Raw genomic sequence first — 105,631 nt, forward strand, 5'->3', positions numbered from 1 at the left:
CGCGGAGGCGGATCATGAACTTCGTGTACAGGGAGAGCATTTCTTACTCCTGAGCGAGTTGGGGGCTGGTCCTTCACCAGCTCTGATACAAAGCTAGCAACGTGATTTCGGCCCGTGTCAATACCTTGACACATCCTGCGGAAAGCCTTTCGACGCTGTATATTTACCGCGTTTTTCCTGCGTCAACGTCGGGTTGGACGCCTGACACGACAAATGGACCCCCTCGGTTCTGGGTTCCGAGGGGGTCCGGTCTGTAGGGCGCCTGGCGGCGCTGGGGCAACGAAGGTCAGAAGAGAAGTCTTGAAATGCTGAGCGCTGCGGGCCCTAAGAGGACGATGAAGAGCACCGGGAAGATGAAGAGCATCAGAGGGAACAACACCTTTACCGGGAGCTTCATGGCCTTTTCTTCAGCCCTCTGCCTGCGCCGGACCCTTGACTGCTGGGCTTGCGTACGGAGGACTCTGGCCAGCCCGATGCCGTACTTGTCGGCCTGTACCACTGCCCTGACGAAGCTCCGCAGCTCCGCCACGGAGGAGCGGTCCGCCATCGCCTGGTAGGCCTCCTGCCGGGGGCGTCCCACCTGCATGTCCTGGAGCGTTCGGGTCAGCTCCTGGGCGAGGGGACCCTCTCCATGCTGGCCGGCACGGGCCATCGCCGCTTCGAACCCGAGGCCCGCTTCGACGGAGATCAGCATCTGGTCCAGCGTGTTCGGCAGTTCCAGCTGTATGGCCTGCTGGCGTTTGATGCCCCTGTTGTAGACCAGCAGGTCCGGGACGAAGTAGGCAAGGGCTGCGATAAACAGGCCGGTTGCGACGTTCTGGAGTGAAGGAGCGTTCCGGAACATAACAATGGCCAGGACTGCCGCTACCAGGGCAAGCAATGGTTTGATCACAAGAAGCTTTTCCAATGGCATCGATACCGGACGACCCGCCAACGCGAGCCAACGGTCCAGTTTCGCCTCGTAGCTCCCGGGCGTCAGCCGTTTGGCCACGCCCAGCATCATGGGCGCCCGCGCCGCCGCTGTGGATCCGTTCTGCGTGAAGCCCTGGCCGAGGTTTGTCCGGATGGCGAGGGCCCCGGTGTGGTCCAACGTAGCCAGCACATAGGTGAAGTAAGCAAGCGGAAGTACCACCGCAGCAATGATCAGCCAACCAACGGGAGTCATGGCGTCCTCCTAGAACTTAATCTTGACGATGCGGCTCATCCAAAAACCGCCGATGACGAACATGACCGCACTTACCGCGATCATCAGGTTTCCTGCCGGTTCGTCCACGAAAACCTTCATGTAGGTCGGGTTTACGAACGAAAGCATTACAGCAACGGCCACCGGCATGCCCATCAGGATGATGGCGGAGATCCTGCCCTCTGCGCTAAGCGACCGCACCTGGCCTTTGATCTCGGTCCGCTCCCGGATAGTGGCGGCAACCTGCTCCAGCACTTCTGCCAGATCCCCGCCGACTTCCCGGTTGATCTGGATCGCCTGGCCCACCCAGCGGAAATCCTCGCTGTCCATTCGGTCGGCCGTCTCCTCGAGGGCCAGGCCAAGGTCCTTACCGATGCGGGTTTCGTTGACGATACGGCGCAGTTCCTCCGAGGTGGGGGCTTCGGATTCCAGCCCGGCTGCCTCAATGGAACGGATTACGCTATGACCGGCCCGGAGACCTCCGACGAGCATCTGGAGAGTATCAATCAGCTGGCCCTCGAACTTGCCCTGTCTCTTGTCCGTTCGAAGCGTCAGGACCAACCGGATAATAAAGGGCGAAGCCGCTCCGAGAAGAACACCCAGGACCGGGTTGGTGAGAAGCGAGCCCACGAAGCCCAACAGCAGGGCGACCACCGCCACCAGGAGAGTGAAATCGGCCGGCCCCAGCTTGACGCCGGCGTTATAGAGCAGGTCCCGGTTGAATGGTCCGCCCGATTTGCCAAGAGCTTTGTCCACGCCCCCAACAAGCGTATGGGAGACCCTGCTCAGCGGTGTGGCTGTCTGGACCCCTTCCGGTCGGCGCCGCGCCATCGGAATGGCCCCGTTGGTCGGTCTGAGAACTACAAGGAAAAGAACCAGCAAAGCGCCAAGACACAGGACGACGGCAGTTGCCAGTAGCAATGGTGACTCCATTGCTACCGCCTCCCATAGGGTGCCATGTCTGCACCAAATACTGCCGGCGAAACCGAGATGCCCACTTCTGCGAAGCGGTCGAGGAATCGGGGACGGATTCCTGTGGATGCAGGCTTGCCCAGGAACCGGCCCTGCGGGTCCATTCCGGCTGAATAATCAAAGAGGAAAACGTCCTGCAAGGTGACAATTTCCCCTTCCATGCCCTGGACCTCCGTCACGTGCGTGACGCGCCGGCTGCCATCGCGAAGCCTGGTGACCTGGACGATCAGATCCACAGCGGATGCCACCTGCTCCCTGATGGCACGCAATGGAAGATCCATCCCTGCCATCAGCACCAGCGTCTCCAGGCGGGCGATCGCATCTCTGGGCGAATTGGCGTGCACTGTTGACAGAGAGCCGTCGTGGCCAGTGTTCATGGCCTGGAGCATATCCAGCGACTCGCCGCCACGGACTTCGCCAACGATGATTCGGTCGGGCCGCATGCGCAGGGAGTTCCTCACCAACTCGCGGATATTGACGGCGCCCTTGCCTTCAATGTTGGGAGGCCTGCTTTCCAACCGGACCACGTGCTCCTGCTGCAACTGCAGTTCGACGGCATCCTCGATGGTGACAATGCGGTCGTCTTCGGGGATAAACGAGGAGAGAACGTTCAGCAGCGTCGTTTTGCCGGTACCCGTGCCGCCGGAAACGATGACGTTGAGCCGCGCCTTAACGCAGGCGCTGAGCAGTTCTGCCATCTCCACCGTCAGCGAGCCCCATTCGATGAGGTTACGGACCGTGAGGGGTACATGGCTGAACTTCCGGATGGTTAGCGACGGGCCGTTCACGGCCAAGGGCGGAATGATCGCATTGACACGTGAGCCGTCCTCCAGTCGGGCGTCCACCAGTGGGGAAGATTCGTCGATACGTCGGCCTACCTTGGAGACGATGCGTTCGATTACCTTACGGAGGTGGTCGTCAGAGCTGAACTGCGCTCCTGTGAGGTGCAGGTGCCCGCCGCGCTCGATATAGATCTGGTCGAACCTGTTGACCATGATTTCCGTCACGGACGGATCCTCCAGCAGTCGCTGGAGGGGACCAAAACCCATGACCTCGTCGGCGATTTCCCGAATGAGGCGACGGCGTTCTTCCGGAGACAGGGGAACCTGTTCTTCATCTATGACGGCCGAGAGCTCTTCAACCGCTGATGCCCGCAGGTCCTCCTCTGACGACGCTGAATCGCCGAACCGTGTTCCCATCCGTTCAAAGAGGGCCAGGGCTGCGCGCTGCTTGAGCCCTGCGAGCGCGTCCACGGACTGTGCCGGCGGTGCCGCAGTGGCGCTCAGTGTTGCGGCCAGCGGACTGCGGGCAGGCTGTGACGGTACTTCTGCATAGGCTGCCGGCGGTGTGGCGGCCGCTGCTGCCGGGGCATCCTGCGTGGCCGCAACCGGATTTTCTGTAGCTGACTTGGCCAGCCGATCTGAAAGCCTCACGATACAACCACCCTCCGGTGCAGTTTGTTGTGGGAAGAGGAGACCCATGCCGGGTCGAAGCGGTCCACCAGCTTCTTCAAACCCTTGGAAGCTGAATCCCTGGTGGTGCTCTGCAGCACCGGGACGCCGCGATTTGTGGAAAAAGGCAGGGTCCGCGAACGCGGGACCACTGCATCGATGGGTACGCCGATGGTGGCCTCCACATCCTGGACTGAGAGGCCGCTCTTACGGTCGGCGAAATTGAGGACCGTATGGCGGCCCTGCGGTATGAGTTGAAGTTCCTTGAGGACACTGAAGCACTTGCGCAGCCCCCTGACACTCGGCACGTCCATGCCGCACACCCACACGGCATCCGTTGCCTGCTCCAGGGTCGCCAGGACGTGCTCGCCAAGGCCCGGAGCGGTGTCCACCACCACGTACTTGAACTCGCTTGCCAGTTGGTTGATGAGCCGGCTCACGTGGTCCGCGGTGATGTAGTCCGACTCCGCCGGGGTGCGGGGCGCGCAGAGGGCATAAATTCCGGCCGGGTGGACCGTAAGGTAAGCCTTCAGCACCATGGAGTCCTGGGACGCAGACCCGTGGACGGCCTCGGTGATGCAGTGCTCGGGCTCCAACAGAAGACCGGATGCCACGTCACCGAACTGCAGGTCAAGGTCCACGATGACCACGCCCATGGGCGCCACCTTGCCCAGTCCGATGGCCAGGTTGGTGGCTACGGTGGTCTTCCCCACGCCGCCTTTGGGGGACATAACGGCGACTACCCTTCCGCGTTCCTGCCCTGATTCCGCCGCCGGGGCCATGCCCCTCCGGCGGCTGGCAGAAGCAAGACATGCCCGTTCCAGCAGTACCCGGAGGTCGTTGATGACGATGTCCGGAGTGAGCACATCCCGGATCCCTGAGTGCATCGCCTTAAGTACGAGGTCCGGCGTGGGCTCGGCCACCAGCAGCAGGCTGACCTCGGGATATTGCAGGTCGAAGACTGTAGCAAGTTTCAGGGCCTCATCCGGAGTGACACCGGGACCCAGGATCAGCACCTCGGGTGGGGCTCCGGAGAGCTGGCGGAATACATCGTCGGGACCGCCTGCCAGCACTTCGGGCGTCAGGGTCTGCAGTTCGCCGTGGAGGGCTCCTGTTATGGCCTGACGAATTCTTGCCTCGAAGTCGCGGACGGCGGTGATGGCTACAAACCGGCTCATTAGTACAGCCCTCCAAGGGTGGTGACCGGGGGGTCGCTCTTGGTGCTGGAATCGGTCTGTTTCGCCAGCCAGATCGTGCCGAACTCTGCGCCGAATACGAGCTTGGCGGCGTCTGCATCGGTGCGGGCTACCGTGACAAATGCCGACCCGTTGGGCATTTGTACGCCATTCTGGGAATCCTGGGACTCGGACCCGGTCTTCTTGGTGTCAGGCGCGGCTTTCTGGACGGCTGTGACCAGGACGTCGTGGAACAGAATCCCGGTGGACTGCTTCCAGCCCTTGAGTTCGGCTGGCACACGGGCACCGGCGGGAATGTCCTCTTCGGTCTTGAACGAGGTGAAGACCGTGACCTTATCTCCGGCTTCGATCCGCCCGCCTAGGAGGCGTTCAGGAGTCAGGAGCACAGTGACTTCCTCGAGGCCCTTGGGGACTGGAACGGTGCCAGGCACCAGCTCCCTTGGGTCCACCAGGCGCGAGGCCAGGAGCTGTTCCCCCGGCTGCAGGGCTACGGAGGTCACTTTGCCGTTCTGGTCGCCGAGGCTCTCCAGTGCCCCCTCGGGAACTGCAGCCTGCGGGATTGATTCTTCCTGGACGAACTTGTTGAGCTCCTCCGCCTTAGTTCCTGCGGGTACGGACTCTTTTACGACCAGCACGTTGACGGGTTCCAGCCCTTGCGCCGCTCTGTTGTCGGCTCCTTGTACATAAACCACAAGCAGTACAGTTCCGATGACGGCTAATACCAGAGCCGCAATGCCTCCCAGTAGGCGTGATTTCACGAGATTTCTCCTTCTTCCTTAATTGGTTCGCGAGTGGAGAGGCCGGCGGCTACTCCGAGAGCCAAACTGCGGTTGCGCCGTAGTTTGGTGTTCCACCACTCGCTGCAAGCCCCTCTTCGAGGGTCACGTAGCGGGTGAAGAAGCCCTGAATGCCCCGGCAGTTGCCATTGCACGAGGGGGCGGCAGGGTCCAGATTCGTCAGTGATGGGCCTCCGCCAAACTTGTATCCGGTGACCTGGAAGGCGATAAAGCCGGTCAATCCGTACGTTGCGTGTTGTCCCGTTCCGGTCGCAGTGCTGAAGATGGGAACCAGGATGGGATCGTCCAACAGGGTGGAAATGATGGACGTGCATTCTGAGGGAAAATCGTTGCCCGGATCATTTCCGATTTCGGAGGCCGCGATATCAATGTCTGCGGTGCACCCCGAATCCCGGTCAAGCCATCCGAATCCACCCTCGGCATAGCCGTTTTGGGGAGCGCAACCGGGGTAATCCGGAGTGTTCTCGTCATAGCGCAGGAGAATGTGCGTCGGAATGGGGTCACCCGTGAAGCTGCCCGTCGAGTTAAGCTCGGCAAGCTGGCTGGGTGAAAGGTATTGCTCGAAGACGCATTGGCTAATGGTCCAGGGCAGTGTCGTCGCTCGGGAGGGCGCGCCCCAGGATGCTTCTGCTACTGCATGGATGGAAGTCGCCTCGTGTCCCAGGGCCCGGGCAAAATACAAGGTAAAGCTGTCGTCCGCGGAGCCGGCGGGCTGGGCGTTGGTTTCAACCCGTACCGAGGTTGCGCTGGGCTGTGTAACGGAGAAGACCCCGCTGAACCCGTCGTTGGCGTTATCGTCCGCGAGCCGGTTGCCCGGATCCGTCATGGCAGTCGGGCAGCTGATCCCTTTTGCACAGTCCCCGGCGATCGCCAGGGCGGTAGCGTCAGCTCCAGTCTGAAGTTGTGTCTTCTCGGCGTACATGGCCCCGACGTCGACGGCAAGGGCGGCAAATCCCAGGAGCACCACCATGGAAAAGGCCACGACGACGGCGGCTGCGCCCCGTTCGTTGTCCTTCCGCGTGGCGAATGTTCCTGGGCCGGGACACGTCATTAACCGCCGCATCGCATTACTCCTGTTCCGTTCAGCGTCATGGGGAAGAGGCCCGGTGACCCGAACCAGCCGGAGTCGAGGAATCCGGACATGGAGGAGAGGGTCACACTGGTTGTGACTTCGACGTTGCTTCCGTCCGAACAACTGGCAGCGTTGTCTGTCACGGTGACGCCCAGCCCGTCCAGCGAGGGAGCGGCGCCCAGGGCGGTCCCTTCGACATCAAGCGAGCCGTCGTCATAGTGGATCGCAGCATGCCGCGCACCTTCCCGGGCAGCCTGCGTCAATGAGTTCTGAATGTTGAATACCCGGCCGAACTCCATGGTGCCGATGAGGATCAAAAGCAGCAGAGGAAGGATGAATGCCATCTCGACGGCTACTGCGCCGCGCTCTTTCTGTTTCGGTTTCAAACCGTCCCCCAGGGTCTATAAGGCCAGCTGATTGCCGGTCTAATGGATGGATGGCGGAACTGGTTCCGGCGGGCCCGGGTGGGCCCGCCGGAACCAGTTGCGCGTGGATCGATCAGAGCTGGCCTTCAACCTCGCCGAAGAGGAGGTTGATTCCCGTGCCGAGGGCTGTGGCGCCGACGGCAACCACGATGGCGATCAGGGCGACCATCAGGCCGTACTCCACCATCGTTGCTCCCTTTTCGGAAGCCAGGCGGTCCTTGATGCCGGCGATGAAAGCGGTCATTGAGACCATGAGAGAAGTCATTGTTATTTCCTTAAATTCGGTGAAATGGATTAATTGAATTTCAACGAATTACCAGCTACCCCATTCAATCCCAGCGGCTGGCCTTCGCTAAGACGAGATTGTCATTCGGGGAATTAGGCAACAATGCGTAGTGGTACTCGACTTTTCGGGCGCGGAAAAATGGTCGCTACTTGGAAATTGCGGGGGAGTACTCAGAAACGGACGTCCCGGCAGCGGCCGGAGGGTCGGCGGGCTAGTCCAGGAGAAGTGCGACGCCGGCCGCGGCGGCCAGCATAGACGGGCCGTGGGCCACCTCTGTACCCTTGCCACGCCGCCGTACACTGACGAGCCCAAGAGTGATGACGCCATTAAGGATGAAGCCGAGGAGCGCGCCATAGAGTAGGTGGCTCCAGCCCAAGTAGCCCAGGTACAGGCCGAGGGGGCCGGCCAGCTTGACGTCACCCATCCCCAGGCCCGACGGCGAGATAAGCGCCAGCATTAAATAGGCAGCGAAAAGGATTGCGGCGCCCAGCACGCCGCGGACAAGTCCGGTTGCATATCCGCTGACTGCCCACGCAAGTACCAGCAATAAAGCGCCCCCGGCGAGCAGGGCCAGAACCAATGGATTCGGCAACAGATGCTGGGTGAGATCGGTCCGTGCCAACTGGGCGCCCAATATGCCCAACAAAAGAAACGCCGGCAGTTCCGGAGCACTCCCAAACCGAAGCGCGAACGCGGCGCAGGCTGCTCCGGTGACTGCCGCCGTCGTAATCCTGACAGGAAGTGCGGGGAGGTCGCCCAGGCGGGGCATGGTCCTGGCGATCAGGAGTTCCGCGAGCGGGGAGAGGACAAAGCCCAGCACGGCTGCGCCCAACGAGAGCCACGGCGAAACGTCCCCGCTCGGCGTCAATATCACTGCATCCCCCCCGCGTTCCTCAGGCCGGCCAGGACCCGGTCGGCATCCGGTAGCCCCATTTTGACCCGGAACCCCCTGACGCGCTAATCTTGGTAGTCGTTGTGCGTGTCCTATTCCGATGGTGCGTGCCCGCTTGAGAATCCAGTTGCAGGATGACTACTCGACGTGCACATTCGGAACCACAGGATGACTGGTTACATGGAGCCCTCACCTCTGTTCCGGTAGCGCGCAGACAGTAGGTGCACGAGCTAGTGACACCTAAACAAGAACGCCAGAACAAGAACGAGGCAAACACCGTGCGTACGTACACCCCGAAGCCCGGCGATATCAACCGCCAGTGGCACGTCATTGACGCCACAGACGTTGTCCTTGGCCGTCTTGCAAGCCAGACCGCAATCCTGCTGCGCGGCAAGCACAAGGCCACCTATGCATCCCACATGGACATGGGCGACTTCGTCATCATCATCAACGCTGAAAAGGTTGCCCTCACCGGCGCCAAGCTGGAGCAGAAGCGCGCATACCGCCACTCCGGCTACCCGGGCGGCCTGACCTCCGTCAACTACGCGGAACTCCTGGAAACCAACCCGGTCCGCGCCGTGGAGAAGGCCATCAAGGGCATGCTCCCCAAGAACTCCCTGGCTGCACAGCAGCTGGGCAAGCTGAAGGTGTACCGCGGTGCTGAGCACCCCCACGCCGCCCAGCAGCCCAAGACTTTCGAAATCACCCAGGTCGCCCAGTAGTCCTGGCCACCAAGCAACTTATCTATACAAGGAGAATCGTGGCTCAGAACGAAGAGACCACCGAGGCCGTCGAGGCCGAGGAAACCCTGACCAGCTACACCTCTGAAAGCTCAGCTGCCGAAGCTGCGCCGAAGAAGGAGCGCCCGGCCCTGACCGTTGCCGGCGCAGCAGTTGGCCGCCGCAAGGAAGCCGTTGCACGCGTCCGCGTCGTGCCCGGCTCCGGCAAGTGGACCATCAACGGCCGCGCGCTGGACAACTACTTCCCGAACAAGCTGCACCAGCAGGACGTCAACGAGCCCTTCAAGATCCTCGATCTCGAAGGCGCCTACGACGTTATCGCCCGCATCCACGGCGGCGGCATCTCCGGCCAGGCCGGCGCCCTGCGTCTCGGCATCGCCCGTTCGCTGAACGAGATCGACGTCGAGAACAACCGCGCCACGCTGAAGAAGGCCGGTTACCTGTCCCGCGACGCCCGTGTCATCGAGCGTAAGAAGGCCGGTCTCAAGAAGGCCCGTAAGGCCCAGCAGTACTCCAAGCGCTAAAAAGGCGCCTTCCCGGAATGTGGCCGCTGGCGCGACCACATTCCGGGGCCCAAGAAGCCCGTCCCGCCTTTGGCGGGGCGGGCTTTTTTGCGTGTGACCGGCCGATTCAAAGCGTCAAGGGCCCATCAACTAGACTTAGCCGGTGTCTAGATTATTTGGAACAGATGGTGTCCGGGGCCTGGCGAACGGACTGTTGACAGCAGAGCTGGCGATGAAGCTGGCCCAAGCGGCCGCCGTCGTGCTTGGCCACGACCGGGCCGCCAACGGATCCCGGCCCCGCGCCGTCGTCGCGCGGGACCCGCGTGCGAGTGGTGAATTCATCGCAGCAGCCGTGGAAGCCGGTCTTTCCAGTTCGGGTGTGGACGTCTACGACGCCGGCGTTCTGCCCACCCCCGCTGCTGCATACCTCGTTGCAGACCTGGACGCGGACTTCGGCGTCATGATCTCTGCGTCGCACAACCCCGCGGCGGACAACGGCATCAAGTTCTTCGCCAAGGGAGGGCAGAAGCTTCCCGATGACGTCGAAGACGCCATCGAGGCTCAAATGGCCGGTGAGGCTCCGCGCCCCGTCGGCGCCGACGTTGGCCGCATCCAGCGCTTCTCCGACGCCGAAGACCGCTATATTGTCCACCTCCTCGGCACCCTGCCGCACCGCCTGGACGGCCTGAAGGTAGTCCTGGACTGCGCCCATGGTGCTGCGAGCGGTTGTTCCCCGCAGCTGTTCAAGGACGCCGGTGCCGACGTCTTCGTCATCGGAGCGGAGCCGGACGGCCTGAACATCAACGACGGCGTGGGCTCTACCCATCTCGGTCCGCTCAAAGCCGCCGTCGTGGAGCGCGGCGCCGACCTTGGCATCGCCCACGACGGTGACGCCGACCGCTGCCTCGCCGTCGACCATGAGGGCAATGAGGTGGACGGCGACCAGATTATGGCGATCCTTGCCGTGGCCCTGAAGGCCTCCGGCAAGCTCAAGGACGACGTCCTGGTGGCCACCGTCATGAGCAACCTGGGCCTCAAAATAGCGCTCAAGGAGGCGGGCATCAGCATCCGCGAGACGGCCGTCGGGGACCGCTATGTGCTTGAAGGGATGCGCGAGGGCGGTTTCAATCTCGGCGGCGAGCAGTCCGGCCACGTAATCTTCGCTGATCACGCCACCACCGGCGACGGACTGCTGACCGGTCTTCAGTTGGCGGCGCAGGTGGCCCTGAGCGGCCGGCCCCTGAAAGAACTGGCAAGAGTGATGACGAAACTTCCTCAGGTACTGATCAACGTCAAGGGTGTGGACCGCAGCCGTGTGGGCAGCAGCGACAGCCTGGCCGCGGCAGTCCGTGCCGCCGAAGCGCAGCTCGGCGACACCGGCCGAGTCCTCCTCCGGCCGTCCGGCACGGAACCGGTAGTCCGCGTCATGGTCGAAGCTGGGGACGAGGCCACCGCGCAGTCGATTGCCGAAAGCCTGGCGCAGGTAGTCCGCACCGAGCTTGCCCTGGAACTGGTCAGCGACTGATCCGAGAGTTTAACTAATTGCGGCCCGCCTCCGTCCCGGAAGCGGGCCGCCGTGGTTCCTGGCAGGCTAGAGGTTCCGGCTCCGCAAGGAGTCGCGGATTTCTGTGAGCAGTGCAATCTGCGGGTCCTCAGCAGACTCCTCTTTCACGTCGTGCTTGATCCCCAGCCGCCGGTTTCGGAACTCGATCATGTGGTTCATGGGGACCACCACCACGAAGTAGATTGCGGCGGCGATCAGCAGGAAGTTGACGATGGCCGTCAGCAGAACGCCGAACTCCACGGCATTGCCGTTGAAGTCGACCCTGCCGAAACTGTCGAAGTTCGGCGAGCCTACGAGGCCCGCGATCAGCGGCATGAGGACCTTGTTCACTAGGGCCGTAACGACGGCGCCGAAGGCGGTGCCGATGACGACCGCGACGGCAAGGTCAACGACATTGCCCTTCATGATGAAGTTCTTAAATCCTGTCAGCATGTCATCAAACCTATCGTGGACGACGTGCTGGCAGTTCAGATCGCAGTGCCCGGAGGCTTGCTACCCAGATGGCGGCCAGGGGGAGTGCGGACCACGGCGCATCCAGCGCCGAGAGCCAGGGGGACATGCCGGCGGCCAGGTGGAGGGGCGCGACCAGCCACATGAGGACAAACGCCAGGACGACGGCGACACGCAGTCCCGGATGAGGCCATCGGTCCAGGAGGTAGACGGCCACGGGAACGAACAGCACGGCGTCGTAGGTGGCAAGGTGAGGCGAAAACGTCAGGCTCGTCGCAAGCGTTGCGATCAGCACGGTGGCGGTGTCTGCAGTCGCGCCGTGCCGTAACAGCACCGTGAGCAGCACGGCCGCGCCGATCGGCAGTGAGATGAGCGTCAGAACGGGCGCGACTGCCTGGCCCCACTCCGGCGGCAACAAGGACTGCAGCAGTGACGGCAGCCCTGTCATCTTCCAGGCCTGGCCCTCCTGCACTTCTGTCATGTAGAGCGGACTGGCAAGCGCCGCCGTCCATTGCCGGATGCCGTCGACACCGACCAGGGCCAGGGAAGCGGCCGCGACGGCGCCGACGCTGACAATGAAAGCCGCCAGTGCCTTGTAGCTCCGGGCCGCCAGTAAGACCAGCGGTATCACCAGGACGAGCTGCGGTTTGGTGAACCCCTGTCCCAGCACCGCGCCCGCCCAGCCCGGGTAACCGTGGGTAAAGAGCCGGATGCCGATAAGCCAGACGGCCAGCACGAACGCCGAGTCCTGCCCGCTGCCCAGTGCCTCGAAGGTCGGCGGAGCCGCCAAGGCGCACAGTAGGACTGTCGTCCGCCGGTTCTGGAAAAGACGCGGTGCCAGGAACCTCAGACCCAGGAAGCACCACCACAGCAGCGCCGCGTTGAGGACAAACCATAGGATGCCGCTGAGGTTATAGGGAATCAGCGCGAGGGGGGCGTAAAGCGCGGCCACCACCGGGAGTGACACAAACCAGGCCAGCGGTACCTCGGCCCGCAGCTCGCGGCCCTGGAGCTCTGATTGAACCGCCGGATCATAGAGGTTGTCGGCGCCGTCCAGCAGCAACCGCCCGCCGGTCCAGTGAGCCAGGTAGTCCGGAAGGAAAGCGCCCTGTGTGCCGGGGTCGATGGTCCGGGCCAGGCTGCCGGCTATTAGCCCCACAGCCCCGGCGATGATGAGCAGAACCGGGTAAATGCGTAATCGCTGCGGCGTGATCACCGCATCGATGCGCGGCACGACGCGCCGAAGCAGGCCTGTTCGACGTCCGGGTTCAGCGTCCCTTGGTTTCCCCACCATGGAAGGGACACTACAGGACCGGGAAAACCGCGGGACGGAAGCTCCTAGGCATACCCCGGCGCCGCACCCGCCCCGAAGTATTCCTCCAGTGTGTGCACGCCCTTTTGCAGCATGTCCGAGGCTGCCTCGACCCCGACGTAACGCAGGTGCCACGGCTCGTAGTAGTAGCCCGTTATCGGATGGAACATCCACGGGTAGCGGACCACGAACCCGAAGCGGTGCCCGTTCGCCTTCACCCACACGGCGGTTGGCTGGTCCGCGAAGCATGGCTGAAAACCGCACGCTCCGCCGCCGTCGGCGATGTCGAAGGCCCAGCCGGTCTGATGCTCGGAATATCCCGGCCGAGCACTCGCCGTGTCCGCATCCGCCTGCCCGCGCGCTGCCACGTGGCTGTTATAGGTCGCCGTCTGCGCTGCGAAGGAGCGGTACCCGCTCGCCAGGACCAGGGCGACGCCGTCCGCCGCGGCAGCCGCGAACATCGCCTCGGCCGCCGCCGCCGTCGTGCTGTTCAGCAGGGCAGCCTCCCCGGACGCCGTGGTGGCGACCGCGGGCCGCACTAAGTCTGCCGGCGCAAAATCTGCAGGGGCCAGCGGCCGGTGCTTATTGACAATCAACCAGGGACTCGTCGGGTCGGTGAGTGAAAAGCGCGACGGCTTCCCCGCTGCCGCTTTGGTTGGCGAGGGAGCGGGCCTGGCAGCCACAGTGGCGCGTGCCGCCGTCGGGCTTGCGGAGGGTGAAGTCGACGCCGGTGGAACGGCCGACGACGGCGTCCCCGCCTTGGGAGCCTCGGGCGTGCAGGCGGTCAGTACAGTCAGCCCCGTCCCGGCTGCGAGGAAGCGTGCGAAGGAGCGGCGCGACGGCGGACCGCAGTCCTGGCACATGTGTGTTAAACCTTCCTCAGGAGCATGCGGCGGATTGAGTGATCCGCGTCCTTGGTGAGCACCAGTTGCGCCCGGCCCCTGGTGGGGAGCACGTTCTCCTCCAGGTTGGGCTCGTTGATGCGCTTCCAGATATCGCGCGCGGTACGCTCGGCCTCTTCGTCGGAAAGCGTGGCGTAACGGTGGAAGTAGGACTCCGGCTGGGAGAAGGCGGTGCTCTGGAGCTTGCGGAAACGCTCCACGTACCACTCCTCGATGTAGGAGGTCTTTGCGTCCACATAGATCGAAAAATCGAAGAAGTCGCTCAGGGCGAGGCCCTGCCGGCCGTCATGGCGGGGCCGGGCCGGTGCAAGGACATTCAGGCCTTCGACGATCAGGACGTCGGGGCGGCGGACGACAACTTCCTTGCCGGGCACGATGTCGTACGTAACGTGTGAGTACCAGGGTGCGCGGACTTCTTCGGCGCCGCCTTTGATCTCGCTGACGAACCGCAGCAGGGCACGCCGGTCGTAGGACTCCGGGAAGCCCTTGCGCTCCAGCAGCTGCCGACGCTTCAGCTCGGCCAGCGGGTACAGGAAGCCATCCGTGGTAATCAGCTCAACGTTTGGGGTGCCGGGCCAGCGCCGCAGCATCTCGCGGAGCACGCGCGCAATGGTGGATTTGCCGACGGCGACAGACCCCGCCACGCCGATCACAAAAGGGGTCCGCTGAGTCTGCTCGCCCAGGAACGTGGTGGTTGCTGCGTGAAGCTGACCTGCGGCCTCCACGTAGAGGTGGAGAAGCCGTGACAGGGGGAGGTAGACCTCGCGGATCTCCTTCATATCCAGGGGATCGCCGAGGCCCCGCAGCCGGACAATGTCCTCCTCATTGAGGGGCTGTTCCATCTGGGCGGCGAGCCGGGACCAGGTCTGCCGGTCCAGCTCGACGAACGGGGACACACCCTCGCCGTTGGCCTCGTTGCGTTGCAAAGTCACCCTAGAGATTCTGCCCCGCGCCCGGCGCAGAGCGAAATGCGGGGCTGCTGGTCAGCCCCTTCGCCGATGTGCGGTTGCCCCGGCGGACCTGTGCTGCAGGACACCTCGGTTTAGATCTCCCCGCGCCAGCCGATACTCTTGAGCCTATGTGTGGAATCGTGGGATACGTGGGCCGTTCCGTTGACGGCGTGGTTAATGGTCACAGTGCGCTGGATGTGGTCCTTGAGGGCCTTCGGCGCCTGGAGTACCGGGGTTATGACTCTGCCGGCGTGGCTGTTGTATCCGGAGGCTCCATCGAGTCCCGGAAGAAGTCCGGCAAGCTGGCCAACCTGGTGGCAGAGCTGGAGGCACGCCCGCTGCCGGAGGCGCTGACCGGAATCGGGCATACGCGCTGGGCAACCCACGGCGGCCCCACGGACCGCAACGCGCACCCGCACCTGTCCGATGGCGGCAAGCTCGCCGTCATCCACAACGGCATCATCGAAAACTTCGCCGAGCTGAAGCAGGAACTGCTTTCCAAGGGCGTGACCTTCCTGTCCGAGACGGACACCGAGGTCGCCGCTGCGCTGCTGGGCGACATCTTCCGCAACAAGCTCGGCGGCGACACCGCCAACGGCGGCCTGACCCGCGCCATGGAGCTGGCCTGCCAGCGCCTCGAAGGCGCCTTCACTCTCCTGGCGGTCCACGCGGACCAGCCGGACGTCGTGGTGGCTGCACGGCGCAACTCCCCGCTGGTCGTCGGCCTGGGCGAGGGCGAGAATTTCCTGGGCTCGGACGTCTCCGGGTTCATCGACTACACCCGCCGGGCGGTAGAGCTCGGCCAGGACCAGATCGTGACCATCACGGCTGACACGGTGGACATCACGGACTTCCATGGCAACCCGGCCCAGGGCAAGGAATACCATGTGGACTGGGACCCTGCTTCGGCTGAAAAGGGCGGCTTCTCCTCCTTCATGGAGAAGGAAATCCATGACCAGCCCGACGCCGTGGCGCAGACCCTCCTGGGCCGCTCGGACATCAACGGCAAGCTGACCCTGGACGAGCTTCGCATCGACCCGGAGCTGCTCAAGCAGGTCAACAAGATCATCGTCCTGGCCTGCGGCACCGCTGCCTACGCCGGCACGGTGGCCAAGTACGCCATCGAGAACTGGTGCCGGATCCCCACCGAGGTTGAGCTCGCGCACGAGTTCCGCTACCGCGACCCGATCCTGGACTCCAACACCCTGGTGGTTTCCATCAGCCAGTCCGGCGAAACCATGGACACCCTCATGGCGGTCCGCTACGCCCGCGAGCAGGGCGCCAAGACCATTTCCATCTGCAACACCAACGGATCCACCATCCCTCGTGAATCCGACGCCGTCCTGTACACCCACGCCGGACCGGAAATTGCGGTGGCGTCCACCAAGGCGTTCCTGGCGCAGATCACTGCCGCGTACCTGCTGGGCCTGTATTTGGCACAGCTGCGCGGGAACATCTTCTCGGGCCAGATCAAGGACGTCCTGGCGGACCTGGGCAAGATCCCGGCGAAGATCCAGACCATCCTCGACGGCGCCGGGCCCCTCCGCGAACTGGCCCGCAGCATGGCGGACGAAAACTCCGTCCTGTTCCTGGGCCGCCACGTCGGCTACCCCGTGGCCCTCGAGGGCGCGCTCAAGCTCAAGGAAATCGCCTACATCCACGCTGAAGGCTTCGCCGCCGGCGAGCTCAAGCACGGCCCCATCGCCCTGATCGACGAAGGCCAGCCTGTGTTCGTGGTGGTCCCGTCCCCCCGCGGCCGTGACTCGCTGCACTCCAAGGTTGTCTCCAACATCCAGGAAGTCCGCGCCCGCGGCGCCCGGACGCTGGTCATTGCCGAAGAAGGCGACGAAGCGGTCAAGGCCTACGCCGAGCACGTCTTCTACGTTCCGGAGACGCCCACGCTGCTGATGCCGCTGCTCACCACGGTTCCGCTGCAGATCTTTGCCGCGGAACTGGCAGCAGCCAAGGGCTACGACGTGGACCAGCCGCGCAACCTCGCCAAGAGCGTCACCGTCGAGTAGTTGACCGCTTGAGCAAGACTTGAGCCAAAAATGAACTGATCCAGTACAACCCAGGGCCCTGAGGTCGATATCGTAGGGCTCATGGGGGAGGCCCGGATCGACACTCGTGGGAGCGGCAGCCGCCGGACGGCCGGCGGCGACTTGAAGGCGCGCCTCAGGCCCTGGATTCTTGCGTGGCTGGCATTTTTGCCGTACGCGATTATCCGCTCGGAGAACCTCGCCGAATCGGACACGTTCTGGCAAGTTCGGACCGGTTTATGGACGATGACGGAAGGTCGTCTTCCCCTCGTGGATCCCTTCTCATGGACGGCCGCGGGGAAACCCTGGACGCTCAACTCCTGGGCGTTTAATGTTCTGGTCGGCCTTGGGTATGAAGCGGCTGGCCTGGCTGGGGTGGCTTTCATCGCGGCATGCCTGGTCGCGGCAATCGGCGGATTGCTTCTGTATCTGGCCCGCGAGTTGGGTGCGGCTCCGCTGCCGTCCGCCGTCGTTCTGTTGGCCGGGGCGCCGCTGTTGATGCTTTACCTGTCGGCGCGACCCCAGCTTGTAGATTATGTGTCAGTGCTTGCGCTTGCTGTCTTGCTGCGGAGGTTGCTCGACGGGCGCAGGCCTGGGTGGTTGCTCCTTGCCGTCGGTGTTCTGACGGTCCTTTGGGTGAACCTGCATGCGGCTGCCCTGCTCGGCGTGGCGATCGCTGGTACCAGTGGCCTGTTGGCACTTCTGGGGACGCGGACGCGTCGGCGGGCCGGGTGGCTTTTCGCTGCTGCGGTGGTGATTTTCATCGGCGCCATGGTCAACCCTTATGGAACCGGTCTGCTGGCCCAGACGGTGCAGGTCAAGGCTGAGTCAGCAGACATCACCGAGTGGCAGGCACTTAATCCGGCGGACCCCCTCCAACTCGTGCTGTTTGCGATAGGCCTGTTGGATCTGGCCATTGCAGCCAAGCGGCGTGACCCGGTCCTTTGTGGAGCCTTGGCGGTGAGCGCAGCCGGATCTGTGGCCGCCATGCGTATTCTCCCGATCCTGGTCTTGCTGGCATTGCCCGTGTTAGCTGCAGCCATGTCCCGTGGTGCTGTCCTCCGCTATCTCTGCAGCCGGAGCAGAATGATTTCCACGGGCGCGGTTGTTCTGCTGTCGTTCGTCTATGGAGCCGCGCTAATTAACTTTCCCTACTTCGGCCGGCCGGATCCCACGCATTTTCCGGACGCGGCGGTCAAAGCCATCCCCTCCGGTTGCACGTTGTTCAATGACTACCGACTGGGCGGCCTGGTCGTCCTGCAACGGCCTGATGTCCGGGTTTCCATCGATTCGCGGAATGACCTCTACGGGGCGGACGCAGTCAGACAATCAGCCCGGGTGGCCACCGGCCGCGTCGACCCAGACCAAGGACTTGCTGGTGCAGGCTGTGTGCTGGTTCATCCCGATGGGGGGCTGGCGCAACGGTTGCGGAACAGCCCCGAGTGGAAGTTGACCTCGGCCGAGCCCGCGGCGGTCTTGTTTGTTCGCCGCTGAGATGTGGCCGTGGCGGCTTCCGTCAGAAACGTCACCGTAGAATAAGCCGCATGATCGTAGGCATTGGCGTAGACGTTGTAGACATCGAGCGGTTCGGCCGGCAGTTGGAGCGGACGCCGGGACTCCGGGACCGGCTGTTCGTGCCGGCAGAGCGGGACCTGCACACGCGGTCCCTCGCCGCCCGGTTCGCCGCCAAGGAAGCCGTGGCCAAGGTCCTGGGCGCCCCTGCCGGGATGAACTGGCAGGACTGCTGGATCGGCCTGGACGAAAACGGGCCCACCCTCCAGGTCAAAGGCACCGTCCTGGCCGTCGCCGAGGCCAAGGGAGTCAAGCGCTGGCACCTGTCCATGAGCCACGACGGCGGGATCGCCACCGCGATGGTCGTGGCCGAGCGCTAAGCCGCCCGCGCGGGGAACCGGCACGATGATCAGCGCGTACACCGGAACGCAGGTCCGGACGGCCGAGGAACCACTCCTCGCCGCCGGTCTGGGCGGTGTCCTCATGCAGCGCGCCGCCCATGGCCTCGCCGCCGGCATCATCAACGAACTTCGGACCCGCGGCCGCCGTCTTTACGGTGCCCGCGTCGTGGTGCTCACCGGTAAAGGCAACAACGGCGGCGATGGCCTCTTCGCCGCCGCTTTACTCGCGGGCAGGGGCATGCGGACGACGGCGGTACTCACCTCCGACGGCGCCCACACCGACGCCCTCGCTGCCTTCGAACGGGCCGGGGGCCGGGTGCACCGCCTGGCGCCGGAGACGCTGCCGAAGCTCGCCGCGGAAGCCGCGGGCGCCGACGTCGTCATCGATGCCGTGATGGGGACCGGCGCCCGGGGCGGCCTTCGGGGGAGTGCCGCCGACCTGGCCACCGCCCTGCTCGCGGCTCACCGCCCGGGGCTCGTTGTGGCCTGCGACCTGCCCAGCGGAGTGGACGCGGACACCGGCGAAGCAGCCGGGCCTGTCCTGCCCGCGGACCTGACCGTCACCTTCGGCGCGGCCAAAGCCGGCTTGCTCGCCGACCCCGGTGCGGACTACGCGGGCCGGGTGCAAGTGGTGCCCATCGGCATCGAAAAGTACTTGCCCATGCCCTCTCTCCGCAGACTGGACCCGGAAGACCTTGGCGCCCTCCTGCCCAGTCCGCCCCGGCGCGCCCACAAATACTCCCGCGGCGTGCTCGGCATAGTGGCCGGTTCCGCCGACTATCCCGGCGCCGCGGTCCTGGCCTGCCGCGGCGCACTGGCCGCCGGGGCGGGCATGGTCCGCTACCTTGGGCCTCCCGCTGTCGCGGACCTGGTGCGCCAGTCCTGTCCCGAGGTCGTCTGCAGCACAGGGTCAGTCGCAGACAACCGGGTCCAGGCCTGGCTGGTGGGCTCCGGGATGGGCCCGGGGGACCACGAACAGCTCAAGCGCGCCCGCGACGCCGTCGCGTCCGGCCTGCCAATAGTGGCCGACGCCGGGGCGCTGCCGGCGCTGCCCGACATCCTCGCGCCGCAGGTGGTGCTGACCCCGCACGCAGGTGAACTGGCCGCTCTCCTGACGCGGCTCGGCGCGGACACCGGCCGCGAGGCAGTGGAGGCGGGAACGCTTGCCGCCGTCCGCCGCGCCGCCGGCCTCACCGAGGCGACCGTCCTGCTCAAAGGCGCCACCACCCTTGTCGCTTCGCCCTTCCAGGATTTCTACAGCCAGTCGGACGGCACGCCGTGGCTCGCCACGGCCGGCAGCGGGGACGTCCTGGCCGGCGTCATCGGTGCGCTGCTCGCCCAGGTGGGGTCCGACGTCGGACGCTTCCGTGACGCGGGCATCGACCCGGACGAACATTGGGCGGCGATTGCCGCGCTGGGAGCGGCGCTGCACGGGCTGGCGGGGAGGTCGGCGTCGGAAGCGCGGTGGGGCGGGCCGATCACTGCTGGCGTAATTGCCGACGCAATACCCGATGCCTGGGGTAAAGTCAGCATGCTTAGTAGCGTTGGCTTCCCGGAGCGTCATAGTCGGGGGCAGCGGCTACGGTAGGCAGAGGTTCGCATCGGCAGCTGGAGGTCCCGGACCTTCGGCTGCCGAACAATAAAGAGGAGCATGATGGAAGTCTGGCCTGGATCGGCTTATCCCCTGGGTGCCACGTACAACGGAACGGGCACGAACTTCGCCCTGTTCAGCGAACGCGCCGAGAAAGTGGAACTCTGCCTCTTCGACGACGACCTCGTGGAAACCCGCATCACCCTGGATGAAGTGGACGGGTACGTCTGGCACTGCTACATCCCGCAGGTCCAGCCGGGCCAGAAATACGGCTACCGGGTCCACGGCCCGTACGATCCCACCTCCGGGAACCGCTTCAACCCCAACAAACTCCTTCTGGATCCGTACGCGAAGGCCGTGCACGGCCAGATCGACTGGGACCCGGCGCTGTTCACCTACAACCTGGGCGAGCCCGACTCCATCAATGACGCGGATTCCGCCAAGCACATGATGATGGGCGTCGTCATCAACCCGTTCTTCGACTGGGACGGCGACCAGAACCTCCGGATCCCCTACCACCAGTCCGTCATCTACGAAGCCCACGTCAAGGGACTCACCCAGCTGCACCCCGAAATTCCCGAGGAACAGCGCGGGACCTATGCGGGCGTGGCACACCCCGCTGTCATCGCACACCTCCAAAAGCTGGGCGTCACTGCCATTGAGCTGATGCCCGTCCACCAGTTCGTCAATGACGGCACACTGGAGGACAAGGGCCTGAAAAACTACTGGGGCTACAACACCATCGGCTTCTTCGCGCCGCAGAACACCTACAGCTCCACAGGCGACACCGGCCAGCAGGTCCAGGATTTCAAGGCGATGGTCCGATCCCTGCACAAGGCCGGGATCGAAGTCATCCTGGATGTGGTCTATAACCACACCGCCGAGGGCAACCACCTGGGTCCCACGCTGTCCTTCAAGGGCATCGACAACGCCGCCTACTACCGGCTCATGGACGGCGACGAAAAGCACTACATGGACTACACGGGCACGGGCAACTCCCTCAACGTTCGGCACCCGCACTCCCTGCAGCTCATCATGGACTCGCTGCGCTACTGGGTCACCGAGATGCACGTGGACGGTTTCCGCTTCGACCTGGCCTCCACCTTGGCCCGAGAGTTCTACGACGTGGACAAGCTCTCCACCTTCTTTGAACTCATCCAGCAGGACCCGGTGGTCTCGCAGGTCAAGCTCATCGCCGAGCCCTGGGACGTGGGGCCGGGCGGCTACCAGGTGGGTAACTTCCCGCCGCAGTGGACGGAATGGAACGGCAAGTACCGCGACACCGTCCGGGACTTCTGGCGCGGCGAGCCCGCCACCCTCGGCGAGTTCGCTTCCCGCATCACCGGCTCCGCGGACCTCTATGAGCACTCCGGCCGGCGTCCCGTGGCGTCGATCAACTTCGTCACCGCACACGACGGCTTCACCCTGGCGGACCTGGTGTCCTACAACGAGAAGCACAACGAAGCCAACGGCGAGGACAACAACGACGGCGAATCCCACAACCGCTCCTGGAACTGCGGCGCGGAGGGGCCCACCGACGATCCGTCGGTCCTGGCGCTCCGGGCCCGCCAGCAGCGCAACTTCATCGCCTCGCTGCTCCTGTCCCAGGGCGTGCCCATGCTGCTGCACGGCGACGAGATGGGCCGCACCCAGCAGGGCAACAACAATGGCTACTGCCAGGACTCAGAGCTGACCTGGATGAACTGGGACAACATCGACCAGCCGCTGGTGGAGTTCACCGCGGCCGTCAACGCGCTGCGCGCCAAGCACCCCACGTTCCGTCGGAGCAGGTTCTTCGACGGCCGTCCGGTGCTCCGCGGCGAAGGCGAGCGGCTGCCGGACATCGTCTGGCTGGACCCGTCCGGCGAAACCATGAAGCCGGAAGCCTGGGACAGCGGCTTTGGCCGGTCCGTCGGCGTGTTCCTTAATGGTGACGGCATCCAGGGCAAGGACAGCCGCGGCCGCAGGATCACCGACGTGAACTTCCTGCTGTACTTCAACGCCCACGATGACACGGTGAAGTTCACCCTGCCGCCCGACGAGTACGCTCCCGCATGGGACGTCATGATCGATACCGCCGGGCAGAACGCCGACACCCAGCCGGTGGCCGCGGGGGAGCCGCTTCCGGTGGAAGCCAAGTCCCTGGTGGTGCTGCGGGCACACACCGTGGAAGAGGTGGAGCCGGACCACTCGGTGGCCGCGTCCCTGGCCGCCCTGACGCAGTCCACCACCAGCGAGGCCGAATCCATCAGCACCCCGGTGGTGGCTGAACCGGGCAAGACCACCAAGGTGGGCGCGCGGAAGGCAGACGCCAAGTGAGGGTGCCTGCATCCACCTACCGGCTCCAGATCCGCCGCGGCTTCACCCTGTTCGACGCCGCGGCCACGGTCCCCTACCTGAAGTCGCTCGGGGCGGACTGGGTGTACCTGTCGCCGATCCTTACGGCGGAGCAGGGCTCGGACCACGGCTACGACGTGACCGACCCGTCCGCCGTGGACCCGGAACGCGGCGGGCCCGAGGGCCTGGTGGCGCTGTCCCGTGCCGCACGCGAACACGGGATGGGCGTCCTGGTGGACATCGTCCCCAACCACGTGGGCGTTGCCTCGCCGCCGCAGAACCCCTGGTGGTGGTCCCTGCTGAGGGAGGGGCGGGAGTCGCCGTACGCCGACGCGTTCGACGTCGACTGGGACCTGGGAGGGGGACGGATCCGGCTGCCGATGCTCGGCTCGGATGACGACCTGGACAAGCTGGAAGTCGTGGATGGTGAGCTGCGCTACTACGACCACCGGTTCCCGATCGCCCCCGGCACGTATACCGAGGGCGATTCACCCCGGGACGTGCACAACCGCCAGCATTATGAGCTGATGGACTGGCGCCGGGCCGACTCCGAGCTGAACTACCGCCGCTTCTTCGCCGTGACCACCCTGGCCGGGATCCGGGTGGAGGAACCGCACGTCTTCGAGGAAGCGCACGCCGAGGTGGGACGCTGGTTCCGCGAGGGGCTCGTGGACGGCCTCCGCGTGGACCACCCGGACGGGCTGGCAGACCCCGCCGGCTACCTGCGCTGGCTCAAGGACCTGACCGGCGGAGCGTACGTGCTGGTGGAGAAGATCCTGGAACCGGGGGAGTCCCTGCCGGGCGAGTTCGCCACAGAGGGCACCACCGGCTACGACGCGCTCGCGGACGTGGACCGGGTGTTCGTCGATCCGGCGGGGGAGGCCGCCCTGGATGCGCTGGACGCTTCGCTGCGCGGAACTGCGTCGGCCGACTATGCAGAGATGATCCGGGGCACCAAGCGCATGATCGCCGACGGCATCCTCCGCTCCGAGGTCCTGCGCCTGGCCCGTCTGGTGCCGGAATCACATGGCCTCGCCATTGAAGACGCCGCGGATGCCATCGCCGAGATCATCGCCTCTTTCCCGGTATACCGGACCTACCTGCCCACGGGTGCGGAGGTCCTCAAGGAGGCGTGCGAATCCGCAGCCGCGCACCGGCCGGACCTGGAGGTGGCCGTGGGAACCCTCCTGCCGCTGCTGCTGGACCCTGCCAACCCCATTGCGGTGCGGTTCCAGCAGACCTCAGGCATGGTCATGGCCAAGGGCGTGGAGGACACCGCGTTCTACCGCTACACCCGCCTGGGAACCCTGACCGAGGTGGGTGCCGAACCCACCGAGTTCGCCGTAGCCCCGGACGAATTCCACCAGCGGATGGCCCGGCGCCAGGCCGAACTGCCGCTGTCCATGACCACGCTGTCCACGCACGACACCAAGCGCAGCGAGGACGCCCGGGCCCGGATTTCCGTCCTTGCGGAACTGCCGGACGAATGGGCCGGCACGCTCGCTTCCCTGCGGCAGCTCGCGCCGATTCCCGACGGACCGTACGAGAACCTGCTCTGGCAGGCCGTCATCGGAGCCTGGCCCGCGAGCCGGGAGCGGCTGCAGGGCTACGCCCAAAAGGCAGCCCGCGAGGCCGGCAACTCCACCACCTGGACTAATCCGGACGAGGACTTCGAGTCCCGCGTCCGGGGCGCGGTGGATGCAGCGTTCGACGACGGCCGCGTCGCCACGGTGATCGAGGACTTCGTGGCGCGTATCGATGCCTACGCGGCGTCCAACTCGCTGGCCGCCAAGCTGGTCCAGCTCACCATGCCCGGCGTCCCGGACGTCTACCAGGGCAGTGAATTCTGGGAGCGTTCGCTGACCGACCCGGATAACCGGCGCCCGGTGGATTTTGCGGTCCGGCAGGCGGAGCTGGAGAAGCTCGACGGCGGGACGTTGCCGGCGTCCGGCACGGAACCTGCCAAGCTCCTGGTCACCTCGCGGGCACTCCGGGTGCGCAGGGACCGGCCGGAGCTGTTCCAGGGGTACGCCCCCGTGCGTGCCACCGGAGCCGCCGCCGGGCACCTGCTCGGATTCTCGCGGGGCGACGGAGCTCCCGGGGCGCTGACCCTGGCTACCCGGCTCCCGGCGGGACTGGAGGCGGCGGGCGGATGGCGGGATACCGCCGTCGTGCTTTCCGCTGTAATGCGTGACGAACTGACCGGTGCCGTGCACGGGCCCGGCGCCGTTAGCGTGGCGGACGTGCTGGGTACCTACCCGGTGGCGCTGCTGGTGCCGGTGGAAGGGGAACAAGGATGACCGTGGAAAACAGCGGGCCCGGACGTTTCGACGTGTGGGCGCCGGAGGCTTCGTCTGTCGTGTTGCTGGCCGGCGGCCGGGAATATCCGATGACGCGCAGGGAGCCTGCGCCCGGCGCGGAAGGGTGGTGGACCGCCGCCGACGCCCCTGCGCAGGGCGAACTGGACTACGGCTACCTGCTGGACGGCGACAGCCAGCCGCTGCCTGACCCCCGGTCCCGGCGGGTGCCGTCCGGAATCCATGGCCTGTCCAGGACCTTCGACCAGGCCGCCCACGCCTGGCAGGACTCCGGCTGGCGCGGCAAGGACCTGCAGGGCTCGGTGATATACGAGCTGCACATCGGCACGTTCACGCCCGAGGGGACGCTGGATGCCGCTGCGGAAAAGCTCGGGTACTTGGCGGATCTGGGCGTCGACTTCGTGGAACTCCTGCCGGTGAACGGGTTCAACGGAACCCACAACTGGGGCTACGACGGCGTCCAGTGGTACGCGGTGCATGAAGGCTACGGCGGCCCGGCGGCATACCAGCGTTTCGTGGACGCCGCGCACGGTGCCGGGTTGGGTGTTATCCAGGATGTGGTCTACAACCACCTGGGTCCCAGCGGCAACTACCTTCCCCGGTTCGGGCCGTACCTGAAGCAGGGGGACGCGAACACGTGGGGCGACTCGGTGAACCTGGACGGGCCCGGCTCGGACGTGGTGCGGGAGTACATCCTGGGCAACGCCGCGCTGTGGCTGCGCGACTACCACGTGGACGGGCTGCGGCTCGATGCGGTGCACGCGCTGCGCGACGAGCGGGCCGTGCACATCCTCGAGGACCTGGGCGCGCTGGGCGACGCGGTGGCCGCGGAGACGGGGCTGCCGAAGACGCTCATCGCCGAATCGGACCTGAACAACCCGCGCCTGCTTTACCCGCGCGATGTCAACGGCTACGGGCTGGCGGGGCAGTGGAGCGATGACTTCCACCATGCGGTCCACGTGAACGTCAGCGGCGAAACCACCGGGTACTACGCCGACTTCTCCTCCCTGGGGGTGCTTGCGAAGGTCCTGCGGGACGGGTTTCTGCACGACGGCAGCTACTCCAGCTTCCGCGGCCGGCACCACGGGCGGCCCATCAACACCTCCCTGGTGCACCCGTCGGCGCTGGTGGTCTGCAGCCAGAACCACGACCAGATCGGCAACCGCGCCACGGGGGACCGGCTATCACAGTCGCTTTCCTATGGCCAGCTTGCGGTGGCCGCCGTGCTCACGCTGACCTCGCCGTTCACGCCGATGCTGTTCATGGGCGAGGAGTACGGGGCCACCACCCCCTGGCAGTTCTTCACCTCCCATCCGGAAGCTGAGCTCGGACGGGCTACCGCGGAAGGGCGTATCCGGGAGTTTGAGCGCATGGGGTGGGATCCCGCCGTCGTACCCGATCCCCAGGATCCGGAAACGTTCCGGCGCTCCACGCTGGACTGGGCGGAGGCGGAGACCGGCGACCACGCCCGGCTGCTGGAGCTCTACCGCTCATTGACCGCCCTGCGGCGGCAGCATCCGGACCTTGCCCGCGGCGGGTTCGCGGAGACGGACGTCACGTACGACGACGACGCGCACTGGCTGCGGTTCAGGCGCGGGAGCGTTGAGGTGCTGATCAACTTCTCCGACGCCAAGATCCGGCTGGACGGCGCTGGCCGGGTGCTCCTGGCAACCGACGTTGGTTCCGGCCTGAACGCCGACACCGCCGAGCTGGCGCCTTGGAGTGCCGTGATCCTCACCACGAGCCTGACAGGATAGAACGTATGACTTATTCAGCAGCGGAGAACCGCTATGACACCATGCCCTACCGCCGCGTGGGCCGCAGCGGGTTGCGCCTCCCAGCCATCTCGCTGGGCCTGTGGCACAACTTCGGCGACGACATGCCCTTCGAGGTGCAGCGCGAGATCCTGCGCCGTGCCTTCGACCTCGGCGTAAACCACTTCGACCTGGCCAACAACTACGGTCCGCCACCGGGATCCGCGGAGACGAACTTCGGCCGCCACCTGCGGGACGACTTCAAGCGGTACCGGGACGAACTGGTCATCTCCACGAAGGCCGGCTACCTCATGTGGCCGGGACCCTACGGCGAGTGGGGCTCCAGGAAGTACTTGCTGTCCAGCCTGGATCAGTCCCTGCAGCGCATGGGGCTGGACTATGTGGACATCTTCTACAGCCACCGGCCGGATCCTGAGACACCCATGGAGGAGACGATGGGCGCCCTGGATCAGGCCGTCCGGTCCGGCAAGGCCCTCTACGCCGGTATCTCGTCCTACACGCCGGAGCAGACCCTGGAGGCCGCCCGGATCCTGAAAGAGCTCGGCACGCCGCTGCTGATCCACCAGCCCAGCTACTCCATGCTGAACCGCTGGACTGAGGACGGCATGCCCAACCTGTACGAAGCACTGGACCAAGTGGGAGCAGGCTCCATCGCGTTCTCCCCGCTGGCCCAGGGCATGCTCACGGACCGCTACCTCAACGGCATCCCCGCCGACTCACGGGCCGCGAAGGGCCGGTCCCTGGCCCAGGACTCCATTACCGACGAGAAACTGGACCGGGTCCGCGGGCTGAGCCGTATCGCCGAAAGCCGCGGCCAGACGCTGGCGCAGATGGCGATCGCCTGGATCCTGCGGGACCAGCCAAAGGGTTCGCCCGTCACTTCGGCCCTGGTGGGTGCCTCCAGCGTCCGCCAGCTTGAGGATTCGTTGTCCGCCATCAACAACCTGTCCTTCACGGCAGAGGAACTGACGGCCATCGACGAGTTCGCGGTGGAGTCGGACATCAACCTCTGGAAGCAGCCGGGCTGAGCGCTCATTGATGTTACGGAGCGGGGCCGGGGGAACAATCCCCGGCCCCGCTCAGTTGGGTAGTATGAAAAGGCGCCGCGCGGCGCCGTGCCGGCCGGCCGCCGTCGTACTTTATTCCTCGGCAGGATCCGGCGGGCTGACGTTTGTCCTCAAAGGAGTTCCGTGTCTTCACATCCGATCCGTGTTGCTATCGTCGGCGTAGGAAACTGTGCCGCTTCGCTGGTCCAGGGCGTCCACTACTACCGGGACGCTGACCCCAAGGCCACGATTCCGGGCCTGATGCACGTTGAGTTTGGCCAGTACCACGTGGGTGACGTGGAGTTCGTCGCCGCATTTGACGTCGACGGCAAGAAGGTGGGCAACGACCTCGCCGACGCCATCCTCGCCAGCGAAAACAACACCATCAAGATCGCGGATGTGCCGCCCACCGGCGTCACCGTCCAGCGCGGCCACACCCTTGACGGCCTGGGCAAGTACTACCTGGAGACCATTGAGGAATCCACCGAAGAGCCCGTAGACGTGGTCCAGGCACTCAAGGACGCCAAGGTCGACGTCATGGTGTGCTACCTGCCCGTCGGTTCCCAGGACGCCGCCGAGTTCTACGCCCAGGCTGCCCTCGACGCCGGCGTTGCATTCGTCAACGCCCTGCCCGTCTTCATCGCCGGCACCAAGGAGTGGGCTGACAAGTTCACCGCTGCCGGGGTGCCCATCGTCGGTGACGACATCAAGAGCCAGATCGGTGCCACCATCACGCACCGCGTCATGGCCAAGCTCTTCGAAGACCGCGGCGTCACCCTGGACCGCACTTACCAGCTGAACGTCGGCGGCAACATGGACTTCAAGAACATGCTGGAGCGCGACCGTCTCGAGTCCAAGAAAATCTCCAAGACGCAGGCCGTGACCTCCAACGTCGAAGCCGAGCTGGCCGCCAAGGACGTGCACATCGGCCCCTCCGACTACGTCCAGTGGCTCGATGACCGCAAGTGGGCCTTCGTCCGGCTGGAAGGCCGCAACTTCGGTGACGCTCCCGTGTCGCTGGAGTACAAGCTGGAGGTCTGGGATTCACCGAACTCTGCCGGCGTGATCATCGATGCAATCCGTGCCGCTAAGATCGGCCTGGACCGCGGCATCGGCGGCCCGCTGCTCTCGGCGTCGAGCTACTTCATGAAGTCCCCGCCGGAGCAGTTCAACGACGACCTCGCCCGTGAAAAGGTCGAGGCCTTCATCCGCGGAGACCTGGAGCGCTAAACCCCGCCCCTGGACGCTCTCTCATTCTTTGATGGGGGAGCGTCAAGGGTTTAATGACCGGAATGCGGCTGCGGAGGGTTCAGCCGCTACGCTCTCTCACTTAACGCCGCATCCCTCCCAACGCTCTCTCACTTGATGCCGGTTGTTGCGGGACGCTCCCTCAGCTGCTGTCCGGCGAAGCCCGTTGCCAGGGGGTGGTCGAGCCAGCACGTCCGCAGTGCCCGCTTGATTTTTGACACTGCGCCGTCGAAATTGTCCGCGAGATCGTCCTTGCCGAAAACCAGCACGGTCCACCCCGCCGCTTCAAAGCTCTTATCCCGTCGCCGATCGCTGAGTATCTGTTCGGCAACGAGGTGATGTCCGCCGTCGTACTGGATCGCAAGCCGGCGATGGCGGTAACCAATATCGGCCGACGGCGACCGGTCATCTCCCGCGCGCAACAGCACCTGGAGTTCGGGTTCCGGCAGCCCGGCGTCGACCATCGCAAGGCGGAGCAGGGACTCGGGCGCTGAGTCGGCCCCTATGCGCATGAGCTCGAGCGCTTCACGGGCCCGCACAACGCCCTGGAGGTTCGGATGCCGGGCCACCATTTCACGCAGCCCGGCGATCGTGTCGTAAGGCTTCGATCTTGCTTCGAAGGCGAGGCGGGGCATGCGAATGAGCTCATCGCCCATGGCCACAAGATTATGCAGCGGCAAAATCCGGGCCATATCGAGCCACGTGCGGGAGCGGGTGCTCAGGCGGATGCCATCCACCTGTTCGACTTCGTTCGAGTGAGCCACGACAGTGTGGCCGAAAACGCCCTTCCGTCTGGCCGCCGGCAGTGAACGGGGCTTGCTCAAGTGAAGCTCCGTGGTATCGGAGAGCCAGGGTGGCAATAGCTGGCACCGAATCCTGGCGGCTGTGACATGCGATATCCAAGCACCGGGGGAGGTCTCGGACAGTGCCCGGGCAGCATCTTCGAGGTCGAAATCCCAGCCAGCGGGACGGTAGAGTCCCCGGCTGACGTTGATCACATCCTTCCGGCGCAACCGGCCCGGTGTGACACCGGCAATCCTCGCGGAGTCGAATGTGAACGGCGCGGAGGCCAGCGCTCCTGGCAAGATGGTTGGCTGTCGCATGCTGGCATTGTGCCCGAAATGCCACAACCCTGCAGGAGTTATCCACAGGCAGATGTGGCGCAAACTGTTAGGTGAGAGAGGGTTGGTGGGGAGAAGGGGTTAGGTGAGAGAGGGTTGGTGGGGAGGCGGCGTTAGGTGAGAGAGGGTTGGATGGCGGGAGGCGGCGTCAGGCGAGGCCTACCGGGTTGCCTTCCGCGTCCACGTCCATGCGCATCGCGGCGGGGGTGGTTGGAAGCCCGGGCATGGTCATCACCGCACCGGTCAGCGCCACGATGAACCCGGCCCCGGTCTTGGGCAGCAGATCGCGGACGTGGATGGTGAAGCCCTTGGGGGCGCCGAGCCGGGTGGCGTCGTCCGTGAACGAATACTGGGTCTTGGCCATGCAGACGGGGAGCCCGCCCCAGCCGTTCCGTTCGATTTCCGCGAGCCGCTTCAGCGCCGGCACGGAGAAGTCCACGCCGTCGGCGCCGTATACCTCCTGAACGATGGTGCGGATCTTTTCCTCCACAGGAAGCTCCAGCGGGTACAGGTGGTGGAAGTTGTTCGGCCGCGAAACGGCGTCAGCCACAAGGGCAGCGAGTTCGTCGCCGCCGTCCCCGCCTCCGCCGCGGCCCCAGACATCCGCCACCGCGGCCGGGACGCCCTCAGCGGCGCACCATGCCAGGAGCCAGTCGAGTTCTTCGGGGGAGTCCGAACCGAAGCGATTGATGGCCACCACCGGTACCACTCCGAACTTTTCGACGTTGCGCACGTGCCGCTGCAGGTTGCAGACACCGGCCTCGAGCGCTGACAGGTCCGGCGTGGTGAGCTGGTCCTTGGCTGCCCCGCCCTGCATCTTCAGGGCCCGCACGGTGGCCACCACCACCACGGCGGAGGGAGCCAGGCCGCCGAAGCGCGCCTTGATGTCCATGAACTTTTCTGCGCCCAGGTCCGCGCCGAAGCCCGCCTCGGTGACCACGATGTCCGCCAGCCGACGTGCCGTCTGGGTGGCAATCAGCGAGTTGCAGCCGTGGGCGATGTTCGCGAAGGGCCCGCCATGGACCAGCGCCGGGGTACCCGCGATGGTCTGGACCAGGTTCGGCTTGATGGCCTCCTTCAACAGCAATGTCAGAGCGCCCTCCACGCCGAGGTCCGCCACCGTCACAGGAGCGCGGTCGTACGTGTAGCCGAAGGTGATGCGGCCCAGACGGCTGCGAAGGTCCGCCAGGTCCGTGGCCAGGCAGAATACCGCCATGATCTCGGATGCCACGGTGATGTCGAACCCGTCCTGCCGCGGCACACCCTGCGTGGGCCCGCCCAGCCCGATGACCACCTCGCGGAGGGCCCGGTCGTTCATGTCCAGCACGCGTTTGAATGTCATCCGCCGCGGGTCGATGTTCAGCGCATTGCCCTGGTAGATGTGGTTGTCCACCAGAGCCATGAGCGCGTTGTTGGCGGAGGTGATGGCGTGGAAGTCACCGGTGAAGTGCAGGTTGATCTCATCCATCGGCAGCACTTGGGAGTATCCCCCGCCGGTGGCGCCGCCCTTCATTCCCAGGACGGGTCCCAGCGACGGCTCGCGCAACGCGATCATCACCTTGTGCCCGGCGCGGGCCAGCGAATCGGCGAGCCCCACCGTGGTGGTGGACTTGCCTTCGCCCGCCGGGGTGGGAGAGACCGCCGACACCAGCACCACTTTTCCATGCGGGCCAGGCGCAACCAGCCGTGCGGGGTCGATTTTCGCCTTGTACCGCCCGTAGTATTCCACCGCCTCCGGGTTGACCCCCGCGGCGGCCGCAATGTCCTCGATGGGAAGGATCCGCGCAGTCCGCGCTATTTCCAGGTCGGTGGGAAGGCTGGGCATTGCTCTCCTGTCAGGACGCGGGGACCGCCGGTACAAGGCGGGGCCCCACATGGTTGTCGACGGCGGCGTGGTAGCTTTCGAGCGTGATGGCGGCTGTGCGGGACCAGCCGGAGTTCTGCGCGCGGATCGCAGCAGCCCGCCCCATGTCCCGGCGGGTCTCGGGATCGTCGTACAGCGCCTCAAGGGCGTCCGCCCAGTCGGCAGCGTGATGCCCGTCCACCAACAGGCCGGTCCGGCCGTGGAAGATGGCGCGCGAAAGGCCGCCCACCCGGGTGGCAACCACCGGGGTCCCGCAGGCCTGTGCTTCCAGCGCCACCAGCCCAAAGGATTCGCTGAAAGAGGGCATCACCACAACATCGGCCGCCCGGAACCATGCCGCCAGCTCAGGCGCCTTGACCGGCGGAAGCTGCGTGACGGCGTCGTCCATTCCTGCCTCGGCGATCAGGCAGCGCAGGTTGAATTCCTTGTTTCCGCTCAGCGAGCCGAGGATGGTGACGCGCAGGTCGATGTCCGGCCGGCGCCGGCGCAGGATTGCCGCGGCCTTGACCAGCACCTGGGGCCCCTTCAGCCGCTGGATCCGGCCAGCGAAAACCAGGTGGAACTGGTCCTCACCGACCCCGTGCTCTTTCCTGGCCCGGGCGCGGAAGGCAGGGGTGAAGGTGTCCAGGTCAACGCCGGGAGGTGCGATATCAATGCGGTCGTATCCGGCGCCGTAGTGTGACACAAGCTCCGCGGCCTCGGCGCTCGTGTTGGCAATGAGCCGTGCGGCACCGTCAACGATCCGGTGTTCGCCCAGTTCCCGGCGCCGCGGTTCGGGCTGTTCGCCGGATTCGAGGAGCTGGTTCTTGACCTTGGCCATGGTGTGCATCGTGTGAACCAGCGGCACGCCCCACAGGGCGGCCAGCTCCAGCCCGGCGATCCCGGACACCCAGTAGTGGGAGTGGATGACGTCATAGCGGCCGTGCGGCTGGCGGCGGCGGATTTGCTCGATTTCGGCGACCATGCTGTGCAGCAGTCCCGGCAGCTCCTCCTTGGGAACCTTGCGCGGCGGGCCCGCCAGGACGTTGTGGACACAGACGCCCGGGTCGGGATGTTCGACGGCGGGCTGGCCGGCCGAGGTGGCGCGGGTGAAGATCTCCACTTCCACGCCCGCCTCCGCCAGCGACGATGCAAGCTCGCGGATATAGACGTTCATGCCGCCCGCGTCGCCGGATCCGGGCTGTTCCATGGGGGAGGTGTGCAGTGAAAGCAGTGCGACCCTGCGGATCAATGCCATGGGACCTCCTTCCGGGCGCCGGACGGCGCGGGCTCCGGGTCAGTGCGCGTTCGATAAAACACTACTCCCCACCTGCTTCCGGCCGCCGCCCCCAGCCGTCCCCTGACCCGCCCCACAGCCGCGCCAGCTCCGGGAACGCGGCCTCGTACCCGGCCAGCAGACGCGCTGCCAGGTCCGTCGACCCCACGAGGGGATGCCGGGCGAAGGCCTCGAACGCGGTTTCCCTGTTGCCCTCCGTCACGGCACGGACCGTGAGCCGCTCCACGTCTTTGACGGCGCGCAGCAGCTTGAGCTGTTCCTCCGGCGGGGCGGCCTGGGGGATGGGCGCGGCGCCGTCGGGGGTCACCGTGCAGGGAAGTTCGACGACGGCGTCCGTCGGCAGACCCGGAATGGCAGGCAGGGCGGTGGCCTGGTTCGCCGTGGCCGGGTCCGCCGGTTCGAGGACGTTCCGCGTGTTGAGGATCAGCTGTGCCCCGCCGGCGCCTGCCCCGCCGGGGCCGCCCTCGCCGCGCCCCGACAACGCGGCCATCGCAGCGAGGGCCACCCGCTCGTAGCCTCCTCCTGCCAGGTCCTCTTCATTCCGGCGCTCCCCGTCCCGGCGTGCCTCCGCGAGATAGCCTTCCTCCCGGGAGCGGCGCGCCTCCTCCCATAACCGGTAGGCGTCCGGGCCTGCCGCCGCCAGGCGCGGGTAGAGGTCCGTCTGCTGCCCGTGGATGCTTTCTCCGCGGGTCTGCGGCATGGCGTCCATGGACTCCAGCGCGGCGTCGAGCCGGTAGTAATAATAGAGGTACTCGTTGGGCAGTGCGCCCAGGTCCGCCAGGAACGGCTGGGGGAAGAGACGGCCCTCTTCGAAGGACTGGAGGGCAGCGGGGTCGGCGAGAAGGCGGGGCAGCACGTCCAGGCCCCCCGACTCCAGGCGGTAAAGCCAGCCGAGGTGGTTCAGCCCGTAGTAGCCCACGCCGTCGAGCGTTCCCGGTGGAAGCTTCACCCCGGCCGCCCGCGCCGCCCGGTGCACCAGCCCGCCCGCCGAATCGCAGATGCCGATGACCCGGCGGCCAAGCACCGGCACCAGTGCCTCCGTGACCATCCCGGCCGGGTTGGTGAAGTTGATCAGCCACGCCGCTGGACAGATCTCCTTCATCTGCCGGGCGAGGTCCAGCATGTGAGGAATGGTGCGGAGGGCGTACGAGATGCCGCCGGCGCCGGTGGTTTCCTGGCCCAGCAGGCCAAGGCCCCGGGCAACGGACTCATCCGCCACCCGCCCGGCCGTTCCGCCGGGCCGGATGGCGGCAAACACCATGTCAGCCCCGGTCAGCCCTTCCCGGAGGCTGGTGGTGGTGCGGACGCGCAGGCGGGGATCCGGCACCGGCATGCTGTCCAGGACGGCGCGGATGGCCGCCAGCCGGGCGGGATCGACGTCGAACAGCACCAGTTCCGAGGCCAGCCCCGCGAAGCGTCCGGACGTCAGCGCCCGGTAGATCAGGGGCACCCGGAAACCCCCGCCGCCTGCAATCAGAAGCCGCATAGGAAGCAGTCTAGGCCCGGGGCAAGGCAGGCCCTACCGGATGTCCGCGGCAGGGCGTAGTGTGCCGGACATGGACGCGATTCCAGCCCGCCCGTTCGATCCCTTGGCCGGCGTCCGCCCGGCGGGCCAGGATGGATTCGACCTGCTGCTGGCCGGCACCGTGTTCCAGGACATCATCTTCACCGGGCTGCCGCATGGTCCGGAGCCCGGCACCGAAATCTGGAGCGACGGCATGGGCAGCTGCCCCGGCGGCGTGGCCAACCAGGCCATCGCAGCCGCACGGCTGGGCCTGCGCACGGGGCTGGCTGCGGCGTTCGGCGATGACGGCTACGGGGATTTCAACTGGAAGATCCTTTCCGCCCAGGAACGCGTGGACCTGAGCTTGTCGCGGCGCGTCCCGGGATGGCATTCGCCGGTGACAGTCTCGCTTTGCGTGGATCGGGACCGCTCCATGGTCACGCACGGCCACGCCGCCCCGGTGACGTCCTCCGAGCTGATCGGTGAGCCGCCGCCCACGCTCGCCGGCATCGCGGAGGTGGGGGTGGAAATCGAACCGTGGGCCAAAGCCGCCCACAAGGCCGGAGTGAAGCTGTTCGGGGACGTCGGCTGGGATCCCAGCGGCGAGTGGGCGCCGGTCCGGCTGGACAACCTCCAGTACTTCCACGCGTTCCTGCCCAACCAGCGCGAGGCGATGGCGTTCACGGGAAAGGACGATCCCTGGAGCGCCCTGTACGCGCTCGCGGACCGGGTTCCCGTTGCAGTGGTGACCCTCGGCGCGCAGGGTGCCATGGCGGTGGACTCCGAAACTGGGGAGGAGGAGTGGGTGCCCTCGCTTCCCGTCAAGGCCTACGACCCCACCGGCGCCGGGGACTGCTTCGATGCCGCGTTCATTGTCGGCAGCCTTGCGGGGTGGCCACTGGGGAACAGGCTGCGCTTCGCCAACCTCTGCGCCTCCCTGGCCGTCCAGGAGGTGGGCGGTTCGTTGGCGGCCCCGGGCTGGGGCGACATCGCGGACTGGTGGAAGCGGGCCAATGCCCGGCCGGAGCGGCAAATGAGCCAGTGGCTGCGCCGCTTCGCGTTCCTTGCGGACATCATCCAGGACGTTCCGCTGGCGGCCCAGCGCAGGGCGGCCGCGACGATCGCCCACCTTTCGGACGCCTGACGACCGGGCCGGCCGGGTGCCGGATTATTCGGCCGGAAGGGCCCGCACTAGAATCAGTAGCGTGACTACCCCCGCAACCACCGGTGAATTCAGTGCTGCCCCCGGCCGGGAGCCGCGCCACGAGCGCTCCGCTGTCATCGATCTCGACGCCATCCGCCACAACGTCCGCAGGCTCGCCGCCGCCGCATCGCCGGCCAAGGTCATGGCCGTGGTCAAGGCCGACGCCTACGGGCACGGCGCCGTCCCCGTCGCCAGGGCCGCCCTCGAAGCAGGGGCCGCCTGGCTGGGTGTCGCGCACATCTCCGAGGCCCTGTCCCTCCGTGCCGCCGGTATCGATGCACCCCTGCTGGCCTGGCTGCACACCACCGAGAGCAACTTCGGCGCTGCCGTGGCAGCCGGAATCGACATTGGCTGCTCGGGCTGGGAGCTGGACCACATCGTGGCATCGGCCCGTGAACAGGAACGCCCCGCCCGCATCCATCTGAAGGTGGACACCGGCCTGGGCCGCAACGGCGCTGCCCCGGAAGCCTGGGACCGGCTGCTCGGACAGGCCGTGGAGTACCAGGACCAGGGCCTGCTGCGGGTGGTGGGAATCTTCTCGCACCTCGCCGTGGCGGACGAACCGGAACGGCCGGAAACGGATCAGCAACTCGCCGTTTTCCGGGAGGTTCTCGCGCTCGCCGAGGATGCCGGAATCGACCTGGAAGTCCGGCACCTGGCCAACACCCCGGCCACGCTTTCGCGGCCGGACACGCATTTCGACCTGGTACGTGTTGGCCTCGGGATCTACGGACTGTCGCCGTTTGACGGCACCACATCCGCGGAGCTCGGCCTGCGGCCGGCTATGTCGCTGCGCACGCTGGTGTCGCAGTGCAAGGCCGTCCCCGACGGGCAGGGCGTCTCCTATGGCCTTCGCTACCACACGGACGGACCCAGCACGCTCGCGCTGATCCCCGTGGGGTACGCCGACGGAGTGCCGCGCGTCGCTACGGGCGGGCCGGTCCGGCTCGCCGGCCGGACGTACCCCGTGGTGGGCCGGATCGCCATGGACCAGATGGTCATCGACCTCGGCGGGGCACCGGATGCGGGTGCAGGGCTGCTCGGTGCCGAAGCTGAGCTGTTCGGGGACGGATCCGACGGCGGCCCTACCGCCGACGACTGGGCGCGTGCCGCCGGGACCATTAACTATGAGGTGGTCACCCGGATCAGCCCGCGGGTGCCGCGGCGGTTCATCAACGAGGCCGGTCCTTCGGCCGCCGGGCCGGAGGCTACGTCATGAGCGGTCCCGCATCGCCGATTTGGGAAAAGACGTTGAGCGCGACGACGGCGGACCAGACCCACGCCCTCGGCGCACGGCTCGCCGGCGTGCTGAAGCCCGGGGACCTTGTGGTGCTCTCCGGCGAGCTGGGTGCCGGCAAGACGACGTTCACCCAGGGCCTGGGGGAGGGCCTGGGCGTGCGCGCCGGGGTCATTTCCCCCACCTTCGTCCTGGTCCGTATCCACCCCAACCTGCCGGACGGCCCCCGGCCCGGCGGCCCGGACCTGGTCCACGTGGACGCCTACCGGCTGGGCTCCGCGGCAGAGATCGACGACATTGACCTGGAAAACACCATGGACACCGCCGTCACCGTGGTGGAGTGGGGCCGCGACCGGGTGGAACACCTGAGCGAGAGCCGGCTGGAGATCGACCTGCACCGTGCCATCGGCGGAGCGGCGGCGGAATCGAAACTGGACGAAGGCGACGTCCTGGACTTCGACGACGCCGACGTGGACGAGCCCCGGACCATCGTGATGCGCGGCTACGGTCCGCGCTGGCCGGCCGCCCCGGACCTGGAAGGACCCCGCTGATGCTCATCCTGGCCATCGATACCTCTGCCGTAGCCAGCGCCGCCCTGGTCCACTCCACGGACGGTGTCATAGCGGGCTTCGCCACCGAGGACACCCGCAGCCATGCTGAGGTACTGGCGCCCGGGATTGAAACCATGCTGGGCGGCGCGGGCGCGACTGGGGCGGACATCGACGCGCTGGTCACTGGCGTAGGGCCGGGACCTTTCACCGGGCTGCGCTCCGGTATCGCCACTGCCCGCACCCTCGCTTTCGTCTGGGGCAAGCCCCTGCACGGCCTGATGAGCCTGGACGCCATCGCCCTGGAAGTTGCCGATTCCTCCACCACGGCCCGGGACTTCCTGGTGGTGACGGATGCCCGCCGCAAAGAGGTGTACTGGGCGCGGTATTCCCTCGTGGACGGCGGGCTCCCGCAGCTGGTGGACGGCCCGCACGTCGGGTTCGCCGCGGACCTTCCGGACCTGCCGGCGTTCGGTGCAGGGGCGGGACTTTACGCTGATCTGTTGAAGGCCGATCCGGAGTTTGCCCGGCAACAGCCTGATGCGGCACACCTGGGCCGGTTCGCGCTGGCGAGGCTGACCGCCGGCGGCACGCTCCTGGACTCGACGCCGCTGTACCTGCGCGAGTCCGACGCGCAGGTGCCCGGTCCCCGAAAGCGGGCCCTGTGACTACTCCGGCAGAAGGGAGCCCGGGCATCACCCTGCGGGCCATGACACTGGAGGACGTCGCCGCAGTCCACGCCCTGGAACAGCGGCTCTTCCCGGTGGATGCCTGGCCGCTGCAGATGTTCGTGGACGAACTGTCCCAGCCGGAGACCCGCAGCTATGTCGTCGCGGAGGGCGCCAGCGGCATTGTGGGCTATGCCGGGCTGATGTGCATCGAGCCCATCGCGGACGTCCAGACGATCGCCGTCGTGCCCGAATCGGAAGGGCGCGGCATCGGCAGCACCCTCCTGGCTACCCTGATCGGCGAGGCCCGGCAGCGCCGGGCCGCCGACGTGCTGCTGGAGGTCCGCGCCGACAACCCCCGTGCCCAGCAGTTGTACCTGCGGTTCGGCTTCGAACAGATCCACGTGCGCCCGCGCTATTACCGCGACGGCGTGGACGCACTCATCATGCGGCTCCAGCTCAGCGGCGCACCCGCCGAGCAGACAAGTGCGGGCCAGCCCAACAAGGAAGCAGGCCAGCCATGAACCGCTCGCAGCCACTGGTGCTGGGGATCGAATCGTCCTGTGACGAGACCGGCGTGGGGATCGTCCGCGGCACCACCCTGCTGACCAACACCGTCTCCTCGTCCATGGACGAGCACGTGCGGTTCGGCGGGGTCATTCCGGAAATCGCGTCCCGGGCGCACCTGGACGCCTTCGTTCCTACACTGCAGGAGGCCCTGGACGATGCCGGCGTCGCGCTTGACGACGTCGACGCCCTCGCCGTCACCTCCGGGCCCGGCCTGGCGGGTGCGCTCATGGTGGGCGTCTGCGCGGCCAAAGCACTGGCCGTGGCCACCGGAAAGCCGCTGTACGCGATCAACCACTTAGTGGCGCACGTGGGGGTCGGGCTGCTCGACGGCGGACCCGGCACCGCCGCGGCGACAGGTGCCGGGGCCGCCCCCAGGCTTCCCGAAAACCTCGGCGCCCTGCTGGTCTCCGGCGGGCACACGGAAATCCTGCGCATCAACAGCATCACGGACGACGTCGTGCTCCTCGGCTCCACCATCGATGACGCCGCGGGCGAAGCATTCGACAAGGTGGCCCGCATCCTGGGACTCGGCTACCCGGGCGGTCCGGCCATCGACAAGGCGGCCCGGGAAGGCAATCCCAAGGCCATCCGGTTCCCGCGCGGCCTCACCCAGCCGAAGTACATGGGCACAGCGGAGGAACCCGGACGACACCGTTACGACTGGTCCTTCAGCGGTCTGAAGACGGCCGTGGCGCGCTGCGTGGAGCAGTTCGAGGCACGCGGTGAAGAGGTGCCCGTGGCCGACATTGCAGCGGCGTTCCAGGAGGCAGTGGTGGACGTGGTGTCAGCCAAGGCTGTCCTGGCCTGCCGGGAGCAGGGCATTCACGACGTCCTGCTGGGCGGCGGCGTGGCGGCGAACTCCAGGCTCCGCGAACTGACCGGGCAGCGGTGCGCATCCGCCGGGATCAGGCTCCATGTGCCGCCGCTGGGCCTCTGCACGGACAACGGCGCCATGGTCGCTGCCCTCGGTGCGCAGCTGGTGATGGCAGGAGTGGCGCCGAGCGGTATCAAGTTCGCCCCGGACTCGTCACTGCCGGTCACCTCGGTCTCCCTCGGCGCCTAGAACCCGACTTGCTCTATCAGTTGTGGTCCCTAAAACGCCGTTTTAGGGACCACAACTGATAGAGCAACGAGGCGGGGGTAGGGCGGGGCCAGGGGGACAGAGGGCGGAGCCAGGGCAGGGTCAGGCGGTCGGGCCGCTGCGCATCTGGCGGACCAGGTCCAGGACCACAGCCTGCAGGTTGCCGCCGTTCTCTTCGGCCACCCGGCGCTGGCGCTGGTACCCGGCCCCGCGGCGGATGATCTTCTCGACATCGGCAAGTTCGTCCGAGCAGCGCAGCTTGGCGGCCACGGGCTCCAGCCGGTTCAGCGTCTCCAGCAGGTGGTCCGTGACCAGCTGTTCGCGGCCGGACGCGTCCAGGATGATGATGGCGTCCATTCCGTACCGGGCTGCGCGCCACTTGTTTTCCTGGACATGCCAGGGCTGCATGGTGGGGATGGTGCCCCCGTTGTCCAGGGTGGTGGAGAATTCGTCCACCAGGCACTGGGTCAGCGCGGCCACCGCCCCCACTTCTTCCAGCGTCGCCAGGCCATCGCAGATGCGCATCTCGATGGTGCCCAGGGCGGGCACCGGGCGGATATCCCAGCGGATCTCGGAGATGGTGTCGATGACCCCGGTGGTGAACATGTCCTGGACGTAGGATTCGTATTCCTCCCAGGTACCGAACTGGAAGGGCAGGCCGGCGGTGGGAAGCTGCTGGAACATCAGCGCACGCTGAGATGCGTAGCCGGTGTCCTCGCCGCCCCAGAACGGGCTGGATGCGGACAGCGCCTGGAAGTGCGGAAAGTAGTTGACCAGCCCGTCCAGCACCGGCAGCGCCTTTTCGCGGCGGTCCAGGCCAACGTGCACGTGCACCCCGTAAATGACCATCTGCCGGCCCCACCACTGGGTGCGGTCGATCAGCTTCGCGTACCGCGCCTTGTCCGTGACCGGCTGCAGCTGCGGCGGGCTGAACGGGTGGCTTCCGGCGCAGAACAGCTCCACGCCCATGGGATCGGTGATTTCACGGACGGCCGCCACGGAGCGGGCGAGGTCTTCCTTCGCCTCGGCGGCAGTTTCGCAGATGCCGGTGACCAGTTCCACCGTGTTGAGCAGCAGTTCCTGCTTGATGTGGGGGTGCTCATCGTCTTCGTTCAGCTCCGGGTGCCGGGCTGCGACGCCGCGGAGGACCTCGTTGGCCACGGAAGCCAGCTCGCCGGTCCTGCCGTCCACCAGCGCAAGCTCCCATTCAACCCCGAGGGTTGATTGCCGCGAAGCAGCGAAGTCGATCTCCACGCATTTCCTCACTGTCCTGTTTGCCGCTGGCTGGTGCCGCTGACAGGCTGCTGCCGGCAGGCGAACGGATGGTCCCAGTCTAGTGCAGGGGTAGCATCGGAGTGATGGCCCCGTTCCAGCAGCACCGTGAGAGTCTTCACACCAGCGTCCGCGTCATTGCGGCGGCAGCCGCATCAGCACTCCTCGTTTCGTGCGCGCCGGCCCCGGCACCCGGCCCGCCGTCGTCGGCCGCTTCCAGCCCCGCCGCGCCCTCCGAAACAGAACGCACGACGCCGGGCCCTGCCCCGTCCTCCCCGTCACCGGATCCTCGCTCCCGGCCCCTCGGCTGGGGACCCGAACAGCAGGACTCGGAGGCGGCCGCCGCCGCAGTCGCCGCGATGACACCAGAGGAAAAAGCCGGGCAGGTGATCCTGCCGTTCTTCACGGGCCGGGACGTGGAGGCCCACGCCAAGGTGATTGAGCGCCTGCACCTGGCCGGGTCCATCATCATGGGGGACAACGTCCCCGTGGACGCCGCCGGAGCGGTCAAGCCCGACGCCATGAGGGCTGTCAACCAGCGGCTCGCGAAGGCCTCTTCCGGGCGGCCCTGGCCCGGCATCATCGCCGTGGACCAAGAGGGCGGACAGGTCTCGCGCCTGGGCCGGCCGCTGACTGAATGGCCGTCTCCCATGAGCTACGGCGCAGCCGGAAACGGCGCGCTGGCCAGGCTGTCGGGGAAGGCACTGGCCTCGGAGCTGGCCCATCTCGGCTTCAACATGGACTTTGCCCCCGACGCGGACGTGACCATGGGGCCGAAAGATCCCACGATCGGTGCCCGGTCCTTCTCGGCGGACCCGGCGGTGGCAGCGTCCCTGTCCGTGGAGTTCTCCCGCGGCCTGCTCCAGGCGGGCATCCTGCCTTCCGCCAAGCATTTTCCGGGGCATGGGTCGGTCACCGCGGATTCGCACCTCAGCCTTCCCGTGCAGGGTGCCGGCCGTGCGCGGCTCGAAGCCCGCGACTGGAAGCCGTTCCGCGCAGCCGTGGAGGCCGGCGTTCCCATGGTGATGACCGGGCACATTGCTGTGCCCGCGCTCGAGCCCGGCGTCCCGGCGTCGTTATCCAAGGCCACGTACGGCGCGCTCCGGGACTTCGGGTTCGACGGCGTGGCCGTGACCGACGCCCTGAACATGTCCGCCGTCAAGGGCAGATACCCGGACGGGCAGGCCGCCGTCCTGGCGCTGGCCGCGGGCGCCGACCTGCTGCTCATGCCCGCGGACGCGGCACAGGCCCACGCCGCGGTCGTCCAAGCCGTCACGAACGGCGTCCTTTCCGTGGAGCGCCTGGACGAGGCTGCCGTCCGCGTGGCCACCATGATGCACTGGCGCGGACGCATGGGTGCGCCTGCCGGAACACCGCCGGGCAGCGGGGCGGCCCTGTCTTCACGCGTCTCGGCCGCCGCCGTCACCGTCCTGGCTGGCAAGTGCCAGGGGCCGCTGGTCCCGGGTGCCGTGCGTGTGACGGGCGGGGCTCCCCGCGACCGGGCGCTGTTCGCCGCTGCGGCGGGGCGGGCAGGACTCAGGATGGGCTCAGGCCCGGTGGTGGACCTGGTGGGTTTCGGCGGCAGGCCGGGGAGGGGCGATATTGCGGTGGCGCTGGACGCACCATGGTCCCTCGCAGGGTCCCCGGCCCCGGTGAAACTGGCGATCTACGGCCGGACGCCGGGCGCCTTCGACGCGCTGGCAGCCGTGCTGGCCGGGAAGGCGACGGCCCCTGGAAAGCTGCCGGCCGCCGTCGGACGTTACCCGGCGGGAACCGGGTGCCCAACTAAGTAGCACCAAGTGTCGTTTTGGGGTATCAAAATGACACTTGGCGCTACCTAGTTGGGCGGGTGCGGGTTAAATGGTTCCGTGCCCATCCTGAATAAAGACATGACCCTCTGTATCTCACTGTCGGCGCGTCCCAGCAATAACGGGACCCGCTTCCACAACCACCTGTATGAGCAGCTTGGCCTGAACTGGATCTATAAGGCGTTCGCGCCGGCCAACCTGGAGCAGGCGATCGCCGGGGTCCGCGGCCTTGGCATCCGGGGCTGCGCCGTGTCCATGCCGTACAAGGAGGACGTGATCGCGCTGGTGGACCGGATGGATCCGTCCGCCTTGGCGATCGACTCGGTGAACACCATCGTCAACACCGACGGGCACCTCACGGCCTACAACACGGATTACACCGCCATCGAACAGCTGCTTGCCACCAACGCCGTGCCCACCGGCTATTCCGTGCTGGTGCAGGGCGCCGGCGGCATGGCCAAGGCTACGGTTGCCGCGCTGCGCGACGCCGGCTTCCGGAACGTCACTGTCATTGCGCGGAACGAGGGGACCGGGCGGGCGCTCGCAGAGCAGTATGGTTTCCACTGGCAGCCGGCGCTGGAGGGCGCCACCGCGGACCTCATCATCAACGTGACGCCCATCGGCATGGCCGGAGGCGCCGAGGCGGACGCGCTGTCCTTCCCGCAGGAAACGGTCGACGCCGCCCGGCTGGTTTTCGACGTCGTGGCACTTCCGGCCGAAACACCGCTGATCCGGGCGGCCCGCGCTGCCGGCAAGCCGGTGATTACGGGGGCTGAGGTGGCCACCATCCAGGCACTGGAGCAGTTTGTGCTCTACACCGGCATCCGGCCCTCGCCGGAGCAGGTGCGCGCGGCCGAGGAGTTCATGCGGGCGCAGTAGCGGCGCCTACGCCGGTTCCACCACCACGGCCACCCGGTCCTCGCCGATGCGGGTGAGCACCAGGGTGGCGGTCTTCCCGGCTCCCTTCCGGGCAGGCTTGCCGGAGGGGAGCAGTTGTTTGCGCAGCTCTTCCGGGGTCACGGCCGTGCCGCGTTTCTTGATGTCCAGCACCGTGATGCCGTTGTCCTTCACCCAGGCCTTGAGCGCCTTGACGTTATAAGGCATGACCTCCAGGACCCGGTAGGCGCGCGCGAAGGGGTTGTCGACCAGTTCCGGCGCGCAGATGTAGGCGATGTGCTCGTCCACCAGGTGCCCGCCGAGCTGGAGCGCGACGTCGGCCACGAGCCCCGCACGGATCACAGCCCCGTCGGGTTCGTACAGGTAGCCTTCCACGGCTCCCACCGGCGCGTCCGGGCCTGCTCCGAAGTCCTCGCCGCTGGTTATTTCGGCCGCCCCCTGCGGACCAAGGACCAGCGCGGCGCGGCGGACGCCGGGACGGCTGACAGCGTTGAACCACAGCGTCACTTCGGTGACGTCGCCGCCCACGGAGACCCACTGGGCCTCGCAGCCAGCCGGCACGGACTCGTGCGGCATGCCCGGGCCCATCTTCACGCCCACCGCCTTGCCGGTGGCGGCCAGTGCCTCCACGAAGGACAGCGGCGGGGAGAAGGCCTCCGGATCCCAGATCCTCCGGGTGCCGGACGTGGAGGTGACCCGGCGCGCGGGATCCAGCCAGACGCCGTCGGCGTCCTCCAGGGATACCGCCGTGGCATCGGCGTGGACCACCGTTGCGTTGGGGAAGGGAATCAGGTTGACGGTGGCGCAGGCAGCGGTGGTTTCGTCCATCTCCACGGCGGTAACCGTGAGGTCCAGCGACGCCATGGCCAGGGAGTCTGCTCCGATCCCGCAGCCCAGGTCCGCTACGTGCCGGATTCCGGCGGCTGCGAAGCGCTCGGCATGGCGGGCAGCGACATTCAGCCGGGTGGCCTGCTCCAGACCGGCCTGGGTGAAGAGCATCCGCGAGGCGAACTCGCCAAACTTCGCTTCGGCCCGCGTCCGGAGCCGCGACTGGGTGAGGACGGCGGACACGAGCGCGGGGGAGTGGCCGGCCTTGCGGAGCGCTGCGTTCAGGTGGAACGACTCGTCCTCCCGGTACGGGCCCAGGGAGCCCAGCAGGTCCCAGCCTTCGGGGGTGAGCAGCGGCGCAATCTGGTCCTGGGGAGCTTCAGCCATGGGTTCCAGCCTAGTGGAGGAGCATCACGCCCGATGCCGATAGGGTTGATGGCATGAACGACGCAGCGGGTCCCCGGCAGGACGGAATGAACGGTTCAACGGGCAGCGGAGCCCCGCGTAGAGGACCGGCCCGGGTTGCCCGGCCGGTGCTCATCGCCGGCGCCACGGTGGCCGTGGTCTGCGTGGCGCTCCTGGTCATCATCTTCATGCTGGACGCGTTCAACGCCACCGTCTACTCCGTGGGCGGCAACAGCATCCAGGATGATACGCAGGAGGCCCAGGACATCCGCGGACTGTACACCGGTGCCCGCGTGGGCAGCATCGTGGTCCTGGTGGTGTCGCTGCTGGCGGCCGCCGCGGCCGCCGTCGTGCTTTACCGCGGACGCGGCGCGGGAGCAGGGGACGACGACGCCGACGAGGACGTCGACTTCGAGGACCTGGGCCGCTGAGGCCCGCCGTGCCGCTGCCCCACGCTGGTCAGGAGCACCCCTGAAATCACCAGGATACCGCCCAGCACCTGCGGCACCGTGATGGGCTGGCCCAGCAGCATCGTGATGATGGCGGTGAACACGGCAATGAGGTTGAGGTAATTTCCGGCATTTGCCGGCGTGGTGCGCTTCAGGGCGAGGTTCCACAACAGGTACGAGCCCAGCGATGGGAAGACCACGATGAATGCCAGGGACCATGCCTCGGCGGGATCGGAGGGCAGGCCTGTGCCCGTGGCGGCCGCGATCGGAGCCAGGACGGCGGCCGCCATGGCCACCTGGACGGCGGTGGATGTGATGGCCGGAAGTGACTGCCGGCGGGCCAGGACCGTGTAGCCGGCCCACATCGTGATGGCGGCGAGGATCAGCAGTTCCCCGGCCTTCAGGGAGAACGTCAGCAGGCGGTGGAGCTCACCGCCGGTGAGGACCAGCAGCACACCCGCCAGGCCCAGCGCTATTCCCAGCCAGCTGACCGGTGCCGGCCGGTCGCGGAAGAGCACTACGGCGAGGATCATGATCAGGGCCGGGTTGGCTGCGGTGACCAGCGAGGCATTCAGGGCGGAGGTGTGCCCCAGGGCGCTGTACAGCAGCAGCGTGTAGCCGGTCATTCCCAGGCAGCTGAGGAGGAGCAGGCGCGGCCACTGCCGCAGGACGGCCCGCCAGTCCGGCCGGTCGATGGCCTGGGCAAGGACCAGCAGCGGCAGCGCGGCCAGCGCCCAGCGCCAGAACGTGAGCTGGAGCGGGGCCATGGTCTCCACGGCGGCATGGCCCACCACGAAGTTGCCGGCCCAGAACAGGGTGGCCAGGGTCAGGTAAATGGCAGCTCGCACCGCTCAAATCTACAGGCCCCAGCGTCCGCCCCATGACGAAAATGCTGGCACTCGCCTTGACCGAGTGCTAACCCGTGCATAGAGTCTTCATTAGCACTCTCCCCAGGTGGGTGCTAACACATGTAGAGCTGCCAGCCAGGCTGCTGCCGGCACCGCGACGACGGTTTGCCAGCCAGGGCGGGAAGCTTTCCAGTCCACGAATTTGCTGACGAAAAGGAGAGGTCCGAGTGTCGGTCTCTATTAAGCCTCTTGAGGATCGTATTGTTGTCCGCCCGCTCGAAGCCGAGCAGACCACGGCTTCCGGCCTGGTGATCCCGGACTCCGCACAGGAGAAGCCCCAGGAAGGCGAAGTTGTTGCAGTAGGCCCCGGCCGCTTCGAAGACGGCAACCGCGTACCTGTTGACGTAGCCGTCGGCGACGTCGTCATCTACTCCAAGTACGGCGGAACCGAAGTCAAGACCGGTGGCACCGAGTACCTCGTGCTGTCCGCCCGCGACGTCCTGGCGATCGTCGTCAAGTAACCTCCGGATCCCCGTGCTGCCGGGCCGGCCTTCGGGCCGGCCTGCGGTGCGGGGTTTCTGTCTTTGAAAGGACACCACCATGGCAAAGCAGCTTGCGTTTGATGACGCTGCCCGCCGGGCCCTCGAGGCCGGCATCGATAAGCTCGCCAACACCGTCAAGGTGACGCTCGGTCCGCGCGGCCGCAACGTCGTCCTGGACAAGAAGTGGGGCGCGCCCACCATCACGAACGACGGCGTGACCATCGCCCGCGAAGTGGAACTGGACGATCCTTACGAAAACCTTGGCGCCCAGCTGGCCAAGGAAGTCGCCACCAAGACCAACGATGTTGCCGGTGACGGCACCACCACCGCCACGGTCCTGGCTCAGGCACTGGTCAAGGAAGGCCTGCGCAACGTTGCCGCAGGTGCGGCTCCCGGCCAGATCAAGCGCGGCATCGAGGTTTCCGTCGAAGCCGTCGCTGCCCGCCTGCTGGAGAACGCCCGCCCGGTCGAAGGCACCCAGGTCGCCAATGTCGCCTCCATCTCCGCCCAGAGCGACGAGGTCGGCGAGCTCCTCGCCGAGGCATTCGGCAAGGTCGGCAAGGATGGTGTGATCACCATCGAGGAATCTTCCACCACCCAGACTGAACTGGTCCTCACCGAGGGCATGCAGTTCGACAAGGGCTACCTGTCCCCGTACTTCGTGACGGACGCCGAACGCCAGGAAGCCGTCCTGGAAGACGCGCTGATCCTGATCAACCAGGGCAAGATTTCCTCCGTGCAGGAATTCCTGCCGCTGCTGGAAAAGGCGCTGCAGAGTTCCAAGCCGCTGTTCATCATTGCCGAAGATGTTGACGGCGAGGCCCTGTCCACGCTGATCGTCAACCGCATCCGCGGCACCCTGAACGTCGTGGCCGTCAAGGCTCCGGGCTTCGGCGACCGCCGCAAGGCCATGCTGCAGGACATCGCCACCCTCACCGGTGCGCAGGTTGTTTCCCCGGAACTGGGCCTGAGCCTGGACACCGTGGGCCTTGAGGTGCTGGGTACCGCCCGCCGCATCACGGTCACCAAGGACAACACCACCATTGTGGACGGCGCCGGCTCCGCGGAGGACGTCGCCGCCCGCGTGGCGCAGCTCCGCGCGGAACTGACCCGCACGGACTCCGACTGGGACAAGGAAAAGCTCCAGGAGCGCCTGGCCAAGCTGGCCGGCGGCATCGGCGTCATCAAGGTCGGCGCTGCCACCGAGGTTGAGCTGAAGGAAAAGAAGCACCGCATCGAGGACGCTGTGTCCTCCACCCGCGCTGCCCTCGAAGAAGGCATCGTGTCCGGTGGCGGTTCGGCCCTGATCCACGCCCTGAAGGCACTGGACGAGGATCCCGCCGTCCAGGCGCTGGAAGGTGACGCAGCTGCTGCCGTCGGCATCGTCCGCCGAGCACTGACCCAGCCGCTGCGCTGGATCGCGCAGAACGCAGGCTTCGACGGCTACGTCATCGTGGCCAAGGTCGGCGAACTGGAAGCCAACCACGGCTTCAACGCCAAATCCGGCGAGTACGAGGACCTGATCGCCGCTGGCGTGATCGACCCCGTCAAGGTGACCCGTGCGGCGCTCCGCAACGCGGCCTCCATTGCGGCCCTGGTCCTCACCACCGAAACCCTCGTGGTGGAGAAGCCGGCCGAGGAAGACGAGCACGCAGGCCACAGCCACTGAGCCGTCAGCCAAGCTAGCAACACTCTGTAACGAAGAACCGGTCCGGCGTCAGCCGGGCCGGTTTTTTTGTATGCCTCCCTTCTCTGCCCCTGTCCCGGTCACCCCGTGGCAGACTGGTGCCCATGCTGCTCGACGAGCTCGTGAAAACCACTGATGCGGTCGCCTCCACACGCTCCCGGACTGCCAAGATCGAAGCACTCGCTGGGCTGCTGGGCCGGCTCGAACCCACGGAGGTCGCCGCCGCCGTCGGCCTGCTCATCGCCAGGCCGCGGCAGGGGCGTGTGGGAGTGGGCTGGCGGGGAGTGTCGGCCGCCAAAGCAACGCCCGCGGCCGAACCGGGCCTGACCATCGCCGACGTCGATGCCGCCCTTGACGGCCTCCTCGGCAGCGTCGGAGCCGGATCCGCCGCGGAGCGCGCCACCACGCTCCGGTCGTTGATGTCGGCCGCAACCGCGCGGGAACAAGCGTTCCTTGCCGGGGTGCTCCTGGGTGAGCTTCGCACCGGTGCCCTGGAAGGCGTACTCATGGATGCTGTCGCCCGCGCCGCCGGTCGTCCCGTCGAAGCGGTGCGACGCGCGGCGATGCTCTCCGGCGACCTGGGCGGCACCGCCCTGCTGGCGCTCACCGGAACGGAAACCGGGCTCAACGGGGTGGGGCTCGTCGTCGGACGCCCCGTGCAGCCCATGCTCGCCGCCACGGCCTCGAGCGTCGGCGCCGCCCTTGAGGCCACCGGGGAGGCTTCGGTGGAATACAAGCTCGACGGCGCCCGCATCCAGGTGCACCGGTCCGGCGATGAAGTACGCATCTACACCCGCACCCTGGCGGAAGTGACGCACCGTCTGCCCGAGGTGGCGGACCTGGTACGGAGCCTCCCGGTGCGCGACGTGATCCTCGATGGCGAAACACTCGCCTTGGGCGAGGACGGTGCGCCGCGGCCGTTCCAGGAGACCATGTCACGCTTCGGGGCGGACCAGGCGCGCTCCACGGTGCTGCATCCGTGGTTCTTCGATGTGCTGCACCTGGACGGCCGGGACCTGCTGGACGAGCCGCTGGCGGAGCGGCTCGCGGTCCTCGAGGGTATCGCACCCGGTCACAGGATTCCCGGGCAGATCACAGCTGACCCGGCGGTGGCCGAAAACGTCTCGCGCCAGGCGCTCGCCGCCGGACATGAGGGGGTGATGGTGAAGGCAGTGGGCTCTTCCTACGCGGCCGGTCGGCGCGGGTCCAATTGGATCAAGGTCAAGCCCGTGCTGACGTACGACCTGGTGGTGCTCGCGTGCGAATGGGGGTCGGGGCGGCGGACAGGGATGCTGTCCAACCTGCACCTCGGCGCGCTCGATCCCACCGGCGAGTTCGGCGAACCCGGCAGCTATGTGATGGTCGGGAAGACCTTCAAGGGCCTCACGGACGAACTTCTGCGCTGGCAGACGGAGCGGTTCCAGGAGATCGAGGTTCGGCGTACGGCAAGCACCGTCTGGGTGGAGCCGGTCACGGTGGTGGAAATAGCGATCGACGGCGTACAGCTGTCCACGCGCTACCCGGGCGGCATCGCCCTCCGGTTCGCCCGGGTCAAGCGCTATCGGGACGACAAATCGCCCGCCGAAGCGGACACCATCCAGACGCTGCGCGCCCTCCTCCGCTCCTGACGGGGAGCCGCTTTTCCCGTGTGATGGTACGGCCCGTTTAGGGGTCGGAGACCCATTTCGGCTAAACTTGAGGGCTTGTGATGGGCTCCGAAGGGTTATCCATGTCGAATCTCAGGACCACAGCAGCGCCGAACGAAGGCGCCATACAGCCGAAAAGCAGCCGCAAACCCGCGTTCCGCCCCGAGGTGCAAGGCCTGCGCGCCCTTGCGGTCCTCATGGTGGTGGCCTACCACGTTTGGCTGGGCCGGGTGTCCGGCGGCGTAGACGTCTTCCTCCTGATCTCGGCGTTCCTGCTGACCCTGTCGTTCGTCCGGAAGGCCGAGTCCGGCAGCCCGTTCCGGCTCGCCGCGCACTGGCTGCACCTGTTCAAGCGGCTGCTGCCCGCCGCCGTCGTGGTGATCCTCGGCGCGCTGGCAGGGACCTGGCTCTTCCTGCCGCAAAGCCGCTGGCCGGACATCCTGGACCAGGCCTGGGCTTCCCTCCTGTACCGCCAGAACTGGCTGCTTGCCGACACTGCCGTGGACTACTACGCCCAGGAGCACGCCGGCGCCAGCCCGCTGCAGCACTTCTGGTCCCTGTCGATTCAGGGGCAGGTCTTCATTCTCTGGCCCCTCATCCTGGCTGGCTGCGCCGCCCTTCTCCCGCTGCTGCGGCGACTTCCTGAGCGTGTCCCCGGTGCCCGACTGGCTGCTTCCCGCCTGACCTACCGCGGCCTGCTGGCGCTCGTGTTCGGAACCGTTTTTGCTGTCTCGCTTACCTATTCCGTGGAGCAGACGGCCACCAACCAGGCCTACGCATACTTCGACACCAGGACCCGGTTGTGGGAGTTTGCCCTGGGTTCGTTGCTGGCTTTGTCGCTGCCCTACCTGAAGCCGGGGAAGGCTGTCCGGGTCATCTTGGGCTGGGCAGGCGTCGCCGCGATGGTGGCCTGCGGACTCCTCCTCACGGTGGACCGCTCGTTCCCTGGGTTCGTTGCCCTGTGGCCCACCGTCGCCGCCGCCGCGGTCATTGTGGCAGGCAAGAGCGGCAGCCGGTTCGGGGTGGACAGGATCCTCAGCAGCCGGCCCCTGGTGGCGCTCGGCGACAACTCTTATGCCCTCTACCTGTGGCATTGGCCCATCCTGGTTCTTTCGCTCGCCGCCACGGGTGTGCAGGACCCCAACCTTTCGCAGGGACTGTGGATCGTGGGCGCATCCATTGCGTTGGCGGTGCTGACCACGCGCTTTGTGGAAAAGCCCCTTCGTGACTGGCACTGGCCGCAGCGTCGCACCTGGCGGAATGCCGTCGTCGTCGTGGCCTGCGGGGCCCTCCTGGCGGGCCCCGTGGCCGTCTGGCAAACCACGCTCAGTGCCGAGGAAAGCGCGACGGCGGCCCAGCCCAAGGAGCTCACGCCGGGTGCCGCCGCACTCAGCCCGGAGAACGTCGGGCAGCCCGTCCCGGAGGCACGGACCATTCCGGGGCCCACCGCGCTGGACAATGACTGGGCGGGTATCAGCGATCCGTGCGTCGGCGACAACGCAACGGACGATCCCATCCTCGAGGGCTGCCGCCAGCAGCTGCCGGAGGGCGACATCACCAAGCGGATCGTGGTGCTGGGCGACTCCCACTCCCAGCAGTACCTGGCCGCGCTGGAGCCGCTGGCCGCCGAACGGGGTTGGCAGCTGGTCACCCTCCTGATGCCCGCCTGCCGTTTCGGCGCCGAGTCGGATGCGCGGAACGAGGAATGCAACGCCTATAACAGTGCCGCTTCCTCCTACGTCCTGGAGCGCCGGCCGGATGCGGTCTTCACTGTTGCCTCGCTGACCCACGAGCTGGCGCCGTACGAGACGGACGTGCCCGGCTACCTGGAAGGCATCCGGCCGTTTGCGGATGCCGGGATCGAGATCATCGGGATCCGCGACAACCCACGGTTCACCTTTAACATGCCCGAGTGTGCCCAGCGCAGCGGCGCCGAGGCACCTGAGTGCAACCCGCCCCTGGGCGAATCCCTGGCTGAGCCGTCGCCGCTGGAGAATTACCGCGGCAAGGTCAAGGGCCTCCACCTGATGGACATGAGCGACTTTATCTGCGCGGATGGCGTGTGCCCGGCGGTGGTCGGAAACATCTACGTGTATAAGGATGACAACCACCTGAGCCGGACTTACGTGGAGAGCATGGCGCCGATGTTCAAGGAGCGGCTGCTCGCGGCCACGGGCTGGAAGTAGGCCGGATTCCGCGCAGCCCGGTGGGGTTGCTCACATCAGCTGTGCGGAATAGGGGGATCGGCCCCAAGGTTCTAATATTTACTCAACACTTCCTGCCCCGGACCTGCCCGCAGGCCCTGGACAGTGCCGACCTTCTGCACAGGCCAGTCCCGTAATGACGGGCTGGTCATCAGCTGCAACCCCTACCCGCCAGCAACCAAGGTAAGAGGCGCACTCATGACCGAGCCCGAACACAACCCATTTGGCTTCATTGGCCTGACCTACGACGACGTCCTGCTGCTTCCCGGCCACACCGACGTCATCCCGTCCGACGCCGACACCTCCTCCCGGATTTCCAAGCGGATCACGGTCCAGACCCCGCTGCTGTCGGCAGCGATGGACACCGTCACCGAATCCCGGATGGCCATTGCCATGGCCCGCCAGGGCGGCCTCGGTGTGGTGCACCGCAACCTTTCCATCGCGGACCAGGCGGACCAGGTGGACCGGGTTAAGCGCAGCGAATCCGGCATGATCACCAACCCGCTGACTATCCGTCCGGAGGCCACGCTGCGGGAACTGGACGACCTGTGCGCGCAGTACCGCGTGTCCGGCCTGCCCGTGGTGGACCAGGACAACCGGCTGCTGGGCATCGTCACCAACCGGGACACGCGGTTCGTTCCGGAATCGGATTTCCCGCTCCGGCTGGTCAGCGACGTCATGACCAAGATGCCCCTGGTCACCGGACATGTGGGCATCAGCCGTGAGGAAGCCTCGCACAAGCTGGCCACCAACAAGATTGAGAAGCTGCCGCTGGTGGACGACCAGGGCCGCCTTAAGGGCCTGATCACTACCAAGGACTTCACCAAGGCTGAGCAGTACCCGCTGGCCACCAAGGATGACGAAGGCCGCCTCCGCGTGGGTGCCGCCATCGGCTTCTTCGGCGATGGCTGGGAGCGCGCCATGGCACTGGTTGACGCCGGCGTGGACGCACTGTTCGTGGACACGGCCAACGGCCACTCCCAGGGCGTGCTGGACATGATCCGACGGCTCAAGTCGGACCCCGTCGCTGCCCACGTGGATGTCATCGGCGGCCAGGCGGCCACCCGTGAAGGCGCCCAGGCACTGATCGATGCCGGTGCGGACGGCATTAAGGTGGGCGTCGGCCCTGGCTCCATCTGCACCACCCGCGTGGTGGCCGGCGTCGGCGTGCCGCAGATCACCGCCATCTACGAGTCCGCCAAGGCAGCGATTCCTGCCGGAGTTCCCCTGATTGCCGACGGCGGCCTGCAGTATTCGGGCGACATCGGCAAGGCGCTGGTCGCTGGAGCCGACACCGTCATGCTGGGTTCCCTCCTCGCCGGCTGCGATGAGTCCCCGGGCGAGTTGATCTTCGTCAACGGCAAGCAGTTCAAGTCCTACCGCGGCATGGGATCGCTGGGCGCCATGCAGTCCCGCGGCAAGAACACGTCCTACTCCAAGGACCGCTACTTCCAGGCCGACGTCTCCGGCGATGACAAGCTTATCCCCGAAGGCATCGAGGGGCGCGTGGCCTACCGTGGGCCGCTGGCCTCCGTGGCGTACCAACTGGTGGGCGGCCTTCGCCAGACCATGTTCTACACCGGAGCACCCACGGTGTCGGAGCTCAAAGCGCGCGGCAAGTTTGTCCGCATCACCCCGGCAGGCCTGAAGGAATCGCACCCGCACGACATCCAGATGACAGTGGAGGCGCCGAACTACGGTTCGCGCTGACCCTGTTCCGGCCTACACCTAAGGGGCCCGCTTCCGCTGGAAACCAGCCGAAGCGGGTCCCTTCGGCATGGTCAAGTAAAGTGGTCACGTGACTTACGAGATCGAGATCGGCCGTGGCAAGCGTGGGCGTCGTGCCTACTCCCTGGATGACATTGCAATCGTCCCCAACCGTCGCACCCGCGACCCCAAGGACGTCTCCGTCTCCTGGCAGATTGATGCCTACCAGTTCGGCATGCCGGTAATCGGCGCCCCGATGGACTCTGCAATGTCTCCGCAGACGGCCATCGCGCTGGGCCGCCTCGGCGGACTCGGTGTCCTGGACCTCGAAGGCCTCTGGACCCGCTACGAGGATCCGCAGCCCGTCCTGGACGAAATCGCGCAGCTGGAGGATGAGACAAACAGCCCCGCCGTGACCCGCCGGATGCAGGAACTCTATAAGGCACCCATCCAGCCTGAACTGATTACCTCGCGCCTTGCGGAAATGCGCGACGCCGGCGTGACGGTAGCGGGGTCGCTCACCCCGCAGCGCACCCAGGAGCACTACAAGACCGTGGTGGCCGCCGGCGTCGACATCTTTGTCATCCGCGGCACCACCGTCTCCGCTGAGCACGTCTCCAAGGACCACGAGCCGCTGAACCTCAAGCAGTTCATCTATGAACTCGACGTTCCCGTGATCGTGGGCGGCGCGGCCGGCTACACCCCCGCCCTGCACCTCATGCGCACCGGTGCGGCCGGCGTCCTGGTCGGCTTCGGCGGCGGCGCCACCACAACCACCCGCCGCGCCCTCGGCATCCACTCGCCCATGGCCTCCGCCATCTCGGACGTCGCGGCGGCCCGCCGCGACTACATGGACGAGTCCGGCGGCCGCTATGTCCACGTGATTGCCGACGGCGGCATGGGCACCTCGGGCGACATCGTCAAGGCCATCGCCATGGGCGCCGACGCGGTCATGCTGGGCAGCGCCCTCGCCCGCGCCGAGGAAGCACCCGGCAAGGGACGGCACTGGGGACAGGAAGCGCACCACCTGGAACTTCCCCGCGGCGACCGCGCCAACGTGGGCACTGTGGGACCGCTCGAGGAAGTGCTGTTCGGGCCGGGGCACCACACAGACGGCACGTCCAACCTCATCGGCGCACTGCGCCGTTCCATGGCGACCACAGGCTACTCGGACCTGAAGGAATTCCAGCGCGTCGACGTCGTGGTTTCCCCGTACCAGGGGAACTGACGCAGCGGAGGCCACAAGCGCCCCGGAAACAAGTAGTGTGGGTTTACTACCGGCACTAGGGGTACTGGAGGCGTTCCATGCAGACTGTCCGCGGAAACGGCGGGACACTGGGTCCCGAAGCCAGGGAAGCTGCCATCCAGCGGCTGCGCGAGACGGCGCAGCCCGGCAGGGAACTGGACATCCTCATCGTCGGCGGCGGCATCGTGGGTGCCGGTGCCGCGCTCGACGCCGTGACCCGCGGGCTCAACGTGGGAATCGTCGAAGCGAACGACTGGGCTGCAGGCACCTCATCGCGTTCGTCCAAACTGATCCACGGCGGCCTGCGCTACCTGGAAATGCTGGACTTCGCGCTGGTCAAGGAAGCGCTCCAGGAGCGGGGACTGCTGCTCTCCGAACTTGCCCCGCACCTGGCCAGGCCGGTCCCCTTCCTCTACCCCCTGACCAAGCCGTTTGTCGAGCGGCCCTACGTCGGCGCGGGTATTGCCCTGTATGACGCCATGTCCGTCTCCAGCGGCCACAGCAGGGGAGTGCCCTTCCACAAACACCTGACCAGGCGCGGGACACTGCGGGCAGCACCCAGCCTGAAGGACGACGCCTTCGTGGGAGCCATCCGGTACTACGACGGCCAGGTGGACGACGCCAAGTACGTGGCCAACCTGGTCCGGACGGCCGCGCATTACGGTGCGCACGCCGTCAACCAGATGGCGGTCGTTGACTTCCTGCGCGAGGGGGAACGGGTGGTCGGCGCCAAGGTGGCCAACCACGAGGACGGCTCGCAGTTCAACATCCGCGCCAAGCAGGTCATCAACGCCACTGGTGTCTGGACCGACGAAACGCAGGCCATGGTCACTGAACGCGGCCAGTTGAAGGTGCGCGCGTCCAAGGGCATCCACCTGGTGGTACCGAGGGACCGCTTCCAGTCCACCGTTGGCCTCATCCTCCGCACGGAGAAATCGGTGCTTTTCGTCATCCCCTGGGGCAGGCACTGGATCATCGGCACCACGGACACCGAATGGAACCTGGACAAGGCCCATCCGGCTGCATCCAGCAAGGACATCGACTACATCCTGGAGCACGTGAACCGGGTGCTGAAGCGCCCCCTCACCCGCGAGGACGTCGAGGGGGTGTATGCCGGACTCCGGCCCCTGCTGGCCGGCGAGAACGACTCCACCGCCAAGTTGTCCCGCGAACACGTGGTGGCCCACCCCGTTCCCGGCCTGGTGGTGGTGGCCGGCGGAAAGTGGACCACCTACCGCGTGATGGCCAGGGATGCGGTGGATGAGGCCACGCGGACCCTGGACGAGCGGGTGCCGCGCAGCTGTACCGAGACCATCCCGTTGCTGGGCGCCAGTGGATTCCGGGCCGCCTGGAACCGCAGGAACCGCACGGCAGCCGAATCCGGAGTGCATGTGGCCCGGATCGAGCACCTGCTCAACCGGTACGGCTCACTGACGCCCGAAGTCCTGGCCCTGATCGAGGAAAGCCCTGAACTGGCGGAGCCACTGCCCGGCGCAGACGACTACCTGCAGGCTGAGGCGGTCTACGCGGCCACGCATGAGGGTGCCCGGCACGTCCAGGACGTCCTGACCCGGCGCACCCGGATCTCCATCGAAGCGTGGGACCGCGGCGTCTCCGCAGCTCCGGTTGTCGCTAAACTGATGGGTGACGTCCTGGGCTGGAGCGAAGCGCAGCGCGAAAACGAAGTCCGACACTACATCGCCCGCGTGGACGCCGAGCGCCTGAGCCAGCAGCAGCCTGACGACGAATCAGCGGATGCCGCCCGCCTGGGCGTGGAAGACATCGTCCCGCTTCGCTGAGGGGCCGGCCGCACCAGCTTTTGCCGACTGAAGGGATACGCCTTGGCGGAACCACTAGACCGCTACGATGCCCACCTCACCACTCCCGGGATGGTCATCCTGGAACTGGACGCAACCGATAAGGAAGACGCCGCCGCCCAGTTGGCCCAGCGACTGTTCGACGCCGGCCGGGTGTCCGACCTGGACGGATTCCTCCGTCACGTCAATGCGCGGGAGCACCAGTTGGCCACCGGTCTGCCCGGCGGCATAGGACTGCCGCACGCCCGCAGCGAGTTTGTCTCCCAGACTTCCATCGCGGTGGGCATCACCAAGTACGGCCGGGCCCTCGACTTCGGGGCCGCGGACGGCCCTGCCACCGTGGTCCTTCTCATTGCCACCCCGGCCAGCTCCTTCTCGGACCACCTCGAGGTGCTGGCCACGCTGGCGCGCTCCCTCTCCAAGGAGTCCTTCCGCGAATCCCTGCGCCGCGCCTACGACGCAGAGGTCATCGCCGAACTGATCAACTCCAGCCTGGTATTCTTCGACCACTGACGCTGCCCGGGCTCCTCCCGTTTAGTTGTTCTACAGGAGAACGAAGTACGGTTAAGAGGTGTGGAAAACAGCTCTTAAACCCCGATGGATCGCGGGCTTTGTGTTCGCCATTGCCATCTCCGGGGTCTTTGTGCTGCTCAGCCAATGGCAGTTCGGCCGCTCCACGCAACCCGAGGTCGTGGACAACCCGGCCACCGAGCAGGTCCGGCCCCTGACCGGCACCATCCGGCCCGGCGAGTTCTTTCCGGGCAGCCAAGCGGACCAGATGGTCAGCGCCCGGGGAGCGTACGACCCCCACCGGCAGGTCCTGGTCCCGGACCGCCTAAAGGGTGGAAAACCCGGGTACTGGGTGGTCGCCGCCTTTGCCGTGGACGGCGCACCCCGCCTCAGCGGCGCAGCAGCCACGCCGGCCACCTGGATCCCGGTGGCCCGCGGATGGGTGGCCGATCCCGGTGATGCGGCAGCACCGCCGTCGGGCGTCATTGAACTGACCGGACGCCTCCTGCCCTCCGAAGCGCCCTTGGCCGGAGTGGCGCCCCGGCACGGTGAGGCAACCGCGGTATCGGTGGCCGAGCTGATCAACGACTGGGAAGTCAGCAGCTACCCGGGCTTCATCGCGGCCTCGGCCGAAATGGCCGGCGGCTCGGACGTCAGTGCCGCGGCCGTCAACGGTCCACTGCTTCCGCTGGAGATCGGCCCCCAACCGCCCGCGCAGAAGATCAACTGGCTGAACCTGTTCTACTCGCTCGAATGGGTGGTATTCGCCGGCTTCGCTCTCTTCATCTGGTGGCGCCTGGTCAAGGACGATTACCAGCGGGACCTCGAGGACGCCCTGGACCACGCGCATGCAGGCCCCCCGGCCTCCCCTGACCAACCACAGCAAAAGGCAGACCAATGATCGATCCCAAACCGGCAACCCCCGCCCAGGACGCAGCCACCGCGGCCGGCCGCAAGAAGCGCTTTGGCGGCACCGAGGCCCAAATCCGCTCGGCGCTGAAGTTCTACAAGGTGCTGGCCTACCTGACCGGCGCCATGCTGCTGCTCCTGTGCGCGGAACTGGTGGCCCGCTACGGCTTCGGACAGTACCTCTTTGCGGGCGGCACCAACGCGGTGACCGGCGAACCGTTCGGCTTCGGTTTCGCCGACGCCGAACCCAAGGGAGTGGTCGGCGGGCTGAACCTTTCCGTTACGGTGCTCATCGTGCACGGCTGGATGTACGTGGTGTACCTGATTTCCAACTTCCGGCTGTGGGCCCTGATGCGCTGGCCGTTCCTGAAGCTCGTCCTGCTGGCGCTGGGCGGCGTGGTGCCGTTCCTGTCCTTCATCGTGGAAAAGAAGTTCCACGCCGAAGTCGAGGCTGAATTAGCGGCCAACCCGCAGGCGCCCCGGAGGTACTGACCGGGCGTTCGCTGCGTCACAGCGGGGCCCCTCGAGGTGCGCGGGCATCACGGCGGCCAGTACCCTAGTACGGTGACTACTCCCACTGCATCCCAGACTTCCCAGAAGCCGGTGCTGGTTGTTGACTACGGTGCCCAGTACGCGCAGCTGATTGCCCGCCGCGTCCGGGAAGCGAATGTGTATTCGGAAGTGGTTCCGCATACCTGGTCCACCGAGCAGCTCCTGGCCAAGAACCCTGCCGCCATCATTCTCTCGGGCGGACCTTCCAGCGTCTATGCCGACGGCGCTCCCGCCGTGGGTGCGGACCTCTTCGAGGCCGGCGTCCCGGTCTTTGGCATCTGCTACGGGTTCCAGGCAATGGCCAATGCCCTCGGGGGCAAGGTGGACAAGACCGGCCTGCGGGAATACGGGTCTACCCGGACCACCATCCTGGGCGAGGGCCGTTCAGTGCTGGAGGGCATGCCCCAGGACCAGAACACCTGGATGAGCCACGGCGACTCGGTCCACGAGGCCCCCGCAGGCTTCGAAGTCCTGGCCACCACGGCCGGCGCCGAAGTTGCCGCCTTCGCCAACGAGGAAAAGTGCCTCTACGGCGTGCAGTGGCACCCCGAGGTCAAGCACTCCGCCTACGGCCAGCAGGTGCTCGAAAATTTCCTGTTCAAGGGCGCCAAGCTGGAACCCAACTGGACCACCGGCAACATCCTGGAGGAGCAGGTTGAACGCATCCGCCAGCAGGTAGGGGACGCCCGGGTCATCTGCGGCCTCTCCGGCGGTGTTGACTCCGCCGTAGCAGCGGCCCTGGTACAGCGCGCCGTAGGCGACCAGCTCACCTGCGTTTTCGTGGACCACGGCCTGCTGCGTGAAGGCGAAGCTGAACAGGTTGAGCGCGACTTCGTGGCCGCTACCGGCGTCAAGCTGTACGTGGCCAATGAACAGGAACGCTTCCTGTCCGCGCTGGCTGGCGTGAGCGATCCCGAGACCAAGCGGAAGATCATCGGCCGCGAATTCATCCGCGCCTTCGAAGAAGCCGAATTGGCCATCATCGCCGAAGCCGCCGCGCACGGCGAGAAGATCAAGTTCCTGGTCCAGGGCACCCTGTACCCCGACGTCGTCGAATCCGGCGGCGGCGAAGGCGCGGCCAACATCAAGAGCCACCACAACGTGGGGGGTCTCCCCGAGGACCTCCAGTTCGAGCTCGTCGAGCCGCTGCGCGCCCTGTTCAAGGACGAGGTCCGCGCCGTTGGCGCCCAGTTGGGCCTGCCCCAGGAAATCGTGGGCCGCCAGCCGTTCCCCGGTCCCGGCCTGGGCATCCGGATCGTTGGCGAGGTCACCAAGGAACGACTGGACCTGCTCCGCAAGGCGGACGCCATCGCCCGCGCCGAACTCACCGCCTCCGGCCTGGACCATGAAGTCTGGCAGATGCCGGTGGTCCTCCTGGCGGACGTCCGCAGTGTGGGGGTCATGGGCGATGGCCGCACTTACGGCCACCCCATCGTGCTCCGTCCGGTCTCCTCCGAAGACGCGATGACGGCTGACTGGTCCCGCCTCCCGTACGAGCTGCTGGCCCGGATTTCGAACCGGATCACCAACGAGGTGGAAGGCGTCAACCGGGTGGTGCTGGATGTCACCAGCAAGCCGCCGGGAACCATCGAATGGGAATAGCACGCTGAGTGGCCGGCCTCCGCTGACGGAGGCCGGCCACTGCTGTTTCCCGGTGAAATCCTCGGCAATTTAGGCTGCCGCAGTGTTGCGGTCTCTCAGTCCGGCGTCTGAGCGGCTACGCTCGAATCTATGCCGGTATGGTCCAGGGCGTCAGGTGCAAGCGCAGAAAAGAAGGCAGTAGTGTCAGTTGGTCAAGGCCACCCGGAAGGCTCGGAAGAGCTGCGAAAATGGCTGTCCGGGCTTAAACCCGTTACCGGGGCGGACACCATGCTGCGTTTTACCAAGACGCCTGAAGGGTCCATCGACCTCACCCATGCCCACCCCTCGGGCCTCGCCCAGCTGATGGCCGGGCGCCGGACCCGCCTGTCCACGCTGATCCGCGACCGGGAGCAGTACGTGGTGGCAGCCCGTGCGTCCCGCAACATCCGCTCCAAGATTTTCGAGCTCTCCAACGACCGCGGCATCGATGCCGGCTACCTCTCCGCGGGAACGGTGGTGTGGACCTCCGCCGTCGGCGGCAAGCCCCAGCGCATCTCGGCACCCGTGATGCTCACAGCCATCACCCTGACCGTCCGCCCCGGGGAGGACGACTTCGAGCTCCAGCTGACCGAGCAGGCCCACATCAACCCGGCCCTCGTACGGCACCTGAAGACCATCCACGGGATTGTGTTCGACGTCAACGCGGTCACCCGGCTGGCCTACAGCACGGCACGCTTCGACCCGCAGCCCGTCCTGGACCGGCTGGCCGCGCTCATCAGGCCGATCCATGGCGCCGAAGCCCAACACAACCTTTTGGTGTCCACATTCGCGGATCTCTCCGGGAACCTGGACGACCCCTGGATCAACGATTCCAGTCCCGTCGTCTCTGCGCTGGCCACGGCGGCCGGCGGCGAAGTGGTGGACGTGCAGGAGCCGGATCCTTCCCGCTTCCCTCCGCTGGACGAGCGGCATCCCCGGGATGAGCTCCTGCTGCTGGACGCGGACCGGGACCAGCAGTACGTGGTGGACGCCGTGCGGGCCGGGGACTCGCTGGTGGTGACCACACCGCCGGGGACGGGCCAGACCCAGACCGCCATCAACACCATCGGTGCCCTCGTGGACGAGGGAAAGACAGTGCTGGTGGTGGGCGACCGCCGGGCCAGCCTCAATGAAGTAACCGGGCAGCTGGATACCCTGGGCCTGGAATCCATCCTCTTCCAACTCTCGGGCAACGTCACCCCGCAGCAGCTCAAGGCGCAGTTGGTGCGTGCCATCGTGCGGAACGAAAAGTCCCTGAAACCCCAGCTGGACAACCTCCACAAGACCCTCACGGAGCACCGCCACGCCCTCATGGACCACGTGGCCTCTCTCCACAACGTCAGGCAGCGCTGGGGCTGCTCGCCGTACCAGGCGATGCAGTCGCTGGCGGAACTCACCTCCATCCACCCCGCGCCGGCCACCACCGTCCGGCTTAAGCGCAGCGTGCTGGACAGCATCCGCGATCGGGAAGAGTTGGCCGGCCGGCTCCGCCGGGCTGCAGAATTGGGCAGTTTCAGCAAGGCCTCCACCACCAGCCCCTGGCATGGAGCCAGGCTGCTCACGCGCAAGGAAACCGAAGAGGCACTGGGGCTGGTCCGGTCCCTCGAGAAGAGCCTGCCGGAGCTGCGCGAACGCATGGGGGCGGTGGCGGATCACGCCGAAATCCGGCTGGGCAAGTCCTTTGCGGAGTGGGGCGAGCAGCTGGAACTGCTGGTGGCCGTCCGTGGAAGCCTGGACAAGTTCACCCCGGACATCTTCGACCGGCCCGTCACCGACCTGATTTCGGCCACGGCACCCGCCGCCTGGCGCCGTGAACGCGGGATTGATCTCACCGCCATGCAGCGCTCCCGCCTGCGCCGTGTGGCCAAGGAGTACGTCCGGCCCGGCGTCCACATCGCAGACCTCCACAGCTCCCTGGTCCTGGTCCAGGAGCAGCGCGCCTTGTGGGACGGCTACGCCACCACGCAGCGCCACCCTGCGGTCCCGTCCGGCCTGGCCGAGATGAATACCATGTACCGGTCGCTGGACCGGGAGCTGGAGCAGCTCGGGGAGGCCCTCCGGCACACCGCGGCCGGCGCTGAACTGGCTGCTGTACCTTATGCGGAACTCATGGATCGCCTGCAGCGGCTGTCCGCGGACGCCGATACGCTGAAAACGCTGCCCGAGCGCACTCTACTGGTGGAGAACATGCGCGAGCACGGGCTGGGGGAGCTGCTGGCAGATCTCGCCGAACGTGAGGTGCCGGCCGGGTCCGTCGCGGCCGAACTGGACCTGGCCTGGTGGCAGTCCGCGCTCGAAGCCATGATCAGCGGCGACGACTACCTTGCCATGTCCGACGGCGAGGCCCTCCGCCAGCTCGAAGCTGAGTACCGCCTCGCTGACAACGCCCACATCGCCAGCGGCTCCGCGCGGCTGCGCTGGGACCTCGCCGAGCGCTGGCGGGGTGCAATCGCAGCCCACCCGCGCCAGGCCGCCCTGCTCCGCAGCCTGCTCAAGGACGGCAGGGTCTCGCTCCCCGCCCTCACCGCCCAGGCGCCGGAGCTAATTTCCAGCCTGGTGCCGGTCTGGTCCGTCAGTCCCTACCTGATGACTGGCCTGCTTCCGGCAGAGCAGCGGTTCGACGCCGTGGTGATTCTCGACGCCGAAGCAACCTCGCTGCAGGCGGTGCTGCCGTCAATCGCCCGAGCCCGGCAGGTCATTGCCTTCGGTGACGCCCGCATTGCCAGCCCCCGGACGTTTACCGTGGGCGTCGAGCGCCTCGCCCCCGGCGAAGCTGCCCACCAGCGGGTGCAGAGCGCGTATGCTGCGCTTTCCGAGGTGCTGCCCGTCTGGCGGCTGAATTTCGTGTACCGGGCGGTGGACGAGGACCTGATCCTCCAGCTCAGCAAGAACTTTTACGACGGCGGCCTCCGCCTCCTGCCCGAGGGACAGACCGCTACGGGGCTGGACCGTTCTCTGTTGGTTGAGTACCTGGCGGACGGAACCGGGCTGCCCAGCGCCAACGACGAGGGCGTCGAGTCCGTAGCGGCCGAGGTCAACCGCGTAGTCCACCTGGTCTTCGAGCACGCCCGGACCCGGCCCAGGACATCCCTGGCCGTGATCACTGCGAGCCTGCGGCACGCGGCCCGGATTGGCGAAGCCATCCGACTCCAGCTGCCCAACCATCCCGGACTGTCTGCCTTCTTTGGGGCGGGCCCTGAATCGTTCCGGGTAGTGGACCTGGAACGTGCACAGGGCCTGGTGCGGGACCACGTCATCTTCTCGCCCGGCTTCGGCCGGACACCCCACGGCCGTGCTTTGCACAACTTCGGTCCGTTGTCGGCTGAAGGCGGCCGGGAAAAGTTCGCGCTGGCCATGACGCGGGCCCGGCGCTCCATGCATGTCCTGACCTGTTTCCGGCCCGAGGACCTGGACCACACGCGGCTGACGCACGGAGCCATGGACCTCTACACGCTGCTGGACCGTGAGATCGCCGGCAACACCGACCTCGGTACGCCGGCCTCCCGCGCCGCAGCCAGCGAACAGGCGCTGGGCGCCGATCCGCTGGTGGCGGATCTGGGGGACCGGCTCCGGGCCCGTGGCGCTCGGGTATGGCACCAGTACGACGGCGCGATTGACGTCGTGGCTGCGGCGGACCCGTTGAGCACCATGGGGCAGGACGACGCGGAACTTCCCCGACCGGTTGCCATTGAGTCCGACGGTACCGAGCAGTACCGGACGATGAGTGTGCGCGAACGGAGCCGGCTGCGGCCGCAGCTGCTGGAGCGCCTGGGCTGGCGATACATGCCGCTGTGGACCATAGAGGTCTTCACCGATCCGTCGTCCTGCGCAGACCGGATTGCCGGCTATCTGGGCCTTGAGAAGATGGTCCTTCCCGGCCGGACGGCGCCTGCCGCCGGATTCCTGGACGACGATGTGGACCAGGCCCTGAATGGCATCGACCTGCGCGATGCCATTGCGGCCCGTGGCGCGGGACCAGAAGCCCATCCATCATTTGAAAAGGAGGCGGGCAGCGTGAGCCCGGACCAGACGAAGGACGGCGCCGCGAACGACGCCGCTGAGGACAGCGCAGCGAAGGGTACGGCTCCGGTGAAACCCAGCCCGGACAAGGCGCTTCCGGACAGGGTGCTTCCGGACAAGGCTGCCGAGGATGATCCCCGGGCGTGGGGCGACCGCGACGAGGACCACGACACGTGGCTCAAGGAGCAGCGGCCTCCGCACTGGGGCTGATCCCAGGGTTACGGCCCCACGAGGACGAAAAACAGCTTTCCGCGGGTGGAGGCCCCCGCCAGGCGGGCCGCCTGCTCTGCTCCGGCAGCCACCACCAGCAGCCCCTCCGTCTCGGCAGTTCCCAGCCACTGGCCGCCGTCCCCGCCATGGGTCGACGTCCACAGGACCGGCACGCCTTTGGCCAGGACCTCCGGAGGACGTGCCTCCTCAAACCCGCCGGCACCAGTGAGGACCACGTTCACCAGCTGGCCAGGGGATACCAATCGGATGGAGGAGGGATCCGCCATGCGCAGGGGCACTGCGGCGGAGCCTGCCGGAGTGCCGGCCAAGAGGCCCGGGCCAACGAGCTGCGCGTCGGTGAGCAGCTGGCCCTTACGCAACGGTCCCGCCAGTTGCCGGCCAACGGCCTGGTCCTGCTCCCCGAAAAAGCCGTCGGCCACCGTCCCTGGAGGTACCTGAACGCGGGCCAAATCCGCACCGTCCAAGGTGGCCCCGGCGGGGAGGTCCCGTGCGGCGGCCACGGCTGCCACCGTGTCCAGCGGCGCCGGCGTCAGTTGGTGGACGGTGCTCGCGGCGGCACCGCATAAGAGCAGCGCCACGGCCAGCCGTCGGTTTCGGTTAAGCCAGCCGGCGAACCGTGCGGGAAACGTCCTGCGGGGCGTAGGTCGCAGCGTACCGGGGCGGCCCGGGCCGCCCCGGTTCGCTGCGATGCGGTTCGTTCGGGTGCGCGATGGTTTCGAACTGGTCCGGCCGTGAAGGAAAAAAGCAGGCATGTGCCCACGGTAGGGGTTCCGGCGACGGTAGGGTCAGGACGGGATTCCGTATGTGGAAAAGCGGATTCCGTGGGTGCAGCAGTGAGGGCGCCCGTTTACGGCCGGATGCCCGCCGGTCAGCTGGCAGCGGCTGCCGGAGCAGGCGTTGCGGGAGCGGCCGCGGGGGTCGACGCCGGCGCCGACGGCGCGGCCGAAACGGTGTTGCCCTTGGCATCGCGGGAATCGGTACGGTAGAAACCGGAGCCCTTGAAGACCACGCCCACGCTGTTGAACTTCTTGCGCAGAGTTCCCTCGCATTCGGGGCAGGATGTCAATGTGCTGTCCGAGAACGACTGGACAATGTCGAAGGCATGGCCGCAATCCTTGCAGGCATATGCATACGTTGGCACTGGTGCTCCTCCTCTTGGACAAACGAGAGGTCCCGTGCTGCCGGCCGCGGAACCGGTTCATCCGGTCGCCGCATTAGCAGTCGCAGGGCCTGAGTGCCAATTCTACCATCCGCCGGGCTAAGCCTGCGGCCTGGTCATTCTGAGGAAAGCTCCCGAAGACCTCCGGGGGTGAGCACCGCAGGCACCGGTCGGTCGAACGCCTCGGCCGGTATGCGGCCGGCGGGAAGCAGTTCCTCATCGTAGATCACTGCGGCCAGGGGGATCTCCTTCCCGGCGGTTGCCAGGTGTCCCAGGAATTTGTCGTAATAACCCCCGCCCTGGCCGACCCTGTTGCCTTCGACGTCCACCGCGGTGGCCGGAATGAACAGCGCAGCGGCCCCGCCGGCCGTCTCCGGTCCATGCCGGTCGCCCACCGGCTCGAGGATGGGAGCGAAAGGACTCCGCTCAAATTCGGCGGCGGGGCTCCAGTACACCCAAGCGAGTTCCCTGCCCGGTTCGCACACGGGCAGCAGGACGCTGTGCCCTGCCCCGTGCAGGGCTTCGATGAGGCGGAGGGTGGGCGGCTCGAAGCCCACGCTGAGGTAGACGCAGACGGTGCCCGGCGTGCCGGCTGTGATGGAACGAGCCCAGGCCAGGCCGTGCCGGGCCAACGCCGCTGCGGCCGCTTCCCGTTCCTGCACTGTCAAGGACGCCCTGTGCTGCCGGTGGGCCGCCCGAATGGAGTCCTTGGCTGCTGTTGAATCCTGGTGCACGTTACTGCCTTCCATGGTCGCCTCGTAGGTGCCGGGCTTCCGCTGTTACTGAATGCTTGACGCTGACGTTAGATTAGTCCGGTGAGCACCAGTAGCCCGAGAGTCCGCAAAGCCGTCATTCCTGCTGCCGGACTGGGTACCCGGTTCCTGCCCGCCACCAAGGCGATGCCCAAGGAGATGCTCCCCGTGGTGGACAAGCCTGCCATCCAGTATGTCGTGGAGGAAGCCGTCAGCGTGGGCCTCCATGACGTCCTGATGATCACGGGCCGCAGCAAGCGGGCGCTGGAGGACCACTTCGACCGGGTACCTTCCCTCGAATCGACGCTGTCCGACAAAGGAGACACCCGAAAACTCGAGGCCGTCCAGGCTGCCACGAAACTCGGCGACATCCACTATGTCCGCCAGGGCGACCCCAACGGGCTGGGGCATGCAGTCCTGCGGGCCCGCCAGCACGTGGGCGAGGAGCCCTTTGCCGTCCTGCTAGGTGACGACCTCATCGACGCCCGGGACGAACTCCTTGGCACGATGATCGATGTCCAGGCTCGGACGGGAGGCTCCGTGGTGGCACTGATCGAGGTGGAACCTTCGCAGATCAGCGCCTACGGCTGTGCAGACGTCGAGGCGATCGACGGCGAGGGGTACGTTCGGGTCAACCGGCTCGTGGAGAAGCCGTCCCCGGAGGAAGCACCGTCCAACCTGGCGGTGATCGGCCGCTACGTCCTGCACCCGGAAGTGTTCAACGTCCTGGAAAAGACCGGTCCCGGACGCGGCGGTGAGATCCAGCTGACCGATGCGCTGCAGGAGCTGGCAGGCAGCGATGGCGACGGCGGCGGCGTCTACGGCGTGGTTTTCAGGGGCCGCCGCTACGACACCGGAGACAAGCTGAGCTACCTCAAAGCCTGCGTGCAGCTTGCCATCGACAGCGAGGACCTGGGCCCGGGGCTGCGGGAATGGCTGCCCGGCTTCGCCGCCGGCCTGTCGAAGTAGCGCCGTGCGGCCCGGCCCAATCTGGCCTGTCACGCTGGACTGCGGCGACCTTGTGCTGCGCCCCATCAGGTACCGGGACAAGCGGGAGTGGACCGAGGTCCGTGCCCGCAACGGTGAGTGGCTCGCCCCGTGGGAGGCATCCAATCCCGACCCTGCCGGCGGCCTGCCGAATTACCGCCAGATGGTCCGTTCCCTGAACGCGCAGGCTGCCCAGGCCACGGCGCTCCCGTTCGTGATCACCGAGCGGATGCCCGGCCGTCGGCAACCCGTCATCGTGGGCCAGTTGACTGTGTCGTCGATCGTCTGGGGTTCTGCCATGATGGCCACGCTCGGGTACTGGGTGGATCAGGCACGCGCCGGGCACGGGATCGCGCCCACCGCCGTCGCGCTCGCTACGGACCACTGCTTCCGGACGCTCGGGCTGCACCGGATGGAGATTAACATCCGGCCTGAAAACGGGCCCAGCCTGCGGGTGGTGGAAAAGCTGGGATTCCGTGATGAGGGGTACCGGCCGCGCTTCCTGCATATCAACGGCGAATGGGCAGACCACCGGTCCTTCGCACTCACCGCCGAGGAGGTGCCGGAGGGGCTGCTGAACCGCTGGCTGGCTGCCAGGCCGTCATAAATCCAGTGATTTGGCGGCTGTGGCACGACACACCGGCGCGAATGCGACGGCAGCCGCCGTGAAGCTCATACGGTTTTGAGTGTGGACTTCCCTCTTAGCAGCTCAGTGATCCTTGTGGTTGCTGTTGCGCTCTGGATTGTTTGGGTTGCCCCGTATGTCCTTCGGAACCGCAGGCAGCGGCTGCTGCCCGCCGGCGACGTGCCGGGGGATGCCCTGACCGATCAAACACCGGACCGGTCCGCCGGCCTCGTGTTGAACGTTGCAGCCCAGCAGGAGAAAGCCATGGACCCCAGGAAGAGCGCAGGAACCGCCAAGGACGCCGCCACTGCCCCTGCCCGGCGGCTGCGCATCCGGTATGGGCGCATGGCACTCGCCCTCGCCGGGCTGCTTTCCCTCGTGACCGCAGCGGTTTCCGGCACGATGCTGATCTTTGGCCTCGGCAGTCCCGTCCTTCCCGCAGCCTGCCTGGCCGTGACGTTCCTGTCCGTCGTTATCCTGCGGCGCCTCGCTGTCAGCGACCGCCGCCGCCGTGTTAACGCTGCTTTCCGGTCCGCCATGTCGGCGCCCGCCGGCAGCACCCGCACGTCAGGGAGCATGCCGCCCAAGCCCGCCGAACCTGCCCGCGCAGCCTTGCCCGAGCGTCCCCTGTTCGACGCCGAAGCCGGGCAGGACCGGATTAAGCAGCTCACCGCCGTCGAACTCCGGGAAGCCGCGCTGGCCGTTGCGCTGGCTGCCGGCGACACCAGCGCGCCCGCCCAGCCTGCCGCTGCCTCAGGCACGCCGTGGGAGCCCGTTGAGGTGCCCAAGCCGGTCTACGTCGAGGCTGCCAAGGCGGAGCGTCCGGAACCTGAACCACTGGCGCTGCCGGAAGCCCCGAAGGCCGTGGGAAAGCCTTCGCTGAAGCAGGGCGCCGCTCCGGTCCAGGCCGGCGGCGCAGTGGAGCCCCGCCAGCTCACCAAGGCACAGAGCGCCCTCAGCAACCTCGACGACGTCCTGCAGCGCCGCCGCGCCTGACACCGGTGCGCCGGTTGGCATTAGGCCGCGAAAATTTGTAGCCTAAGGTCACCGGTTCCATCCGCCGGGGGCTATAGCTCAGTTGGTAGAGCGCTTCGTTCGCATCGAAGAGGTCAGGAGTTCGAATCTCCTTAGCTCCACATTTCGTCCGCGGTCCCGCCTACGACCCGGAGATTCCCTCCACGAGGCGTACGTCCGACTCCATCAGCGGGAGCCCGGCAAGCATGCCGTCAATCCGCTGCAGCGGCTCCTTCGCCTCCGGATCTGCGGCGGCCGCTTCGAGCCACCGGGGTACCTCGCGCGCAACTAGGAACAATGCGGTATTTGTCGCTGCCAATGCCGCCAGCACGTCTGCGAAACACCGCCAGGTCCCGGGCCGCGACACACCGGACGGGACCGCTCCCGGCGGCGGGACGTCGTCCACCACCCAGAGGCTGTGCTCCGCTGCCAGCGCCTTAAGCGCGGCGGGAGGGAGGTCTGGCGCGCACAGCTCGCCGAAACTGAGCCACAAGAGGCCGGGCACGCAGGCTTTCGCCTCGAGGATGTGACCGGCTGCCGCTACGGGCCGCCGCTGGGCGGACGACGGCGGGAACAGGCCGCACATGCCGAGCTGGTGTTGGGTGCCGGGCACGATGATCCGTCCCCGGCTCAGTGCCTCCGGTGCCACGACCCTACAGCCAGCCTTTCTTCTTGAAGATGCCGTACATCAGCCCTGCCGTGGCCAGCATCAGGCCCAGGGACATCGGGTAGCCCCAGGTCCAGTGGAGCTCGGGCATGTGGTCGAAGTTCATGCCGTAGAGGCCCGCCACGAGCGACGGGGCAAAGAAGATGGCGGCCCAGGAAGAGATCTTCTTGACCTGTTCGTTCTGCCGGGCGCTGGCCTCATTTTGGCGGTTGGCGGTCAGCGTTCCGTCCAGGGTCAGGGCATTCTGCAGCAGTTCCCGGAAGGAGTCTGCCCGGGAGATCACCCGGGCCACGTGGTCCTCCACATCGCGGAGGCTGTGCTGCAGTTCTGAGTCCACGCCGTACTTTTCGAACCCCCGCTTAAGCTGCTGCATCATGCCCGGCAGGGGGTGGATGGCGCGCTGGAACTGGATGACCTCGCGGGCCAGCTCATAGATGCGGCGTGAGACGTTGCTGTCGCCGGTGAAGAGCTGGTCTTCGATTTCGTCGATGTCGTTTTCCAGGCCCGACACCACGGGGGCGTAATCATCCACCACCCGGTCAAGAAGCGCGTACAACACAGCTTCCGGGCCGTGGCGCAGCAGGTCCGGCCGTGCCTCCAGCCGGCGGCGCACACCGGCCACGCCCGCCATTTCCGCGTGCCGGACGGTCACCACGAAGTTGCTTCCGGTGAAGACGTGGAGTTCGCCGAATTCCACGGTCTCCGTCTCGTCGAGATACCTGGCAGGGCGGAGCACTGTGAAGAGACTGTCTCCATAACGCTCCAGCTTGGGCCGCTGGTGCGCGGAGATGGCGTCCTCTACGGCCAGCTCGTGCAGCCCGAACTCTGCGGCCACCGCAGCCATTTCGTTGGCTGTGGGCCGGTACAGGCCGATCCAGGCCATCCCGCCGTGCTCGGCAAGGGTCTCGAAAGTCTGCTCAAGGCTCTTCGGTTCGGCGTGCCTGACGCCGTCCACGTAGACGGCGTTATCGATGATGGTCATGACCGGCACCCACGCCCCCGCAGCAGCATCAGGACATCGCTCCGATAATCGCGCCGGCCAGGCCCATGGCCACCAGGTCATGGCCGGCGTCGATCAGCGTCACTGCCGCCGGCCGGCCGGCGAAACCGTTGTGGATGACGTGGCCGCCGGCCCGGAAGACCAGTCCCATGGTTAAGCCGAAGACGGCACCTCCAAAGGCGCTGTCCAGGCCGAGGTCTCCCATCAGGACGGCCAGGAGGATGGCGGTGAGGGCGGAAGCCAGCATCATGGGCAGCCACAGCCCGGCGCCGCCGCTGATGTTCTTGAGGTCGTCCTCGGTCTTGCCGATTGCGGCCATCCAGCGGTTCCCCAGTACTGCCGGCATATACCAGACAAATCCCACCGCGAGCGAGGCAACGAACGCCAGGAGCACGGCCAGCCAGTTGATCTGTGAAACGTCAGTGAGCCAATCCATGCAGGAAATCCTAGTCCGGGCTGCCGGCGAGGCCGGGTTCCCCCGCCGGTTACCCCGAAAGGCCGCTGATCAGGGGATCGGTGCGGTAGGGGATGTGCGTGTGCAGGGCGAGGACGGTTTCAGTGCGGATGACTCCCTTGATGCGGAGTATCTGGCGCAGCGACGCCTGGAGATTGTGGGTATCGCGGGCCGCCACCCGGCACCAGACGTCGCCCCGGCCGGAGATTTCATGCACCTCCAGTACCTGCGGGATCAACCTGAGCGCTGCCACCACGCCGTCCAGTTCGCGGTGTGAAACTTCGATGGTGACAAAGGCCAGCACGTCATAACCCACCGCCTCGAGGTCAACCTCGCGGCCGCCGGGACGGAGGACGCCTGCCCGCAACAGCCTGCGCACCCGGGTCTGTGCCGTATTGCGCGCAATCCCCAAGGATTCGCTGAGCTCCCCGATCTGGATCCGGGGGTCGCGGACCAGGGCCAGGAGGATTTTCAGGTCCGTTGGGTCCAAGGTGTTCAAATAGTCACTCTCCAGCATCGGGCCGCACTATTTTTGATGATTTTGATCGATTATCCCATGGATTTCGATTCAAACCTGCAGTAATGGCCCATTCTGGAGTCACCACCGGTATACCCGCGCAGGCGCCCCACAAGGGTAGCCGGTGCGCGGATTCAGCAAAGGCACTACCTTGACAGTCTTCAGCGAACTGCGCATGCGTCCCGTTCCGGCCACCGTTGGTTGGGACGCCTCCAACACCTCCCGCCTGGTCATGGCCGGGGCCGTCATTTTCGTCCTCCTTGTGGGCGCCAACCTTGCCACGCCGCTGTATCCGCTGCTGCAGGCAGAGCTGGGCCTTTCCAGCCTGGGAGTTACCGCAGCCTTCGCCACCTACGTGCTGGCACTCGTGGCCACCCTCATGCTGGCCGGGCACTGGTCGGACCACATTGGGCGCAGGGCCGCGCTTATCCTGGCTGTGCTGGGAGGGCTGGCCGGCGGCTGGATCTTCGCCGAGGCCCAAAGCCTTGCCGCCCTCAGCGCAGGCCGTGCGCTCCAGGGCGCCGCAGTGGGCCTTGCGACCGGCGCCAGTGCGGCGGCACTGCGGGAACTGCTGCCGCACCGTCCGGAATGGGCGTCCCGCTTCACCCTGCTGGCCTCCGCCGGCGGCGTGGCTGCCGGCCCCGTCATTGGCGGCCTGCTCTCGCTTCTGCCCGGTGCCACGTCGACCCCGTACTACGTCCACTCCGTCGTCTTGGCCGCACTGCTGGTGCCGCTCTACCTGCTCAGGGCGCGCCCGGCCATCCAGTTGCCGACCGGTCCGCGGCCGCTGCAGGCATTGGCGCCGCGGCGTCTGTCCGTATCGCGCGAGGCGCGCGGGGCGTTCTGGCTGGCGTCCGCCGTCGGCTTCCTGAGCTTTGCCATTTTTGGCTTCGCCCTGTCCCTGGCACCGGGTTACTTCGCCCAGGTCCTGGCCACCGATTCCCGGCCCGCCATCGGACTGCTGGCCGGGCTCACCCTGGCGGCGTCGGCCCTGAGCCAGCTACTCAACGTCAGTGGGCGGTATGTGGTCCCGGCAGGGCTGGCGGTGCTCGGTGTTTCCGTAGCGCTGCTGGGCTTCGCGGGCCAGTGGCACAGCCCCGCGCTGTTGGTGGCGGCCAGCATCACCGCCGGCGCCGGCCAGGGGCTCGCTTTCCGGACGGTGTTCAACAACGTGGCGGCGCAGGTGGAGCCTGCCCGGCACGCGCAGATCATCAGTACCGTCTACGTGATCACGTACCTGGGCAGCGCCGCGCCGGTGCTGGGCCTCGGCTGGGCCGCCGGGACGTTCGGCCTGGGCGCCGCTGTGGTGGGCTTCGCCGGGACGTGCGGGGCCGCCGCCCTGAGCCTGGCAGCATTGACGCTCGTCCAGGCCTTGCCCGCGCGCCGCCGCCTAACTGACGGAAGCGCCGCTTCCTGAGTGCTGCAGCCCCTGCGCTGAAGCACTCCCGGGGACGGGCCGGCGCGGCGCTCCTGGTGCTGCGCGCCCTATTCGGGAATCGGCCCGTGGTTGCCTTGGATGTGCTCGAACACCAGCGTGGTCTCGGTGTGGCCCACCACGGGATCCGTGGCCAGATTGTCCAGTACCCAGTCGCGGAGGTCCTCGGTGCTCCCGACGGCGATGTGCAGGAGATAGTCGACAGAACCGGACGTGTGGAAGGTGGACAGGACTGCCGGCAAGTGCGGGACGCGGCTGGTAAAACGGTCGATCTGGTCCCGGTCGTGCGCCCGCAGCCGGACCGCCACCAGCGCCTGCACGGAGCGCCCGATCGCGGAGAGGTTCAGCTTGGCCTCGTAGCCCTGCACGATGCCCCGTTCCGACAAAGCGCGGGTCCTCATCAGGGCTGTGGAGGGAGCGATGCCCACGAGTTCGGCGAGCTGTTTGTTGGAGATGCGCGCGTCCGCCACCAGCGCGGCCAGCAGGCGTTCGTCAATCGCGTCCAGCGGTTCATGGGGTGCCCCGGGTCTGGTGTTCCTGGCGTTCGTGCTCACTGCAGCTCCTTGAAGTTTTCCTTCCGTTCATCCTAAACGGCGTATTCGACGCCGGAGGGACGCCGGGCGCGGGCCCTGCCGAATTTCCCGCTGCCCGGGCCGCGGTACCGGCCGGTAAATTCGTCCCCGGTCTCGGGGGAAGGGTCAGCGGCCCCGGCGCGCGGACGCAGGGCGGCGCGGGTCGGCAGGGGGATGGACGACGGCGACCAGCACCGCCGTCGCCACCGCAAGGACCATGACTGCCGCGGCGAGCGCATTCCAGCCCGCCGCCTGGAACACGAGCCCACCCGCCCAGCCGATAATGCTGGAGCCCAGATAATAGGCGAGGTTGTAGAGGGAAGCTGCCTGGGCGCGTCCTGTCAGGGCGATGGCACCCGTCCACCCTGCTCCGATGCTGTGGGCTGCGAAGAATCCGCCCGTGAACAGGACCAGCCCGGCCAGGACGGCGGCCAGCTGGTCCGTCAGCGTCAGGACGAGTCCCGCCGTCGCGAGCGCCAGGCCGGCCAGGAGCACCGCCCGCCGGCCGAACCGCAGGGTCATGCCGGCGGCCCACCGGGAGGAAACGGTGCCCGACAGGTAGGCCAGGAAGATGAGGCTGATCAGGGTGGCCGGCAGAAGGAACGGGGCAGCGGACAGCCGGAACCCCAGGTAGTTGTAGACGGCGACGAAGCCGCCCATCATCAGGAAGGCCTGGATATACAGCGCCACCAGCCGGATATTGCCGAGATGCCCGCCCAGCGTCCGCAGGGCACCGCGCAGGCCCGGGCCGTGGACAGACACGAAGCCCTTCGCCCGGGGGACCAGTACCAGGAACGCGACGGCGGCCAGCGTCGCCAGCACGGACACCGCCAGGGCAGCGGCACGCCAGCCCCAGAGTTCACCCACGGGCCCTGCCACCAGCCGTCCGGCCAGCCCGCCCAGCGTGGTGCCGGCGACGTAACTGCCTGCGGCCAGCGCGGCATGCGCCCTGGTGACTTCCTCGTTCAGGTACGCGATGGCGATGGCGGGGATCCCGCCCAACGCCATTCCTTCGAGGAGCCGCAGCGCCAGCAGCATGCCGAAGCTGTGGGACAGGGGAACGGCGAGCCCCAGCACCGTGGCCAGGGAAATGCCCCAGGTCATCGCCCGGACGCGGCCGATCCGGTCCGCCAGGAAGGACCACGGGATCACGGTCACCGCCAGGCCAACGGTGGCCAGCGAGATGGTGAGTGCCGCCTCGGCCGCGGTGATGCGCAGGTCGGTGGCGATGAGGGGCAGGACGGCCTGCGTGGAGTAGAGCTGGGCAAACGTGGCCACGCCCGCAAAGGAGAGGCCGGCCAGGATCCTCACATAGGCCCGCGAGCCCTTGGGGTGCCCCTCCCACCGGGCCGGATCTTCCCCGGTCGGCGGATCGCCGTGGTCGGGCGGAAGGGAATCATGGGGCACCCGGCCAGCCTAGCGCCACCGCGGGGCGTGCCCGGGCCTCCGCGCGTGGTTCGGCGGAACCTTCAGTAACCTTGTGGCGTGAGTAACGCCGAAAACCTCCCTGCAGACCGCCCCGCCCTGGCCGCCGCACTTCGCGGTACCGTCATCGGCCTGGACATCGGCGGCACCAAAACGCACGGCATCCGGTTCGAGCACGGCGTTCCGGCGGCGGACCAGTCCGCCGGCAGTTCGAACGTCCAGAATGTTTCGCGCGAGGCGGCGGCTGCCAACCTCGCGGACCTTTTCGCCAGAATCGGCGGGGGACAGGTGTCCAGGGTCTACGCAGGCTCGGGCGGCATTGATACGGAGGAAGACGCGGCGGCCCTGGCTGCGCTGATCCAGCCGCACGTTCCTGGCGCCCGCGTGACCGTGGTGCATGATTCACGGCTCCTGCTCGCCGCCGGCGGTGCGGGCACAGGGGTCGCGGTCATCGCCGGCACCGGCTCGGCCGCCTGGGGAAGAAACCAAGACGGCGGCGAAGCCCGGGCCGGCGGGTGGGGCTACCTCCTGGGCGACGAAGGAAGCGGCTATTGGCTGGGCCGCGAGGCGGTACGGCACAGCCTCCGCCGGATGAACCAGGGACACGGGCCCGACCAACTGACCGTTGCCCTGATGGAGGCCTGCGGCGTTGACCATCCCAACAGGCTCATCGCGTTGTTCCACTCTCCGGAGACCGGACGCCGCTTCTGGGCGCAGCAGGCCCGCCTCGTGGTGGAAGCAGCCGCAGCGGGCCACCCGGAAAGCCGCCAGCTGCTGGACCAGGCGGGGGCGGACCTGGCTGCGCTCGCGCTGGAAGTGCTGGGCCAGCTCGGCATCAAGGGTCCGGTGATCCTGGGTGGAGGGCTTGGAATGCACGTGCCCGCACTGCAGGACTCCTTCCGTAACCGCCTGGCAGAGGGCGGCGTGACGGACATCCGCGTGCTGGACCGGGAACCGGTCTTCGGCGTCCTGCAGCTGCTGGCCGAGGAAGCCTGACGCGCTTCAGCCTTTCGCGGCACGCCTGCGCGGGGTCAGCCGCACTGTAGGCAGCGGGGGAGCCGGGATGCGCCCGGCTTCTGCGCCGGCCTCCGGCCCGTGGCCGCGCACCAGCCCGTAGCGGGCCTTGGCGGCGGCCTCCTCGGGGAGTCCGGCCTGCGCCTCCCAGTCGGCGCGCGCCGCCGCAACTTCGTCGTGGGTCCGGCCCACGAAGTTCCACCACATCAGCAGCTCTTCCTGGAACGGTTCGCCGCCAATGAGCAGGAACCGCGTTCCGGGCTCCGCGGCGACGGCCAGTTCGCTGCGGCCTGTCCCGAGGTAGCCCAGCGGTCCCGGCCGCAGGTCGTGCCCGTCCACCGCCAGGCCGCCGTCGAGCACCAGGATGCCGTGTTCGAAGGCCGGCTCCAGCGGCAGCACTGCGGGCCCGCCGCAGGTGACATCGGCACCCACGATGGGCGTGTACATGGTGGCCGGGGAAGCAGCCCCGGCAAAGCTCCCCACCATGACTGTGGCCGTGAAGCCGTCCCCGGCGGCGCGGGGAAGTGCCCGGTGCTGCTCGAAAGCGGGTTCCCGGTGCCGTTCCCTGTCCGGCAGGGCCACCCACAGCTGGAGCCCCCGCTGCACAGGCAGGTCACCGCCCTCCGGAAGGACGGCGAATTCCGAATGCGACACGCCAAACCCCGCTGTCATGATGTTCAGCTCGCCCGGGCGGACCACCACATCGCTGCCCACGCTGTCGCGGTGCCGGATGTTGCCCGCCAACGGCCAGGTGACCGTCTGCAGGCCGATGTGCGGGTGCGGCAGGACAGACATCGCGGTCCGGTCCGGGCCAAAGCTGTCCAGGAAACACCATGCCCCGATGGTCGGCAGGCCGCGCTGCGGCAGGGTGCGGCGGACGTTCATGGCGCGCACCCCGCCCAGCGGCACCTCCCGCTCCGGCCACAGCTCCAGGCACGGGCCCGCCGGCCCCGCCGCTGCGGCCGGGGGACAGACTTCCTGCTGGGGCGACACTTCCAGGTTGGTCATTCCCACACTCTATTCCCGTCCGCACCCATCCGGCCCGGCGCCGGCGCCGAATGGTTACGGAAGGGATTCCTTTGCCCGGAACGGGAGTGCTCCGGGTGAACGCGGCAGAGGTTTGGGCTACGTTAACTAGCAGCGTGATGATGACAAAGTCGCGGTGCTCCAAAAGCTGTCCAACAGAAGAGGGTATGTCCGCACCATGGGCCAGGCGATGATCGAGTTCCACGAGGTAACCAAGCAGTACCAGGGCGGACAGCCGGCCGTGGACGCCTTGACCATGTCCATCGCAGAAGGCACCATCACGGTCCTGGTGGGACCGTCAGGATGCGGCAAGACCACCACGCTGCGCATGATCAACCGCATGGTGGAGCCCACCTCCGGCACCATCACCGTTGCGGGCAAGGATGTTACCGCTGTCCCGGCCGCGGAACTGCGCCGTTCCATGGGTTACGTGATGCAGTCGGCCGGCCTGCTGCCGCACCGCTCGGTGCTGGACAATATCGCCACCGTTCCGCGGCTGAACGGGGTGTCCAGACGAGAAGCCCGCAAACGCGCAGAGGACCTGCTGGACGTGGTGGGCCTGGCCCGGACCCTGGGCGGCCGGTACCCGTCCCAGCTGTCGGGCGGCCAGCAGCAGCGCGTCGGCGTGGCGCGGGCGCTCGCCGCCGATCCGCCCGTCCTCCTCATGGACGAGCCCTTCAGCGCCGTCGACCCTGTGGTCCGGGACGAACTGCAGCAGGAACTTCTGCGGCTGCAGAAGGACCTCGCCAAGACCATCGTTTTCGTTACCCACGACATCGACGAGGCCACCGTCCTGGGGGACCAGGTGGCCGTGTTTGCTGTGGGCGGCAAACTCGCCCAGTACGCCGCCCCGGAGGAGATCCTCCGCGCCCCGGCCAACGACTTCGTCGCCGGCTTCGTGGGCAGGGACCGCGGCTTCAGGCACCTGGGTTTCACCGCGTCCGACGGCGTCACGTTCCATCCCGTGCCCACGGTCATCCGGGGCGCGGACGGGCACAGTTCGGATCCCAACGCCGCAGACGGCTGGCAGCTGGTGGTGGACGGCGACATGCGCCCTCTCGGGTGGGCGACGCCCGGCACCGACGCCGACCTGATCCCCGGCGGTTCCCTCTTCCACCCCGGCGAAAGCCTCCGGCGGGCCCTCGACGCAGCGTTGTCGTCGCCGTCGGGCCTTGGCGTTGCCGTGGACGCCGATGGGCGGGTGCTGGGCGCCATCCGAGGTCCCGAGATCCTGGCACTCATCGAACAGGCCCGCCAGGCACGCCAGGCCGCCGTCCAGGCTGCGCGCTGATGGAGTGGTTCCTCGCCAACAGCAGCATGGTTCTGGAGCGGGCCGGCCAGCATATGGTCCTGGCCATCATCCCGATGGTCCTGGGGCTGCTGCTTTCCGTCCCGCTGGCGCAACTGGCCCGCCGGCACCGTGTCCTCCGCTCCGTGGTGCTGACAACCTCCTCGCTGCTCTACACCATCCCGTCGCTGGCGCTGTTCATAATCCTTCCCAGCATCCTGGCCACCCGCATCCTTGACCCCCTCAACGTGGTGGTGGCCCTGACCCTCTATGCCGTGGCGCTGCTGGTCCGTGCGGCGCTTGATGCGTTCGATTCCGTGTCAGCGGACGTCAGCCAGGCCGCGGTCGCCATGGGGTTCAAGCCGCTGGCAAGATTCATGCGGGTGGACCTTCCACTCTCCCTGCCGGTCCTGTTCGCCGGCCTGCGCGTGGTCTCCGTCAGCAACATCTCCCTGGTGAGCGTCGCTGCCCTGCTGGGCGTGGGCAACCTGGGCATGCTCTTCACCTCCGGCCTGCAGCGCGGCTTCATCACAGAGGTAATGGTTGGCATCGTGGCGATCCTGGTCCTGGCCCTGCTGATGGATGCGCTACTGGTCCTCCTGGAGCGGATCCTGACGCCGTGGGAGCGGGCCGGACGGAAGACGCCCGCCACGGGACGGGCGGCGGCAGCATGAGCGTCTTCTCCGATACCTTCGCCTGGCTGGGCGACCCCCTCCACTGGACCGGGTCCGCTGGGATCCCCGCCAGGCTTGCCGAGCACCTGCAGTACACCGGGCTGGTCATGGCCATCGCCGCAGCCATCGCCGTTCCCATCGGAATGTTCGTGGGCCACACCGGCAAGGGCAAAGTGGCCATCGTTGCGCTCGCCGGGGCCCTGCGGGCGCTGCCTACGCTGGGGCTGTTGACGCTTTTCGTGCTGCTGGCCGGCATCGGATTGATGCCCCCGGTATGGGCGCTGGTCATCCTGACCATCCCACCGTTGCTGGCAGGAACCTATGCCGGTATCTCCAGCGTGGACCGCACCGTCGTGGACGCCGCACGGGCCATGGGCATGACCGAACTGCAGGTGCTCTTCCGGGCCGAGCTGCCCAACGCCCTCACGGTGATGTTCGGCGGCTTCCGCACCGGCGTGCTGCAGGTGATCGCCACCGTCTCGGTGGTGGCCTACATCAACCTGGGTGGCCTGGGCCGGTACCTGTTCGACGGGCTGGTCCTCAGCGACTTCCCGCAAATGCTCGGCGGGTCCCTGCTGATCGCCGCCCTGGCCATCGCGGTAGACCTCATCCTGTCCCTGGTCCAGCGGTTATTCCTGTCCCCGGGCGCCCCGCAACAGTCACGCCGCGGCCGCCCGGCCGCGGTTGATCTCACAGACCCCGCAGTGGCGGAAGCTGTCTCACAAGGAGGAAAGTCATGAAGAATAGCTCTCACCCGCGCCCGGCCCGGCGCACGTTCGGCGGCCTGGCCGCAGGCCTCGGCCTGGTAATGGCGCTTTCCGCCTGCGGCGGATCATCCGATCCGCTCAGCAACTCGCCCGCACCCACGGGCGGAGCGTCCGGCGGCGCCACCTCGCTGGTGGTGGGTTCCGCGGACTTTCCGGAAAGCCAGATCCTGGCAGAGGTCTACGCAGGAGCACTGAACGCTGCCGGCATCACCGCCACCACCAAACCGAACATCGGCTCCCGCGAGGTGTACATCAAGGCTGTCCAGGACGGCTCGGTGGACGTGGTCCCGGACTACTCCGGGAACCTGCTGCTGCACGTGGACAAGGGGGCCACGGAGGAATCCGCCGAGGACATCGCCGCCGCACTGCCTGAGAAGCTGCCGGAAGGCCTGGCTGTCCTGGACCCGTCCAAGGCCGAGAACAAGGACGCCATGGTGGTCACCAAGGCCACGGCGGAAAAGTACCAGCTGAAGTCCATAGAGGACCTGGCCAAGGTCTGCAGCGAGATCGTGGTCGGGGCCCCGGCCACCTTCGCCGAGCGCGCGTACGGCCTGCCCGGACTGAAGGAGAACTACAACTGCGAGCCCAAGAAGCTGGAGCCCTTCAGCGACGGCGGCGGCCCGGTCACCCTGAAGGCGTTGCTGGAGGACAAGGTGCAGGTGGCCGACATCTACACCACCACTCCCTCCATCGCCGACAACGACCTGGTGGTCCTGGAAGATCCGAAGAACAACTTCATCGCCCAGCAGGTCATCCCGCTGTACAACACGGCCAAGATGACGGACAAGGCCAAGGAGGCGCTGAACAACGTTTCCAGCATCCTGACCACCCAGGACCTCATCAACCTCAACCGCGCAGTCAGCGGCAGCCAGAAACAGGGCGCCAAGGAAGCTGCTGAGGCCTGGCTCAAGGACAAGGGCATCCTGAAGTAAGGGAGTCGCGGACGGCAGCCTGCCGGACGCATGCGACCACGACGGCGGCTGCCGGACTTCCATGGTCCGGCAGCCGCCGTCGTCGATGTGTCCTAAGTCTCAACGGCTGCCTATCCCTCCTGTGGCATATTTGATGGATGGCAGAATTCAGGCAGTCCACCAAACTCAACAACGTCCTTTATGACATCCGTGGACCGATCCTGCAGGCCGCCCAGCAGATGGAGGCGGAAGGGCACCGCATCCTCAAACTGAACATCGGCAACCCGGCGCCGTTCGGGTTCGAGGCGCCGGACGCCATCCTGGTGGACATGATCCGGCACCTGCCGCACGCCCAGGGCTACAGCGACTCCCGCGGCATCTTCTCCGCCCGTACTGCGGTGTCGCAGTACTACCAGACCCGCGGCATCCAGAACATCCACGTGGACGACATCTACCTGGGCAACGGCGTCAGCGAACTCATCACCATGTCCCTCATGGCGCTCCTGGACGACGGCGACGAGGTCCTCATCCCGACCCCCGACTATCCGCTGTGGACCGCCTCCGTAGCGCTGGCCGGCGGCCGGCCCGTCCACTACCTGTGCGACGAGGAGACCGGCTGGCAGCCGGACCTCGAAGACCTGGAAGCCAAGATCACGCCCCGGACCAGGGGCATCGTGGTGATTAACCCGAACAACCCCACCGGTGCCGTGTACCCGGAGGAGACGCTCAAGCGCATCGTTGCCCTGGCAGAAAAGCATGGGCTGGTGATCTTTGCCGACGAAATCTACGAAAAGATCCTTTACGAGGACGCAGTCCATATCAACATGGCGACCCTGACCGGAGACGACGTCCTCTGCCTGACGTTCAGCGGTCTGTCCAAGGCCTACCGCGTGTGCGGCTACCGTGCAGGATGGATGGCGATTTCCGGGCCCAAGAAGGACGCCGCCGACTACCTTGAGGGCATCAGCCTGCTGGCGAACATGCGTCTCTGCGCCAACGTTCCGGCCCAGCACGCCATCCAGACAGCCCTGGGCGGCTACCAAAGCATCAACGACCTCATCCTCCCGGGCGGGCGCCTGCTCGAGCAGCGGAACAAGGCCTACGACATGCTCAACGCCATCCCCGGCGTCAGCACGCAGCAGGCAAGGGGAGCGCTGTACCTGTTCCCGAAGCTGGACCCCGAGTATTTCCACATCCGCGACGACGAGAAGTTCGTCCTTGACCTCCTGCGCGAACAAAAGATCCTGGTTTCGCACGGCCGGGCGTTCAACTGGGTGCGTCCGGACCACTTCCGCATGGTCACGCTGCCCAACGTGAAGGACATCGAAGAGGCCATCGGCCGGATGGGGGACTTCCTCAGCAGGTACCAGGGGAACTAGCCTGTGGTTCACGGGCTCTCCGCCCGCTGACCACTCCGGAAGGTGCGCCCCATGACCGACGTCGTCGAGTTCGAAGAACATCCGGTAGACACCCTGCGCGTGGGGAAGGGGTTTTCGCTGGACAGCGTGGACCCGGACTCCACCCCCGGCTACAACGGCACCAAAGAGGACGGCCAGGCCCTGCTGGCCGGGATGGACGACGAACTCGCGGAACTGCAGGAAAAGCTTTTTGCGGAGTCCCGGTTCGGCGGCCGCAAGCGGGTCCTGCTGATCCTTCAGGGTATGGACACCGCGGGTAAGGGCGGCGTGGTGAACCACGTGATGGCCGCCATGGACCCGCAGGGCGTCCAGTTCAAGGCCTTCAAGGCCCCTACGGATGAGGAAAAGTCCTACGATTTCCTGTGGCGGATCGAAAAGGCCGTGCCCGCGGCCGGCATGGTGGGGGTGTTCGACCGGTCACACTACGAGGATGTGCTCATCCACCGGGTCCACGGCTGGGCGAGCCCGGACGAGATTAAGCGCCGGTACCTGGCCATCAACGAATTCGAGGAGCGCCTCACCGATTCCGGAACCAAGCTGGTCAAGGTCATGCTGCACATCAGCAGCGACGAGCAGAAAGAACGGCTCCTGGCCCGCCTGGACAACCCTGCCAAGCACTGGAAATACAGCAGGGGCGACCGTGACGAGCGCGCCTTCTGGCCGGACTACATGGGCGCGTTCCAGGCAGCCATCGAGGCCACCAACACGGCATCCGCACCATGGCACGTGATTCCGGCGAACAAGAAATGGTACGCGCGGATCGCCGTCCAGCAGCTCCTGCTCAAGGCCCTGAAAGAGCTGGACCTGGAGTGGCCCAAGGCGGAGTTCGACGTGGACGTTGAACGCCAGCTGATCCTGAAAACGTAGCCCTGCCTGGAGGCCTGACTTAAAGCGGCTGGTCGCGGGCGGCGGCGAGCCGCTTCCGCGCACCCTCCAGCCACTCCTCGCAGCGGGCTGCCAGGGCTTCACCGCGTTCCCAAAGGGCCAGCGACTCCTCCAGGCTGGCACCGCCCGCTTCCAGCCGGCCCACGACGGCAACCAGCTGCTCGCGGGCCTCCTCGTAGCTCAGCGCTGTGACATCGCCCGGCTGCTGCTGTGCGGTGTTTCCCTGTCCCGTGCTTTCCTGTTCGCTCATTCAGTTCTCCTCGACGGTGGTGGTTGTGCCCGTGGATGTGGCTCCAAAGCGGCCCTCGGCCACCCGGATGGAGAGCGGCGCCCCAGCGGGGGCTTCCGCCGGGCGCCGGACCACGGCGTGGGCGGCGGAGGACTCCCGGGCAAGTTCGACGACGGCGTAGCCCCGGTCCAGGGTCTTCTGCGGCGAGAGCGCGCGGACCTGGGCCTTGAGGTGCTGGAGCTGGTCCGCGGCACGGACCACGGTGGAGCCGATGGCGGCCGATGAACGGCGAAGCAGGCGCTCGACTTCCTCCCCACGGACGGTCACCAGGCCCTCCGGCGCGGCCAGCACAGGGCGGGAGCGTAGGGACGCCAGCCGGTCCGACTCCCGGTCCACCAGACGCACGATGCAGCGTTCCAGCTGTTGGCGCGCCTGGCGGACCCCCGCCAGCTCCTCGGAGACGTCCGGCACGATCCGCTTGGCAGCATCGGTCGGGGTGGAGGCCCTGAGGTCCGCGACATCGTCCAGCAGCGGCCGGTCCGCCTCGTGGCCGATCGCACTGACCACAGGAGTTACTGCGGCGGCCACGGCCCGGATGAGTTCCTCACTGTTGAACGGCAGGAGGTCCTCCAAGGCACCGCCGCCGCGGGCAATGACGATGACGTCCACCTCCGGCCGGCCGTCCAGCTCCCGCAGGGCACGCACCACCTGGCTGACGGCCGTGTTTCCCTGCACTGCCACTTCGCGGATCTCGAATTCCACCGCTGGCCAGCGCAGGGCCGCGTTCCGCAGGACGTCCTTCTTGGCGTCCGAGTCACGGCCGGTGATGAGGCCGATGCGGTGGGGGAGCAGGGGCAGGGGCTTCTTGCGGGAGTCGGCGAAGAGGCCCTCCGCGGCGAGTGCCTGGCGCAGGCGCTCGATGCGGGCCAGCAGATCGCCGAGGCCCACCGGCCTGATGTCACGCACCTGCATGTTCAGGCGTCCGGTCTTCAGCCAGAATTCCGGTTTGAGCAGCGCAACCACCCGGGAACCCCGTTCCAGAGGGAGGTCCTGGCGTTCCAGCACCTTGGTCCAGACCGAGGCGGGAAGCGAAACCTCCGCGTCGACGTCGCGCAACGTCAGGTAGGCGTTTGTCCCGCGCCGGTTCAGCTCGATGACCTGGCCCTCCACCCACGCTGACGGGGTTCGGTCGATGTGCGCCTTGAGCTTTTGGGACAGCAGCTGCAGCGGCCACGGATTGTCCGGCGTGGTGTCCGCCGCCGTTGCCGGAAGAGTTGTGGGTACCGTGCCGGGCAGCGCCTGTTCAGACATGGCACCGCTCCTGCGGAGGTGAAGCTGCGGGCATGATGTCCTTCGTCTGCTGATCCAAGGCCGGTCCGGGGCCGCGTGGGGCGGTGTTTCCACCTTATCCATAAGGTCTACCACCGGGGTCCGACAGGACCTGCCGCGCAGATCCTGCCTAGGATGGATGGAAGCCCCCAACGCGAAGGATCCGCTGTGCGCACTGTTGTTTCCGCGGCTGCCGCCATCCTCGGCATGCTGCTGGCCGCCGTCGCGGTTCCGGCCATCTGGCTGGACCGCACCATCGTCCGGGAGGACGGGTTCGTGGCACTTGCCGGTCCGCTTGGCAAAGACCCGGCGTTCCAGGAGCGCCTCGCTGCAGCGGCTGTCGGGACGATCGACACCAGCTCGTTACCGGGCTTCCTGACGGACCTGGTCCAGCCGGTGCTGGAGGACGCGGCTGCATCCCTGACCGGCCTGCCCGCGTACCGGCAAGCCTGGGAGGATACCCTCCGCAAGAGCCACCGGCTGAGCCTCTCAGGAGCGGGTGAAGCCGAAGCGGAAGGCTCGTCGGCGCTGACCCTGGACGTCTCACCGCTTGTCGCACTGGGAGCCGGTGAGATCTCGCGTGCCACCGGACTGCCGCTAAGCCCTCCAGACCGGACGCTGCTGAACGCGGGCGGTCCAGAGCAGAAGGAATGGGCTGAACGCCTGACAACCTACGCACCTGCGGGCTACCTGCTGGCCGCGGGATCCGCCGTCGCGCTCCTACTGGCCGTGGTGGCCGCCCGGCGCCGCTGGACGCTCCTGGCGGGGACAGGACTCGGCGCGCTCCTGGTGGCAGCATGCTGGGCCGCCGTAAGCGGGATCGCCCGGGATCGCGCCCTGGGCACCGACGCCGGCAGTGACGTTGCCAACATGTTCCGCGATGAGTTCGTGGCGGCCGCATCCCGGGACTTCCAGGCCTGGACGCTGGTTGCCGCCCTTACGGGAGTGGTGGCCCTGGCGGCCGGCCTCGCCGGCAGCCAAGCGGCGCGGAGGCGCGAACGGGCAACCGGTAGCATGGAGAAATGACCTCCTCAGCTGTTTCCCTTTCGATGCCAACTGTCCCGCGGAGGCGCCGGTCTCCTGAGGAAGTCGCTGCCGCAGCGCCGGTGGCAGGGGCCAAGAAGGTCCTGCTGGCCGCTCCCCGGGGCTACTGCGCAGGAGTGGACCGCGCGGTCATCGCCGTGGAGAAGGCGCTGGAGCACTACGGTCCGCCGGTTTACGTGCGCAAGCAGATCGTGCACAACGTCCATGTGGTCACGTCCCTCGAGGAAAAGGGTGCCGTCTTCGTGGATGAGACGGACGAGGTACCCGAGGGCGCCCTGGTCATCTTCTCCGCGCACGGCGTTTCCCCTGCCGTGGTGCAGTCCGCCGAGGACCGGGGGCTGCGCACCATCGATGCCACCTGCCCCCTGGTAACCAAGGTTCACAAGGAGGCTGTACGGTTCGCCAAGGACGACTTCGACATCCTGCTGATCGGCCACGACGGCCATGAGGAAGTTGAAGGGACGGCGGGCGAAGCACCGCAGCACATCCAGATCATCAACGGCCCGCACGAGGTGGACAAGGTCACGGTCCGGGACCCGGAAAAGGTCATTTGGCTTTCCCAGACCACGCTCAGCGTCGACGAAACCATGGAAACCGTGCGGCTGCTGAAGGAACGCTTCCCCACACTGCAGGACCCGCCAAGCGATGACATCTGCTACGCCACCACCAACCGCCAGGTGGCCATCAAGAAGATTTCACCGCAGGCAGACCTGGTGATCGTGGTGGGATCGGCCAACTCCTCCAACTCCGTCCGGCTGGTGGAGGTGGCGCTCGAATACGGCGCCAAGGCCTCCTACCGGGTGGACTTCGCCAACGAGGTGGACGAGTCCTGGTTCGAGGGCGTGGCCACTGTGGGCGTCACCTCCGGAGCCTCGGTTCCCGAGGTGCTGGTCCAGGACGTGCTCCGCCTGCTGGCCGACTACGGTTACGGCAGCGTCGAGGAAGTGGTTACGGCCGAGGAGGACCTGCTGTTCTCACTGCCCAAGGAACTCCGGGCCACCCTCAAGCAGGCCGGCGACGTCAGCCGCGCGCTGGGCGGCCGCAGGCCGCGCGACTGACGGCACCCGAGTGACGACGGCCCCGGGGGCGCGGCCTGCCCGTCAGGCGGCGGCCCCGTCCTCCTGCAGTTCCGGCGCGGCCAAGGCGCGCGGCGTCGCTTCCACCGGGGGAGGGCCGGCCAGGCCGGATTCATCCAACGAGTTCAGTTTCCGTGCCGTCGGCAGCACCCGTGCTTCGAGTGTTCCCACCATGGCGTTGTAGCGGTCCACCGACGACTTCAGCGATGACCCCAGCTTGGTGACATTTTCGCCCAGGGTGCCCATGCGGTCATACAGCTGCCGGGCCAGGTCGAACAGCTCCCGGGCGCTGTCCGTCAGCACATCCTGGCGCCAGGTGAACGCGACAGACTTCAGCACGGCGAGCAAGGTACTGGGGGAGGCCAGGACCACGTTCCGTGAGAGGGCATGGTCCAGCAGCTCCGGATCGGCGTTGAGCGCCGCGGCCAGGATGGATTCGGCCGGGATAAAGCAGATCACCAGCTCCGGGGAGTTTCCGGAGATGTCCCAGTACTTCTTGCTGCTGAGAGCATCCACATGCGCCCGCAGCGCCTTGGCGTGCGCTGTGAGGAGGGTCTGCTGGTGCCTCCGGTCCATCCCGGACAGGGCTCCGCCGGCCTGGCCGCCGCGCGGATCCTGCACCCCACCGAGTTCCTGGGCTTCAAGGTAAGCGGTCAGCGGAACCTTGGCGTCCACCACCAGCTGCTTCTCGCCGGGAAGCTGCACCACCAGGTCCGGACGCACCGCAGAGTCCCCGCCGGAGCTGTGCAGCTGCTCGACAAAGTCCACGTGCCGCAGCATTCCGGAAGCCTCCACCACCCGGCGGAGCTGGACCTCACCCCACTGGCCGCGTGCGCTGTTGGACCGCAGGGCCGACTCCAGTGCATGCGTGGAGCGGATCAGCTGCTCATCCGAAATCCGGGCTTCCTGAAGCTGTTGGGCCAGCTGGCCGTACTGCTCCACGCGGTCGCGTTCCAGCAACGCCACCTGCTGCTGGACGGCCGTGAGCTTCTCAGCGACGGGTGCCAGCGCGCGCAGCACACTGCCGTCCTGTGCGCGCGCCTCCCCCAGCTCGCGGTTCTGTGCAGACAAAAGCCGCCGCTCGGCGTCGGCCGCGGCGAACTGCGAGCTGACCTCCGCGAGGCGGGAGGACACCTCATCAAAGTCCAGCTCCAGTGCACGGGTCTTCCGGCGGAACGCAACAAACGTGGCCGCGGCACCGGCGAACGCACCGAGCAGCAGCATGAACAAGGCCAGAATCAAGGCGAAAGCATCCATGCCTTCACTGTTGCACGGGCCACCGACAATCAGCGGCAGCCGCATCGAGCCGGTACTGCCGGGCGGCGCGATGAAGGTAAACTTGGTGCTCGTGGCTCTTACTATTGGCATCGTCGGACTGCCCAACGTCGGCAAATCAACCCTTTTCAATGCGCTCACCCGCAACCAGGTCCTGGCGGCGAACTACCCGTTCGCCACCATCGAACCGAACGTGGGCGTGGTGAACCTGCCTGACCCGCGGCTCCACGAACTCGCCGGGATCTTCGGCTCCCAGCGCGTGCTGCCGGCCGCTGTGTCCTTCGTGGACATCGCCGGCATCGTCAAGGGCGCCTCCGAGGGCGAGGGGCTGGGGAACCAGTTCCTGGCCAACATCCGCGAAGCCGAGGCCATCGCCGAAGTGGTCCGAGTCTTCGATGACCCCGATGTCATCCACGTTGACGGCAAGGTGGACCCGCGCTCGGACATGGAAACCATCAACACCGAGCTCATCCTCGCGGACCTGCAGACCATCGAAAAGGCCATTCCCCGGATCGAAAAAGAGGTCAAGATCAAGAAGCGGGAGGCCGCTGAACTCGCCGCCATCAAGGCCGCGCAGGCGGTGCTGGAGCGGGGTGACACCATCTTCTCCGCCATCAAGAGCGACAAACTGGAGATGGAACACCTTAAGGAGCTGAGCCTGCTGACGGCCAAGCCGTTCATCTACGTGTTCAACGCGGACGAGGGCATCCTGGGCAGCCCGGAAAAGCAGGAGGAACTACGGGCGCTTGTGGCACCGGCGGACTGCATCTTCCTGGACGCCAAGCTCGAGGCGGACCTGGTGGAACTGGACGAGGCCGAAGCCCGCGAGATGCTCGAAATGAATGGCCAGGACGAATCCGGCCTGGACCAGCTGGCCCGCGTGGGCTTCCACACCCTTGGCCTGCAGACGTACCTCACCGCAGGGCCCAAGGAAGCACGTGCCTGGACCATCCACCAGGGCGACACCGCACCCCAGGCCGCCGGCGTGATCCACTCCGATTTCCAGCGTGGATTCATCAAGGCCGAGGTGGTCTCGTTTGAAGACCTGATGGAGGCAGGATCCATGGCCGAGGCCAAGTCCCGCGGCAAGGTCCGCATTGAGGGCAAGGAATATGTCATGGCCGACGGCGACGTGGTGGAGTTCCGCTTCAACGTCTAGCCGCGAGCACCAACCGAGGAGGCAGCATGCCGGCCAGGCGCCTGAGGCAGTTATTCGCGGCGGCGCTGTGCGCGCTGCTGGTCCTGACAGGCTGTTCCGGCGGCGGTGGCGGTGTGCCGGTGGTGGTGGGGGAGACAGCCCGGGGCGGAACTGTGACCGTCGCCGAGGCCAACGCCTTTTCCTCCTTCAACCCGTACAGCACCGCGGGCAACACCGACATCAATACCAAGATCGGTTACATCACCCACTCGGGGTTCTTCTACCTGGACAACAACTCCGTGGTGGTACGCAACGACAAGTTCGGCAAATTCGAGAAGGTCTCCGACGACCCCCTCAAAGTCCGGTACACCGTCAACGAGGACGTTAGATGGTCGGACGGTGCGCCGGTCGACTCCGGGGATCTCCTCCTGGCGTGGGCGGCAGGTTCCGGCTATTTCGACGACGCCGATGCCGCCGCCGGAACCGGCACCAGGTACTTTTCGACGGCGTCGGACACCAGCGGGCTCGCCGGGACCGGGCTGCCCGAACTTGGAGACGACGGCCGTACCATCACCCTGGAATACACCCGGCCGTACGCTGACTGGGAAGTGGCGTTCGACGTCGGGCTTCCCGCCCACGTGGTGGCCGCCAAGAGCGGTTTGAATGACGAAGCGGACCTCGTGGACCTCATCCGGGACACGCCACGCGGGGATCCCGACAATCCCACGCCGAATTCGGTACTCAAACGGGTCGCTGATTTCTGGAACAGCGGATTCGACACGGACTCACTGCCTGAGGACCCTGCACTCTACCTGTCCAATGGTCCCTACATCGTGCAGGACATGGTTCCCGGCGTATCGCTCCGGCTGGTCCGCAACCGGGACTACACGTGGGGCCCGGAACCCTGGCTTGACGAAATCAACGTCCGTTACACCGGCAAGGCGGAGGACGCCGTGCAGGCCCTCCGCAACGGGAGGGCGGACATCATCTCACCGCAACCGGCGGCGGGCCTGCAGGAGCTTTTCGCCGGCCTTGAACAGCAGGGGAACACGGTGGAACGGTACAGCCAATCAGGGTACGACCACCTGGACCTGGAATTCTCCGGGCCGTTCGCGGACCGGGACGTGCGCGAAGCCTTCCTAAAGACCGTCCCCCGCCAGGAGATTGTGGACGCCGTGGTGGGCGGGCTGGTGCCGGGGGCCGTGCCGCTCGACTCGCACGTCTTCCTGCCTGGCCAGCCCAAGTATGACGAGACTGTGCGGGACAACGGTTCATCGAAGTACGGCGAGGTGGACATCGAGGGAGCGAAGGAACTTCTGGATGGGGCAAAGCCCACCATTCGGATCCTTTACAACCGTGACAATGCCAACCGGGCCAAGGCCTTTGGCCTGATCCGCGATTCCGCGGAACTGGCCGGCTTCACCGTGGTGGACACCGGCCGCGGCAGCGCAGACTGGGCCGCGGAGCTGGCGGGGGATGGACACGATGCCGCACTCCTTGGCTGGATTGGGAACGGACTGGGCGTCAGCCGCGTGCCGCAGATTTTCCGTACCGGCGCAGGCAGCAACTTCAACGGTTTCTCCGATGCCCGCGCCGACCGGCTGATGGAAGAACTGTCGGGCACCCCTGACTTGGCGCGGCAGGACGAGCTCCTGGGGGACATCGACCGGCGGCTCTGGGAGAACGCCTACGGCCTGCCCCTGTACCAAGCCGTTGGGAGCACAGCGTTCAGCACCAAGGTCACGGGAGTCAAGACGAGCCCGGGCCCTCTGGGCGTGTGGTGGAACGCTTGGGAGTGGCGGCTCGCCTAAACGACACGACAAGGTTGTCAAAAGTGGTGTTACTGGGGAGTAGTATGTGACTTGCGTAACTGGCGAAGGTCAGATATGGCGCCTAAACCTTGCGATTACGGTTTGGCAACGTTGTACCAGCATCTGGAATTAGTTCGGTTAGGCTACGAGCATATGTAGGCTGCGTCACAGAAATTCTGCGCCGGGCCTGCGGGGGAATCGCATGAATCCCCACTTCACTTCCACTACTCATAGGAGGCGGAATGCGTTTTGCGCGCACTTCCAAAGCACTGGGCATTGTGGCGATCGCCGCGCTTGCCCTAACCGGATGCGGTGCCGGTGGCGGCAGCAATGACGGTGGCGGGGACGCCGCCGGAGATCCGAACAAGATCATCACCGCGTACAGCAACGAACCACAGAACCCGTTGCTGCCGGCAGACACCGGCGAAGTTTACGGTGGACGCGTGGTGGAGCTCCTCTTCGAGGGCCTCACCGTTTACAGCCCCAATGGGGAGTCTGAGAACGCGCTCGCCGAGTCGATCGAATCCCCTGATGGCCAGAACTACACCATCAAGGTCAAGAGCGGCACCAAGTTCACCAACGGCGAGGAAGTCACGGCCAAGAGCTTCGTGGACGCCTGGAACTTCGCAGCACTGAGCACCAACGCACAGACCAACAGCTACTTCTTCGAATCCATTGAGGGATACGACGCCGTCAGCGCCACGAAGAAGCAGGGCGAATCGGAAGTTCCCGCGCCCACCGCGGAAACCATGTCCGGTCTGGTAGTCAAGGACGACTACACCATCGAAGTCAAACTGCGCCAGCCTGAAGCCGACTGGCCGCTGCGCCTCGGCTACTCGGCCTTTATGCCACTGCCCGCGGACGCCATCAAGGACCCCAAGGCGTTCGGTGAAAACCCGATCGGCAACGGCCCGTACAAGATGGCCAAGGAAGGTGCCTGGCAGCACGACAGCCAGATCGAATTGGTTAAGAACCCGGACTACAAGGGCAGCCGTGAGGCCAAGAACGGCGGCGTGACGTTCAAGTTCTACACCGACCCGGCACCGGCCTACACGGACATCCAGGGCAACAACCTTGACGTCACCGACGTCCTGCCCACGAATGCCCTGAAGACCTACACCTCGGACTTCCCGGAGAACCACCTCAACAAGCCGTACGCCGGTAACTCCACCCTGAACATCCCGGGCTACCTGCCGGAGTTCAAGGGCGAAGCCGGAAAGCTGCGCCGGCAGGCCATTTCCATGGCCATTGACCGCGAAGAGATCACCAAGGTGATCTACAGCGGCACGCGCATCCCGGCCAACGACTTTACGTCCCCTTCGGTCGACGGTTACAACGACAACGTTGCCGGCTCCGAGGTCACCAAGTTCGATGCCGCCAAGGCCAAGGAAGCCTGGGACAAGGCCAACGAGATCAGCCCCTGGCCGGCCAACAAGGTCCTGCAGCTCGCCTACAACACCGATGGCGGTAATAAGGAATGGATTGACGCCGTAGCCAACAACCTCAAGAACAACCTCGGCATCAAGGCTGAAGGCCAGGCCTTCGCCAAGTTCGCCGAACTTCTTGACCTGCGCAAGTCCAAGACCCTCCCGGGCCTGGCACGCGCCGGCTGGCAGGCGGACTACCCGTCGCTCTACAACTTCCTGGGCCCGCTGCTGGGCACCGGTGCAAGCTCCAACTACGAGGGCTACTCCAACCCGGAGTTCGACAAGCTCCTGAAGGAAGGCCTGGGCGCCAAGTCCACCGACGAGGCAAACGCCAAGTTCACGGAAGCACAGGAAATCCTGTTCCAGGATCTGCCGAACATCCCGCTTTGGTACGCCGCACGCCAGGTTGTCTGGAGCGAGAACGTTTCCAACGTGGACACCGGGTGGAACGGCGTTATCCAGTACTACAACATCACTGCGAAGTAGTTCTGGGATCGTCCAACTCAAATAGCTAGTGGGGGTCCGGCCAACAGCCGGGCCCCCATAGCCTTGATACCGGCAGGAAGCTTGTTCTCAATGAATATTTCACTCATCCGCCAGTCCTCGGAGGGTCCGCTGTGATCCGATTTATCCTCCGACGACTGCTCCAGGCCATTCCGGTGTTCCTGGGCACCACGCTTCTGGTGTACTTCATGGTGTTCGCGCTCCCCGGCGATCCGGTCCGGGCGCTTTTCGGTGACCGTCCGCCAAGCGAAGCCGTGATTGCTGCACTTCGCCAGCAATACAACCTCGACCAGCCGTTCTGGGTCCAGTACGGCCTGTTCCTTAAGAACCTCGTGACGTTCAACCTTGGGGTTGACTTCACCGGTCAGCCCATCGCGGCCACGCTGGGCCGTGTCTTCCCTGTGACGGCCATGCTCGCTGTGGAGGCGCTGGTTATCCAGGCTGTCTTCGGCATCGGGTTCGGCCTGGTCGCCGGCCTGCGCAAGGGCGGAATCTTCGACTCCACCGTCCTGCTGGCCTCCCTCGTGGTCATCGCTATCCCGGTGTTCGTGCTCGGCTTCGTGCTGCAGTTGGTGTTCGGCGTGTATCTCGGATGGGCCAAACCCACGGTGGGCACCAACGCTGACTGGGGAACCCTGATCCTGCCTGCCTTCGCCCTGGCGCTGGTGTCCTTTGCTTATGTGCTTCGCCTGACCCGGGCCTCCGTCATCGAAAACTCCACTGCGGACTACGTGCGGACGGCAACGGCTAAGGGCCTCTCCCGGCCGCGGGTCGTGATGGCCCACATCCTCCGGAACTCGATGATTCCGGTCGTCACCTACCTGGGTGCGAGCCTGGGCGGACTGATGGGCGGAGCCATCGTCACCGAAGGCATCTTCAACGTCCCCGGCGTTGGCCAGAAGCTCTACCAGGCTATCCTCCGCAGCGAAGGCCCCACCGTCGTCGCCATCGTCAGCGTGCTGGTGCTGGTATTCGTTATCGCCAACCTGCTGGTTGACCTGCTGTACGCCTGGCTTGATCCGAGGATTCGCTATGAAAAGTAACCGACAAATCACCCACTTCGTCGCGCCACTGGAGGAGACGCCCCTGCTGGCCACGGACTCGGTCAAGACTGACGAAGCGCCATTGAGCCTGTGGGCAGACGCATGGCGGAAACTGCGCCGCCGGCCGCTGTTCATCGCTGCGGCAATCATGATCTTCGTCATTGTGGTGGTCGCCGTGTTCCCGGGCCTGTTCACCCAGACCCCGCCCAACGACAACTGCCTGCTTGCAAACTCGGATGGCCCGCCGGCGCCCGGACACCCGCTGGGCTTTACGTTCCAGGGCTGCGATGTCTATGCGCGCGTCATCTACGGTACGCAGGCATCGGTCACAGTGGGTCTGTTCTCCGTTCTCGGTGTCCTGCTGGTTGGCGTTACCCTTGGCGCGCTGGCTGGCTTCTTTGGCGGTTGGATCGACTCCGTGCTGGCACGGCTGGGCGACATCTTTTTCGCTCTTCCGCTCGTGCTCGGGGCGCTGGTTGTGGTGCAGTTGCCCTTCTTCCGCGAAAACAAGAGTGTATGGACCGTCGTCGCCGTCATTGTCCTTCTGGCCTGGCCCCAGATGGCCCGGCTCACCCGAGGGGCCGTCATCGAGGTCCGGAACGCGGACTTCATCACGGCTGCGCGGTCACTGGGCGTTTCGCCCATCAATTCGCTCATCCGACATGTATTGCCCAATGCGGCCGCACCAATCATCGTGCTCGCCACGATGGAACTCGGTGTTTTTATTGTCCTTGAGGCCACGTTGTCCTTCCTGGGCATCGGCCTGCCGGGCAGCATCATGTCCTGGGGCAATGACATCAACGCGGCGCAGTCCAGTATCCGCACCAACCCTGCGGTGCTGCTCTATCCCGCAGCAGCACTGTCGATCACGGTATTGAGTTTCATTATGCTCGGCGATGCCCTGCGTGATGCCCTCGATCCGAAGAGCCGGCAGCGATGAAAGAGGCACATATGACGACGTCGGAGATCACCATCGAGGAAGCCGGCAACACAGCGGAGCGGCCCCTGCTGGAAATCAAAGACCTGGCCATCACGTTCAAAACGAGCAATGGCGAAGTGAATGCCGTCCGGAACGCGCATCTGACCATCATGCCGGGCGAGACCGTCGCCATTGTCGGTGAGTCCGGGTCAGGAAAGTCCACCACGGCCTTGGCCGCGATCGGACTGCTGCCGGCCAATGGCCGGGTTTCCGGGGGCCAGATTCTGCTGGATGGCGAGGACATTTCACACGCCAGCGAAAAACGGATGATCGAACTGCGCGGCAATACTATTGGCATGGTTCCCCAGGACCCCATGTCCAACTTGAACCCGGTGTGGAAGATCGGTTATCAGGTCAAGGAAACATTGCGTGCAAACGGCCGGCCCAGCGGCCCGGCAGACATTGCGGAAGTGCTGTCCCAGGCCGGCCTGCCCGATGCACACCGCCGGGCAGGACAATACCCGCATGAGTTCTCGGGCGGCATGCGCCAGCGTGCCCTGATTGCCATTGGCCTCTCCTGCCAGCCTCGCCTGCTGATCGCGGACGAACCGACATCGGCACTCGACGTCACCGTCCAGCGGCAGATCCTGGATCACCTTGAGGGCATGACGGCAGAGTTGGGCACTGCGGTGCTGCTCATCACCCACGATCTTGGCCTTGCAGCCGAGCGTGCCGACCAGGTGGTGGTCATGTACCGCGGGCAGGTGGTTGAGTCCGGACCGTCCTTGGAACTGCTGCGCAACCCGCAGCACCCCTACACCCAGCGGCTGGTTGCCTCGGCCCCGTCGCTGGCCTCACGCAGGATTCAGGCGAGCAAGGAGGCCGGCCTTGCCGCAGAAGACCTCCTGGCTCCGACTGAAGCTGCAGTGGTCCCGGACAAGACTTCCGAAGTGCTGGAGATCAGGGACCTGACCAAGGTCTATAAGCTCCGCCACGGCTTGGGAAAGTCGACGGACTTCAAGGCTGTGGATGCCGTGAGCTTCGCCGTGAAGCGCGGCACCACCACAGCGATCGTAGGGGAGTCCGGCTCGGGAAAGTCCACCGTGGCCAAGATGGTGCTGCAGTTGGAGAAGCCCACCGACGGGACCATTGTCTTCGACGGGGTGGAGACCTCCACGCTGAAGCCTGCCGAGCTGTTCAAGTTCCGGCGCCGCGTGCAGCCGATCTTCCAGGACCCGTACGGGTCCCTCGATCCGATGTACAACATCTACCGGACCATCGAGGAGCCGCTGCGGGTTCACAGGATCGGGAACAGGGCCAGCAGGGAGAAGAAAGTCAGGGAGCTGCTGGACCAGGTGGCGCTGCCGCAGTCCACTATGCAGCGCTTCCCGAACGAGCTTTCCGGCGGCCAGCGCCAGCGCGTGGCCATCGCCCGGGCACTGGCACTGGACCCCGAGGTCATCATCTGCGATGAGGCCGTCAGCGCCCTGGACGTCCTGGTGCAGGCGCAGGTGCTTAATCTCCTGGCCGAGCTGCAGTCGAACCTTGGTCTGACCTACCTGTTCATCACCCATGACCTGGCCGTGGTCCGGCAGATCGCCGACCACGTCTGCGTCATGGAAAAGGGCAAACTGGTGGAGACCGGTTCCACGGACGAGGTCTTCGAATCGCCGAAGCAGGACTACACCAAGGCCCTGTTGAACGCGATCCCGGGCGCCCGGCTGATGCTGCCGCCCGAGGTGGCATAGCGCGAAAAGCAGACTGCGACAGGCCGGTGCGGCACCCCGCAAAGGGGCCGCGCCGGCTTTTCGTCCCTATGGACCCGAAAGGCCCGGGTCAACCGAGCTCGCGTCCGGTCCCGCGGTCCCGCACCGCATCTCCCGCGGGGGACTTCAGGTCAGGGACACCCATGTCCTTGAAGCGGCGTGCCAGGAGATTCCCCAGGACCCGCCGCCCCTCGTTGTCCATGTGCACTGAATCCATGAGCCGGCGCTCCAGGTCATACCGCGTCAGCCAGTCTCCGACGCCGACGAATTCCAGGCCGTGGGCAGCGGCGATACTGCCCACCAGGGCGTCCACTTCGGTGCGCCGGCCGCCCCCGTCGCGGGCCAAGGTGCCCACCATCACGATCCTTGCAGTGGGAAAACGGGACTTCAGTGCCGTCAGGAGGCGGTCGGCGTTGGTCCTGATCTCGCCGTCGGACGCTCCCTGGGCGGCATCATTGCCGCCACCTTCGACGATGATCAGCGCGGGAGCCTGCGCCGGCAGCAGCCAGTCGCCCTGCTCCAGCGCATCGATGTAGTTCCCCACGGCACCCCTGGAAGCGACGAACCCGGTTCCGCCAAGGCCGCAAAAATGCACGTTGTAGCCCAAGGCTGCCAAAGCCTGCCGTGGCCAGCCGTTGGCAGGGGAAGACTGGGAGTCACCAATGAGCAGGGCAGTACGGCCCGGATCTGCAACCACCACTTCGTCGCGGCCAAACACAGGGTTGAAGACCACGGACCCCGGCGCCATGACGTCCAGGGACTGTCCGCCGGCCGCTCTCAAACCGCCCTGCGCGGCTCCCAGCTGCGCTGAATAGGGGGCGGCTACCGGTTCGCCCGGCGCGGGCGGAACTGCCTTGGCGCCGGCAGCGGCGCCGGCCCTGCCGGCGGCCGCCGAGGGGACTTCCGCCACCGTCGGCGCTGAAGGGAACCCTCCCAACGGCTGTCCCGGCGTCGAAAGCAGTAACCCTGCCGTGATCCCCAGCACAATAAATCGGGTCAGGGCCGGGATGCGGCTCATATGGTTTCTCCGGGATTCTCGCTGCGTTCCCAGCAATAATGGGGCATCCGGGGGCATAAATCCAGTGCCGGACCGCCCGGTTTTGGTGACATCTTGGCAACGGAAACGCATCCGCCTAAGTAAGGCCGCGAACCATCGTTTTAGGCCAATAAATGTCAGGGGCGCTAGAATAGGAGCAGGTGCCCTGTGTAAAGGGCCGAATCCTTCGTGCGTTCCGGTAGGAAATGGCGCGATACAACAGCTGACTCCACTGAATCGAGCCATTACGCATGTCTGAAACCACCACCAACACCGCGGTAGCCACTGCATCGCGCAGTGATCTGCGCAACGTCGCGATCGTGGCCCACGTTGACCACGGCAAGACCACCCTGGTCGATGCCATGCTCAAGCAGACCAACTCCTTCGCGGAGCACAACCACCTCGAAGACCGCGTGATGGACTCCGGTGACCTGGAACGCGAAAAGGGCATCACCATCCTGGCCAAGAACACCACGGTGGCTTACAACGGTCCTTCCTCCAACGGCGAGACCATCACCATCAACGTCATCGACACCCCCGGCCACGCCGACTTCGGTGGCGAGGTGGAGCGAGGCCTGTCCATGGTTGACGGCGTCGTGCTCCTGGTCGACTCCTCCGAAGGCCCCCTGCCCCAGACCCGCTTCGTGCTCCGTAAGGCCCTGGCTGCACACCTGCCCGTGATTCTGCTGGTCAACAAGACCGACCGTCCGGACGCCCGCATCGACGAGGTTGTCCACGAGTCCATGGACCTTCTTCTGGGCCTCGCTTCCGACCTCGCGGACGAGGTTCCGGACCTGGACCTGGACAAGGTCCTGGAAGTTCCCGTCGTTTACGCCGCCGCAAAGGTTGGCCGCGCGTCCCTGGAGCAGCCGGCCAACGGCTCCGCCCCGGACAACGAGGACCTCGAGCCGCTGTTCAAGGCCATCATCGAGCACATCCCGGCACCGACCTACAACCCGGACGGTGTCCTGCAGGCGCACGTCACCAACCTGGACGCCTCCCCGTTCCTGGGCCGTCTTGCGCTGCTGCGCATCTACAACGGCACGCTCCGTAAGGGCCAGCAGGTTGCCTGGGCCCGGCAGAACGGCGAGCTGAAGACCGTCAAGATCACCGAACTGCTTGCCACCAAGGCACTGGACCGCGTTCCGGCCGAATCCGCAGGCCCGGGCGAGATTGTCGCCGTCGCCGGCATCGAGGACATCACCATTGGCGAAACCCTCACCGATGTCGAGAACCCGCAGCCGCTGCCGCTGATCACGGTGGACGACCCCGCGATCTCCATGACCATCGGTATCAACACTTCGCCGCTGGCCGGCAAGGTCAAGGGCGCCAAGGTCACCGCGCGCCAGGTGAAGGACCGCCTGGACAAGGAGCTGATCGGTAACGTCTCCATCAAGGTTCTCCCCACCGAGCGTCCCGACGCCTGGGAAGTCCAGGGCCGTGGCGAGCTGGCACTGGCCATCCTCGTGGAGCAGATGCGCCGCGAAGGCTTTGAGCTCACCGTGGGCAAGCCCCAGGTGGTCACCAAGACCATTGACGGCAAGATCCATGAGCCGATGGAGCACATGACCATCGACGTTCCCGAGGAATACCTCGGCGCCGTCACCCAGCTGATGGCTGCCCGCAAGGGCCGCATGACCAACATGGCCAACCACGGCACCGGCTGGTGCCGCATGGAGTTCATCGTTCCCGCCCGTGGCCTCATCGGCTTCCGCACCAAGTTCCTCACGGACACCCGCGGCGCCGGTATCGCAGCCTCCATCTCCGAGGGTTACGAGCCGTGGGCCGGCCCCATCGAGTACCGCACCAACGGCTCAATGGTTGCCGACCGTGCCGGCGTGGTCACCCCGTTCGCCATGATCAACCTGCAGGAGCGCGGCTCGTTCTTCGTCAAGCCCACCTCCGAGGTTTATGAGGGCATGATCGTGGGCGAGAACTCCCGCGCCGACGACATGGATGTGAACATCACCAAGGAAAAGAAGCTCACCAACATGCGTGCCGCTTCCTCTGACACCTTCGAGAACCTGACGCCGCCGCGCGAGCTTACCCTCGAAGAGTCGCTGGAATTCGCCCGCGAGGATGAGTGCGTCGAGGTGACTCCGGAAGCCATCCGCATCCGCAAGGTCATCCTGGACACCAACGAGCGTGCCAAGGCCAACCGAGCCCGCGCCAAGGCCTAGTAGCAAGAGGAAAGCCGGAACGGCAGGCGGGAATCCGCCGTCGTTCCGGCTTTTCCTTTGTACCGCGCTGCGCAGTGAGGCCCGGCCTGGATGCGCAGGGGCAGTCCCCGCGCAGTGAAGAGTGCAGCAATTGCGCTGTCCCGTTTTCCACATAGCGGCCTGCGGCGGCTGCGCCCGGCTCCCGGGCCGGGCAGCATGCCCACATGCAAACCATTACTGAGACCCTGGCTGCAGTCGGCGGAGTAGCCTCGTCCGCCTCCCTGCGGCTGGCGGGTGTGCCGCGTCGAAGCATTGAGGCCTGTGTTCTTGATGGATCGGTGCAGAGGATAGCGCGGGGAGTCTATGCCCTGCCTGATGCTGACCCGCTGCTCATCCACGCGGGGCGCCACCACGCCGTGCCCGGCTGTGTCACGGCAGCAGGGGCAGCGGGGCTCTGGGTAGTCCGGCTGCCCCCAAAGCCGCATCTTGCCGCCCGGCATGGGAGACCGGTCCCGGGCTGCGTTGTTCATCGGTGCGACATCCCCCTGACACCGCTGGACATTGTGTGCCAGTCCCTCCGTTGCCTCCCGCCGCTTGAGGCGCTGGTCATTGCAGAATCCGCAGTCAAGAAGCGGTTGATCCAGCTGTCGGCGCTGCGGGAACGCTTTCCGGCCCCGCGGGAGAAAGCAATCCTCTGCCTGGTGGCCAGGATCCGGCCGCAATCCGGTTCCATCATCGAGACCATCGCCCGGTACCTGCTCGAAGAAGCGGGATTGACGGTGGAGTTGCAGGTCAACATTCCCGGGATGGGCCACCTGGACCTTCTGGTTGACGGCCTGGTGGGCATCGAAACGGATGGCTATGCCCACCACAGCGGCCGGGCAGCCTACCGCGAGGACAGGCGGCGCTGGAACGTTACCGTCATCCGCGGTGTTCCAACGCTGAGGGTCACGTTTGAGATGCTCCTCAACGAACCAGGGGAATTCGTGCTGATGGTGCGGCAGGCGTTGGCCACGTACCGCGCTGCGCAGTGAGGCCCGGCGTGGATGCGCAGGGGCAGTCCCTGCGCAGCGAAGGCAGGTTTAGGCGCGCGGGGCGCGCCGCGGGGGCGCCGGCGGGACCTGCTTGGCCGCCACCACCTCTGTCAGGGAAATGACGACGTCGGCCTGCCGGGTACGGACGGTACACGCACCGGCGTCGCACGCCACCAGATAGCCCAACGCGTCGGTGAGGCCGCCCTCGATCCGGTAGCGCACAACCACGCGCGTGCCGGGCGCTGCGGCGGCCAGGAAAGCAGCAGGGGAGGGGGTGGGCAGACTCACCAGTTCATACTAGGTCTGTCGGCTAGGTTCGCGGGAACCGGCTGGGAGATAATAGGCTCAGATGTCAAGAGTCCGGCCCTGGTTGCCGGATGCAATAGCCGGCGGGTCGCCGGAACCAACGTGGAGAGGCCAGGGACGTGACGTACGTAATCGCGCAGCCGTGTGTAGATGTCAAGGACAAGGCATGTATCGAAGAATGCCCCGTCGACTGCATCTATGAGGGTGAGCGTTCGCTGTACATCCACCCGGACGAATGCGTCGACTGCGGCGCGTGCGAGCCCGTCTGCCCTGTCGAGGCCATCTACTACGAGGACGACACTCCGGACGAGTGGGCGGACTACTACAAGGCAAACGTCGAGTTTTTCGACGACCTCGGATCCCCGGGCGGTGCAGCGAAGATCGGCAACACCGGCAAGGACCACCCGATGATCGCCGCCCTGCCGCCGCAGAACCAGGACCACTGACAGCAGCGGCCGTGAGTGCAGCAGTGAAGCGGTTTGGCCTGGACCTGCCCGATTACCCCTGGGAAGCGATGGCTCCGTACCTGGCGAAGGCCTCGGAGCATCCCGGCGGCGCCGTCAACCTGTCCATCGGTACGCCCGTGGATCCGACGCCGGCCATCGTGCAGGACGCCCTGAAGGCCGCCGCCGACGCCCCGGGCTACCCCACCGTCCACGGTACGCCCGCGCTCCGGGAAGCCGTGGCCGGCTGGTTTGAACGCCGCCGCGGCGTGGCCGGCCTCGATCCCCGGAACGTCATGCCCACGGTGGGCTCGAAGGAACTGGTGGCATGGCTGCCGCTCCTTTTGGGGCTTAAGCCGGGTGACGTCGTCGTACGTCCTAAGGTTGCCTACCCCACCTATGACATTGGTGCCACCCTTGCGGGCGTCACCTCCGTGGCCACGGACAACCTGGCCGAGCTCGACGACGAAACGCTCGCTCGCGTGCGTCTCATCTGGGTCAACTCGCCCGGCAACCCCACCGGCAGCGTGCGGGACGCGGCCTCGCTCAAAGCCGTGGTGGACCAGGCCCGGGACCTCGGCGCCGTGGTTGCGTCCGATGAATGCTATGCCGAACTTGGCTGGGGTGCCTGGGATGTACAGCGTGGCGGCGAGGCCGTGCCCAGCATCCTGGACCCGCGGGTGGCAGGAGGCTCGCACCAGGGCCTGCTGGCGGTGTACTCCCTGAGCAAGCAGTCCAATGTGGCCGGTTACCGCGCAGCCTTCGTGGCAGGCGACCCGGACCTCATGCCGAACCTGGTGAACAGCCGCAAGCATGCCGGCATGATCGTGCCGTATCCGGTGCAGGAAGCCATGCGGGTTGCGCTCGGCGACGATGCGCACGTGGAGACCCAGAAGGACCTTTACCGCGGACGCCGCGAACGGCTCCTGCCGGCGCTGCAGGACTTCGGCCTCGAGATCAAGGACTCCGATGCGGGGCTGTACCTCTGGTCCACGGCCGGTGAGGACACCTGGACCACGGTGGCCAGGCTCGCCGAGCGCGGCATCGTCGTCGGGCCCGGCGTGTTCTACGGCGAGGCGGGCAATCGGTACATCCGTGTTGCCCTCACCGGCTCTGACGAACGCATCGATGCGGCGGTGTCCCGGCTGGGGCACACCCCGTAACAATCCTGTGACTCGCGCCACTTACGGCGCTGTTTGGCGGTCCTTGGGCCGTCGCGGATTAGTGACACCCGCCAAGGAGCGGTAGTTTTTAAGTGACTATCAATGGTGGCTTTCTACAAGAAGGCAGTCCGGGTGTTGGAACCTGTCTTCTCAGGGTCAGTGCGCGGGCGCACCTGATGTTGGATCAAGCTTTCGACAGAGGCCCAAGAGCCTCATGAAGGGGACTCCATGACTGAGACCAACAACGCGGCGACCCTGCTCCACGCAGGTGGCGAGCTCAAGCTCCCGCGCATCCAGGTTATTGAAGGAAACGAAGGCTATGACGTTTCCAAGCTGCTGAAGCAGACGGGCGCAGTCACCTTTGACCCCGGCTTCATGAACACCGCAGCCACTACCTCGGCAATCACCTACATCGATGGCGATGCGGGCATCCTGCGCTACCGCGGATACCCCATCGAGCAGCTGGCACAGCACTCCAGTTTCCTTGAGGTGTCCTACCTGCTGATTTACGGCAACCTGCCCACCCCCACGGAGCTGGACGCCTTCGACCAGAAGATCCGCCGGCACACCCTGCTGCACGAGGAGCTCAAGGGCTTCTTCGGCGGCTTCCCCCGCGACGCGCACCCGATGCCCGTCCTGTCCTCCGCAGTGTCCGCGCTGTCCACGTTCTACCAGGACTCCCTGGACCCGTTCAACGCAGAACAGGTGGAGGTCTCCACCATCCGCCTGATGGCCAAGCTTCCGGTCATCGCCGCCTACGCGCACAAGAAGTCCATCGGCCAGCCGATGCTGTACCCGGACAACTCCATGAACCTGGTGGAGAACTTCCTGCGCCTCAGCTTCGGCCTCCCGGCCGAGCAGTACGAGCTGGACCCGGTCATCGTCAAGGCCCTGGACCTCCTCCTCATCCTGCACGCAGACCACGAGCAGAACTGCTCCACCTCCACGGTGCGCCTGGTGGGCTCCTCCAATGCCAACCTGTTCGCCTCCGTTTCCGCCGGCATCAACGCGCTCTTCGGTCCCGCCCACGGCGGCGCCAACGAGGCAGTGCTGAAGATGCTGCGCCAGATCCAGGCCGAGGGCCTCAAGCCCGAGGACTACATGGAGAAGGTCAAGAACAAGGAAGACGGCGTCCGCCTCATGGGCTTCGGACACCGCGTCTACAAGAACTACGATCCGCGCGCCAAGATCGTCAAGGCCACCGCGCACGAGATCCTCGAGAAGCTCGGCGGCAACGACGAACTGCTCGACATCGCCCTGCGCCTCGAAGAGAAGGCGCTCAGCGATGACTACTTCATCCAGCGCAAGCTCTACCCCAACGTGGACTTCTACACCGGCCTGATATACAAGGCCATGGGCTTCCCGGAGAAGATGTTCACCGTCCTGTTCGCCATCGGCCGCCTGCCGGGCTGGATCGCCCAGTGGCGCGAGATGATCAGCGACCCCAACACCAAGATCGGCCGTCCGCGCCAGCTGTACATCGGCGAGCCGGAGCGCGATTACCCGGTGCGCTGATCGCGTCGGCTTAGAAACGGCAAGAACGACGGCGGCCGCCCACCTTCACAGGTGGGCGGCCGTTTCGGGTTCCACCCCTACGGAGCAATCGATAGAGGGTGGGGGTTAGGTGGCGTAGCCGTTGGGGTTGTTTTTCTGCCAGCGCCAGTGGTCCTGGCACATTTGGTCCACGGTTTTGGTGGTTGCCCAGCCGAGGTCGGCCAGGGCTGAGGAGGCGTCTGCCCAGAAGGCGGGGAGGTCGCCGGCGCGGCGGTCGGTGATTTCGTAGGGGATGGGCCGGCCGACTGCTTTTTCGAAGGAGCGCAGGACTTCCAGGACGGAGGAGCCTTTGCCGGAGCCGAGGTTCCAGCGGAAGACGCCGGTGCGTTCTGCGATGTGGTTCAGGGCTGCGACGTGCCCGTCGGCGAGGTCCACGACGTGGATGTAGTCCCGCAGACAGGTCCCGTCCGGGGTGTCGTAGTCCCCGCCGAAGACCATGAGTTTTTCGCGGCGGCCCACGGCGACCTGGGCGATGAACGGGACGAGGTTGTTGGGGATGCCCTGGGGGTCTTCGCCGATCCGTCCGGAGGGGTGGGCGCCGACGGGGTTGAA

The 105,631-nt window shown here is 66.5% G+C and carries 94 protein-coding genes and 1 tRNA gene (1 of these 95 running past the window's edge); 58 read left to right on the plus strand and 37 right to left on the minus strand.

Translation table 11 applies throughout. From position 1 onward, the window contains the following. From ACIQC0_RS12380 to ACIQC0_RS12425, 10 genes are all read right to left on the minus strand, one after another. Window positions 1-40 carry the beginning of a Flp family type IVb pilin gene (locus ACIQC0_RS12380; RefSeq protein ID WP_377214695.1) on the minus strand. The gene continues 164 nt to the left of window position 1, outside the view, so 40 of the gene's 204 nt are visible here — the first part of the coding sequence; the start codon lies at window positions 38-40; its stop codon lies off the left edge, out of view. A gap of 246 nt (window positions 41-286) precedes the next feature. Then, a complete protein-coding gene (locus ACIQC0_RS12385; RefSeq protein ID WP_377214696.1) occupies window positions 287-1,165 on the minus strand; it encodes a type II secretion system F family protein in 879 nt (292 codons plus the stop codon). 9 nt (window positions 1,166-1,174) lie between these two features. Next, a complete protein-coding gene (locus ACIQC0_RS12390) occupies window positions 1,175-1,939 on the minus strand; it encodes a type II secretion system F family protein (protein ID WP_377214697.1) in 765 nt (254 codons plus the stop codon). 179 nt (window positions 1,940-2,118) lie between these two features. Beyond that, window positions 2,119-3,588: a CpaF family protein gene (locus ACIQC0_RS12395; protein WP_377214698.1), complete on the minus strand. Its 1,470-nt coding sequence runs from the start codon at window positions 3,586-3,588 to the stop codon at window positions 2,119-2,121. Then, window positions 3,585-4,784 carry a CpaE family protein gene (locus tag ACIQC0_RS12400; protein ID WP_377214699.1) on the minus strand — a complete coding sequence of 400 codons (1,200 nt, stop codon included), beginning with the start codon at window positions 4,782-4,784 and terminating at the stop codon, window positions 3,585-3,587. Before ACIQC0_RS12400 ends, ACIQC0_RS12395 begins: the two co-directional genes overlap by 4 nt. Then, entirely contained in the window at window positions 4,784-5,437 is a 654-nt protein-coding gene (locus ACIQC0_RS12405) for a Flp pilus assembly protein CpaB (protein ID WP_377214700.1), read from the minus strand. Before ACIQC0_RS12405 ends, ACIQC0_RS12400 begins: the two co-directional genes overlap by 1 nt. Before the next feature lie 172 nt (window positions 5,438-5,609). Further along, entirely contained in the window at window positions 5,610-6,650 is a 1,041-nt protein-coding gene (locus tag ACIQC0_RS12410; RefSeq protein WP_400535230.1) for a pilus assembly protein TadG-related protein, read from the minus strand. Continuing rightward, window positions 6,650-7,057 carry a TadE/TadG family type IV pilus assembly protein gene (locus ACIQC0_RS12415; RefSeq protein WP_377214702.1) on the minus strand — a complete coding sequence of 136 codons (408 nt, stop codon included), beginning with the start codon at window positions 7,055-7,057 and terminating at the stop codon, window positions 6,650-6,652. The genes ACIQC0_RS12410 and ACIQC0_RS12415 overlap by 1 nt, the downstream gene beginning before the upstream one ends. 112 nt (window positions 7,058-7,169) lie before the next feature. Beyond that, window positions 7,170-7,361: a Flp family type IVb pilin gene (locus ACIQC0_RS12420; RefSeq protein WP_377214703.1), complete on the minus strand. Its 192-nt coding sequence runs from the start codon at window positions 7,359-7,361 to the stop codon at window positions 7,170-7,172. A gap of 232 nt (window positions 7,362-7,593) precedes the next feature. Then, complete coding sequence (locus ACIQC0_RS12425; protein WP_400535233.1) at window positions 7,594-8,256, minus strand: prepilin peptidase; 663 nt, start codon at window positions 8,254-8,256, stop codon at window positions 7,594-7,596. A 296-nt stretch (window positions 8,257-8,552) separates the two neighbouring features. Between ACIQC0_RS12425 and rplM the strand changes: the two genes are divergently transcribed. The 3 genes from rplM (at window position 8,553) to glmM (ending at window position 11,042) form a co-directional block, all read left to right on the plus strand. Further along, a complete protein-coding gene (gene rplM / locus ACIQC0_RS12430) occupies window positions 8,553-8,996 on the plus strand; it encodes a 50S ribosomal protein L13 (protein ID WP_377214923.1) in 444 nt (147 codons plus the stop codon). 38 nt (window positions 8,997-9,034) lie between these two features. Next, window positions 9,035-9,538, plus strand: a complete 504-nt coding sequence (gene rpsI / locus ACIQC0_RS12435; protein WP_050054349.1) for a 30S ribosomal protein S9 — start codon at window positions 9,035-9,037, stop codon at window positions 9,536-9,538. 142 nt (window positions 9,539-9,680) lie between these two features. Then, window positions 9,681-11,042 carry a phosphoglucosamine mutase gene (gene glmM, locus ACIQC0_RS12440; protein ID WP_400535236.1) on the plus strand — a complete coding sequence of 454 codons (1,362 nt, stop codon included), beginning with the start codon at window positions 9,681-9,683 and terminating at the stop codon, window positions 11,040-11,042. Window positions 11,043-11,108: 66 nt separating this feature from the next. On the opposite strand, the gene mscL is transcribed toward glmM, so the two are convergent. The 4 genes from mscL to coaA are packed head-to-tail and all read right to left on the minus strand — an operon-like array spanning window position 11,109 to window position 14,677. Then, window positions 11,109-11,513, minus strand: coding sequence for a large conductance mechanosensitive channel protein MscL (gene mscL, locus ACIQC0_RS12445; protein WP_377214706.1), 405 nt, complete (start codon window positions 11,511-11,513; stop codon window positions 11,109-11,111). Between the two features lie 10 nt (window positions 11,514-11,523). Then, the gene (locus ACIQC0_RS12450; RefSeq protein ID WP_400535238.1) at window positions 11,524-12,825 is read right to left on the minus strand and encodes a glycosyltransferase family 87 protein; all 1,302 of its coding nucleotides are present in this window, start codon (window positions 12,823-12,825) and stop codon (window positions 11,524-11,526) included. A 44-nt stretch (window positions 12,826-12,869) separates the two neighbouring features. Next, the gene (locus ACIQC0_RS12455) at window positions 12,870-13,706 is read right to left on the minus strand and encodes a D-alanyl-D-alanine carboxypeptidase family protein (protein WP_400535240.1); all 837 of its coding nucleotides are present in this window, start codon (window positions 13,704-13,706) and stop codon (window positions 12,870-12,872) included. Between the two features lie 5 nt (window positions 13,707-13,711). Further along, window positions 13,712-14,677 (minus strand): type I pantothenate kinase, encoded by a 966-nt coding sequence (gene coaA / locus ACIQC0_RS12460; protein ID WP_377214709.1) that lies wholly within the window; start codon window positions 14,675-14,677, stop codon window positions 13,712-13,714. Window positions 14,678-14,823: 146 nt separating this feature from the next. Here coaA and glmS point away from each other — a divergent pair, with 146 nt between their 5' ends. From glmS to ACIQC0_RS12505, 9 genes are all read left to right on the plus strand, one after another. Beyond that, entirely contained in the window at window positions 14,824-16,716 is a 1,893-nt protein-coding gene (glmS, locus tag ACIQC0_RS12465) for a glutamine--fructose-6-phosphate transaminase (isomerizing) (RefSeq protein WP_377214710.1), read from the plus strand. Between the two features lie 141 nt (window positions 16,717-16,857). Then, window positions 16,858-18,228 (plus strand): hypothetical protein, encoded by a 1,371-nt coding sequence (locus ACIQC0_RS12470; RefSeq protein ID WP_400535242.1) that lies wholly within the window; start codon window positions 16,858-16,860, stop codon window positions 18,226-18,228. A 50-nt stretch (window positions 18,229-18,278) separates the two neighbouring features. Next, window positions 18,279-18,626, plus strand: coding sequence for a holo-ACP synthase (locus ACIQC0_RS12475; protein WP_377214712.1), 348 nt, complete (start codon window positions 18,279-18,281; stop codon window positions 18,624-18,626). A 25-nt stretch (window positions 18,627-18,651) separates the two neighbouring features. Then, on the plus strand, window positions 18,652-20,235 hold the full coding sequence (locus ACIQC0_RS12480; protein ID WP_400535244.1) for an NAD(P)H-hydrate epimerase: 1,584 nt from the start codon (window positions 18,652-18,654) through the stop codon (window positions 20,233-20,235). Window positions 20,236-20,301: 66 nt separating this feature from the next. Continuing rightward, on the plus strand, window positions 20,302-22,557 hold the full coding sequence (gene glgX / locus ACIQC0_RS12485) for a glycogen debranching protein GlgX (protein WP_400535246.1): 2,256 nt from the start codon (window positions 20,302-20,304) through the stop codon (window positions 22,555-22,557). Next, window positions 22,554-24,875, plus strand: a complete 2,322-nt coding sequence (gene treY, locus ACIQC0_RS12490; protein ID WP_400535248.1) for a malto-oligosyltrehalose synthase — start codon at window positions 22,554-22,556, stop codon at window positions 24,873-24,875. Before glgX ends, treY begins: the two co-directional genes overlap by 4 nt. Beyond that, complete coding sequence (treZ, locus tag ACIQC0_RS12495; RefSeq protein WP_400535250.1) at window positions 24,872-26,650, plus strand: malto-oligosyltrehalose trehalohydrolase; 1,779 nt, start codon at window positions 24,872-24,874, stop codon at window positions 26,648-26,650. Before treY ends, treZ begins: the two co-directional genes overlap by 4 nt. A gap of 5 nt (window positions 26,651-26,655) precedes the next feature. Next, the gene (gene mgrA, locus ACIQC0_RS12500) at window positions 26,656-27,696 is read left to right on the plus strand and encodes an L-glyceraldehyde 3-phosphate reductase (RefSeq protein ID WP_400535252.1); all 1,041 of its coding nucleotides are present in this window, start codon (window positions 26,656-26,658) and stop codon (window positions 27,694-27,696) included. Window positions 27,697-27,858: 162 nt separating this feature from the next. Continuing rightward, window positions 27,859-28,944 carry an inositol-3-phosphate synthase gene (locus ACIQC0_RS12505; RefSeq protein ID WP_400535254.1) on the plus strand — a complete coding sequence of 362 codons (1,086 nt, stop codon included), beginning with the start codon at window positions 27,859-27,861 and terminating at the stop codon, window positions 28,942-28,944. Window positions 28,945-29,072: 128 nt separating this feature from the next. On the opposite strand, the gene ACIQC0_RS12510 is transcribed toward ACIQC0_RS12505, so the two are convergent. The 4 genes from ACIQC0_RS12510 to ACIQC0_RS12525 all read right to left on the minus strand — a co-directional run bounded on the left by ACIQC0_RS12510 (window position 29,073) and on the right by ACIQC0_RS12525 (window position 34,709). Further along, window positions 29,073-30,065 (minus strand): DUF559 domain-containing protein, encoded by a 993-nt coding sequence (locus ACIQC0_RS12510; RefSeq protein ID WP_400535256.1) that lies wholly within the window; start codon window positions 30,063-30,065, stop codon window positions 29,073-29,075. A gap of 166 nt (window positions 30,066-30,231) precedes the next feature. After that, a complete protein-coding gene (locus ACIQC0_RS12515) occupies window positions 30,232-31,908 on the minus strand; it encodes a formate--tetrahydrofolate ligase (protein WP_377214720.1) in 1,677 nt (558 codons plus the stop codon). Window positions 31,909-31,918: 10 nt separating this feature from the next. Then, on the minus strand, window positions 31,919-33,184 hold the full coding sequence (gene mshA / locus ACIQC0_RS12520; protein ID WP_400535258.1) for a D-inositol-3-phosphate glycosyltransferase: 1,266 nt from the start codon (window positions 33,182-33,184) through the stop codon (window positions 31,919-31,921). A 61-nt stretch (window positions 33,185-33,245) separates the two neighbouring features. Next, a complete protein-coding gene (locus tag ACIQC0_RS12525) occupies window positions 33,246-34,709 on the minus strand; it encodes a 6-phospho-beta-glucosidase (RefSeq protein ID WP_400535260.1) in 1,464 nt (487 codons plus the stop codon). Between the two features lie 70 nt (window positions 34,710-34,779). Between ACIQC0_RS12525 and ACIQC0_RS12530 the strand changes: the two genes are divergently transcribed. The 6 genes from ACIQC0_RS12530 to tsaD all read left to right on the plus strand — a co-directional run bounded on the left by ACIQC0_RS12530 (window position 34,780) and on the right by tsaD (window position 40,017). Then, window positions 34,780-35,871, plus strand: a complete 1,092-nt coding sequence (locus ACIQC0_RS12530) for a carbohydrate kinase family protein (RefSeq protein ID WP_400535262.1) — start codon at window positions 34,780-34,782, stop codon at window positions 35,869-35,871. A 61-nt stretch (window positions 35,872-35,932) separates the two neighbouring features. Then, a complete protein-coding gene (alr, locus tag ACIQC0_RS12535) occupies window positions 35,933-37,150 on the plus strand; it encodes an alanine racemase (RefSeq protein ID WP_400535264.1) in 1,218 nt (405 codons plus the stop codon). Further along, window positions 37,147-37,719, plus strand: coding sequence for a tRNA (adenosine(37)-N6)-threonylcarbamoyltransferase complex ATPase subunit type 1 TsaE (gene tsaE / locus ACIQC0_RS12540; RefSeq protein WP_400535266.1), 573 nt, complete (start codon window positions 37,147-37,149; stop codon window positions 37,717-37,719). The genes alr and tsaE overlap by 4 nt, the downstream gene beginning before the upstream one ends. Next, a complete protein-coding gene (tsaB, locus tag ACIQC0_RS12545; protein WP_400535268.1) occupies window positions 37,719-38,384 on the plus strand; it encodes a tRNA (adenosine(37)-N6)-threonylcarbamoyltransferase complex dimerization subunit type 1 TsaB in 666 nt (221 codons plus the stop codon). The genes tsaE and tsaB overlap by 1 nt, the downstream gene beginning before the upstream one ends. Window positions 38,385-38,425: 41 nt before the next feature. Beyond that, window positions 38,426-38,908 (plus strand): ribosomal protein S18-alanine N-acetyltransferase, encoded by a 483-nt coding sequence (rimI, locus tag ACIQC0_RS12550; RefSeq protein WP_400535340.1) that lies wholly within the window; start codon window positions 38,426-38,428, stop codon window positions 38,906-38,908. Then, window positions 38,905-40,017, plus strand: a complete 1,113-nt coding sequence (gene tsaD / locus ACIQC0_RS12555; RefSeq protein WP_400535270.1) for a tRNA (adenosine(37)-N6)-threonylcarbamoyltransferase complex transferase subunit TsaD — start codon at window positions 38,905-38,907, stop codon at window positions 40,015-40,017. The genes rimI and tsaD overlap by 4 nt, the downstream gene beginning before the upstream one ends. 120 nt (window positions 40,018-40,137) lie before the next feature. Here tsaD and ACIQC0_RS12560 read toward each other — a convergent pair whose 3' ends face one another. After that, complete coding sequence (locus ACIQC0_RS12560; protein WP_377214728.1) at window positions 40,138-41,289, minus strand: glutamate--cysteine ligase; 1,152 nt, start codon at window positions 41,287-41,289, stop codon at window positions 40,138-40,140. 377 nt (window positions 41,290-41,666) lie between these two features. Here ACIQC0_RS12560 and ACIQC0_RS12565 point away from each other — a divergent pair, with 377 nt between their 5' ends. Next, window positions 41,667-43,100 carry a glycoside hydrolase family 3 protein gene (locus ACIQC0_RS12565; RefSeq protein ID WP_400535342.1) on the plus strand — a complete coding sequence of 478 codons (1,434 nt, stop codon included), beginning with the start codon at window positions 41,667-41,669 and terminating at the stop codon, window positions 43,098-43,100. A 75-nt stretch (window positions 43,101-43,175) separates the two neighbouring features. Beyond that, on the plus strand, window positions 43,176-43,994 hold the full coding sequence (locus tag ACIQC0_RS12570) for a shikimate 5-dehydrogenase (RefSeq protein ID WP_400535272.1): 819 nt from the start codon (window positions 43,176-43,178) through the stop codon (window positions 43,992-43,994). Window positions 43,995-44,000: 6 nt separating this feature from the next. Here ACIQC0_RS12570 and ACIQC0_RS12575 read toward each other — a convergent pair whose 3' ends face one another. Then, window positions 44,001-45,227, minus strand: a complete 1,227-nt coding sequence (locus ACIQC0_RS12575; RefSeq protein ID WP_400535274.1) for an SAM-dependent methyltransferase — start codon at window positions 45,225-45,227, stop codon at window positions 44,001-44,003. A 53-nt stretch (window positions 45,228-45,280) separates the two neighbouring features. Here ACIQC0_RS12575 and ACIQC0_RS12580 point away from each other — a divergent pair, with 53 nt between their 5' ends. After that, complete coding sequence (locus tag ACIQC0_RS12580) at window positions 45,281-45,676, plus strand: hypothetical protein (RefSeq protein WP_377214731.1); 396 nt, start codon at window positions 45,281-45,283, stop codon at window positions 45,674-45,676. Here ACIQC0_RS12580 and ACIQC0_RS12585 read toward each other — a convergent pair. Continuing rightward, window positions 45,601-46,542 carry a DMT family transporter gene (locus tag ACIQC0_RS12585; RefSeq protein ID WP_400535277.1) on the minus strand — a complete coding sequence of 314 codons (942 nt, stop codon included), beginning with the start codon at window positions 46,540-46,542 and terminating at the stop codon, window positions 45,601-45,603. The two genes, ACIQC0_RS12580 and ACIQC0_RS12585, sit on opposite strands and share 76 nt — an antisense overlap. Window positions 46,543-46,769: 227 nt before the next feature. Here ACIQC0_RS12585 and groES point away from each other — a divergent pair, with 227 nt between their 5' ends. The 12 genes from groES to ACIQC0_RS12645 all read left to right on the plus strand — a co-directional run bounded on the left by groES (window position 46,770) and on the right by ACIQC0_RS12645 (window position 65,212). Continuing rightward, a complete protein-coding gene (groES, locus tag ACIQC0_RS12590; RefSeq protein WP_003805290.1) occupies window positions 46,770-47,063 on the plus strand; it encodes a co-chaperone GroES in 294 nt (97 codons plus the stop codon). A 79-nt stretch (window positions 47,064-47,142) separates the two neighbouring features. Further along, entirely contained in the window at window positions 47,143-48,753 is a 1,611-nt protein-coding gene (gene groL, locus ACIQC0_RS12595; protein WP_400535279.1) for a chaperonin GroEL, read from the plus strand. Window positions 48,754-48,875: 122 nt separating this feature from the next. Next, window positions 48,876-50,399 carry an ATP-dependent DNA ligase gene (locus tag ACIQC0_RS12600; protein WP_400535281.1) on the plus strand — a complete coding sequence of 508 codons (1,524 nt, stop codon included), beginning with the start codon at window positions 48,876-48,878 and terminating at the stop codon, window positions 50,397-50,399. A 101-nt stretch (window positions 50,400-50,500) separates the two neighbouring features. Beyond that, complete coding sequence (locus ACIQC0_RS12605) at window positions 50,501-52,603, plus strand: acyltransferase family protein (protein WP_400535283.1); 2,103 nt, start codon at window positions 50,501-50,503, stop codon at window positions 52,601-52,603. Window positions 52,604-52,819: 216 nt separating this feature from the next. After that, the gene (gene guaB / locus ACIQC0_RS12610) at window positions 52,820-54,331 is read left to right on the plus strand and encodes an IMP dehydrogenase (RefSeq protein WP_377214736.1); all 1,512 of its coding nucleotides are present in this window, start codon (window positions 52,820-52,822) and stop codon (window positions 54,329-54,331) included. 88 nt (window positions 54,332-54,419) lie between these two features. After that, window positions 54,420-55,556, plus strand: coding sequence for a GuaB3 family IMP dehydrogenase-related protein (locus ACIQC0_RS12615; RefSeq protein WP_377214737.1), 1,137 nt, complete (start codon window positions 54,420-54,422; stop codon window positions 55,554-55,556). A 77-nt stretch (window positions 55,557-55,633) separates the two neighbouring features. Then, window positions 55,634-57,373, plus strand: a complete 1,740-nt coding sequence (locus tag ACIQC0_RS12620) for a glycerol-3-phosphate dehydrogenase/oxidase (protein WP_400535286.1) — start codon at window positions 55,634-55,636, stop codon at window positions 57,371-57,373. A gap of 42 nt (window positions 57,374-57,415) precedes the next feature. Then, window positions 57,416-57,904 (plus strand): PTS sugar transporter subunit IIA, encoded by a 489-nt coding sequence (locus ACIQC0_RS12625; protein ID WP_377214739.1) that lies wholly within the window; start codon window positions 57,416-57,418, stop codon window positions 57,902-57,904. A 58-nt stretch (window positions 57,905-57,962) separates the two neighbouring features. Then, the gene (locus ACIQC0_RS12630) at window positions 57,963-58,802 is read left to right on the plus strand and encodes an SURF1 family protein (protein ID WP_400535288.1); all 840 of its coding nucleotides are present in this window, start codon (window positions 57,963-57,965) and stop codon (window positions 58,800-58,802) included. Then, the gene (locus ACIQC0_RS12635) at window positions 58,799-59,302 is read left to right on the plus strand and encodes a DUF3817 domain-containing protein (protein WP_377214741.1); all 504 of its coding nucleotides are present in this window, start codon (window positions 58,799-58,801) and stop codon (window positions 59,300-59,302) included. Before ACIQC0_RS12630 ends, ACIQC0_RS12635 begins: the two co-directional genes overlap by 4 nt. A 72-nt stretch (window positions 59,303-59,374) precedes the next feature. After that, complete coding sequence (gene guaA, locus ACIQC0_RS12640; RefSeq protein WP_400535290.1) at window positions 59,375-60,964, plus strand: glutamine-hydrolyzing GMP synthase; 1,590 nt, start codon at window positions 59,375-59,377, stop codon at window positions 60,962-60,964. A 129-nt stretch (window positions 60,965-61,093) separates the two neighbouring features. Further along, a complete protein-coding gene (locus ACIQC0_RS12645; RefSeq protein WP_400535292.1) occupies window positions 61,094-65,212 on the plus strand; it encodes an AAA family ATPase in 4,119 nt (1,372 codons plus the stop codon). Between the two features lie 8 nt (window positions 65,213-65,220). Here ACIQC0_RS12645 and ACIQC0_RS12650 read toward each other — a convergent pair whose 3' ends face one another. The 3 genes from ACIQC0_RS12650 to ACIQC0_RS12660 all read right to left on the minus strand — a co-directional run bounded on the left by ACIQC0_RS12650 (window position 65,221) and on the right by ACIQC0_RS12660 (window position 67,141). Then, window positions 65,221-65,811, minus strand: a complete 591-nt coding sequence (locus ACIQC0_RS12650; RefSeq protein WP_400535294.1) for an RcpC/CpaB family pilus assembly protein — start codon at window positions 65,809-65,811, stop codon at window positions 65,221-65,223. A 290-nt stretch (window positions 65,812-66,101) separates the two neighbouring features. Then, window positions 66,102-66,374, minus strand: a complete 273-nt coding sequence (locus tag ACIQC0_RS12655; RefSeq protein WP_400535296.1) for an FmdB family zinc ribbon protein — start codon at window positions 66,372-66,374, stop codon at window positions 66,102-66,104. A 134-nt stretch (window positions 66,375-66,508) separates the two neighbouring features. Beyond that, window positions 66,509-67,141: a 5-formyltetrahydrofolate cyclo-ligase gene (locus ACIQC0_RS12660; protein WP_400535298.1), complete on the minus strand. Its 633-nt coding sequence runs from the start codon at window positions 67,139-67,141 to the stop codon at window positions 66,509-66,511. Window positions 67,142-67,207: 66 nt separating this feature from the next. Between ACIQC0_RS12660 and galU the strand changes: the two genes are divergently transcribed. From galU to ACIQC0_RS12680, 4 genes are all read left to right on the plus strand, one after another. After that, complete coding sequence (gene galU, locus ACIQC0_RS12665) at window positions 67,208-68,113, plus strand: UTP--glucose-1-phosphate uridylyltransferase GalU (protein WP_377214747.1); 906 nt, start codon at window positions 67,208-67,210, stop codon at window positions 68,111-68,113. A gap of 4 nt (window positions 68,114-68,117) precedes the next feature. Further along, complete coding sequence (locus ACIQC0_RS12670; RefSeq protein WP_400535300.1) at window positions 68,118-68,738, plus strand: GNAT family N-acetyltransferase; 621 nt, start codon at window positions 68,118-68,120, stop codon at window positions 68,736-68,738. 81 nt (window positions 68,739-68,819) lie between these two features. Further along, a complete protein-coding gene (locus ACIQC0_RS12675) occupies window positions 68,820-69,752 on the plus strand; it encodes a hypothetical protein (RefSeq protein ID WP_400535302.1) in 933 nt (310 codons plus the stop codon). Window positions 69,753-69,819: 67 nt separating this feature from the next. Beyond that, window positions 69,820-69,892: transfer RNA gene (locus ACIQC0_RS12680), tRNA-Ala, on the plus strand. Between the two features lie 20 nt (window positions 69,893-69,912). On the opposite strand, the gene ACIQC0_RS12685 is transcribed toward ACIQC0_RS12680, so the two are convergent. From ACIQC0_RS12685 to ACIQC0_RS12700, 4 genes are read right to left on the minus strand one after another with little or no spacing between them, the layout of a single operon-like run. Then, window positions 69,913-70,419: a hypothetical protein gene (locus ACIQC0_RS12685; protein ID WP_377214750.1), complete on the minus strand. Its 507-nt coding sequence runs from the start codon at window positions 70,417-70,419 to the stop codon at window positions 69,913-69,915. A gap of 4 nt (window positions 70,420-70,423) precedes the next feature. Further along, window positions 70,424-71,419, minus strand: coding sequence for a magnesium/cobalt transporter CorA (gene corA, locus ACIQC0_RS12690; protein ID WP_400535304.1), 996 nt, complete (start codon window positions 71,417-71,419; stop codon window positions 70,424-70,426). 28 nt (window positions 71,420-71,447) lie between these two features. Further along, the gene (locus tag ACIQC0_RS12695) at window positions 71,448-71,873 is read right to left on the minus strand and encodes a DUF1761 domain-containing protein (protein ID WP_400535306.1); all 426 of its coding nucleotides are present in this window, start codon (window positions 71,871-71,873) and stop codon (window positions 71,448-71,450) included. Between the two features lie 49 nt (window positions 71,874-71,922). Then, entirely contained in the window at window positions 71,923-72,408 is a 486-nt protein-coding gene (locus tag ACIQC0_RS12700) for an Lrp/AsnC family transcriptional regulator (protein ID WP_377214753.1), read from the minus strand. 151 nt (window positions 72,409-72,559) lie between these two features. Between ACIQC0_RS12700 and ACIQC0_RS12705 the strand changes: the two genes are divergently transcribed. After that, a complete protein-coding gene (locus ACIQC0_RS12705; protein ID WP_377214754.1) occupies window positions 72,560-73,825 on the plus strand; it encodes an MFS transporter in 1,266 nt (421 codons plus the stop codon). 68 nt (window positions 73,826-73,893) lie between these two features. On the opposite strand, the gene ACIQC0_RS12710 is transcribed toward ACIQC0_RS12705, so the two are convergent. Together ACIQC0_RS12710 and ACIQC0_RS12715 are read right to left on the minus strand one after the other, a co-directional pair. Then, complete coding sequence (locus ACIQC0_RS12710) at window positions 73,894-74,397, minus strand: Lrp/AsnC family transcriptional regulator (RefSeq protein ID WP_377214755.1); 504 nt, start codon at window positions 74,395-74,397, stop codon at window positions 73,894-73,896. 144 nt (window positions 74,398-74,541) lie between these two features. After that, a complete protein-coding gene (locus tag ACIQC0_RS12715; RefSeq protein WP_400535344.1) occupies window positions 74,542-75,726 on the minus strand; it encodes an MFS transporter in 1,185 nt (394 codons plus the stop codon). A 174-nt stretch (window positions 75,727-75,900) separates the two neighbouring features. Here ACIQC0_RS12715 and ACIQC0_RS12720 point away from each other — a divergent pair, with 174 nt between their 5' ends. Beyond that, window positions 75,901-76,836 carry an N-acetylglucosamine kinase gene (locus tag ACIQC0_RS12720; protein WP_377214756.1) on the plus strand — a complete coding sequence of 312 codons (936 nt, stop codon included), beginning with the start codon at window positions 75,901-75,903 and terminating at the stop codon, window positions 76,834-76,836. Between the two features lie 6 nt (window positions 76,837-76,842). Here ACIQC0_RS12720 and ACIQC0_RS12725 read toward each other — a convergent pair whose 3' ends face one another. Continuing rightward, window positions 76,843-77,862 carry a pirin family protein gene (locus tag ACIQC0_RS12725; RefSeq protein WP_400535309.1) on the minus strand — a complete coding sequence of 340 codons (1,020 nt, stop codon included), beginning with the start codon at window positions 77,860-77,862 and terminating at the stop codon, window positions 76,843-76,845. 196 nt (window positions 77,863-78,058) lie between these two features. Between ACIQC0_RS12725 and ACIQC0_RS12730 the strand changes: the two genes are divergently transcribed. The 6 genes from ACIQC0_RS12730 (at window position 78,059) to ACIQC0_RS12755 (ending at window position 83,805) form a co-directional block, all read left to right on the plus strand. Beyond that, window positions 78,059-79,171, plus strand: coding sequence for an ABC transporter ATP-binding protein (locus tag ACIQC0_RS12730; protein ID WP_400535346.1), 1,113 nt, complete (start codon window positions 78,059-78,061; stop codon window positions 79,169-79,171). After that, window positions 79,171-79,842 (plus strand): ABC transporter permease, encoded by a 672-nt coding sequence (locus ACIQC0_RS12735; RefSeq protein WP_400535311.1) that lies wholly within the window; start codon window positions 79,171-79,173, stop codon window positions 79,840-79,842. The genes ACIQC0_RS12730 and ACIQC0_RS12735 overlap by 1 nt, the downstream gene beginning before the upstream one ends. Further along, entirely contained in the window at window positions 79,839-80,582 is a 744-nt protein-coding gene (locus ACIQC0_RS12740; RefSeq protein WP_400535313.1) for an ABC transporter permease, read from the plus strand. Before ACIQC0_RS12735 ends, ACIQC0_RS12740 begins: the two co-directional genes overlap by 4 nt. Next, window positions 80,579-81,541: an ABC transporter substrate-binding protein gene (locus ACIQC0_RS12745; RefSeq protein WP_400535315.1), complete on the plus strand. Its 963-nt coding sequence runs from the start codon at window positions 80,579-80,581 to the stop codon at window positions 81,539-81,541. The genes ACIQC0_RS12740 and ACIQC0_RS12745 overlap by 4 nt, the downstream gene beginning before the upstream one ends. Window positions 81,542-81,678: 137 nt before the next feature. Further along, complete coding sequence (locus ACIQC0_RS12750) at window positions 81,679-82,899, plus strand: pyridoxal phosphate-dependent aminotransferase (RefSeq protein WP_377214761.1); 1,221 nt, start codon at window positions 81,679-81,681, stop codon at window positions 82,897-82,899. Between the two features lie 51 nt (window positions 82,900-82,950). Continuing rightward, window positions 82,951-83,805, plus strand: coding sequence for a polyphosphate kinase 2 family protein (locus ACIQC0_RS12755; protein ID WP_377214762.1), 855 nt, complete (start codon window positions 82,951-82,953; stop codon window positions 83,803-83,805). A gap of 19 nt (window positions 83,806-83,824) precedes the next feature. On the opposite strand, the gene ACIQC0_RS12760 is transcribed toward ACIQC0_RS12755, so the two are convergent. Both ACIQC0_RS12760 and xseA read right to left on the minus strand, forming a co-directional pair. After that, a complete protein-coding gene (locus tag ACIQC0_RS12760) occupies window positions 83,825-84,073 on the minus strand; it encodes an exodeoxyribonuclease VII small subunit (protein WP_377214763.1) in 249 nt (82 codons plus the stop codon). Beyond that, a complete protein-coding gene (gene xseA, locus ACIQC0_RS12765) occupies window positions 84,074-85,363 on the minus strand; it encodes an exodeoxyribonuclease VII large subunit (protein ID WP_377214764.1) in 1,290 nt (429 codons plus the stop codon). 186 nt (window positions 85,364-85,549) lie between these two features. On the opposite strand from xseA, the gene ACIQC0_RS12770 reads away from it, so the two are divergent. Beyond that, window positions 85,550-86,407 (plus strand): hypothetical protein, encoded by an 858-nt coding sequence (locus tag ACIQC0_RS12770; RefSeq protein ID WP_400535318.1) that lies wholly within the window; start codon window positions 85,550-85,552, stop codon window positions 86,405-86,407. Next, window positions 86,404-87,483: a 4-hydroxy-3-methylbut-2-enyl diphosphate reductase gene (locus ACIQC0_RS12775; RefSeq protein WP_377214766.1), complete on the plus strand. Its 1,080-nt coding sequence runs from the start codon at window positions 86,404-86,406 to the stop codon at window positions 87,481-87,483. The genes ACIQC0_RS12770 and ACIQC0_RS12775 overlap by 4 nt, the downstream gene beginning before the upstream one ends. 42 nt (window positions 87,484-87,525) lie before the next feature. On the opposite strand, the gene ACIQC0_RS12780 is transcribed toward ACIQC0_RS12775, so the two are convergent. Next, complete coding sequence (locus tag ACIQC0_RS12780; protein ID WP_400535320.1) at window positions 87,526-88,758, minus strand: DNA recombination protein RmuC; 1,233 nt, start codon at window positions 88,756-88,758, stop codon at window positions 87,526-87,528. A gap of 91 nt (window positions 88,759-88,849) precedes the next feature. Between ACIQC0_RS12780 and ychF the strand changes: the two genes are divergently transcribed. From ychF to ACIQC0_RS12810, 6 genes are all read left to right on the plus strand, one after another. Beyond that, the gene (gene ychF, locus ACIQC0_RS12785; RefSeq protein WP_377214928.1) at window positions 88,850-89,935 is read left to right on the plus strand and encodes a redox-regulated ATPase YchF; all 1,086 of its coding nucleotides are present in this window, start codon (window positions 88,850-88,852) and stop codon (window positions 89,933-89,935) included. 26 nt (window positions 89,936-89,961) lie between these two features. Next, on the plus strand, window positions 89,962-91,725 hold the full coding sequence (locus ACIQC0_RS12790; RefSeq protein ID WP_400535322.1) for an ABC transporter family substrate-binding protein: 1,764 nt from the start codon (window positions 89,962-89,964) through the stop codon (window positions 91,723-91,725). A gap of 242 nt (window positions 91,726-91,967) precedes the next feature. Continuing rightward, window positions 91,968-93,638, plus strand: coding sequence for an ABC transporter substrate-binding protein (locus ACIQC0_RS12795; protein ID WP_400535324.1), 1,671 nt, complete (start codon window positions 91,968-91,970; stop codon window positions 93,636-93,638). Between the two features lie 131 nt (window positions 93,639-93,769). Then, window positions 93,770-94,699, plus strand: a complete 930-nt coding sequence (locus ACIQC0_RS12800) for an ABC transporter permease (RefSeq protein ID WP_377214770.1) — start codon at window positions 93,770-93,772, stop codon at window positions 94,697-94,699. After that, a complete protein-coding gene (locus ACIQC0_RS12805) occupies window positions 94,689-95,639 on the plus strand; it encodes an ABC transporter permease (protein WP_377214771.1) in 951 nt (316 codons plus the stop codon). The genes ACIQC0_RS12800 and ACIQC0_RS12805 overlap by 11 nt, the downstream gene beginning before the upstream one ends. 11 nt (window positions 95,640-95,650) lie before the next feature. After that, a complete protein-coding gene (locus ACIQC0_RS12810) occupies window positions 95,651-97,366 on the plus strand; it encodes a dipeptide ABC transporter ATP-binding protein (RefSeq protein WP_377214772.1) in 1,716 nt (571 codons plus the stop codon). 88 nt (window positions 97,367-97,454) lie between these two features. On the opposite strand, the gene ACIQC0_RS12815 is transcribed toward ACIQC0_RS12810, so the two are convergent. After that, entirely contained in the window at window positions 97,455-98,402 is a 948-nt protein-coding gene (locus ACIQC0_RS12815) for an SGNH/GDSL hydrolase family protein (protein ID WP_400535327.1), read from the minus strand. Between the two features lie 269 nt (window positions 98,403-98,671). Here ACIQC0_RS12815 and typA point away from each other — a divergent pair, with 269 nt between their 5' ends. Both typA and ACIQC0_RS12825 read left to right on the plus strand, forming a co-directional pair. Then, complete coding sequence (typA, locus tag ACIQC0_RS12820; protein WP_377214774.1) at window positions 98,672-100,600, plus strand: translational GTPase TypA; 1,929 nt, start codon at window positions 98,672-98,674, stop codon at window positions 100,598-100,600. A gap of 203 nt (window positions 100,601-100,803) precedes the next feature. Then, the gene (locus ACIQC0_RS12825; protein ID WP_400535329.1) at window positions 100,804-101,613 is read left to right on the plus strand and encodes a type IV toxin-antitoxin system AbiEi family antitoxin domain-containing protein; all 810 of its coding nucleotides are present in this window, start codon (window positions 100,804-100,806) and stop codon (window positions 101,611-101,613) included. Window positions 101,614-101,661: 48 nt separating this feature from the next. Here ACIQC0_RS12825 and ACIQC0_RS12830 read toward each other — a convergent pair whose 3' ends face one another. Next, entirely contained in the window at window positions 101,662-101,901 is a 240-nt protein-coding gene (locus tag ACIQC0_RS12830) for a hypothetical protein (RefSeq protein ID WP_377214777.1), read from the minus strand. 137 nt (window positions 101,902-102,038) lie between these two features. Between ACIQC0_RS12830 and fdxA the strand changes: the two genes are divergently transcribed. The 3 genes from fdxA to ACIQC0_RS12845 all read left to right on the plus strand — a co-directional run bounded on the left by fdxA (window position 102,039) and on the right by ACIQC0_RS12845 (window position 105,040). After that, window positions 102,039-102,365, plus strand: a complete 327-nt coding sequence (gene fdxA, locus ACIQC0_RS12835; RefSeq protein WP_009356972.1) for a ferredoxin — start codon at window positions 102,039-102,041, stop codon at window positions 102,363-102,365. 11 nt (window positions 102,366-102,376) lie between these two features. After that, window positions 102,377-103,525 (plus strand): succinyldiaminopimelate transaminase, encoded by a 1,149-nt coding sequence (gene dapC / locus ACIQC0_RS12840; protein ID WP_400535332.1) that lies wholly within the window; start codon window positions 102,377-102,379, stop codon window positions 103,523-103,525. A 228-nt stretch (window positions 103,526-103,753) separates the two neighbouring features. Continuing rightward, window positions 103,754-105,040: a citrate synthase gene (locus ACIQC0_RS12845; RefSeq protein ID WP_400535334.1), complete on the plus strand. Its 1,287-nt coding sequence runs from the start codon at window positions 103,754-103,756 to the stop codon at window positions 105,038-105,040. A gap of 105 nt (window positions 105,041-105,145) precedes the next feature. On the opposite strand, the gene ACIQC0_RS12850 is transcribed toward ACIQC0_RS12845, so the two are convergent. Next, window positions 105,146-105,631, minus strand: a 486-nt coding sequence (locus tag ACIQC0_RS12850) for a GDP-mannose 4,6-dehydratase (protein ID WP_400535336.1), incomplete at its 5' end; no start/stop codon positions are given.

The organism is Pseudarthrobacter sp. NPDC092419 (assembly GCF_044755045.1).
In the GTDB taxonomy this organism is placed as follows: Bacteria; Actinomycetota; Actinomycetes; order Actinomycetales; family Micrococcaceae; genus Arthrobacter.

Excerpts from the sequence above, each read along its gene's own strand:
- xseA (WP_377214764.1), bottom strand. The coding sequence starts at position 85,363 with ATGTCTGAACAGGCGCTGCCCGGCACGGTACCCACAACTCTTCCGGCA.
- ACIQC0_RS12845 (WP_400535334.1), top strand. The coding sequence starts at position 103,754 with ATGACTGAGACCAACAACGCGGCGACCCTGCTCCACGCAGGTGGCGAG.
- tsaB (WP_400535268.1), top strand. The coding sequence starts at position 37,719 with ATGCTCATCCTGGCCATCGATACCTCTGCCGTAGCCAGCGCCGCCCTG.
- ACIQC0_RS12525 (WP_400535260.1), bottom strand. The coding sequence starts at position 34,709 with ATGCGGCTTCTGATTGCAGGCGGCGGGGGTTTCCGGGTGCCCCTGATC.
- ACIQC0_RS12725 (WP_400535309.1), bottom strand. The coding sequence starts at position 77,862 with ATGACCAACCTGGAAGTGTCGCCCCAGCAGGAAGTCTGTCCCCCGGCC.
- ACIQC0_RS12750 (WP_377214761.1), top strand. The coding sequence starts at position 81,679 with ATGGCAGAATTCAGGCAGTCCACCAAACTCAACAACGTCCTTTATGAC.
- tsaE (WP_400535266.1), top strand. The coding sequence starts at position 37,147 with ATGAGCGGTCCCGCATCGCCGATTTGGGAAAAGACGTTGAGCGCGACG.
- ACIQC0_RS12385 (WP_377214696.1), bottom strand. The coding sequence starts at position 1,165 with ATGACTCCCGTTGGTTGGCTGATCATTGCTGCGGTGGTACTTCCGCTT.
- corA (WP_400535304.1), bottom strand. The coding sequence starts at position 71,419 with ATGACCATCATCGATAACGCCGTCTACGTGGACGGCGTCAGGCACGCC.
- ACIQC0_RS12420 (WP_377214703.1), bottom strand. The coding sequence starts at position 7,361 with ATGACTTCTCTCATGGTCTCAATGACCGCTTTCATCGCCGGCATCAAG.
- tsaD (WP_400535270.1), top strand. The coding sequence starts at position 38,905 with ATGAACCGCTCGCAGCCACTGGTGCTGGGGATCGAATCGTCCTGTGAC.
- ACIQC0_RS12695 (WP_400535306.1), bottom strand. The coding sequence starts at position 71,873 with ATGGATTGGCTCACTGACGTTTCACAGATCAACTGGCTGGCCGTGCTC.
- guaB (WP_377214736.1), top strand. The coding sequence starts at position 52,820 with ATGACCGAGCCCGAACACAACCCATTTGGCTTCATTGGCCTGACCTAC.
- rimI (WP_400535340.1), top strand. The coding sequence starts at position 38,426 with ATGACACTGGAGGACGTCGCCGCAGTCCACGCCCTGGAACAGCGGCTC.
- ACIQC0_RS12730 (WP_400535346.1), top strand. The coding sequence starts at position 78,059 with ATGGGCCAGGCGATGATCGAGTTCCACGAGGTAACCAAGCAGTACCAG.
- ACIQC0_RS12825 (WP_400535329.1), top strand. The coding sequence starts at position 100,804 with ATGCAAACCATTACTGAGACCCTGGCTGCAGTCGGCGGAGTAGCCTCG.
- mshA (WP_400535258.1), bottom strand. The coding sequence starts at position 33,184 with ATGGCATTGATCCGCAGGGTCGCACTGCTTTCACTGCACACCTCCCCC.
- ACIQC0_RS12790 (WP_400535322.1), top strand. The coding sequence starts at position 89,962 with ATGCCGGCCAGGCGCCTGAGGCAGTTATTCGCGGCGGCGCTGTGCGCG.
- glgX (WP_400535246.1), top strand. The coding sequence starts at position 20,302 with ATGGAAGTCTGGCCTGGATCGGCTTATCCCCTGGGTGCCACGTACAAC.
- glmS (WP_377214710.1), top strand. The coding sequence starts at position 14,824 with ATGTGTGGAATCGTGGGATACGTGGGCCGTTCCGTTGACGGCGTGGTT.
- ACIQC0_RS12475 (WP_377214712.1), top strand. The coding sequence starts at position 18,279 with ATGATCGTAGGCATTGGCGTAGACGTTGTAGACATCGAGCGGTTCGGC.
- mgrA (WP_400535252.1), top strand. The coding sequence starts at position 26,656 with ATGACTTATTCAGCAGCGGAGAACCGCTATGACACCATGCCCTACCGC.
- ACIQC0_RS12815 (WP_400535327.1), bottom strand. The coding sequence starts at position 98,402 with ATGAGCCGCATCCCGGCCCTGACCCGATTTATTGTGCTGGGGATCACG.
- ACIQC0_RS12795 (WP_400535324.1), top strand. The coding sequence starts at position 91,968 with ATGCGTTTTGCGCGCACTTCCAAAGCACTGGGCATTGTGGCGATCGCC.
- ACIQC0_RS12450 (WP_400535238.1), bottom strand. The coding sequence starts at position 12,825 with ATGGTGGGGAAACCAAGGGACGCTGAACCCGGACGTCGAACAGGCCTG.
- ACIQC0_RS12735 (WP_400535311.1), top strand. The coding sequence starts at position 79,171 with ATGGAGTGGTTCCTCGCCAACAGCAGCATGGTTCTGGAGCGGGCCGGC.
- ACIQC0_RS12455 (WP_400535240.1), bottom strand. The coding sequence starts at position 13,706 with ATGTGCCAGGACTGCGGTCCGCCGTCGCGCCGCTCCTTCGCACGCTTC.
- ACIQC0_RS12740 (WP_400535313.1), top strand. The coding sequence starts at position 79,839 with ATGAGCGTCTTCTCCGATACCTTCGCCTGGCTGGGCGACCCCCTCCAC.
- ACIQC0_RS12530 (WP_400535262.1), top strand. The coding sequence starts at position 34,780 with ATGGACGCGATTCCAGCCCGCCCGTTCGATCCCTTGGCCGGCGTCCGC.
- ACIQC0_RS12700 (WP_377214753.1), bottom strand. The coding sequence starts at position 72,408 with ATGCTGGAGAGTGACTATTTGAACACCTTGGACCCAACGGACCTGAAA.
- ACIQC0_RS12775 (WP_377214766.1), top strand. The coding sequence starts at position 86,404 with ATGACCTCCTCAGCTGTTTCCCTTTCGATGCCAACTGTCCCGCGGAGG.
- ACIQC0_RS12580 (WP_377214731.1), top strand. The coding sequence starts at position 45,281 with ATGAACGACGCAGCGGGTCCCCGGCAGGACGGAATGAACGGTTCAACG.
- ACIQC0_RS12660 (WP_400535298.1), bottom strand. The coding sequence starts at position 67,141 with ATGGAAGGCAGTAACGTGCACCAGGATTCAACAGCAGCCAAGGACTCC.
- ACIQC0_RS12565 (WP_400535342.1), top strand. The coding sequence starts at position 41,667 with ATGACACCAGAGGAAAAAGCCGGGCAGGTGATCCTGCCGTTCTTCACG.
- ACIQC0_RS12645 (WP_400535292.1), top strand. The coding sequence starts at position 61,094 with ATGCCGGTATGGTCCAGGGCGTCAGGTGCAAGCGCAGAAAAGAAGGCA.
- mscL (WP_377214706.1), bottom strand. The coding sequence starts at position 11,513 with ATGCTGACAGGATTTAAGAACTTCATCATGAAGGGCAATGTCGTTGAC.
- ACIQC0_RS12805 (WP_377214771.1), top strand. The coding sequence starts at position 94,689 with ATGAAAAGTAACCGACAAATCACCCACTTCGTCGCGCCACTGGAGGAG.
- ACIQC0_RS12510 (WP_400535256.1), bottom strand. The coding sequence starts at position 30,065 with ATGCGACAGCCAACCATCTTGCCAGGAGCGCTGGCCTCCGCGCCGTTC.
- ACIQC0_RS12620 (WP_400535286.1), top strand. The coding sequence starts at position 55,634 with ATGCAGACTGTCCGCGGAAACGGCGGGACACTGGGTCCCGAAGCCAGG.
- typA (WP_377214774.1), top strand. The coding sequence starts at position 98,672 with ATGTCTGAAACCACCACCAACACCGCGGTAGCCACTGCATCGCGCAGT.
- ACIQC0_RS12515 (WP_377214720.1), bottom strand. The coding sequence starts at position 31,908 with ATGCCCAGCCTTCCCACCGACCTGGAAATAGCGCGGACTGCGCGGATC.
- ACIQC0_RS12755 (WP_377214762.1), top strand. The coding sequence starts at position 82,951 with ATGACCGACGTCGTCGAGTTCGAAGAACATCCGGTAGACACCCTGCGC.
- ACIQC0_RS12410 (WP_400535230.1), bottom strand. The coding sequence starts at position 6,650 with ATGACGTGTCCCGGCCCAGGAACATTCGCCACGCGGAAGGACAACGAA.
- ACIQC0_RS12760 (WP_377214763.1), bottom strand. The coding sequence starts at position 84,073 with ATGAGCGAACAGGAAAGCACGGGACAGGGAAACACCGCACAGCAGCAG.
- ACIQC0_RS12480 (WP_400535244.1), top strand. The coding sequence starts at position 18,652 with ATGATCAGCGCGTACACCGGAACGCAGGTCCGGACGGCCGAGGAACCA.
- ACIQC0_RS12780 (WP_400535320.1), bottom strand. The coding sequence starts at position 88,758 with ATGGATGCTTTCGCCTTGATTCTGGCCTTGTTCATGCTGCTGCTCGGT.
- ACIQC0_RS12635 (WP_377214741.1), top strand. The coding sequence starts at position 58,799 with ATGATCGATCCCAAACCGGCAACCCCCGCCCAGGACGCAGCCACCGCG.
- ACIQC0_RS12600 (WP_400535281.1), top strand. The coding sequence starts at position 48,876 with ATGCTGCTCGACGAGCTCGTGAAAACCACTGATGCGGTCGCCTCCACA.
- ACIQC0_RS12745 (WP_400535315.1), top strand. The coding sequence starts at position 80,579 with ATGAAGAATAGCTCTCACCCGCGCCCGGCCCGGCGCACGTTCGGCGGC.
- ACIQC0_RS12605 (WP_400535283.1), top strand. The coding sequence starts at position 50,501 with ATGTCGAATCTCAGGACCACAGCAGCGCCGAACGAAGGCGCCATACAG.
- ACIQC0_RS12575 (WP_400535274.1), bottom strand. The coding sequence starts at position 45,227 with ATGGCTGAAGCTCCCCAGGACCAGATTGCGCCGCTGCTCACCCCCGAA.
- ACIQC0_RS12810 (WP_377214772.1), top strand. The coding sequence starts at position 95,651 with ATGACGACGTCGGAGATCACCATCGAGGAAGCCGGCAACACAGCGGAG.
- ACIQC0_RS12400 (WP_377214699.1), bottom strand. The coding sequence starts at position 4,784 with ATGAGCCGGTTTGTAGCCATCACCGCCGTCCGCGACTTCGAGGCAAGA.
- groL (WP_400535279.1), top strand. The coding sequence starts at position 47,143 with ATGGCAAAGCAGCTTGCGTTTGATGACGCTGCCCGCCGGGCCCTCGAG.
- treZ (WP_400535250.1), top strand. The coding sequence starts at position 24,872 with ATGACCGTGGAAAACAGCGGGCCCGGACGTTTCGACGTGTGGGCGCCG.